Origin of the sequence: Winogradskyella epiphytica (assembly GCF_003217215.1) — a bacterium.
Taxonomy (GTDB): Bacteria; Bacteroidota; Bacteroidia; order Flavobacteriales; family Flavobacteriaceae; genus Winogradskyella; species Winogradskyella epiphytica.
The window spans coordinates 749,728-865,070 of sequence record NZ_QJTD01000001.1 but is presented as its reverse complement, the minus strand read 5'-3'; the positions used below and the strand labels follow the sequence as shown (position 1 = coordinate 865,070).

The 115,343-nt window shown below is 33.0% G+C and carries 104 protein-coding genes and 1 tRNA gene (1 of these 105 running past the window's edge); 74 read left to right on the top strand and 31 right to left on the bottom strand.

Annotation, left to right across the window (positions count from 1 at the left end; all coding sequences use genetic code 11):
• Positions 1–938: 938 nt before the first annotated feature.
• Entirely contained in the window at positions 939–1,931 is a 993-nt protein-coding gene (gene dusB, locus DFQ11_RS03820; protein ID WP_110474427.1) for a tRNA dihydrouridine synthase DusB, read from the bottom strand.
• A 115-nt stretch (positions 1,932–2,046) separates the two neighbouring features.
• Between dusB and DFQ11_RS03815 the strand changes: the two genes are divergently transcribed.
• The 4 genes from DFQ11_RS03815 to DFQ11_RS03800 are packed head-to-tail and all read left to right on the top strand — an operon-like array spanning position 2,047 to position 4,900.
• Positions 2,047–2,580, top strand: coding sequence for a hypothetical protein (locus DFQ11_RS03815; protein ID WP_110474425.1), 534 nt, complete (start codon positions 2,047–2,049; stop codon positions 2,578–2,580).
• A gap of 1 nt (position 2,581) precedes the next feature.
• Positions 2,582–3,325 carry a prolipoprotein diacylglyceryl transferase gene (locus DFQ11_RS03810; RefSeq protein WP_110474423.1) on the top strand — a complete coding sequence of 248 codons (744 nt, stop codon included), beginning with the start codon at positions 2,582–2,584 and terminating at the stop codon, positions 3,323–3,325.
• Positions 3,315–4,709: a radical SAM protein gene (locus DFQ11_RS03805; protein WP_110474421.1), complete on the top strand. Its 1,395-nt coding sequence runs from the start codon at positions 3,315–3,317 to the stop codon at positions 4,707–4,709. Before DFQ11_RS03810 ends, DFQ11_RS03805 begins: the two co-directional genes overlap by 11 nt.
• Positions 4,706–4,900, top strand: a complete 195-nt coding sequence (locus DFQ11_RS03800; RefSeq protein ID WP_110474419.1) for a hypothetical protein — start codon at positions 4,706–4,708, stop codon at positions 4,898–4,900. Before DFQ11_RS03805 ends, DFQ11_RS03800 begins: the two co-directional genes overlap by 4 nt.
• Positions 4,901–4,971: 71 nt before the next feature.
• Here DFQ11_RS03800 and DFQ11_RS03795 read toward each other — a convergent pair whose 3' ends face one another.
• Both DFQ11_RS03795 and DFQ11_RS03790 read right to left on the bottom strand, forming a co-directional pair.
• Entirely contained in the window at positions 4,972–5,562 is a 591-nt protein-coding gene (locus DFQ11_RS03795; protein ID WP_110474417.1) for a hypothetical protein, read from the bottom strand.
• 96 nt (positions 5,563–5,658) lie between these two features.
• Complete coding sequence (locus DFQ11_RS03790) at positions 5,659–6,903, bottom strand: M28 family peptidase (RefSeq protein ID WP_110474415.1); 1,245 nt, start codon at positions 6,901–6,903, stop codon at positions 5,659–5,661.
• A gap of 148 nt (positions 6,904–7,051) precedes the next feature.
• Here DFQ11_RS03790 and DFQ11_RS03785 point away from each other — a divergent pair, with 148 nt between their 5' ends.
• Positions 7,052–8,167, top strand: a complete 1,116-nt coding sequence (locus DFQ11_RS03785) for a TolB family protein (protein ID WP_110474413.1) — start codon at positions 7,052–7,054, stop codon at positions 8,165–8,167.
• An 82-nt stretch (positions 8,168–8,249) separates the two neighbouring features.
• Here DFQ11_RS03785 and DFQ11_RS03780 read toward each other — a convergent pair whose 3' ends face one another.
• The gene (locus tag DFQ11_RS03780; RefSeq protein WP_110474411.1) at positions 8,250–10,667 is read right to left on the bottom strand and encodes a TonB-dependent receptor domain-containing protein; all 2,418 of its coding nucleotides are present in this window, start codon (positions 10,665–10,667) and stop codon (positions 8,250–8,252) included.
• Positions 10,668–10,992: 325 nt separating this feature from the next.
• On the opposite strand from DFQ11_RS03780, the gene lepA reads away from it, so the two are divergent.
• The gene (lepA, locus tag DFQ11_RS03775) at positions 10,993–12,789 is read left to right on the top strand and encodes a translation elongation factor 4 (RefSeq protein ID WP_110474408.1); all 1,797 of its coding nucleotides are present in this window, start codon (positions 10,993–10,995) and stop codon (positions 12,787–12,789) included.
• 81 nt (positions 12,790–12,870) lie between these two features.
• On the opposite strand, the gene DFQ11_RS03770 is transcribed toward lepA, so the two are convergent.
• Together DFQ11_RS03770 and DFQ11_RS03765 are read right to left on the bottom strand one after the other, a co-directional pair.
• Positions 12,871–14,730, bottom strand: coding sequence for a cation:proton antiporter (locus tag DFQ11_RS03770; protein ID WP_110474406.1), 1,860 nt, complete (start codon positions 14,728–14,730; stop codon positions 12,871–12,873).
• Positions 14,731–14,924: 194 nt separating this feature from the next.
• On the bottom strand, positions 14,925–15,245 hold the full coding sequence (locus DFQ11_RS03765; protein ID WP_110474817.1) for a DUF202 domain-containing protein: 321 nt from the start codon (positions 15,243–15,245) through the stop codon (positions 14,925–14,927).
• A 249-nt stretch (positions 15,246–15,494) separates the two neighbouring features.
• On the opposite strand from DFQ11_RS03765, the gene DFQ11_RS03760 reads away from it, so the two are divergent.
• The 6 genes from DFQ11_RS03760 (at position 15,495) to DFQ11_RS03735 (ending at position 23,118) form a co-directional block, all read left to right on the top strand.
• Positions 15,495–16,355 (top strand): MBL fold metallo-hydrolase, encoded by an 861-nt coding sequence (locus DFQ11_RS03760; protein ID WP_110474404.1) that lies wholly within the window; start codon positions 15,495–15,497, stop codon positions 16,353–16,355.
• A 19-nt stretch (positions 16,356–16,374) separates the two neighbouring features.
• Complete coding sequence (locus DFQ11_RS03755) at positions 16,375–17,979, top strand: S8 family serine peptidase (protein ID WP_110474402.1); 1,605 nt, start codon at positions 16,375–16,377, stop codon at positions 17,977–17,979.
• Positions 17,980–18,121: 142 nt separating this feature from the next.
• Positions 18,122–19,924 carry a M1 family metallopeptidase gene (locus DFQ11_RS03750; RefSeq protein WP_110474400.1) on the top strand — a complete coding sequence of 601 codons (1,803 nt, stop codon included), beginning with the start codon at positions 18,122–18,124 and terminating at the stop codon, positions 19,922–19,924.
• A 39-nt stretch (positions 19,925–19,963) separates the two neighbouring features.
• Positions 19,964–20,413, top strand: a complete 450-nt coding sequence (gene rnpA, locus DFQ11_RS03745; RefSeq protein ID WP_373287841.1) for a ribonuclease P protein component — start codon at positions 19,964–19,966, stop codon at positions 20,411–20,413.
• 73 nt (positions 20,414–20,486) lie between these two features.
• A complete protein-coding gene (locus tag DFQ11_RS03740; RefSeq protein ID WP_110474396.1) occupies positions 20,487–22,121 on the top strand; it encodes a S41 family peptidase in 1,635 nt (544 codons plus the stop codon).
• A 160-nt stretch (positions 22,122–22,281) separates the two neighbouring features.
• Entirely contained in the window at positions 22,282–23,118 is an 837-nt protein-coding gene (locus tag DFQ11_RS03735) for an OmpA family protein (protein ID WP_110474394.1), read from the top strand.
• Here DFQ11_RS03735 and DFQ11_RS03730 read toward each other — a convergent pair.
• Both DFQ11_RS03730 and rpiB read right to left on the bottom strand, forming a co-directional pair.
• The gene (locus DFQ11_RS03730; RefSeq protein WP_110474393.1) at positions 23,111–23,578 is read right to left on the bottom strand and encodes a GNAT family N-acetyltransferase; all 468 of its coding nucleotides are present in this window, start codon (positions 23,576–23,578) and stop codon (positions 23,111–23,113) included. The two genes, DFQ11_RS03735 and DFQ11_RS03730, sit on opposite strands and share 8 nt — an antisense overlap.
• Positions 23,572–24,006: a ribose 5-phosphate isomerase B gene (gene rpiB / locus DFQ11_RS03725; RefSeq protein ID WP_110474390.1), complete on the bottom strand. Its 435-nt coding sequence runs from the start codon at positions 24,004–24,006 to the stop codon at positions 23,572–23,574. The genes DFQ11_RS03730 and rpiB overlap by 7 nt, the downstream gene beginning before the upstream one ends.
• Positions 24,007–24,848: 842 nt before the next feature.
• Here rpiB and DFQ11_RS03720 point away from each other — a divergent pair.
• The 5 genes from DFQ11_RS03720 to DFQ11_RS03700 all read left to right on the top strand — a co-directional run bounded on the left by DFQ11_RS03720 (position 24,849) and on the right by DFQ11_RS03700 (position 29,184).
• Positions 24,849–27,089, top strand: coding sequence for a ribonuclease R family protein (locus tag DFQ11_RS03720; protein WP_110474389.1), 2,241 nt, complete (start codon positions 24,849–24,851; stop codon positions 27,087–27,089).
• 81 nt (positions 27,090–27,170) lie between these two features.
• Positions 27,171–27,467: a heavy metal-binding domain-containing protein gene (locus tag DFQ11_RS03715; RefSeq protein ID WP_110474387.1), complete on the top strand. Its 297-nt coding sequence runs from the start codon at positions 27,171–27,173 to the stop codon at positions 27,465–27,467.
• Positions 27,468–27,541: 74 nt separating this feature from the next.
• Entirely contained in the window at positions 27,542–27,778 is a 237-nt protein-coding gene (locus tag DFQ11_RS03710) for a hypothetical protein (protein ID WP_110474385.1), read from the top strand.
• 10 nt (positions 27,779–27,788) lie between these two features.
• On the top strand, positions 27,789–28,460 hold the full coding sequence (locus tag DFQ11_RS03705) for a head GIN domain-containing protein (protein WP_110474382.1): 672 nt from the start codon (positions 27,789–27,791) through the stop codon (positions 28,458–28,460).
• Between the two features lie 43 nt (positions 28,461–28,503).
• A complete protein-coding gene (locus tag DFQ11_RS03700; protein WP_110474380.1) occupies positions 28,504–29,184 on the top strand; it encodes a LysE family translocator in 681 nt (226 codons plus the stop codon).
• A gap of 858 nt (positions 29,185–30,042) precedes the next feature.
• Here DFQ11_RS03700 and DFQ11_RS03695 read toward each other — a convergent pair.
• From DFQ11_RS03695 to DFQ11_RS03685, 3 genes are all read right to left on the bottom strand, one after another.
• Positions 30,043–30,113: transfer RNA gene (locus DFQ11_RS03695), tRNA-Cys, on the bottom strand.
• Between the two features lie 142 nt (positions 30,114–30,255).
• Complete coding sequence (gene folB, locus DFQ11_RS03690) at positions 30,256–30,615, bottom strand: dihydroneopterin aldolase (protein ID WP_110474378.1); 360 nt, start codon at positions 30,613–30,615, stop codon at positions 30,256–30,258.
• 65 nt (positions 30,616–30,680) lie between these two features.
• Entirely contained in the window at positions 30,681–30,881 is a 201-nt protein-coding gene (locus tag DFQ11_RS03685; protein WP_110474376.1) for a zinc ribbon domain-containing protein, read from the bottom strand.
• Between the two features lie 154 nt (positions 30,882–31,035).
• Between DFQ11_RS03685 and DFQ11_RS03680 the strand changes: the two genes are divergently transcribed.
• Positions 31,036–33,045 (top strand): glutamine--tRNA ligase/YqeY domain fusion protein, encoded by a 2,010-nt coding sequence (locus tag DFQ11_RS03680; protein ID WP_110474374.1) that lies wholly within the window; start codon positions 31,036–31,038, stop codon positions 33,043–33,045.
• A 90-nt stretch (positions 33,046–33,135) separates the two neighbouring features.
• Here DFQ11_RS03680 and DFQ11_RS03675 read toward each other — a convergent pair whose 3' ends face one another.
• The 3 genes from DFQ11_RS03675 to gltX all read right to left on the bottom strand — a co-directional run bounded on the left by DFQ11_RS03675 (position 33,136) and on the right by gltX (position 36,281).
• A complete protein-coding gene (locus DFQ11_RS03675) occupies positions 33,136–33,657 on the bottom strand; it encodes a hypothetical protein (protein ID WP_110474372.1) in 522 nt (173 codons plus the stop codon).
• Positions 33,650–34,579, bottom strand: a complete 930-nt coding sequence (locus DFQ11_RS03670; protein ID WP_110474370.1) for an SPFH domain-containing protein — start codon at positions 34,577–34,579, stop codon at positions 33,650–33,652. The genes DFQ11_RS03675 and DFQ11_RS03670 overlap by 8 nt, the downstream gene beginning before the upstream one ends.
• 187 nt (positions 34,580–34,766) lie before the next feature.
• Complete coding sequence (gltX, locus tag DFQ11_RS03665; protein WP_110474368.1) at positions 34,767–36,281, bottom strand: glutamate--tRNA ligase; 1,515 nt, start codon at positions 36,279–36,281, stop codon at positions 34,767–34,769.
• Positions 36,282–36,619: 338 nt separating this feature from the next.
• Here gltX and DFQ11_RS03660 point away from each other — a divergent pair, with 338 nt between their 5' ends.
• The 5 genes from DFQ11_RS03660 to DFQ11_RS03640 all read left to right on the top strand — a co-directional run bounded on the left by DFQ11_RS03660 (position 36,620) and on the right by DFQ11_RS03640 (position 44,479).
• Positions 36,620–40,168, top strand: coding sequence for a DUF4175 family protein (locus DFQ11_RS03660; RefSeq protein WP_110474366.1), 3,549 nt, complete (start codon positions 36,620–36,622; stop codon positions 40,166–40,168).
• Positions 40,161–40,568 carry an rRNA maturation RNase YbeY gene (gene ybeY, locus DFQ11_RS03655; protein ID WP_110474364.1) on the top strand — a complete coding sequence of 136 codons (408 nt, stop codon included), beginning with the start codon at positions 40,161–40,163 and terminating at the stop codon, positions 40,566–40,568. The genes DFQ11_RS03660 and ybeY overlap by 8 nt, the downstream gene beginning before the upstream one ends.
• A gap of 142 nt (positions 40,569–40,710) precedes the next feature.
• Positions 40,711–42,582: a tRNA uridine-5-carboxymethylaminomethyl(34) synthesis enzyme MnmG gene (mnmG, locus tag DFQ11_RS03650; RefSeq protein WP_110474362.1), complete on the top strand. Its 1,872-nt coding sequence runs from the start codon at positions 40,711–40,713 to the stop codon at positions 42,580–42,582.
• A gap of 251 nt (positions 42,583–42,833) precedes the next feature.
• Positions 42,834–43,694 (top strand): class I SAM-dependent methyltransferase, encoded by an 861-nt coding sequence (locus DFQ11_RS03645; protein WP_110474359.1) that lies wholly within the window; start codon positions 42,834–42,836, stop codon positions 43,692–43,694.
• Between the two features lie 260 nt (positions 43,695–43,954).
• Positions 43,955–44,479: an OmpH family outer membrane protein gene (locus tag DFQ11_RS03640; RefSeq protein WP_110474357.1), complete on the top strand. Its 525-nt coding sequence runs from the start codon at positions 43,955–43,957 to the stop codon at positions 44,477–44,479.
• 32 nt (positions 44,480–44,511) lie between these two features.
• Here DFQ11_RS03640 and DFQ11_RS03635 read toward each other — a convergent pair whose 3' ends face one another.
• A complete protein-coding gene (locus DFQ11_RS03635) occupies positions 44,512–45,672 on the bottom strand; it encodes a DNA polymerase III subunit (RefSeq protein ID WP_110474355.1) in 1,161 nt (386 codons plus the stop codon).
• Between the two features lie 245 nt (positions 45,673–45,917).
• On the opposite strand from DFQ11_RS03635, the gene DFQ11_RS03630 reads away from it, so the two are divergent.
• From DFQ11_RS03630 to DFQ11_RS03620, 3 genes are all read left to right on the top strand, one after another.
• On the top strand, positions 45,918–47,105 hold the full coding sequence (locus DFQ11_RS03630) for a phosphoglycerate kinase (RefSeq protein ID WP_110474353.1): 1,188 nt from the start codon (positions 45,918–45,920) through the stop codon (positions 47,103–47,105).
• A 77-nt stretch (positions 47,106–47,182) separates the two neighbouring features.
• Complete coding sequence (locus DFQ11_RS03625; protein ID WP_110474351.1) at positions 47,183–48,736, top strand: LysM peptidoglycan-binding domain-containing protein; 1,554 nt, start codon at positions 47,183–47,185, stop codon at positions 48,734–48,736.
• 23 nt (positions 48,737–48,759) lie between these two features.
• The gene (locus DFQ11_RS03620; protein ID WP_110474349.1) at positions 48,760–49,740 is read left to right on the top strand and encodes a DUF4837 family protein; all 981 of its coding nucleotides are present in this window, start codon (positions 48,760–48,762) and stop codon (positions 49,738–49,740) included.
• Between the two features lie 115 nt (positions 49,741–49,855).
• Here the strand turns inward: DFQ11_RS03620 and DFQ11_RS03615 are convergent, their stop codons facing one another.
• Positions 49,856–50,038, bottom strand: a complete 183-nt coding sequence (locus DFQ11_RS03615; protein ID WP_189342977.1) for a Sec-independent protein translocase subunit TatA/TatB — start codon at positions 50,036–50,038, stop codon at positions 49,856–49,858.
• Positions 50,039–50,151: 113 nt separating this feature from the next.
• Between DFQ11_RS03615 and DFQ11_RS03610 the strand changes: the two genes are divergently transcribed.
• From DFQ11_RS03610 to DFQ11_RS03565, 10 genes are all read left to right on the top strand, one after another.
• The gene (locus tag DFQ11_RS03610) at positions 50,152–51,021 is read left to right on the top strand and encodes a M23 family metallopeptidase (protein WP_110474347.1); all 870 of its coding nucleotides are present in this window, start codon (positions 50,152–50,154) and stop codon (positions 51,019–51,021) included.
• Positions 51,021–52,523 carry a GH3 auxin-responsive promoter family protein gene (locus DFQ11_RS03605; protein ID WP_189342976.1) on the top strand — a complete coding sequence of 501 codons (1,503 nt, stop codon included), beginning with the start codon at positions 51,021–51,023 and terminating at the stop codon, positions 52,521–52,523. Before DFQ11_RS03610 ends, DFQ11_RS03605 begins: the two co-directional genes overlap by 1 nt.
• Before the next feature lie 27 nt (positions 52,524–52,550).
• The gene (locus DFQ11_RS03600) at positions 52,551–54,242 is read left to right on the top strand and encodes a DUF6909 family protein (protein WP_110474345.1); all 1,692 of its coding nucleotides are present in this window, start codon (positions 52,551–52,553) and stop codon (positions 54,240–54,242) included.
• A gap of 3 nt (positions 54,243–54,245) precedes the next feature.
• Positions 54,246–55,298, top strand: coding sequence for a hypothetical protein (locus DFQ11_RS03595; RefSeq protein WP_110474343.1), 1,053 nt, complete (start codon positions 54,246–54,248; stop codon positions 55,296–55,298).
• On the top strand, positions 55,291–56,304 hold the full coding sequence (gene rfbB, locus DFQ11_RS03590; protein ID WP_110474341.1) for a dTDP-glucose 4,6-dehydratase: 1,014 nt from the start codon (positions 55,291–55,293) through the stop codon (positions 56,302–56,304). Before DFQ11_RS03595 ends, rfbB begins: the two co-directional genes overlap by 8 nt.
• Before the next feature lie 22 nt (positions 56,305–56,326).
• A complete protein-coding gene (rfbA, locus tag DFQ11_RS03585; RefSeq protein ID WP_110474339.1) occupies positions 56,327–57,190 on the top strand; it encodes a glucose-1-phosphate thymidylyltransferase RfbA in 864 nt (287 codons plus the stop codon).
• Position 57,191: 1 nt separating this feature from the next.
• On the top strand, positions 57,192–57,737 hold the full coding sequence (gene rfbC / locus DFQ11_RS03580) for a dTDP-4-dehydrorhamnose 3,5-epimerase (RefSeq protein WP_110474338.1): 546 nt from the start codon (positions 57,192–57,194) through the stop codon (positions 57,735–57,737).
• Positions 57,734–58,579 carry a dTDP-4-dehydrorhamnose reductase gene (gene rfbD, locus DFQ11_RS03575; RefSeq protein ID WP_110474336.1) on the top strand — a complete coding sequence of 282 codons (846 nt, stop codon included), beginning with the start codon at positions 57,734–57,736 and terminating at the stop codon, positions 58,577–58,579. Before rfbC ends, rfbD begins: the two co-directional genes overlap by 4 nt.
• A 266-nt stretch (positions 58,580–58,845) precedes the next feature.
• Positions 58,846–60,138 (top strand): lipopolysaccharide biosynthesis protein, encoded by a 1,293-nt coding sequence (locus DFQ11_RS03570; protein WP_110474334.1) that lies wholly within the window; start codon positions 58,846–58,848, stop codon positions 60,136–60,138.
• Between the two features lie 92 nt (positions 60,139–60,230).
• A complete protein-coding gene (locus tag DFQ11_RS03565) occupies positions 60,231–61,643 on the top strand; it encodes an O-antigen ligase family protein (RefSeq protein WP_110474333.1) in 1,413 nt (470 codons plus the stop codon).
• Here DFQ11_RS03565 and DFQ11_RS03560 read toward each other — a convergent pair.
• Positions 61,640–62,740, bottom strand: coding sequence for a polysaccharide pyruvyl transferase family protein (locus tag DFQ11_RS03560; RefSeq protein WP_110474331.1), 1,101 nt, complete (start codon positions 62,738–62,740; stop codon positions 61,640–61,642). The two genes, DFQ11_RS03565 and DFQ11_RS03560, sit on opposite strands and share 4 nt — an antisense overlap.
• Positions 62,741–62,899: 159 nt before the next feature.
• Here DFQ11_RS03560 and DFQ11_RS03555 point away from each other — a divergent pair, with 159 nt between their 5' ends.
• The 4 genes from DFQ11_RS03555 (at position 62,900) to DFQ11_RS03540 (ending at position 67,867) form a co-directional block, all read left to right on the top strand.
• Entirely contained in the window at positions 62,900–63,694 is a 795-nt protein-coding gene (locus tag DFQ11_RS03555; RefSeq protein ID WP_110474329.1) for a glycosyltransferase family 2 protein, read from the top strand.
• 60 nt (positions 63,695–63,754) lie between these two features.
• Complete coding sequence (locus tag DFQ11_RS03550; RefSeq protein WP_110474327.1) at positions 63,755–64,969, top strand: O-antigen ligase family protein; 1,215 nt, start codon at positions 63,755–63,757, stop codon at positions 64,967–64,969.
• A 73-nt stretch (positions 64,970–65,042) separates the two neighbouring features.
• A complete protein-coding gene (locus DFQ11_RS03545; protein ID WP_110474325.1) occupies positions 65,043–66,182 on the top strand; it encodes a glycosyltransferase in 1,140 nt (379 codons plus the stop codon).
• Positions 66,183–66,511: 329 nt separating this feature from the next.
• Complete coding sequence (locus DFQ11_RS03540; RefSeq protein WP_110474323.1) at positions 66,512–67,867, top strand: undecaprenyl-phosphate glucose phosphotransferase; 1,356 nt, start codon at positions 66,512–66,514, stop codon at positions 67,865–67,867.
• On the opposite strand, the gene DFQ11_RS03535 is transcribed toward DFQ11_RS03540, so the two are convergent.
• Both DFQ11_RS03535 and DFQ11_RS03530 read right to left on the bottom strand, forming a co-directional pair.
• Positions 67,864–69,024, bottom strand: a complete 1,161-nt coding sequence (locus DFQ11_RS03535) for a glycosyltransferase family 4 protein (RefSeq protein WP_110474321.1) — start codon at positions 69,022–69,024, stop codon at positions 67,864–67,866. The genes DFQ11_RS03540 and DFQ11_RS03535 overlap by 4 nt on opposite strands.
• A 7-nt stretch (positions 69,025–69,031) precedes the next feature.
• Positions 69,032–70,342 (bottom strand): phenylacetate--CoA ligase family protein, encoded by a 1,311-nt coding sequence (locus DFQ11_RS03530; protein WP_110474319.1) that lies wholly within the window; start codon positions 70,340–70,342, stop codon positions 69,032–69,034.
• A gap of 82 nt (positions 70,343–70,424) precedes the next feature.
• Here DFQ11_RS03530 and purD point away from each other — a divergent pair, with 82 nt between their 5' ends.
• On the top strand, positions 70,425–71,696 hold the full coding sequence (gene purD, locus DFQ11_RS03525; RefSeq protein WP_110474814.1) for a phosphoribosylamine--glycine ligase: 1,272 nt from the start codon (positions 70,425–70,427) through the stop codon (positions 71,694–71,696).
• Positions 71,697–71,709: 13 nt separating this feature from the next.
• On the opposite strand, the gene DFQ11_RS03520 is transcribed toward purD, so the two are convergent.
• Positions 71,710–71,937, bottom strand: coding sequence for a DUF6341 family protein (locus DFQ11_RS03520; RefSeq protein WP_110474317.1), 228 nt, complete (start codon positions 71,935–71,937; stop codon positions 71,710–71,712).
• A 73-nt stretch (positions 71,938–72,010) separates the two neighbouring features.
• On the opposite strand from DFQ11_RS03520, the gene DFQ11_RS03515 reads away from it, so the two are divergent.
• The gene (locus DFQ11_RS03515) at positions 72,011–72,928 is read left to right on the top strand and encodes a DUF6427 family protein (protein WP_229791233.1); all 918 of its coding nucleotides are present in this window, start codon (positions 72,011–72,013) and stop codon (positions 72,926–72,928) included.
• On the opposite strand, the gene upp is transcribed toward DFQ11_RS03515, so the two are convergent.
• On the bottom strand, positions 72,917–73,576 hold the full coding sequence (gene upp / locus DFQ11_RS03510; protein WP_110474312.1) for a uracil phosphoribosyltransferase: 660 nt from the start codon (positions 73,574–73,576) through the stop codon (positions 72,917–72,919). The two genes, DFQ11_RS03515 and upp, sit on opposite strands and share 12 nt — an antisense overlap.
• Before the next feature lie 72 nt (positions 73,577–73,648).
• Between upp and DFQ11_RS03505 the strand changes: the two genes are divergently transcribed.
• Together DFQ11_RS03505 and DFQ11_RS03500 are read left to right on the top strand one after the other, a co-directional pair.
• On the top strand, positions 73,649–74,257 hold the full coding sequence (locus DFQ11_RS03505; RefSeq protein ID WP_110474310.1) for a DUF4254 domain-containing protein: 609 nt from the start codon (positions 73,649–73,651) through the stop codon (positions 74,255–74,257).
• Positions 74,258–74,441: 184 nt separating this feature from the next.
• Positions 74,442–75,461, top strand: a complete 1,020-nt coding sequence (locus DFQ11_RS03500) for a glycosyltransferase family 9 protein (protein ID WP_229791232.1) — start codon at positions 74,442–74,444, stop codon at positions 75,459–75,461.
• A gap of 96 nt (positions 75,462–75,557) precedes the next feature.
• Here the strand turns inward: DFQ11_RS03500 and DFQ11_RS03495 are convergent, their stop codons facing one another.
• Positions 75,558–76,613, bottom strand: coding sequence for a 2Fe-2S iron-sulfur cluster-binding protein (locus DFQ11_RS03495; RefSeq protein WP_110474308.1), 1,056 nt, complete (start codon positions 76,611–76,613; stop codon positions 75,558–75,560).
• Between the two features lie 124 nt (positions 76,614–76,737).
• On the opposite strand from DFQ11_RS03495, the gene DFQ11_RS03490 reads away from it, so the two are divergent.
• The 23 genes from DFQ11_RS03490 (at position 76,738) to DFQ11_RS03380 (ending at position 98,596) form a co-directional block, all read left to right on the top strand.
• Positions 76,738–77,070, top strand: a complete 333-nt coding sequence (locus DFQ11_RS03490) for a PadR family transcriptional regulator (protein WP_110474306.1) — start codon at positions 76,738–76,740, stop codon at positions 77,068–77,070.
• Between the two features lie 74 nt (positions 77,071–77,144).
• Positions 77,145–77,792, top strand: coding sequence for a hypothetical protein (locus DFQ11_RS03485; protein ID WP_110474304.1), 648 nt, complete (start codon positions 77,145–77,147; stop codon positions 77,790–77,792).
• Between the two features lie 55 nt (positions 77,793–77,847).
• Positions 77,848–78,570, top strand: coding sequence for a hypothetical protein (locus tag DFQ11_RS03480; protein ID WP_110474302.1), 723 nt, complete (start codon positions 77,848–77,850; stop codon positions 78,568–78,570).
• An 8-nt stretch (positions 78,571–78,578) separates the two neighbouring features.
• The gene (locus DFQ11_RS03475; RefSeq protein WP_110474300.1) at positions 78,579–79,268 is read left to right on the top strand and encodes a hypothetical protein; all 690 of its coding nucleotides are present in this window, start codon (positions 78,579–78,581) and stop codon (positions 79,266–79,268) included.
• A gap of 48 nt (positions 79,269–79,316) precedes the next feature.
• The gene (locus tag DFQ11_RS03470) at positions 79,317–80,795 is read left to right on the top strand and encodes a DUF5687 family protein (RefSeq protein ID WP_110474298.1); all 1,479 of its coding nucleotides are present in this window, start codon (positions 79,317–79,319) and stop codon (positions 80,793–80,795) included.
• A gap of 13 nt (positions 80,796–80,808) precedes the next feature.
• A complete protein-coding gene (locus DFQ11_RS03465; RefSeq protein WP_110474297.1) occupies positions 80,809–81,531 on the top strand; it encodes an ABC transporter ATP-binding protein in 723 nt (240 codons plus the stop codon).
• A gap of 232 nt (positions 81,532–81,763) precedes the next feature.
• Entirely contained in the window at positions 81,764–84,358 is a 2,595-nt protein-coding gene (gene porW / locus DFQ11_RS03460) for a type IX secretion system periplasmic lipoprotein PorW/SprE (protein WP_444545817.1), read from the top strand.
• A gap of 16 nt (positions 84,359–84,374) precedes the next feature.
• A complete protein-coding gene (locus DFQ11_RS03455; RefSeq protein WP_110474293.1) occupies positions 84,375–84,815 on the top strand; it encodes a bactofilin family protein in 441 nt (146 codons plus the stop codon).
• The gene (locus DFQ11_RS03450; protein ID WP_110474291.1) at positions 84,760–85,017 is read left to right on the top strand and encodes an AtpZ/AtpI family protein; all 258 of its coding nucleotides are present in this window, start codon (positions 84,760–84,762) and stop codon (positions 85,015–85,017) included. Before DFQ11_RS03455 ends, DFQ11_RS03450 begins: the two co-directional genes overlap by 56 nt.
• Positions 85,010–85,402, top strand: coding sequence for a DUF6168 family protein (locus DFQ11_RS15445; RefSeq protein ID WP_110474289.1), 393 nt, complete (start codon positions 85,010–85,012; stop codon positions 85,400–85,402). Before DFQ11_RS03450 ends, DFQ11_RS15445 begins: the two co-directional genes overlap by 8 nt.
• A gap of 89 nt (positions 85,403–85,491) precedes the next feature.
• Entirely contained in the window at positions 85,492–86,670 is a 1,179-nt protein-coding gene (atpB, locus tag DFQ11_RS03440) for a F0F1 ATP synthase subunit A (RefSeq protein WP_110474287.1), read from the top strand.
• A gap of 37 nt (positions 86,671–86,707) precedes the next feature.
• Positions 86,708–86,896 carry an ATP synthase F0 subunit C gene (atpE, locus tag DFQ11_RS03435; RefSeq protein WP_110474285.1) on the top strand — a complete coding sequence of 63 codons (189 nt, stop codon included), beginning with the start codon at positions 86,708–86,710 and terminating at the stop codon, positions 86,894–86,896.
• Positions 86,897–86,989: 93 nt separating this feature from the next.
• Positions 86,990–87,490 (top strand): F0F1 ATP synthase subunit B, encoded by a 501-nt coding sequence (locus DFQ11_RS03430; RefSeq protein WP_110474283.1) that lies wholly within the window; start codon positions 86,990–86,992, stop codon positions 87,488–87,490.
• Positions 87,491–87,497: 7 nt separating this feature from the next.
• Positions 87,498–88,034, top strand: a complete 537-nt coding sequence (gene atpH, locus DFQ11_RS03425) for an ATP synthase F1 subunit delta (RefSeq protein WP_110474281.1) — start codon at positions 87,498–87,500, stop codon at positions 88,032–88,034.
• Positions 88,035–88,094: 60 nt separating this feature from the next.
• Entirely contained in the window at positions 88,095–89,675 is a 1,581-nt protein-coding gene (atpA, locus tag DFQ11_RS03420) for a F0F1 ATP synthase subunit alpha (RefSeq protein WP_110474279.1), read from the top strand.
• Between the two features lie 141 nt (positions 89,676–89,816).
• The gene (gene atpG / locus DFQ11_RS03415) at positions 89,817–90,677 is read left to right on the top strand and encodes an ATP synthase F1 subunit gamma (protein ID WP_110474277.1); all 861 of its coding nucleotides are present in this window, start codon (positions 89,817–89,819) and stop codon (positions 90,675–90,677) included.
• Between the two features lie 467 nt (positions 90,678–91,144).
• Positions 91,145–91,669 carry a hypothetical protein gene (locus DFQ11_RS03410; protein ID WP_146221498.1) on the top strand — a complete coding sequence of 175 codons (525 nt, stop codon included), beginning with the start codon at positions 91,145–91,147 and terminating at the stop codon, positions 91,667–91,669.
• Between the two features lie 208 nt (positions 91,670–91,877).
• Positions 91,878–93,338, top strand: a complete 1,461-nt coding sequence (locus tag DFQ11_RS03405; protein ID WP_110474273.1) for an oligosaccharide flippase family protein — start codon at positions 91,878–91,880, stop codon at positions 93,336–93,338.
• Positions 93,339–93,419: 81 nt separating this feature from the next.
• Entirely contained in the window at positions 93,420–93,854 is a 435-nt protein-coding gene (gene dut, locus DFQ11_RS03400; RefSeq protein WP_110474271.1) for a dUTP diphosphatase, read from the top strand.
• Between the two features lie 226 nt (positions 93,855–94,080).
• Positions 94,081–95,100, top strand: coding sequence for a sugar phosphate nucleotidyltransferase (locus DFQ11_RS03395; protein ID WP_110474269.1), 1,020 nt, complete (start codon positions 94,081–94,083; stop codon positions 95,098–95,100).
• 119 nt (positions 95,101–95,219) lie between these two features.
• Complete coding sequence (locus DFQ11_RS03390; protein WP_110474812.1) at positions 95,220–96,581, top strand: tetratricopeptide repeat protein; 1,362 nt, start codon at positions 95,220–95,222, stop codon at positions 96,579–96,581.
• Complete coding sequence (locus DFQ11_RS03385) at positions 96,582–97,373, top strand: DUF4292 domain-containing protein (RefSeq protein WP_110474267.1); 792 nt, start codon at positions 96,582–96,584, stop codon at positions 97,371–97,373.
• Positions 97,373–98,596, top strand: coding sequence for a murein hydrolase activator EnvC family protein (locus DFQ11_RS03380; protein ID WP_110474265.1), 1,224 nt, complete (start codon positions 97,373–97,375; stop codon positions 98,594–98,596). The genes DFQ11_RS03385 and DFQ11_RS03380 overlap by 1 nt, the downstream gene beginning before the upstream one ends.
• Before the next feature lie 80 nt (positions 98,597–98,676).
• On the opposite strand, the gene DFQ11_RS03375 is transcribed toward DFQ11_RS03380, so the two are convergent.
• Both DFQ11_RS03375 and DFQ11_RS03370 read right to left on the bottom strand, forming a co-directional pair.
• Positions 98,677–99,186, bottom strand: a complete 510-nt coding sequence (locus tag DFQ11_RS03375; protein ID WP_110474263.1) for an acyl-CoA thioesterase — start codon at positions 99,184–99,186, stop codon at positions 98,677–98,679.
• Between the two features lie 224 nt (positions 99,187–99,410).
• Positions 99,411–100,349 (bottom strand): HU domain-containing protein, encoded by a 939-nt coding sequence (locus DFQ11_RS03370; RefSeq protein WP_110474261.1) that lies wholly within the window; start codon positions 100,347–100,349, stop codon positions 99,411–99,413.
• Positions 100,350–100,635: 286 nt separating this feature from the next.
• Here DFQ11_RS03370 and dprA point away from each other — a divergent pair, with 286 nt between their 5' ends.
• Positions 100,636–101,739 (top strand): DNA-processing protein DprA, encoded by a 1,104-nt coding sequence (dprA, locus tag DFQ11_RS03365; RefSeq protein ID WP_110474259.1) that lies wholly within the window; start codon positions 100,636–100,638, stop codon positions 101,737–101,739.
• Here dprA and DFQ11_RS03360 read toward each other — a convergent pair.
• Together DFQ11_RS03360 and trpS are read right to left on the bottom strand one after the other, a co-directional pair.
• Positions 101,736–102,188: a hypothetical protein gene (locus tag DFQ11_RS03360; RefSeq protein WP_110474257.1), complete on the bottom strand. Its 453-nt coding sequence runs from the start codon at positions 102,186–102,188 to the stop codon at positions 101,736–101,738. The two genes, dprA and DFQ11_RS03360, sit on opposite strands and share 4 nt — an antisense overlap.
• A 58-nt stretch (positions 102,189–102,246) precedes the next feature.
• On the bottom strand, positions 102,247–103,215 hold the full coding sequence (trpS, locus tag DFQ11_RS03355) for a tryptophan--tRNA ligase (RefSeq protein ID WP_110474255.1): 969 nt from the start codon (positions 103,213–103,215) through the stop codon (positions 102,247–102,249).
• Between the two features lie 122 nt (positions 103,216–103,337).
• On the opposite strand from trpS, the gene DFQ11_RS03350 reads away from it, so the two are divergent.
• Positions 103,338–104,081 carry a lysophospholipid acyltransferase family protein gene (locus DFQ11_RS03350; RefSeq protein ID WP_110474253.1) on the top strand — a complete coding sequence of 248 codons (744 nt, stop codon included), beginning with the start codon at positions 103,338–103,340 and terminating at the stop codon, positions 104,079–104,081.
• A 94-nt stretch (positions 104,082–104,175) separates the two neighbouring features.
• Here the strand turns inward: DFQ11_RS03350 and DFQ11_RS03345 are convergent, their stop codons facing one another.
• The 4 genes from DFQ11_RS03345 to recA form a co-directional block, all read right to left on the bottom strand.
• Positions 104,176–105,741 (bottom strand): hypothetical protein, encoded by a 1,566-nt coding sequence (locus DFQ11_RS03345; RefSeq protein ID WP_110474251.1) that lies wholly within the window; start codon positions 105,739–105,741, stop codon positions 104,176–104,178.
• A 5-nt stretch (positions 105,742–105,746) separates the two neighbouring features.
• The gene (locus DFQ11_RS03340) at positions 105,747–106,286 is read right to left on the bottom strand and encodes an RNA polymerase sigma factor (protein ID WP_110474249.1); all 540 of its coding nucleotides are present in this window, start codon (positions 106,284–106,286) and stop codon (positions 105,747–105,749) included.
• Positions 106,287–106,325: 39 nt separating this feature from the next.
• Positions 106,326–106,754 (bottom strand): hypothetical protein, encoded by a 429-nt coding sequence (locus tag DFQ11_RS03335; protein WP_110474247.1) that lies wholly within the window; start codon positions 106,752–106,754, stop codon positions 106,326–106,328.
• Positions 106,755–106,852: 98 nt separating this feature from the next.
• The gene (gene recA, locus DFQ11_RS03330; protein WP_110474245.1) at positions 106,853–107,857 is read right to left on the bottom strand and encodes a recombinase RecA; all 1,005 of its coding nucleotides are present in this window, start codon (positions 107,855–107,857) and stop codon (positions 106,853–106,855) included.
• 429 nt (positions 107,858–108,286) lie between these two features.
• Here recA and trhO point away from each other — a divergent pair, with 429 nt between their 5' ends.
• Entirely contained in the window at positions 108,287–109,351 is a 1,065-nt protein-coding gene (gene trhO / locus DFQ11_RS03325; protein ID WP_110474243.1) for an oxygen-dependent tRNA uridine(34) hydroxylase TrhO, read from the top strand.
• 73 nt (positions 109,352–109,424) lie between these two features.
• On the opposite strand, the gene DFQ11_RS03320 is transcribed toward trhO, so the two are convergent.
• Positions 109,425–110,831, bottom strand: coding sequence for a peptidoglycan DD-metalloendopeptidase family protein (locus DFQ11_RS03320; protein ID WP_110474241.1), 1,407 nt, complete (start codon positions 110,829–110,831; stop codon positions 109,425–109,427).
• Between the two features lie 240 nt (positions 110,832–111,071).
• Here DFQ11_RS03320 and DFQ11_RS03315 point away from each other — a divergent pair, with 240 nt between their 5' ends.
• From DFQ11_RS03315 to DFQ11_RS03300, 4 genes are all read left to right on the top strand, one after another.
• Positions 111,072–112,295, top strand: a complete 1,224-nt coding sequence (locus DFQ11_RS03315) for a PSP1 domain-containing protein (RefSeq protein WP_110474239.1) — start codon at positions 111,072–111,074, stop codon at positions 112,293–112,295.
• Positions 112,273–112,785 (top strand): gliding motility lipoprotein GldH, encoded by a 513-nt coding sequence (locus DFQ11_RS03310; protein ID WP_110474237.1) that lies wholly within the window; start codon positions 112,273–112,275, stop codon positions 112,783–112,785. Before DFQ11_RS03315 ends, DFQ11_RS03310 begins: the two co-directional genes overlap by 23 nt.
• A 2-nt stretch (positions 112,786–112,787) precedes the next feature.
• The gene (locus DFQ11_RS03305) at positions 112,788–115,145 is read left to right on the top strand and encodes a penicillin-binding protein 1A (protein ID WP_110474235.1); all 2,358 of its coding nucleotides are present in this window, start codon (positions 112,788–112,790) and stop codon (positions 115,143–115,145) included.
• A 92-nt stretch (positions 115,146–115,237) separates the two neighbouring features.
• Positions 115,238–115,343, top strand: partial view of a CoA transferase subunit A gene (locus DFQ11_RS03300; RefSeq protein WP_110474233.1) — the 5' end (the start) only. The gene runs 596 nt beyond the window's last position; 106 of the gene's 702 nt are visible here — the first part of the coding sequence; the start codon lies at positions 115,238–115,240; its stop codon lies beyond the right edge, outside the window.

The window sequence follows — 115,343 nt, the reverse complement described above, 5'->3', positions numbered from 1 at the left end:
AATAATCAATGAAACTGCACTACCGGCTAACAACTAAAATCTAACAACTAAAAAAGACACTAATTGCACTAATTTCCACTAATCAACCAACAACAGAAAACTCACAACTGATAACGGGGAAAACCCACAACAGACAACTATTATCCAGAGTTGCGCGGAGGTGACCCAGAGAGTCGAGGAGAAAATATTTGATTTTAATTTCACAAATAATCAATGAATCTGAACTACCGGCTAACAACTAAAATCTAATAACTCAAAAAGACACTAATTGCACTCATTTCCACTAATCAACGGACAACTGAAAACCCACAACAAACAACTGTTACCCAGAGTCGCGGAGAAAATATCAGATTCTAATTTCACGAATCAACAATGAATCTGAACTACCGGCTAACAACTAAAATCTAATAACTAAAAAAGACACTAATTGCACTAATTTCCACTAATCAACCAACAACTGAAAACCCACAACAGACAACTGTTACCCAGAGTTGCGCGGAGGAGACACAAAGAGTCACGGAGAAAATATCAGATTCTAATTTCACGAATCAACAATGAAACCACACTACTGACTAACCACTAAAATCTAATAACTCAAATAGACACTAATTTCCACTAATCAGCGGACAACTGAAAACCCACGTCAGACAACTGTTACCCAGAGATGCGCGGAGGTTACCCAGAGAGTCGAGGAGAAAATATTTGATTTTAATTTCACAAACAATCAATGAAACTGCACTACCGGCTAACAACTAAAATCTAACAACTCAAAAAGACACTAATTTCCACTAATCAGCGGACAACTGAAAACCCACAACTGATAACGGGGGAAAACCCACAACAGACAACTATTACCCAGAGTTGCGCAGAGGTCATGCAGAGAGCAATAGAGAAAATATTAGATTCTAATTTCATGAATCAGCTCTTTCTCTTTCGATTTATACAAATTGGTAATCAGAAAACTTATCTAAGACCTCATCAAATGCAGCAAAAACATCTTTTGAATCGTCACTAGTTACCATTTTCATTCTGTATTCTTTAAAATGTGGAATACCTCTAAAATAGTTCGTATAATGTCTTCGTGTTTCAAAAACACCTAGAGTTTCACCTTTCCAATCAATTGCCATTTGAAGGTGACGTCTTGCCGCTTCTACACGTTCAGCTAATGAAATTGGAGCTAAATGCTCACCTGTTTCAAAATAGTGCTTGACTTGCTTAAAGAACCATGGGTTTCCAATAGTTGCTCTTCCAATCATTGCACCATCCAATCCATAAGAATCACGCATTTCCATAGCTTTTTCAGGCGAATCTACATCTCCATTTCCAAACACAGGAATATGCATTCGTGGATTGTTTTTTACATCAGCAATAAGATTCCAGTCGGCATTGCCTTTGTACATTTGAGCTCTTGTTCTACCGTGAATCGCAATAGCCTTACATCCTACATCTTGTAAACGTTCTGCAACCTCAACAATTTTTATAGAATCGTGATCCCAACCTAAACGCGTTTTTACAGTCACAGGTAAATTGGTGCGCTTTACCATTTCAGCAGTCAATTTTTCCATTAAGCAGACATCTTTTAAAATACCCGCTCCTGCTCCTTTTGAAACTACCTTTTTTACTGGACATCCAAAATTGATATCAATAATATCTGGATTGGATTTTTCGACGATATCGATAGTTTGCAACATACTTTCCAAATTGGCTCCGAAGATTTGAATGCCAACCGGTCGCTCCTTTTCGTAAATGTCTAATTTCATAACACTTTTTGCCGCGTTACGAATTAATCCTTCACTACTCACAAACTCAGTATATACCACATCTGCACCTTGCTCTTTACAAAGCGCTCTAAACGGTGGATCACTTACATCTTCCATAGGAGCTAAAAGCAATGGAAAGTCTGGTAATTCTATGTCGCCTATTTTAACCAATTGAATAAATTTTGGTGCAAAATTACGTCTTTTATTATTCTTTATTTATTGCTTTCAAAAAATACCTTCTAAAGTGTTTTTTTCAAATCACCTATATTTGTACTAAATCTATCCTATGAAAAACAACCTACTTTTACTTTGTCTATCTTTTGTAATGCTTTCAAACTGTGATGTTATAGACGAATTAACCCATTTCGACATCGACCTGCAGACCAATTATTCTGTACCTGCAACAACACTAATTGATACACCATTTAACTTTAATACACCTGAAGTTACTACGGAGTCGGAATCTACCTTTGAAAACAATGACACCAACAGCAATTTAATTGAAAGTATTAAACTAAAGCGTATAAAACTTACCATTGATAGCCCAACCGAAGGTAATTTTAATTTTCTTAGAGAAATGCATGTCTATATCAAAGCAGATAATGTTGAAGAGGTTGAAATTGCAAATATCTATGATCTTCAAAATACCAATTCAAATAATTTGGAATTGGATGTTTTGGGTGAAGAATTAGAAGCATATATCAAAAAAGATAGTTATCAACTTCGTATTAAAACGATCACTGATGAAACGCTTAATCAAACTCACGACATAACTATAGACACGAAGTTTAGAGTCGATGCTAAAATTTTAGGCGTATAATTTGCAAATACCTTTTGAACCGACCGTATTTGGTTACCAACTTAATAGTCACCTTATCCTAGAATATCTAGCGTTCTTTATAGGCTTTAGATATTACGTGTATCTCAAACGAAAACAGACCGATGCTATTTCATCCAATAATCGATTATCTATTATTCTCGGAGCGGCATTAGGTGCATTAATTGGTTCGCGATTGGTGGGAGTTTTAGAAAATCCCATGATCGAATTTACAACACAAAACTTATTACAACTAGTCAATACTAAAACCATAATGGGTGGACTTTTTGGTGGTTTGCTTGGTGTGGAGTTGATAAAAAAAATTATAGGAGAGAAACAGTCATCTGGTGACTTATTTGTGTTTCCTATTATCGTCGGCATTTTTATAGGTAGAATTGGATGTTTCTTATCTGGTATCAATGAATTCACCTACGGAAAGGTTACAAATTCAGTGTTTGGAATGGATTTAGGTGATGGTTTATTAAGACATCCAACATCTTTATATGAATTGGTGTTTCTTGTTATTTTATACTTCGGTATGAAATGGGTTCAAAAGAATTCAAACTTAAAGAATGGCGATCTTTTTAAGCTATTTATGTTGAGTTACTTTGGATTTCGATTTGGTATCGAGTTTTTAAAACCAAATGTGTTTTATGTCTTCGGACTAAGTTCCATTCAAATATTATGTGTAATTTGTTGGCTATATTATTATAAATTCAACCACCAAAACCTTAAGAATGCCAGTTAGAAATTACACTTACTACGATTTTACATTAAGCCTATGTCCCGAATGTTTGAGACGCGTCGATGCTAAAATTGTTTTTGAAAACGGCAATGTTTATATGCTAAAACGTTGTAATGAACATGGCAATTCAAAAGTGTTGATTGCGGATGATATTGAGTATTATAAAAACATTAGAAATTACAATAAACCTAGCGAAACGCCTTACACATTTAATACCAAAACACATTACGGTTGTCCTTATGACTGTGGTTTATGTCCAGATCATGAGCAACACAGTTGCTTAACGGTTGTAGAGGTTACGGATCGTTGCAATTTAACCTGCCCAACATGTTATGCTGGTTCATCACCAACATACGGAAGGCATCGCTCTTTAGAAGAGGTTAAAGCGATGTTAGACGCTATTGTAAAAAATGAAAAAGAACCTGATGTGGTTCAAATCTCTGGTGGAGAACCTACAATTCACCCTCAGTTTTGGGAAATCATGGATTATGCTAAATCTCTACCCATTAGGCATTTAATGCTGAATACCAATGGGATAAAAATTGCTAAAGATTTTGAATTTGCTAAACGCTTAAAATCCTACGCACCAGATTTTGAAATTTACTTACAGTTTGATTCGTTTAAGGATAGTGTATTGCGTGAATTACGTGGCGCAGATTTGAGTTCAATAAGAAAACAAGCGCTAATGCACTTAAATCAACTGAATTTATCAACAACTTTGGTCGTTACGCTTCAAAAAGGATTAAATGACGACGAGATAGGGAAAATTATAGACTATGGCTTAAAACAGAAATGCGTGCGAGGAGTGACGCTTCAACCTACACAAATTGCTGGTCGATTAGAGAATTTTAATCCTGAAACTGATCGAATGACCTTAACCGAGGTGCGGCGAAAAATAATGGAGCAAACAGATATTTTTAATCCAGATGATTTGTTACCTGTACCTTGTAATCCGGATGCTTTAGTAATGGGTTACGCACTAAAACTAGATGGAGAGGTCTTTCCATTAACACGTTATATTAACCCAAATGATTTATTAGATAATAGCAAAAACACTATTATTTATGAACAAGATGCACAGCTTCAAGATAAAATGATAGAACTATTTAGTACAGGAAATTCAGTAGAAGTTGCTGAAGAAAATCTAAAATCCATCATGTGTTGTTTACCGCATATTGATGCTCCAAACTTGGGTTATGATAATTTGTTTAGAGTTATTATCATGCAATTTATAGATGCTTATAATTTCGATGTACGCGCGATTAAAAAATCTTGTGTGCATATTGTGAATAAAGACAATAAAATTATTCCTTTTGAAACCATGAATCTATTTTATCGCGATGATAAAAAAGCACGATTAGAAGAACTTAGACAAGAAATAGTATGATACCTATAGAAGTAAATTTAGATGGTTTGGTGACTCTAATATTCGCCATAATGTTTGGACCTGCAATTCTGCTTACAATCATTGGGTTTGCCGTTATAAGAAAGAATAAAAAAGCAGCAAAAATATGCTTTATCTTAGCTGCTGTTTATATTATAATAAGTTTTGGTATTTGTGGGAGTATGATGATGTAATCTTAATCTCCAAAGTTTACAACATCTAAAAACAAATTGTTTAAAACTCTAATTTAATTACACTACATAACTTACTGTCTTATCCAAACAGATGTTGAAGTCGTAGTATTATCTGTAACATTTCCAGTTGCAGGGTCTGTCTGAGATGTGGTTTCATCTTGAGAGAACGTAAGTGTTTGTCCGTCATTCGAAATTGAGAATGTCACGGTCTGTTCTCCTTGTAATGCCGACTGATCCATACCTTCAAATTCGAAGTCAAAAAATGATCCATCTACAGTCATTACATGGTTGACCGTAGAATATGTTCCGTTTCCATTCACACTTTCCATCGAATAAGCATCTGTAGAAACCGTATCTCCGTTTACCGCAACTTGAGTATCATAGGTGTAATTACCGGATGTTGTGAAAGTGTTTTGAGTAAAATTCAAAGTATAATCTTCTTCCGTACTAATAATGGCAATATCTGAAGTAAAAGACTGATCACCAAAGGTTGATGAGCTAACGAGAGTTACATCAAAATCAACTAACTCCCAAGTGCCAATTAATTCAGAATTATTGTTATTATTTTCACCTAAATCAAATCCAACATCTAAAGGTTCATTTTCACAAGTAAAAGCTGTTAATAAGGTAAATAGGCAGAATAGTGGTAAAAGTTTTTTCATTATTGAGTTGGTTTAGTTGAATAACAAATTTACATTAATTTATAAGGTAGAATTCTAAAGCTTTTAATTTTTATGTTAAATCCATTGATAAAATACTTAAAATTTCACCTTTTTCTCAAGAGTTTCTTCGCCACGTTTCACAATAATTTCAGCTTCATCCCCATTATCAAATACAGAAAGTGCACGCATATAACTCATCATATCTGTAATAGTACTATCACCTAGTTTTAAAACCACATCTCCTTTTTGTAGGCCGGCAGCAGTTGCGGGAGTGTCTTCTCGTGTGCCATCAATACGCATACCTTTTCCATCATATAAATAGTCTGGAACAACACCTAAACCGACTTTAAATCTTGGTGTTTCATCACTTTCATTTTTAGTTTTTCTAAAAGCTAATTTGCCATCATCATCCAAATCTTTAATTATATTATAAATATAATCTGAAATCAGATTCATGCCTTCATAATTTAACTTCTCAGGATCATCTCCTGGCTTATGGTAATCTTCATGCTGACCTGTAAAGAAATGCAATACGGGAATATCAATTAAATAAAATGAGGTATGATCGCTTGGTCCTACTCCACTTTCGTTTTCAATAATTTTAAATTTATTATTATTAGCTTTAATAGTTTGTTTAAACCTTGGTGAGGTTCCTGTTCCGTAAACGGCCAAAGTGCTATCGGCTTTCATACGGCCAACCATATCCATATTAATCATATAATTAATAGATTGTGCTTCAATCGTTGGGTTTTTAGAAAAATAATTGGATCCTAACAAGCCCATTTCTTCTCCTGAAAACGCCATGAATAAATAGTTGTTTTTGTCTTTTACTTTGGCATCATCATTTTTTATTTTTAATCGGCTAGCCAAGTTTAACATCACGGCAACTCCACTCGCATTATCGTCTGCACCATTGTGAACGGCTTTATTTTCTTCCCGATATAATGACCCTTCTCCTCCATATCCTAAATGGTCATAATGAGCACCAATAACCACAGTAGTTTCTGCATTATTATCAATAAAACCAAGGACATTATGACCTGTAATTGTACTATCTGCATTAGTTGTAAATTCAACCTCACTATGAGGGTCTGTTTTAGGCTTAAAAGAGAACGATTGCAAATACCCTCCTGTTCCTTTAGGTTGAAGTCCAATCGCCTTAAAACGACTTATAATATATTCTGAAGCTAAGACCTCACCTTCGGTTCCCGTTTGCCTTCCTTCTAATTTATCATCGGCTAAATATGCAACGTCTTCTTGAATTTTATTTTCAGCCACTTTTGGCTCAGTTTTACAAGATAAAAATCCTGCCAAAGCCAATAAATATATTATTCTCTTCATCTTAAAATATCTTTAATAAATTCCTCTAATTTATACTTTACCATTAATAATCAGAACTATTAAGTATTTTATTTTCAGGAATCTTTGACTTAAAATCTTACATTTACGTAAAATCGGGTATCAAAAACTCTCATTATAATTTCTTCTTATGAACAAATTCTTCACTATTCTTCTTCTCTTATTGATATGTGCATCTTGCAAGAACGAAAACCATAAAACCTCTAAAACCGCTGCTGAGACAACATCAGGTGCTACAAAAACACAAGAATCTTTAATTTATCCTGAAGAAATTCATTTTAAATCCATCAGGCAAGTCACTTATGGAGGCGATAATGCTGAAGCATATTGGAGTTTTGATGATAAACAGCTGGTATTTCAATCTAATAATACAAAATGGAACGTTGGCTGCGACCAAATGTTTCTAATGGATGCTACACAGACATTTACGGATAGTATAGCTCCACCTATGATCAGTACTGGTTTAGGACGAACTACTTGTGCTTATTTTTTACCAGATAACAAACATATTATTTACGCTTCAACACATCTTGGTGGTGAAGAATGTCCAGAAACTCCACTCCGCAAAAACGGAAAATATATTTGGCCAATTTATGATACTTATGACATTTTTGTAGCCGATTTAGAAGGTAATATTGTAAAGCAATTGACAAATGAAGTAGGTTATGATGCAGAACCAACAGTTTCTCCTAAAGGTGATAAAATTGTTTTTACGTCAACAAGAAGTGGTGATTTAGAGCTTTATACCATGAATATTGATGGCTCAGATGTCAAACAAATTACAAATGAGTTAGGTTATGATGGAGGCGCCTTCTTTTCTCCAGATGGTAGTAAGTTAATTTTCCGATCATCACGACCAAAAACTGAAGAAGAAATTAAAAATTATAAAGATTTATTGGCTGAAGGTCTCGTAGAACCTACTGAGATGGAGCTTTATATTTGTAATGCAGATGGTTCTGATTTACGTCAATTAACAGATTTAGGTAATGCGAATTGGAGTCCGTTTTTTCATCCTTCTGGTGAGAAAGTCTTATTCTCCTCTAATTTTGAAGCCGAACGTGGCTTTCCTTTCAACTTATATTTAATTGATATTGATGGGAAGAATTTAAAACGTGTAACACATGGTGAAACATTCGATGCGTTTCCTGTGTTTTCTAACGATGGTAAATACCTAGCCTTTTCTTCTAACAGAAACAATGGAGGAGGACGAGATACGAATTTGTTTATTGCAGAATGGCAAGATTAAAAGCAAAAATACTCCTATACATACATTAGATAAGTCAATCAAAAACCTACCTCAATCAGCGAAATCTGTAGGAAATTAAGCACTACTGCAAGTCCTTAATCCTATCACGTTCTTCAGCACTAGTTGCGCGTTGATTTGTACGAAGTTTAGTATTTCCAAAGTTGTATCTGAAGCCTAATTTAATAGTTCTACTATCTGAATCTAGAAGACTTGTTGTTGATTGATTAGAGTATCTCACTTTAGTATTATAATATTGTTGATTAAATAAATCTTCAGCTGAAAGTGATATTACAGCTCTTTTATTCATAATCGATTTTGAAATACTTAATTCCGAGAACAACATACCTTCTACTGTTTGAAGACGCTGGAGGTTTTTGCTCACGTAGTGCAAAGATAAATTGAAGTTTAAACTGTTATCTTCTAAAAGTGATAAATAAGTAGATAAAATACTAAGATTAGTCCACTGACTCTGTTCCACAAAACCATCTTCAAAATCAATTTCTTCAGTCATATTATAAAACGACGTTACTGCATAAACTCCCCATTTAGCTGACGGGTAATAATTAAAAATAAAGTCGAAACCGTAATCGACAGACTTATTTAAATTAGTAGGTGTATAGGCAATAATATGAGATTGGTTATCTTGTCTTTGCAACTCTTCAATAGGGCCATCATAATTCATATAATAGGCTTCAACCGTAAAATAATCTAAGAAATTAACACCTACTTTATAATAATCTCTGTAAGTAGGAGTCAAATTAGGGTTACCAACGACCACTGTACTTTCGTTCAGAAAAAATGAAAATGGATTTAGGCTCGTATAACTTGGCCTTGTAATGCTTCGATTATAATTAAGATCGATAGCTAAGTTATCTAAAATATCATAGGATATACTAGCATTAGGAAACCAATCGGTATAATCTTGAGTATTGATTTCGTTTAAACTCAAGGATTCACCTTCAATATTAGAATTTTCAACTCTCAAGCCAAGATTTAAATTCCATTTATCCCAAGATTTACTAAAAGCAGCATAAGCTGAAAGTACATTTTCATTATAATTAAATGCATCTGTATTATTAGCGTTAATAACTTCGGAATTGTTGATAATGTCAAACCTAGTTATGTCGCTTTCAGTACTTACGCTAGAGTATTTAAGTCCTGTTTCAAAACTACCAGAGTCCTCTATAGGTAAAGAATAATCTAGTTTTCCTATTACAATATTTGTCTTCTGATTTGCTAATGATTTAAATTCTGAATTATTTATAAAATCGTTATTCACATCATAAAAGTTACTCAGAACGTTTTGATCACGATCGTAATCATAAGTTGTATAATGTGCATTAAAAGTTAAATCCGCACTATTTTCAAAATCATGTTTAAAGATAAGGTCGCTACCAATATTGTACTTATTATCTCTTGATAAATTATTTGCAGTAAAGCGTGATGAGAAATCTAAATTCTCATCAAAAATTGAAGTGTTATTTGTTACTTTATATTTAAAATAAGGTGTATAAAGTCCTGTACTAGTAAGGCTCAAAGTATTCTGATCATCAATATAATAATCAAAATTTAAATTTAAATTATGAGTTTGAGACCATGTATTTCTATTAGTTTCTGACCTCCAAATTTGATCGATATTATTAGAATTATCGAAAAAATCAATATTCTCTTCTTGATCTCTATTTATCTTATTTTGTGTGTAATTATAATTAACGTTTAAGTTAATCTTATCATTTTTAAAATAATGACTTGTTCCGGCAATATATCGAGGGAAAACACCTTGTGTATAATTTGAAAACACACTACCTCTATAGCCGGCTATAAGATTTTTACTCATTATAATATTTATAACAGAACCACTATCGGCATCATAACTTGCCGGAGGGTTCGTAATCACTTCAACAGACTTAATGCTATTTGCCGGCGAACTTTCTAAAAGCTGCATCAACTCGTCTGAACTAAGCTGAACTCGGCGCCCATTAATATAGACATCTGCTTCAGCACTTTTTATGTTAATAGATCCATCGGAAATAATTACTCCAGGTGTGCTCTTTAAAACACTTAAGGTTGAACCTTCTGTCAAAGCCGTATTTTCTATATTGAAAATTAGACGATCAGGCTGACGTGTTAAAGTTGGTTTCTTACCAATAATCATGACTTCATCTAAACTTTCTGAAGCATCATTAAGTTGAATATTTTTTAGATCTAAATTTCCGGTTAAAACAATTTTTTGATTGAATTCTTCAAAACCAATAAAGCTAATTTTAATATTAAATGTACCTTCATCTAAATTGGTTAAATTGAAAACACCGTCTTCATTCGTAGAGGTTCCTTTAAGCGTAGAACCCTCTTTTTCTAACGAAATTATAACGTTAGCAAATTCAATTGGAGCATTATTATTATCTACCACACGTCCTGATATAGAATAGTCTTGTGCAAATAGTGTAAGTGATAATAGTGAAATAACCACACTAAAAAATTGACGCAGGTATAAAAACATAACATAGATTTGAATCGCAATATATAAATAGTTTTTAACATTTTATTGAGGTTTTACCGTAAAATCCTACTATTTTAATTATGCTTTTTGATACGACAAAGCCATAGAAATCAACTATATTTGCAAACAATTTTTTTGCTGTCTAAAAGGTATATATTGAAAGAAAATGTCAGAGAGAAAGGGGTTTATTTACTTAGATAACATAAATTATTAAGGTTTAGATGGACATCTTTAGTTATCTTAGATTAGAAAAAATTTAACTAATCTAACACTTAACTATCTCTAACACCACTTTTAGATCATTAACAACTGTTAATAACAACACATGAAAAACATTCGTAACTTTTGCATTATTGCACATATTGACCACGGAAAAAGTACTCTTGCCGATCGTTTATTAGATCATACAGGTTCTGTGACCGCTCGAGAAAAACAAGATCAATTATTAGATAATATGGACTTGGAGCGTGAACGCGGAATTACTATTAAATCGCACGCCATTCAAATGGATTATATCTATGAAGGCGAACATTACGTATTGAATCTTATAGACACTCCTGGTCACGTGGATTTCTCATACGAAGTATCTCGATCTATTGCCGCTTGTGAAGGCGCTTTATTGATTGTAGATGCTGCTCAAAGTATTCAGGCACAAACTATTTCAAATTTATATTTAGCCTTAGAAAATGACTTAGAAATCATTCCAGTTCTAAATAAAGTCGATTTACCAAGTGCTAATCCTGAAGAAGTTACAGACGATATTGTTGACCTTCTAAGTTGTGATCCTTCTGAAGTAATCCATGCTAGTGGTAAGACTGGTTTTGGTGTAGATAATATCTTAAAAGCGATTATTGAACGTATTCCTGCTCCAAAAGGTAATGTCGATGAACCTTTACAAGCCTTAATTTTCGATTCTGTTTACAATACTTTTAGAGGAATTGAAACCTATTTCCGAGTATTTAATGGTGAAATTAAAAAAGGTCAAAAAATTAAATTCGTTGCTACGGATAAGGAGTATTATGCCGATGAGGTAGGTACCTTAAAATTAACGCAACACCCAAAACAAAGTGTAAAAGCTGGTGATGTAGGTTATTTAATTACTGGTATTAAAACTGCAAAAGAGGTAAAAGTTGGTGATACTATTACAGATTTCGCTAATCCAACTACAAATATTATTGAAGGTTTCGAGGATGTAAAACCAATGGTATTTGCAGGGATTTATCCTGTAGATACTGAAGATTACGAAGAGCTTCGAAATTCTATGGAAAAATTACAGCTAAATGATGCGTCTTTAGTATTTCAACCTGAAAGCTCAGCAGCTTTAGGCTTTGGATTCCGTTGTGGTTTCTTAGGTATGTTACATATGGAAATCATTCAAGAACGATTAGAACGTGAGTTTGATATGACTGTAATTACCACAGTCCCTAACGTATCGTATCACGCTTACACAAACAAGAATCCAGATGTTCCTTTTATCGTGAACAATCCAAGTGATTTACCGGAACCAACTACCGTAAATCGTGTAGAAGAACCATTTATAAAAGCGACCATTATTACGAAAGCTGACTTTGTTGGTAACGTAATGAGTTTATGTATTGAAAAACGTGGAATGATCATTAATCAAACCTATTTAACTCCAGAACGAGTTGAATTGACCTTTGAAATGCCACTTGCAGAAATTGTCTTTGATTTTTACGATCGTTTAAAAACAGTGTCTAAAGGTTATGCCTCTTTCGATTATTCGCCAATAGGTATGAAAGTATCTAAATTAGTGCGTTTAGACGTTTTATTAAATGCGCAACCTGTTGATGCCCTTTCTGCTTTAATTCACGCAGATAATGCGCAACATATTGGTAAAAAGATGTGTGAAAAGTTGAAAGAATTAATCCCGAGACAACAATTTGATATTCCAATCCAAGCAGCGGTTGGTGCAAAAATTATTTCTCGTGAAACTGTAAAAGCCCTTCGTAAAGATGTAACGGCAAAATGTTATGGTGGTGATATTTCTCGTAAACGTAAACTTTTAGAAAAACAAAAGAAAGGTAAAAAACGTATGCGTCAAATAGGTAATGTTGAAATCCCACAGCAAGCGTTTATGGCTGTTTTGAAATTGAATGACTAAATTCAGTTCTTATTAACAATAAAAAAAAGAGATTCCTATATGAAGGAATCTCTTTTTTATTATAGCTATTTCAACGGAAGACTACATATCATCTTCATCATCATTAGCCAACTTTTCAACATCAAAAGGTTTACCCAAGTATACTAATTTAAAGTTTTGACCAACCTTATCGGCTTCGTTATTATGAAGTGAAATAATATGAAGTTCGCCTTCATCATCCTTCAAAAATAAAGGAATCATATTATTGTCCTTACTTGCCATTGCTATAAGACTCTTATAATGCTCTACATCCTCTATATCTATCTCTTGAATCGCCGGATATTTACGAGTCACTTCTATCAGATTAATATAATCATCTGTAGGTGAAAATAATCCTTCTTTTGGGCTCACATCTGGATTATTCATTTCATCTGAAGTCACTAATCTGTACGCCCCGTTTTCTCCAAATTCTTTACCAAACTTTTCAATCACATAAGCATTAATATCCGAGTTTCCGGTCATAGCCATGATATATCCTACATCATTCAATTCGATATTATCAGATAATGAATCTGAATAAATATTAGTGTTTATAGCCTCTAATCCTAACTCATGAGCTTTATCAATGTTATTTTGGTTGTTATCTATTAACACCACGTGTCTATCGTTATTAACCAAATAATGACCTAATAATCGTGATAATTTAGAAGCACCGACAATTAATATTCCATCTGATTTCGTTAAAAATACACCAATTAATCTCGCAAATAAACGCGCTGTAGTAGCGTTAAGAAGAACGGTTCCTAAAACTATCATAAAAACTAAGGGTGTAATATATTCAGCCCCTTCAACACCCTGACGCATTAGTTTACTTCCAAAAAGTGAAGCGATACCGGCAGCAACAATACCACGAGGACCCACCCAACTAATAAAGATTTTTTCGTTTAGATTCAGCTTAGAACCATGAGTGCTTACAAATACTGAAATAGGCCTTATAACAAATACAACTATTGCAAAAAGAATCGCCGTTTTCCAATTATAAAGCAGTAACATATCATCAATATCGATATTTGCTGCTAATAGAATAAATAAAATGGAAATTAGTAATACGCTAAGTGATTCTTTAAAGTATAATAATTCTTTGAGGTTCTCTATTTTACTATTTCCTAAAACCATTCCCATTACCACAACAGCTAATAAACCAGATTCGTGTGCAAATAATTCCGATTCAACAAATACCAGTAAAACCGTTGAAAGTGACACCACATTTAATAAATAATGCGGTATAAATTTTTTATTAATAGCATAAGCTAAAGCATGTGCGAACGTAAATCCAAAGGTCGTTCCAAACAATACAATTTTACCAAATTCTAAAAGAGCTGTTTTTGTGAATCCACTATCACCTCCAACACTAATAAATTCAAACACCAAAACCGCCACTAAAGCACCAATAGGATCTATAAGAATACCCTCCCACTTTAAAACGGTTGATACGTCTTTTTTAAGCGGAATATTTCTAAGTATTGGGGTAATAACCGTAGGTCCGGTTACAATTATAAGACCTGCAAATAGAAATGAGATATCCCAACTTAGATTAAAAACATAATGCGCTGTAATTCCAGCTCCGAAAAAAGTGATTGCAGACCCAACTGTAATTAGCTTAGTAATTACTGGTCCTACATTTTTAATTTCAGATCGTTTTAAGGTTAAACCACCTTCAAATAATATGATACTTATGGCCAACGAGACGAAGTAATACAAACTCTCACCGGGAAATAATCCTTTTTTACCATTCCAAATGGGTTCAATCCATTTTGTTCCATCTGCACTTAAAAATTCTGCAGCTATAGGTCCAACCAGTAATCCAATTAATATTAGAGGTAAAATCGCTGGAATATTGAATTTCCATGCCACCCATTGCGCTAATATTCCAAGAATTATAATTCCGGCTAATTCAATCATATAATTTGTTTTTGGTGAAAATACTAAATTCTGTTTTTATAAAAGTCCTGAAAAAGACATATAAATGCTCAAAAAAGGGAATAAATGCTCTGTTTTTTATTGAATTTATCTGTTTTTCAATAAAATATAGAATGGAGCTAATCAAATATTAAATGCTTATTAAATCTAAAACGATTTATAAAATTAGTATGAAATTACTCACTTTTTTCTGCTTCTTTTTCTTCAGATTTGTAATAAACTCGTTTTAAACTCTTTTTTAAAAGAGTGAAACGATATATGCCTATTATAAAAAAGATAATGCTGAAAACTAAGGCGGTTAATGCTAAATAGTCAAAATTTGTAAATTCTCTAACCTGGTAAAATCCAATCGCACCTAAGAGTAAGTAGAGAGACGAACGTATATAAGATAAAAGAGTACGTTCGTTAGCCAAGCGCGTTCGTTCTATGGCAAGATAGTCTCTTAAAATTACTTCTTGATCTGGCTCAAAATCCCGTCCAAATCGCAATAATTTCATTTTCGTTATTTTCAACGGTGATTTCGATATACGTTTCATCTTCATTTTATTTTGTTCCAAATTCAAACTTAATTAAATAGCAAAATTATCAAACCTGCCATCCGAATAGTTACCTAAATGTAATTATTTTTAAAGTGAGTTTAAAATGCAATCCTCTCAATTGTTAAATATCCACTAATTATTTAGACTTTACTCGATTTAATTTAGGCACTTTTAGTATTTTGCGACTACTATCTTAAAACTACAAGAATGCAGTTATATCCTATAGAAACCGGTAATTTTAAGCTCGATGGTGGCGCTATGTTTGGTGTTGTACCAAAATCTTTATGGCAACGTACTAATCCTGCTGATTCTAACAATATGATAGATATTGCCGCTCGCTGTTTATTAATTGAAGATGGCGACCGTCTTATTTTGATTGATACCGGAATGGGAGATAAGCAAAGTGAGAAGTTTTTTGGCTATTATTACCTTTGGGGAGACGATACCATAGACAAATCACTCGCAGCTCACGGTTTTCACCGAGACGATATTACAGATGTGTTTATGACGCATCTGCATTTTGATCATTGCGGTGGCTCTGTTCAATGGAATAAAGACCGAACAGGATACGAAACAGCTTTTAAAAATGCACACTTTTGGTCTAATGCCGACCACTGGAAATGGGCAACAGAACCAAATAGGAGAGAGGTAGCGTCGTTTTTAAAAGAAAATATCTTACCAATGGAAGAAAGTGGACAGCTAAAGTTTACTGATGTTCCTGATAACCGTATTTTAAAAAATTCAGGATTAGGTTTTGATATATTCTTTGCTAATGGTCATACTGACAAACAAATGATTCCTATGATTCAATACAAAGGGAAAACCATTTGTTTTATGGCAGATTTATTACCGACCGTTGGCCATTTACCATTACCATTTGTGATGGGCTACGATACAAGACCATTATTAACTCTAGATGAAAAAGAGTCGTTTTTAAATATGGCTGCTGATCAAAATTTCTATCTATTTCTAGAACACGATGCACATAACCAAATTATTACGGTAAAGCACACTGAAAAAGGGGTGCGACTAGACGAAACATTTACTACTCAACAATTATTTAACTAAGACATAAAAACAAAAACTCATGAAATTTAATTACAGATTTATTGCCTATTTAGGTTTTGCCGGATCACTATTTTTTGGTTGTGGTAGTACTGGTGAAATCCTTTCAACTCCAATTGAAAATATAGATACACTACCTTTAAAAGTTACTGACTTAACAGAGGCTGAAAAAAATAAATGGGGCCATCTCGATCTTGTAAAAGATACGATTCCTGGAATGAGCGTTGAAAAAGCTTATACTGAAATCATACAAAACAAAAAAGGTAAAAAAGTGATCGTTGCGGTGATTGATTCGGGTATTGATATCGATCATGAAGATTTAAATGGTGTACTATGGACTAACAAAGGTGAAATTCCAAACAATGGAATTGACGATGATAAAAACGGATATGTTGATGATGTTCACGGTTGGAATTTCTTAGGTGAAGCCTACGATGAGCAATTAGAACATACAAGGATTGTAGCTGCTGGTGATACATCGCATCCTGATTATGATGCTGCAAAAGCACAACTCGATGAAGACTACCAATTATGGACAGGTCGTAAATCACAATACGATCAAATTTCACAAGCAGTTATTGGTGCAGATAAAGCTTTAGCTAAGCATTTAGGTAAAGAAGACTATACGCTTGAAGAAGTTAATAAAATTGAAACAGAAGATGAAGCATTGTCACAAGCTATTCAAGTGGCAAACGGAATGAATGCAAACGGATTAACTTTACAAGAAGCTACTGAAGAAATTAACGACGCTTTAGTGAGTATTAACGAGCGTTTAAACTTTCACTTAAATGTTAACTTCTCTGGACGAACTACAGGTGATGATATCAATGATTTTTCTGAAATTGGGTACGGAGATAATAACGTAAAACCAGTTAAGAAAGACGAATCTCATGGAACTCACGTTGCAGGTATTATTGCTGCAATGCGTAATAACGGAATTGGAATGAATGGTGTTGCAAACAATGTTGAAATCATGTCAATTAGAGCAGTACCAAATGGAGATGAGTACGATAAAGATGTTGCTTTAGCTATTCGTTATGCTGTAGATAATGGAGCGAAAGTTATTAATGGAAGCTTTGGAAAATCTTTTTCTCCACATGCCGATAAAGTAAGAGAAGCTATTAAATATGCATCAGATAATGATGTAGTGTTTGTTCATGCTGCTGGAAATTCAAGTGAAAATATTGATGTGGAACCTAACTTCCCAGATGATAATGTAAATTTTGTAGAAGTATCAGATACTTATATCAGAGTTGGTTCATTAACTTCTAAATATGGATCTAAAATGGTTTCTAATTTCTCTAACTACGGTAAAAAGAATGTAGATGTTTTTGCTCCTGGTTCTGCTATTTATTCAACTTTTCCAGAAAATGAATATAAAGCAATAAGTGGAACTTCTATGGCTGCTCCTGCAGTTGCAGGTGTTGTTGCTTTAGTACGTTCATACTATCCTAATTTAACAGCGGCTCAAGTAAAGCAAGTTATTTTAGAATCTGGCCTTCCATTAACAACTAAAGTCGTTGTTGGAGGTGATACTTCTAATGTAAAACCGTTCTCAGATCTATCAAAATCTGGAAGAATAGTAAATGCTTACAATGCTTTAATAATGGCTTCAAAAATAAAATAAGCCTTTATAATTAATAATTTTATTGCGAGATGCGTTACCTACTTAGAGTAATTCATCTCGCAATAATGTTTATAAAAAACCCTCTTAACTAACGTTCAGAGGACTTGTATTTCAAACTGTAAATTGATTAAAATTAAATATTATGAAACATTTTATTCTTAGCCTTTTTTCACTTGCTTTAATAACGTCTTGTGGTGCTTCAGAATCACCAATTTTAGACGCTAAGCCAGCAAGTAAAGCAATTAACGGCTATTGGCAACAACATGTAGATTATTCTATGGAAATAGACATGGATGTCAATAATTACCAATATCAAGGAAAGCAAAAATTGGTTTATACCAATAACTCGCCTGATGTTCTAAATCGTGTGTATTACCATTTGTATTTTAATGCTTTCCAACCTGGAAGTGAAATGGATGTACGTTCTCGAACAATTAAAGATCCAGACCGTAGAGTAGGCGACCGTATTAGTAAATTGAAGCCAAATGAAATTGGTTATATCCATGTAAATTCATTAAAACAAAACGGAACAGCACTGAATTATGAAACTGTGGGTACCGTTTTAGAAGTACAATTAGATAGACCTATTCAACCAGGTGAGAAAGTTACTTTTGATATGGATTTTGATGCTCAGGTTCCTGTTCAAATTCGTCGTTCTGGAAGAAATAGTTCTGAAGGTGTGGCTTTATCAATGGCACAATGGTATCCTAAATTAGCTGAATACGATGATGAAGGATGGCATGCAGATCCTTATATAGGAAGAGAATTCTACGGAGTTTGGGGAGATTTTGATGTAAAACTAACTATCGATAAAAATTATATCGTAGGTGGAACTGGCTATCTTCAAGGAGAACCTAAAGTAACAGGATCAAAGAAAATACATCATTTTAGAGCACCTAAAGTTCACGATTTTACTTGGGCAGCCGATCCTGATTATATACACGATACTTACCAAATGCCAAACGGACCTTTACTTCATTTTTACTATAAAAAAGATTTAGAACAGAAGTATCTTGACAATTGGAAAAAATTACAAGAAGATACTGCTAAACTTATGGACTATTTTACCGAGCATATTGGAGATTATCCTTATGATCAATATTCAATTATTCAAGGTGGAGATGGCGGAATGGAGTATGCTATGTGTACACTTATCACTGGAGAGAGAAGTTACGGAAGTTTATTAGGAGTTACCGCTCATGAATTGGCGCATAAATGGTTCCAATTTATGTTAGCAACTAACGAGTCTAAACACGAATGGATGGACGAAGGGTTCACAAGTTATTATTCATCTTTAGCAATGAATCACGTTCAAGGTGGCAAGGAAGAAAATCCTTTAGCAGGTTCGTATAGAAACTATATTGCCTTAGCTAATTCTGGCGTTGAGCAACCATTAACAACTCATGCAGACAGATATGAATTTAACCAAGCTTATGGCGCATCTGCTTACAGTAAAGGATCTGTATTTTTAGGACAATTGGGTTATGTGATTGGTGAAGAAAATCGTGATGCTACAATCAAGAAATACTTCGAAGATTTTAAATTCAAACATCCAAAACCATTTGATGTAATTCGTACAGCAGAACGTATTACAGATTTCGAATTAGATTGGTATTTTATAGATTTCACTCAAACAACAAACACTGTTGATTACGGTGTGAAAGACGTAGAAGGAACGTCGATTACATTAGAAAGAATTGGATTAATGCCAATGCCAATAGATTTAACGGTTACATATACCGATGGAACTACAGAAGCCTATCATATTCCCTTACGTATGATGCGTGGTGTAAAGCCTACTACAGCTAAAGTAATTGAAGATTGGGCTTGGGCATACCCAACGTATACCTTTGATGCTAATAAAGCTGTAAAATCTGTTGAAATTGATCCATCTCAAATGATGGCAGATGTTAATCGTGATAACAATATTTTTACTATAAAATAAACAACTTAAAGATAAGTATAATAAAACCGCATCAAGTTGATGCGGTTTTCTATTTTTGTGACTATAGATATTCGTGTAATGAACTTCAAATATTCAAAAAAAGATAAATTAAAAAGCAAAAAGCTCATTGAGCAGCTTTTTACTGAAGGAAAGGCTGTAACCGCTTATCCACTTCGTTTGGTGTATCTTAAAACTGATTTTGATGATGGTTCTCAACTAAAAACTGGAGTCTCTGTTAGTAAACGTTTGCATAAGACTGCGGTGTCTAGAAATAGAATTAAACGTTTAATGCGTGAAGCTTACCGACTCAATAGGCCCTTATATTTTAACAATAGTTCTTCATCTTATGCGTTTATGATTTTGTACCTTAGTAAGGATGGAACAAGTTTTGATAAACTGAACCATAGCATGAAACATTTATTTAAAAAATTCTTTACCCAAATTAAGAAGTTTGAAAAAGAATTAGAGAGTAAAAATGTTGACCAATGAAATCCAATATTTAAAATCAACGTTTAAATATTTTAGATTCCATGTGACCTAAACACAGATTAAAAATTGACACATGAAAACACTTCTTCGTAAAAAAATAATACTTCCTGTTTTAGCCTTGCTTATTTTCTTTGGAACCACGGCCTTTAAGAATGATTTTTTTGAAATCGCTAAACAGATAGAAATATTTACAACCTTATATAAGGAAATTAACATGAATTATGTCGATGAGACCAATCCTGGAGAACTTATGGACACCGCCATTAAGAGCATGTTAAACGATTTAGACCCTTATACCCAATTTTATAACGAACAAGACGTAGAAGCATCGAGAATAAATAATTCAGGCGATTATACAGGCATAGGAGCAAAGATATTAACCTTAAAAGATAAATTAGTTGTCGTAGAGCCTTATAAAGATTATGCGGCGGATAAAGCTGGTTTAAAAGCCGGAGATGAAATTATTAAAGTAGATAATGTTACCGTAGCCGATTTTAAAGATGATGCGGCCAACCTTTTACAAGGAGCTGCTGGAACCGAAGTGTCAATTACTTATAAACGTCAAGGGAAAACGAATACGATTAAGATTATTCGTGAATCTTTAGAAATTAAAGCTGTTCCTCACTACTCTATGGTAGATGAAAAAACAGGTTATATAGTTTTAAGAAAATTTAATGATAAGGCGTCTGCAGAAACAATTAGTGCTATTCGTGCATTAAAAAATCAAGGAGCCACTCAATTAATCTTAGATCTTAGAGGAAATCCAGGTGGTTTATTGAATGAAGCTGTGAATGTTACTAACATTTTTGTGCCTAAAAACCAATTAGTTGTTACCACTAAATCCAAAGTAAAGAAATACAATAAAACCTATTATACACAACGTGATCCAATAGATACTGAGATGCCTTTAGTGGTTTTAATTGATGGTAGAAGTGCCTCGGCAAGTGAAATCGTTTCAGGTGCATTACAAGATATGGATCGTGCCGTGGTTGTTGGTACAAGAAGTTTTGGAAAAGGTTTAGTTCAGCGTCCAAAAGCCTTGACTTATGGCACACAAATGAAAATTACCATTTCTAGATACTATACGCCTTCAGGACGTTGCATTCAATCTTTAGATTATTCTGATAGAGATGAAAGTGGAAAAGCTAAGAGAACTCAACAAGAAAATTATAATGTATTTAAAACTAGAAATGGACGTGATGTTTTTGATGGAGGAGGAGTTCAACCAGATATTGAGGTAGAAAATTCTAAACATACACCGATAACAAAAGCGATTTATAATGAAAATTTAATCTTCGATTTTGCTACAAATTATTACTATAACAATAAGGTTGACGATTTAAAAAACTTCAAATTATCTGATTCAGAATTCAAAAAATTTAAAAACTATATAAACACAAGCGGTTTCGATTTTGAAACTAAGACCGAAGAAGCCCTTCAAAATGCTATAAAAATTGCTGAAGAAGAGGCTCTTGATGATCTTATTAACACTGAATTCAAAGAATTAACAAAAGCCTTAAAATCTTATAAAACTAATGCTATAGATAAAAATAAAGCTCAGTTGGTAGACTTATTAACAGACGAAATTATTAAAAGATATTTTTACAGTGAAGGATTATACACTTACTATTCGGCTAATAATACAGAAATTAATCGTGCCTTAAGTATTCTTAATAATCCAATTCAATATGCAAGTATTTTGAGATAGCAGTTAATTTTTTCTATATTTAACATCGCAAATTTTTTCAAATGCTAAGAAAATGCCTTAGTTTATGACGATATTGTAACTAACAAAATCTTATTTTTAAGCAAAAGATTTGATAAATTATGACTATTGGCTTGATCCTTTGAAATTATAAAAACAACACATGAAGTCCCTAATTGTTTTTTTAAGTCTGTGTTTTCAGCTTTCATTTGCTCAGCAAGAATTGAAACACGCAGTCTATTTTGAGACCGACCAATATCATATTCCCGAAACAGAGCACAGCAGACTTCTCTTATTTTTATCTCAAATAGAAAATATGGATATCGAAAAGATATCTATTTACGGATTTACTGATGATAGAGGAAGTGATAATTATAACCTTGTTTTATCCCAACAACGTGCTGATGCAATTAAAGAAGTCTTTTCGAACAACGAATTTGACGAATCTAAAATGACTAATGTTGATGGAAAAGGTAAAATTTTACTCAACATCATTCGTGAAGATGATCTTAAAAAAATTAGAGGATTAAACCGAAAAGTTGAAATTATTGTCACTCCAGTTTTCCCACCTAAACCAAAGGAAGTAAAGCCCGAAAAACTAAATGCTGAAGACCTTTTAAAAGGAGATTTAAAAGAAGGTGATAAGATTTTATTAGATAATTTACTATTTAGAACAGGTTATAGCTATCTCACTAATGAATCAAAGGTTGTATTAGATAGAATTGCCGATATTCTCGCAGAACGCACAAATATTTATTTTACAATAGAAGGACATGTTTGTTGTACTCAAGGTGAAAGAGATGCTATAGATCGTAAAACGAAAAAGCGCAATCTTTCAGTCGCCCGTGCTAAATATATCTATGATTATCTAGCAAAAAAAGGCGTTAGACCATACCGCATGAAGTTTGTTGGTATGCGTAGAAAAATGCCGCTTGGTGGCGAACCTCGATTAGATAGACGTGTAGAGATTTTAGTCACTCGTATCTACGAAACTAAATAGATCGTAGCATAGCAATATGCGGAATTCCATCTTCTAAATATTCCTCGCCAACTTCGTAAAATTCTAAATTATTATAAAAGGATTTCAAATAAGTTTGAGCTGAAATTTTAATTTTTGTTTCGTTATAACGTGATTTAATAGCTTCAATAGAAGCTTTCATGATATCGTAACCATAATGGTGTTTTCTTTCACTTATTAACACTACAACTCTTCCTATACTTGCTTCTTCAAAATAAAATCCTGGCTTAAAAACTCTTGTATAGGCCACTAATTTATCATCTTTAAAACCTAATATGTGCAAGGCTTTTTGATCTTTTCCATCAATATCCTGATACACACAGTTTTGCTCAACAACAAAAACTTCACTTCGCAATTGAAGCACAGCGTACAATTCCTGAGTACTTAATTCTTCAAAAGATCTAACTTGAATTTTAAGTAAACTATTAGCTTTATCTAGCATCCAGCAGGAATCTTATCAACACGGTTTTGATGGCGACCACCTTCAAATTCAGTTTCTAGGAAAGTATCTACCATTTTAAGTGCTTGTGGAATAGAAGTAAAACGTGCTGGAATACAAATAATATTAGCATTATTATGTAATCTTGTTAATTCAGTGATTTCATTTGTCCAACAAACCCCAGCTCTAACATGTTGATATTTATTAGCGGTCATAGCTACACCATTAGCACTTCCACAAATTAAAATACCAAAATCAACTTTTTTAGCTTCTACATCTTTAGCTACAGGGTGAACAAAATCAGGATAATCAACACTATCTAAAGAATCTGTACCATAATTAGTTATAGTATGTCCTTTAGCTTCTAAATGTTTTAAAATAGCAAATTTATACTCTGGCCCTGCGTGATCGTTACCTATTGAAATAGTCATTTTCTAATATTTTTTATTGTCTTTTAAAGTAGTTAATAAGCTTGTTAATATCCTTAGTATATTAATTTTTTACGTTTCATACTGATAGACAATTATTTAATTAACTTTAAGAACACAAAGTTACAAATAATTAAAGTTGGTTAATAGAAATGCTCATTACTTGTTAATAACTGTTCACAAGTCTTGAAAAGAAAAATTAGGAATATTCATAAAATTTTTCAAACCAAAACTCGGTTGTAATAACCTAATTAGTTAGCTACTTTTTTAAAATAAGTTATCAAACTAAAATTGGACAGTATGAACAGTATTTTACAAAAAACATATCAATGAATTCTATTAACAACACTTATTAACAGCTGTTAATAGCTTTTAAGATTTCCTTAGAAATGAAGTCTTTACAGATGAATAAATTGTTAACTAAAGGCTAACAGAATGTAAATTGGATCATATCAAAATAAAACATCAAAAAGTTATAGCCATTATTAACAACCTATAATAAACATCATTTTATTTTTTAAAATTTAAAAGAAAACTGATTATATGTATATATATGTTGATAACTGAAAAAATATCTCTGGAATGAAATTTCTTTTAAAAACGATAAGAAGAAAAATTCTCAATTAAACTTTAAGATCTGTCTATATTGAATCTCTTTTTATTAATTTAACATTAGCTAAACACGATTAAGAAATTAAAACGTAACTTTGTACGAAACTTAATAACCTCTCTTCGCTAAAGTTAAGTTTTAAAGAACATAGTTATTCCTAACTTGAGTAACAATCTCATCGATTTTCAAGTTAACCTAGAATAGCAATTACATATAATTAGATTACATTTATTAAATGACAAAAAAGAAAAAAAGGAAACCTTCAAATAATAAGATTTCCAACCTTACAAATACAATTCTTAGTATTTTAAAAAAAGATAGTAATCAATCTTTTAATTACAAGCAAATTGCAGCTAAACTCGGCGTTAATGATGCCAGTAGTCGCAATCAGATTATAAAAAAATTAGCGCAATTAAAGGCTAAAGAAGAAATAGTAGAAGTAGAACGTGGCAAATTTTCCGCAGTTGCTAATTCAGACTACCATAAAGGTGTCTTAGATTTAGGTTCTAAAGGAAACGGTTATATTATTTCGGACGATTTCGAAGAAGATATATTCATCGCATCGAATAATATTAATAAAGCCTTAGATGGCGATGAAGTTGAATTTCATGCTTACAAAAGAAAACATCGCGGTAAGCAAGAAGGTGAAATCACTAAAATTATTAAGCGCGCAAAAACAGAATACGTTGGTGTTATTCAAATTCACGAAAAAAAGAATTTCGCTTTTGTCGTTGTTGATGGCAATAAAATGTACACCGATATTTTTGTACCGATTAATAAAATAAACAAAGCTGAAGATGGCGACAAGGTGTTAGTATCTCTTGAAGAATGGCCAGATAAAGCAGATTCGCCTAACGGAAAAGTTATTAAAGTTTTAGGAAAACCTGGCGAACATAGTACTGAAATTCATTCGATTTTAGCAGAATATGGTTTACCTATGGAATTTCCTCAGGAAGTAGAGGAATTTGCTAATAAAATTGATACGTCGATTACTGCTGAAGAAATCGCAAAACGTCGAGATATGCGTAAAGATTTAACCTTTACCATTGATCCAAAAGATGCTAAAGATTTTGATGATGCCTTATCCTTTGAAGTTTTAGATAATGGTTTGTACGAAATAGGAATTCATATCGCCGACGTTTCTCATTATTTACAACCTGGAACTATATTAGACGATGAAGCCTATGAACGTGCTACCTCTGTGTATTTAGTAGATAGAGTAGTGCCAATGTTACCAGAAATTTTATCGAATGGCGCTTGTTCGTTAAGACCACATGAAGAGAAATATACCTTTTCTGCGGTTTTTCAAATGAACGATAAATGCGAAATTAAGAATGAATGGTTTGGAAGAACGGTCACCTATTCAGACGCGCGTTTTGCTTATGAAGAAGCTCAAGCCATTATAGAAAATAATGAAAATTTAAGCGCTGATGAGGTGCTTAAGAACAAGGAAAAAATTGATACGACCATTCCGGCAGAAGTTTCATTAACTGGAAAAGAATATCAAACCTCTGTTGAAGTCGCTCAGGCAACGATTAAAATGAACCAACTCGCCCGAAAAATGCGTTCAGAACGAATGCGAGAAGGCGCAATTTCTTTTGATAAAGTTGAAGTAAAATTCGATTTAGATGAAGAGGCAAATCCAGTTGGAGTTTTCTTCAAAACTAGTAAAGACGCTAATAAAATGATTGAAGAATTCATGTTATTAGCTAACCGAAAAGTTTCGGAATTTGTTGGAAAACAGAAACCTGAAAAAACTTTTGTTTACCGTGTTCACGATGAACCAGATGAATCTAAATTAGCCCAACTTCAAACGGTAGTAGCAAGATTTGGACATCAACTAAATTTTAAAACTAAAGGTAGTATTGCTTCATCTTTAAATAATTTATTACAAGATGTTGTTGGTAAAAAAGAACAAAATTTAGTAGATACATTGACGATAAGAACCATGTCTAAAGCTGAATATACGACTGAAAATATTGGTCATTACGGTTTAGCTTTCGATTATTACAGTCATTTTACCTCACCAATTCGACGTTATCCAGATGTCATGGCGCATCGTTTATTACAGCGATATTTAGATGGCGAACCTTCGGCTAACCAAGAAGTTTATGAAGAAAAATGTAAGCATTCTAGTGATATGGAATACTTAGCCACTAGAGCAGAGCGTGATTCTATCAAGTATATGCAGATTCGTTTTATGCAAGATCATGAAGATGAAGAATTCTTAGGTGTAATTTCTGGGGTTACTGACTGGGGAATTTATATTGAAATTATTTCGAATAAATGTGAAGGAATGGTGAGTGTTAGAGATATGAAAGACGATCATTATCAATTCGACCAAGATCAATATGCTATGATTGGTAAAAAAACTGGAACTATGTATCAGCTTGGTGATGAAGTTATTGTGAAGGTTAAAAATGCAGATTTAGTTAAAAAGCATTTAGACTTTTATATGATTGGAAAACCTGAATAATTCCAAAACTTCTATTAACAAATTATGTAGAGACGAATTTCATTAGTATTGGTGAAATTTGTTTAAATAAAACTTAGTACAATGATTCTTACTACAACCAACTCAATTGAAGGTCACAAAATTATTAATTACCTAGGTATAGTTACTGGAGTATCTATTAATAAAGAAGTGATTTCTATGGGATTTAGTATGGCTAAATACTATACAAAAATGCAGGAAAGTGTAGATATAGTTAAAGAACAGGCATTTCAGAGTTTACAAGAAAATGCTGAAAAACTGAATGCAAATGCCGTAGTTGGTATTAAAGTTGAAATAGAACTTACTACTTCTAATTATGCCATGGTTTCTGTTACGGGTACTGCAGTTAAAGTGGTCTAAGTAATTAATCAGTCCGTTCATTATTAATAATTCGTAAGTAATTGCGAATTGCATATGAATTTTATAAAAAATATATGAAAACAAGTACAAAAGCTGGTCTATACGTTTTTTTAATATTCACCGTTATTTATATAACAGTTAGATTTAGTATACAAGCGTTTTTTGTAGATATTAATCAAATGGTTTTAGCTGTAATATCAGCAATGATAACCGTGATATTTACACCACAAAGACGTATAATAAAAAAGAAAAATGGTGATGAAATTAAACTCAAGTGGTTTTTCAGTAAGAAAGTAATTACCATAACATAAGAATTCAAGTATGAAATATTTTATATTTTTTGTAGCATTAACTTTAGGTATATCGTTAAATGCTCAAGAATCTATTGAAAAAAATATTGGAGAATTTTCAACAGTAAAAGTCTATGATTTAATCCATCTTAAAATGATTAAATCGAAGGAAAATAAAGTAGTTGTTTCAGGAAGAAATAGAAACGATGTTGAAGTTGTAATTAAAAATGGACAACTTAAAATTCGCATGAATTTTCAAAAAATATTTGATGGAAATGATACGGTAGTGATTTTATATTACAATGCTGTAGATGTGATTGATGCTAATGAAGGCTCAAAAGTAACGGTAAGGGATGTTTTAGATCAGTATGAAGTGGATTTAAGAGTTCAAGAAGGCGCTGAAATTACTGCGGCCTTAAAAACTACGTATTCAAATTTTAAAGCCGTTACAGGAGGTATTATCAATGTTACAGGAAGTTCTGATCAACAGAATATTACTATTTATACTGGAGGATTCTTTAATGGTAAAGACTTTATTACCAAGACATCAGAGATCAATATAAATGCCGGTGGTGAAGCTTATATTCATACTACAGAATCGGCAAACGTTAAGGTTAAAGCTGGTGGATCGGTTTATATTTATGGAAAACCTAAGCAAATAGAAGAAAACACTGTACTTGGTGGTTCAATAAAACGTATGTAAACTCGTCTGAGTTTCTTACATTTGTGTAAACCGCGAGATTTACATGTTAGACGATATATTTGCAGCGATTCCTTTCGGAATAATTTTAGCATTTACTATTGGTCCTGTGTTTTTTGTTTTATTGGAAACCAGTGCAACCAAAGGATTTACTAGTGCCCTTATTTTTGATTTAGGTGTAATTTTGGCCGATATCATATTTATCGCTGTCGCCTTTTTTAGTACTAACCGTCTTATTGACAAGATAAAAGACGATCCGAATATTTTAATTTTTGGTGGCGTTCTCTTAATCGTCTATGGTCTTATTTCCTTTATAAAAACTTCTAAATCATTTCGGTCAATCGTCCGAGAACACCATAGAATTCATCTCCCAAAGAAGGATTATGGTAAACTGTTTATAAAAGGGTTTTTACTTAACTTTATTAACATTGGTGTATTATTAGGTTGGTTAGGTTTTATAGTTATTGGGACTTCAATAACTAAGTCAGAAAATGGAGTTATGGTTTTTATAACAACCATGTTAATCACTTATTTTATAACTGATCTGTTTAAGATAGCAGCCGCAAAACGTTTAAAAAGTAAACTCACTCCTCGACGTGTTTTTAAAACCAAGAAAATTGTAGCCTTAGTGATATTGGGCTTTGGAATTTTACTATTAACACAAGGACTATTCCCAGAAATTTACGAGAAAAGTAAGGAACAAATTGAACGGGTTAATCCTATTTAAATATAGATTATTATTAAAATCTAAAGTTTCCTTTTCAATATAACAATCTATAAAGACAATTAATGCTAGTAGGCTATTTTGACTATTTAATTATTGGAATTTTAGTATATATAAATATTAGGATTTGGAATAATTATTAGGCCAAAATTGTAGGTTGTATTGGTATTGCACTCCTATTTGGATTATTTCTACCCTTAATTTCAATGATAATTGAACTGTCAATTATAGCTGAATGGACAGACAGTTTTGAAATGGTTTATACATATTTAAAGTTTCCGATTTATTGGCTAATCGGAATCCTTCAATTGATAATTGTAATAATAAATTTGAGTGTAAATAATACTAATAAGCAAAAAGTAAAAGACAGTATTTAAGAATTTTAATAGCGTTGGACTTAATCTACTATTTTTAAAATTAAGTATTAAGAACAGTTCATATTTTGTTGAAGGCTAATCTGAAATATCGCGCGGATTCGAATCGTGTAACTCTTAATCAAAATTTTCTAAAAATTTAAAATTAAAAACCTTCAACAAAAGATGATGGCATATTTTAAGTGAGTTGTCGAGTGGATTCGAAGCGCGTAACTCTTAATAAAATTTTCTAAAAATTTAAAATAAAAAAAATCTTCAACAAAAGATGAAGGTATATTTTAACTGAGTTGTCGAGTGGATTCGAAGCGCGTCACTCTTAATAAAAATTTTCTAAAAATTTAAAATAAAAAACACCTTCAACAAAAGCAGAAGGTTCATTTTAACTGAGGTGTCGAGTGGATTCGAAGCGCGCCACTCTTAATAAAAATTTTCTAAAAATTTAAAATAAAAAAAACCTTCAACAAAAGTTGAAGGTTCATTTTAACTGAGGTGTCGAGCGGATTCGAACCGCTGTAGATGGTGTTGCAGACCACTGCCTAGCCACTCGGCCACGACACCCTAATTCCCTAATAAATCAGGATTCTTGTTAAGGCTAACAAGAGCGCAAATATAAAAATTATATATGGTATAGCAAGTGAAATTTTAAATCTAGTATTAAAAAAATCTAGGTTTAATTGCTATTTCACCTCAAAGTCTCTCACTATTTTCGTTTTTGAGACATTTTTATAGTCACCATCTCGACATCACCACCAATCGGAGGATTAATTTTACTCACTGCAACGGTGGCTTTGGTGATTAATCGATTGCCTTTAAAAACACGATTTAAGATACGTTGTGCAACCGTTTCGAGCAATTTGGAAGGAATAGCCATTTCCTCTCTAACCACTTTATTTAAAAATACGTAATCTACTGTATCGCTTAATTCATCTGTCTTTGAAGACTTTTTTAAATTTGCTTTTATCTCCAAATCAACTCTATAATCACTACCAATAGCGGTTTCCTCTTTTAAGCAACCATGATTGGCAAAAACTCTGATATTTTCAACTTTAATTATTCCCATAAGTCAAAAGTAATATTACTAATGGCACTTCGTGTTAAATTTTTCAAGAAATTATATCTAAAAATTTAATGAGTAAACAAATCAAAGATATTACTTAATGCTCCAGTTTTAGCTTTATAAAACTCGGTATAACTGCACCTTTTACAAGTTACTGAGCTAAATTTCTTATTCTGAATATCAAATATTTTTGTTAATAATCCACCTGTAGTTCTTATTTCACCAAGCTCATAGGTACGATTATCGCATTTCGGACATTTATAATTCATTTTTAATAGTTTAAGTTCATTGATACTATCAGTGTAAAAAAGTGAATAAATGTTACATTTTGCTTAATTTTGCCAACCGGATTAATGAGGTTAGAAATTGTAATTTTATTAGATTTTTATCATCGAATTATTCCTAACAGCTAATACCTAAAAGATGTCAGAAGAAACAAAAGCACTCAATTTTATTGAGCATATCATAGAGGAAGATCTCGCTAATGGTTTACCAAAAGAAAAACTTCGTTTTCGTTTTCCTCCAGAACCAAATGGTTATTTACATATTGGTCATACTAAAGCTATTGGAATTAGTTTCGGCTTGGGTGAAAAATATAATGCGCCTGTAAATCTTAGATTTGATGATACCAATCCATCAAAAGAGGAGCAGGAATATGTAGATGCTATAAAACGTGATATTGCTTGGTTAGGGTACAAATGGGAAAATGAATTGTATTCTTCTGATTATTTCCAAACCTTGTATGATTGGGCAGTTCAGATGATTAAAGATGGAAAAGCTTATGTAGATAGTCAGTCTTCTGAAGCTATGGCCGAACAGAAAGGAACACCAACTCAGGTAGGAACTAATAGTCCGTATAGAGATCGTAGTGTTGAAGAAAACTTGGATTTATTCCAACGTATGAAAGCAGGAGAATTTCCAGCAGGAACACATGTACTTCGTGCTAAAATTGATATGGAAGATCCTAATATGCTTATGCGTGATCCAATTATGTATCGTATTATGTATGCACATCACCATAGAACTAAAGATGATTGGTGTATTTACCCTATGTACGATTGGACACATGGTGAAAGTGATTATTTAGAACAAATTTCACACTCCTTATGTTCTTTAGAGTTTAAACCACATAGAAAGCTTTACGATTGGTTTAGAGACCACGTTTATGAATACAGTAAGGATGAATTGCCTCTAGCACCAAAGCAGCGAGAATTTGCTCGTTTAAATCTAAGTTATACCATCATGAGTAAGCGTAAACTATTACGTTTGGTTGAAGAAGGTATTGTATCGGGTTGGGACGATCCACGTATGCCAACCATTTCAGGTTTACGTCGTCGTGGTTATACCCCAAATTCTATCCGTCAGTTTATTAAAAAAGTGGGTGTAGCTAAACGTGAAAACGTCATAGATGTTTCGCTTCTAGAATTTTGTGTACGTGAAGATTTAAATAAGTCAGCTAATCGTGTGATGGCTGTTTTAGATCCTTTAAAAGTCGTAATTACTAATTATCCTGAAGATAAAGAGGAATGGTTAGAAGCTGAAAATAATCAGGAAGATGAAGCGGCTGGTTTCAGAAAAGTGCCATTTTCAAGAGAAATATATATTGAGAAGGATGATTTTAAAGAAGAAGCTGGAAGTAAATTCTTTAGATTGAAGTTAGGTGGTGAAGTCCGTTTGAAAAATGCCTACATCATTAAAGCTAATTCTGTGGTAAAGGATGATCATGGAAATATTTTAGAAGTTCACTGTACTTATGATGAAGATACCTCTAAAAAGGTAAAAGGAACATTGCATTGGGTTTCTGTAAAACATGCTATTACAGCTGAAGTTAGAGAATACGATCGTTTATTTATGCACGAATCGCCAGATGGTGATAAGGATAAAGATTTTATGGACTATTTAAATCCGAATTCTTTAACCATTAAAACAGGTTATTTAGAACCAAGTTTAGCAGAAGCTAAAGTAGGAGAGCAGTTTCAATTTCAACGTATAGGTTATTTTAATGTTGATAACGATTCAACTCCTGAAAAATTAGTCTTCAATAAAACGGTAGGTTTACGAGATAGTTGGGAAAAGCAAAAGCCGAAGCCGCAGACGAATCAAAATCAAAATAAACCTAAGCAACAGCAACAAAAACGTTCTGCGATTAGTGTGATTCAACAATTAGGTAAGAAATACACCAATTTACCGGAAGAAAAGCAATTAAAATCTAAGGCAGAAATACAAGAGCTTGCTAAAGAGGTCTCTTATGACGATTTAGAGCCTTTATTTGGCACTGCTGTTAAAAAAGCAGGTACACGCATTGCAACTTTAATTGCGTTGAAAGAATTGCTTAAAAATGGCTTAGAACGAAATGACGCTATAAATGAATTTATAGAGAAAGCTAAAGAGGATAAAAATGAAATTTTAGTCGCTGAAGCTACTGATCTATAAGCTTGAAATAATGAATACCAATAAAAAAACCTCGAAATTAATGTTTCGAGGTTTTTTTGTGTTGATACTAAAGTGTTAGAATATTATAATCTAATCTTGGATTGGCTCTACTTTTACATCATCTTCTGGAATACTAAGTTTCGTTTCAAAATTTGGCAGAATTTGATTTTTTAAAGCGTCATTTTTCAATTGACTGGCTTCAATAAACCACCAATGTTTATCCGCTTCATTATAAATTCCAAGTAAATAACTTTTTGAAGATATACGTTGGTTAGACATCACCATTTGATTGAAATTTTCAACCACACATCTGTATTGACCTTGTTCTTTTACAATTTCAGATACACCAATAACTTCGGCTTTTTCAAATACAAATCCTTGAGATAACATGCCTTCATAAGTGGCTTGTATGACTTTTAAAGCCGCATCTTTTCCTCCCATCATGTCCAGTGCAGATGGAAGTGTATATTTTAAAACAGTGTCAAAATCCATTTTTATAGTAGCGCTTGACGTTGCTTTGGCATCTTTTAAAGCCTCTGTTTTAGTTTGAGCAAATACACTTGTACCAAACATTAATGCTACTACAAGAGTTATTGATTTTAGTTTATTCATCCTTTTTCTTGTTTTTTGCGTTTTTCATAGCTTCTCCAATTTGGTTACTCGCTGTAAAACTAGCGACCATATCATTTAGCATTTGGCTTCCTGCTTGTGGAGAATTTGGTAATAAGATTAAATTAGAATTAGTTTCACTTCCAATAGCTTGTAAAGTATCGTAATGTTGTGTTACAACGATTAGTGCAGAAGCTTCTTGACTATTAATACCTACACGATTTAAAACATCTACAGATTCTTCTAAACCTCTTGCAATTTCACGACGTTGATCGGCGATACCCTGTCCTTGTAATCGCTTGCTTTCTGCTTCGGCTTTTGCTTTTTCAACAATTAGAATACGTTGTGCATCTCCTTCATATTGTGCTGCTGTTTTTTCTCTATCGGCAGCATTAATACGGTTCATCGCTATTTTTACTTGAGGATCTGGATCAATATCTGTTACTAAAGTTCTAATAATATCAAAACCATAATCCATCATAGCGTCGTTTAATTCACTTTTTACAGCTACAGCAATATCATCCTTCTTCACAAAAACATCATCTAATTTCATTTTTGGAACTTCGGCACGTACCACATCAAAAACATAAGAGGTGATTTGCTCATGCGGATAATCTAATTTATAAAAAGCATCGTAAACTTTTTCTGTAACTACCTTATACTGTACAGAAACTTTTAGTTTCACAAATACATCATCTAAGGTTTTGGTTTCAACAATAACATCTAATTGTTGAATTTTTAAACTCAACCGACCAGCAACACGGTCTACTAATGGAATTTTCATACGTAATCCCGAATGACGAATACTTTGAAATCTACCGAAACGTTCAATAATTGCAGCAGTTTGCTGTTTCACCATAAAAAATGATGATGCTAAAATGATTAATCCAAAAAATATAATTGGAATTAGAATAATTTGACCCATAACAAGATTTTTAAGTTTAATTAATACAAGAGATTAAAAGTAAGTCAATTTGCATTTTTTGAAATTGATATTATCTGCTTTTAAAGATAGTATGAAAATCATACACTTTGTAGTATAAGTATACAAAGTCTATAATTTGTTACAATACTTGATTATTAAACCTAAAAATTAAGAGAACTAAAAATCTTTAAACGTGCTCTAAAAGATGTTCTATTCGTTTCACCGTTTCGGCTTTACCAATCATAAACATGATGTCAAAAACATCTGGTCCTTGTAAAGCGCCAACTAAAGCTAAGCGTAAAGGCATCATTACTTTTCCAAAACCAATTTCGTTATCTGTAATCCAACCTTTTATTTTTGCTTGTAAATTCTGAACCGTAAATTCTTTAGTTAAGGTCACTAAATTTATGACTTCTTGAAGTAAATCTTGAGTTTCCTCTTTTACGGCTTTTTTAAATGCTTTTTCATCATATTCTGATGGCGAAGTGAAAAAGAAGTGACTTAAATCCCAAAAATCGTGAATAAACGTCGCACGTTCTTTTACTAAACCAACCACTAAAGCCACAAAGTTTACATCAATATCAGTTAACTCAGGACGCAGGGCTTTAAATTGCTCCGCTAAATCTAAATCCAATTGTTCTTGCATATAATGGTGATTAAACCATTTCGTTTTATCAGGATCGAAACGAGCACCAGCTTTATTAACTCTAGCTAAATCAAAATCTTTTACTAATTCATCTAAACTAAATAATTCTTGTTCTGTTCCAGGATTCCATCCCAAGAATGCTAAGAAATTCACAACAGCTTCTGGAAAGTATCCATCTTCTCTATAACCTTTAGAAACTGTTCCGTCTGGAGCTGTATACTCTAATGGGAATACAGGGAAACCTAATTTATCACCATCACGTTTACTTAATTTTCCTTTGCCTGTTGGTTTTAGAATTAATGGTAAATGTGCAAATTCAGGGGCTTCCCATCCAAAAGCATCATATAATAATTTATGTAATGCTAAAGAAGGCAACCACTCTTCACCTCGAATAACATGTGTAATTTCCATTAAATGGTCGTCTACAATATTCGCTAAGTGATAGGTTGGCATACCATCACTTTTAAATAAAACTTTATCGTCTAATATATTGGTATCAATGGTAATATTTCCACGGATAATATCTGTAAGATGTAAGGTTTCATCTTGTGGTGATTTAAATCGAACAACGTAATCTTCACCAGCTTCAATTTTTGCTTTAGTTTCCTCTTCAGTTAATACTAAAGAATTTACCAAGCGTCCTTTTTCACGATTATGCCAGTTGTAGATAAACGTTTTGCCTTCAGCTTCATGACCTTTTCGTTCAGCGTCTAATTGTTCGGCTGTATCAAAAGCATAATACGCTTTACCATTAGCAATTAATTGATCTGCGTATTGTTTGTATATGTGTTTACGCTCACTTTGTCTGTATGGACCAAACTTTTCGTTCTTATTTGGACCTTCATCATAGGCAATTCCACACCAATTTAAAGCTTCAGTAATATAGTCTTCTGCGCCTTCAACATAGCGGTTTTGATCTGTATCTTCAATTCTGAGGATAAAATCTCCACCGTGTTTTTTAGCGAATAAATAGTTGAATAAGGCAGTTCTTACACCACCAATATGCAAAGGTCCTGTTGGACTTGGTGCAAAACGCACACGTACTTTTTTAGACATAATAAAGGTTGAATTTATACTGAACGTCACACAGAAGGCAGTCGAAGTATTTTCGATAGGCTATGGTGCAGTTCTAATACAGCAAAGATAGTTTGATAAGATTATAGAACAAAGAAAATAGGAGAGAGAATAAGGTGATTTCGATTCTCGAACGTAGATAAAACTTGAGTAAGAAAATAATAAGGACCTTTATCTAAGGTCGAAATCGGCGCTAAACTCCTTTTTTAACAGCAAAAGGCCTTAAATTAACAGAATCTTATCAATTTTACCGAAATTGCAATTGAAATAAATTTGTAGATTACATAGTTATAAATAAAAGTGAGGCTTATCAGCTAAAAATGAGCAATTTCAAAACCATACAAAACAAATTAGAAGAGTTCATTAAAAGGTATTATACCAATGAACTTTTAAAAGGCGCCATTCTATTTTTCGCTATTGGCTTGTTATATCTTATTGTGACCTTATTTGTAGAGTATGTACTATGGTTAAATCCAAGGGCTAGAACTATTTTATTTTGGACGTTTATCGCGGTAGAATTCGCCCTATTTGTCAAATTTATTGCTATTCCATTAGCTCACTTATTTAAACTTAGAAAGGGAATTGATTTTGAAACGGCTTCCAAATTAATTGGAAATCATTTTCCAGAAGTAAACGATAAACTACTGAATGTGCTTCAACTTAATCAAAGTTCACATCAGTCAGATTTATTAATGGCGAGTATAGAGCAGAAGTCAAGAGTATTGCAACCGATTCCTTTTAAATCTGCCATAAATTTTAAATCGAATACTAAATATTTAAAATATGCAGCCATTCCTATTGCTATTTTATTGTTGTCGTTGGTCACTGGTAAAATAAATTGGTTCAGTGATAGTTATGAGCGTGTTGTAAATTATAAAACCGCTTATGAACCGCCAGCACCATTTCAGTTTTTTGTATTGAATGAATCGCTTCAAGCTATAGAAAACAAGGATTTTAAATTGAATATTTCAACTGTTGGAGATGTGATTCCAGAGAATGCACAGATCAAATTTAAGGGTCAATCTTACTTTTTACAACAAGTAGCACCAGGTGAATTTCAATATACCTTCAGTCTTCCTAAAGAGACAGTAGAATTTACCTTATCGGCCAATGGCGTCACCTCAAAGCCTTATAAATTAAACGTGGTGAACACACCAAATCTCCTCAATTTTGAAATGGTATTAGATTATCCATCTCATACTAAAAAGCAAGATGAAGTATTAAAAAGCACAGGTTCTGCGGTTATTCCTGAAGGCACAAATGTGACGTGGAGAGCTAAAACTAAATCCACCACGGGAGTCCATATTTATGCTGAAGATACCTTAAGATTTAAAGCTAGTGACAACGGAAATTTTGAAGCTTCAAAACGTCTTTATAACAATTATAATTACAGCATAACTACGAGTAATGACGAGCTTAAGGATTACGAAAATTTAGCCTATAATATAAATGTAATTAAGGACAGTTATCCTGAATTAAATATTAAAGTTCAAGTAGACACCTTGGATCAGCAAAGCCTTTATTTCTATGGACAGGCGAGTGACGACTATGGTTTAAGCAAGTTGCAATTGGTGTATTATCCTTCGGAAGATGAAAGTAAAAAAGTGATTGAACCGATTCATATATCACAATCAAATTTTTCGGAGTTTGTTAGTGCTTTTCCAAATCAATTTAATTTAGAAGAAGGCGTAAGTTATCAATTGTATTTTGAAGTATACGATAATGATGCACTTCACAATTATAAGCGTACAAAAAGTTCTATTTATAGCTATAGAAAGTTAACTAAAGACGAAGAAGAGCAGAAGCAGCTTAATGAGCAGAATGAAACCATAAAAGATATTAGTAGAACCTTTGATAAACTTCAAGAGCAAGATAAAAAACTTGAAGAGTTAACAAAGACTCAAAAGGAAAAAGAAAGTCTGAATTTTAACGATAAGAAAAAGTTTGAAGAATTTTTAAAGCGTCAGAAGCAACAAGAACAGTTGATGAAAAACTTCAACAAAAAACTTCAAGATAATTTAGAGGAATTTCAAAAGGATGAAAAGAAAGACGATCAATTTAAAGAAGATTTAAAGGAACGTCTCAAGGAAAATGAAGAGAAACTAAAACAAGACGAAAAACTTCTAGAAGAACTTGAAAAATTAAAAGACAAGATTAATAAGGAAGAGTTTACTCAAAAACTGGAAGAATTAGCCAAGCAGAATAAGAATAAGCAACGTAGTATGCAACAGTTGTTGGAATTAACTAAGCGTTTTTATGTGATGAAAAAGGCTGAGAAAATTTCTAAACAATTAGACGAATTATCTGAAGCGCAAGAAAAATTAGCTAAAAAGGAAAACGAAAATACTAAAGAGGCTCAAGAAGAACTCAATAAGAAATTTGACGAGATTCAAAAGGATCTTGAAGAATTGAAACGCGATGATAGGCGTTTACAAAAGCCGTTAGATATACCAAGAGACGAATTTCTTGAAGATGGCGTTAAGTTCGATCAAAAGGAGGCTAAGGAAGCCTTAGAGAAGAAAGAACAGAGTGAATCTGACCAAAAACCACAGGAAGCCGAAGAAGATCAGAAGAAAGCTGAAGAACGCCAAAAAAAGGCAGCTAAGAAAATGAAGGAGATGAGTAAAATGATGCAGGCCATGGCAGGAGGAGGTGGTGGTGGCGACCAAATGGCTGAAGACATTGATATGCTTCGTAAAATTCTAAAGAATTTACTGCTGTATTCATTTGATCAAGAAGATTTGATGGAAACCTTTAGATCCATTGATATAAATAATAATAAATATGGAAAATATATTATTCAACAAAACAACCTAAGGGAACATTTTGAGCATATAGATGATAGTTTATTCGCATTATCTTTAAGACAACCTAAGTTATCTGAAAAGGTAAATACGCATATTACAGACGTCTATTTTAACGTGGATAAGGCTTTATCTGAACTTACAGAAAACAGAATTTATCAAGGTGTAGGAGCACAGCAATACGCTATAACAGCTACTAATGAATTGGCGAGTTTTTTAAGTGATGTTTTAGATAATATGGAATCTGAAATGATGCCTTCCTCAGGTTCTGGATCGGGTGAAGAACAGTTACAAGACATTATTATGAGTCAAGAAGAGCTCAATAAACAAATGGAAGAAGGACTTAAGAAAAGTGAAGAAGGTAAAGAAGGAGAAGAAGGAGAAAAAGGTGAAGGTGAGGCCCCTGGTGAAGAGGGTAAGGAAGGAGAAGGTAAAAAACCAGGTGACCAAGGTCAGGACGGTAAAGAAGGTGAAAGTGGTAAAAGTGGTCAAGATGGAAAATCTGGCGAAGGGAATCAAAGCGGTCAGAATGGAAAGAATGGCAAAGGGGGAAAAAATGGAAAGGATGGAAAAAATAATGGAGAAGCTAAGGAAGGTGAAGGTGATGGCGAAGGTAAAAAGAATGATGGTTATGGAGAGGGTGGAAGTGAAGAACAGAATGGTGAGTTATTTAAAATTTATCAGCAACAACAATTATTACGTCAAGCCTTAGAAAACAAATTAGCTAAAGAAGGAAAAATTGAATCTGCTGGAGCACTTATAAAGCAGATGGAAGAGATTGAATTAGATTTATTAAATACAGGATTTACCAATCAAACGCTTCAGAAAATGATGGATTTACAACACCAATTGTTAAAATTGGAAAATGCCTCCTTTATGCAGGGCCAAGATTCTAAACGTAAATCAGAGACCAATAAAGAAGAATTTAATCAGACCAACCCTAGCCAAATTCCAACAGCTAAACAATATTTTAATACTACTGAAATTTTAAATAGACAAGCCTTACCTTTGCAAAATCATTTTATGAAGAAAATTCAAGAGTATTTTAAAAAGACCAATGATTAGTTTTAACTACGAAACCGAGTTTTTAATTCAAGACGAAAAGAAAGTTACTGACTGGATTATAAACACCATATTAGAAGAAGGCTGTAAAGAAGGCGAGATTCATTACATTTTTGTGGATGATGATTATCTACATAAATTAAATGTCGATTTTCTCAATCACGATACCTTAACAGACATTATTAGTTTTGATTATTCAGTAGGAAAAGAACTACATGGTGAAATCTATATTTCCATAGATCGTGTTAAAGAAAATGCCGAAGAATTTAAGGTCACTTTTGATGATGAACTTGCTCGAGTAATGATTCACGGAATTTTACATTATTGTGGATATAAAGACAAGTCGGATGATGAGGAGAAATTAATGCGATCGAAAGAGGATTATTATCTGTCGAAAAGATAAAAAGACGAAGTATATAATTGTTCCACGTGGAACAATTTAAAATTATTCGGTTGGAATCTATTTTTATATGGTGTTCGTATATCGAATTTGACACTCTATAAAAGGATAAAATATATATTTAAGATTATTAAAAGAAGTTAATATGTTTAACGAAGAATATGATGTTATTGTTGTAGGTGCAGGTCATGCAGGAAGTGAGGCTGCGGCAGCTGCTGCAAATATGGGAAGCAAAACATTATTGATTACAATGAATCTTCAGAATATCGCACAGATGTCTTGTAATCCAGCGATGGGTGGAATAGCAAAGGGACAAATTGTGAGAGAGATTGATGCGCTTGGTGGTTATAGTGGAATTGTGTCTGATACCTCTGCGATTCAATTTAAAATGTTGAATAAATCTAAAGGACCTGCAATGTGGAGTCCAAGAGTTCAAAGTGATAGAATGCGTTTTGCAGAAGATTGGAGATTACGATTGGAAGCAACACCGAATCTTGATTTTTATCAGGAAATGGTTTCTGGACTTTTAGTAAAAAATCACAAAGTGGTTGGCGTTAAAACTTCTCTCGGAATTGAAATAAAAGCGAAGACCGTTGTCTTAACCAATGGAACTTTTTTAAATGGATTGATTCATATTGGAGATAAAAATTTCGGTGGAGGTAGAGCAGGTGAAAAAGCCGCGACAGGAATTACAGAGCAACTCGTAGAATTAGGATTTGAATCAGGAAGAATGAAAACAGGTACTCCTCCTAGAGTGGATGGTCGTTCCTTAGATTTTTCTAAAATGATTGAACAACCTGGTGATGAACATCCAGAAAAATTTTCTTACTTAGATATTACGAAACCATTAAAGGAACAACGCTCTTGTCATATGACGCATACAAGTGAATTAGTTCACGATTTGTTGCGTGAAGGTTTTGATCGTTCACCAATGTTTAATGGAAGAATTAAAAGTGTTGGTCCAAGATATTGTCCATCTATTGAAGATAAAATTAATCGTTTTGCTGATAAAGATAAACATCAATTATTTGTAGAGCCTGAAGGGTGGAATACTTGTGAAGTTTATGTCAATGGATTCTCTACGTCTCTACCGGAAGATGTTCAATTTAAAGCATTACGATCTGTAGTGGGATTTGAAAATGTGAAATTCTTTAGACCAGGATATGCTATAGAATATGATTATTTTCCACCTACACAATTGAAACATACTTTAGAAACTAAGTTGGTTGATGGACTGTATTTCGCAGGTCAGATTAATGGAACAACGGGATATGAAGAAGCGGCTTCTCAAGGATTGATGGCTGGAATTAACGCTAGTTTAAAAGTACAAGAAAAAGATGCTTTTACATTGCAACGTGATGAAGCTTATATAGGTGTTTTAATTGACGATCTAATTACAAAAGGTACTGAGGAGCCTTATAGAATGTTTACTTCTCGTGCAGAATATAGAACGCTGTTAAGACAAGATAATGCTGATTTTAGATTGACGCCTAAGTCTTATGAATTAGGATTGGCTTCTAGAGAACGTTTAGAAAGAATGGAGGAGAAGCAGGCAAAATCTGCTGCATTTGTACAGTTTTTTAGAGATACTAGTGTGACTCCTGAAGAAGCAAATCCTGTATTAGAATCAAAAAAATCGTCTCCAGTAAAACAGCAAGATAAAATGTTTAAGTTATTTGCGAGACCGAATATTATCATTGAAGATATGAAGCAATTTGAATCAGTGGAGAAGTATTTAAAAGAACATGATTTAGATTCTGAGGTTATCGAGCAAACCGAAATTCAGGTGAAATATTCTGGATATATAGAGAAGGAAAAGAATAATGCAGATAAGTTAAATCGTCTGGAAAATTTAAAAATCCCTTCTAATTTTGACTATTCAAAATTAAAATCTATGAGTATGGAGGCGCGTCAAAAATTAGAAAAAATCAGACCGGTTACAATTTCTCAGGCGTCCAGAATAAGTGGTGTTTCTCCAAATGATATTTCCGTTTTGTTGGTTTATTTGGGTAGATAATAAAATTGTTCCACGTGAAACAATTTGATTTTTGAGACTTTCTTTGAATTAAAAATGAATACCTGGAAGTTATCGATTATCATAAATTTTAACGAAGAATAGACCTCAATTATCAAAGATTACAATTCAGAATAGTTGAGAGAAATAGATATAATTTCTTAGTCATTTATAATAATTCAATTCGTTATAATAATTAATAAGGTGTTGTCAAACTTCTAAAATTATAACTTCTAAAAAATTTTCATCATATAGTGTCCGATAAAAAATCATCATATTTAAGGGTAAAGGATTATTCTATTTCTGGAGAAGAGTTTCAATTATTATATAATAATGAACTTGATCTGTTGGAGACTTTTCCGCAACCGGAAGAAAATAAACTTTCGGAGTATTACAAGAGTGATGATTATATTTCTCATACAGATACAAAACGTAATCTCTTAGAATATGTTTATCATACCGTACGGGAAATTTCACTAAAACGTAAACTGAAACTCATTAACTCTTTTAAAGCAGAATCTAAAACACTTTTAGATATTGGATGTGGTACAGGTGATTTTCTAGAAACAGCTTTAAAAAATAATTGGGAAATTACCGGAATTGAACCAAATGAAAGTGCAAGGAAAATTGCAAATTCAAAAACAAATAATTCCGTTTTTGATACAAGCGAATTAGAAAAATTACAAGCAAACAGTTTTGATGTAATTACGCTTTGGCATGTTTTGGAACATTTGCCTCATTTAGAAAACCAAGTGGCTCTATTAAAACGCTTGTTAAAACCAAATGGCACTTTGGTTATTGCAGTTCCCAATTATAAAAGTTACGATGCTCAATATTACAAAAACTTTTGGGCGGCATATGATGTACCAAGACATCTTTGGCATTTTTCTAAAACAGCGATTGATAAATTATTTCAAGTAGAGAAGATGTCTATAGTAAAAACGTTGCCAATGAAATTTGACGCCTATTATGTATGTCTACTTTCAGAAAAATATAAAAATGGATTTATGAATCCGATTAAGGCATTTTGGGTTGGTTGGCGTTCAAATATGAAAGCAAAACGTTCCAAAGAGTATTCGTCCCATATTTATGTCCTAAAAAGAGCTGATTTTTAATTTTAAGACGTTTAATGCGTTATTTAACAATAAAACATCCGATTCTAGTAAGAAATTTCAAAACGCGCTTAAAACGCTTTATTTGACTTCATTTTTAATTGGTTTTAGGAATAGTTATTTGTAATAACTATAGATATTTTCAATATTAAAAGTTTTTCCGAAATCAGTACTTAACTTTTATACATTTGCAGAAATTTAAATAGAATACTAAATTGGAAATTTTAAAAAATTTCAACATTACTTAATTAATAAAATAAACTATGAAAAAAATAATTTTAAGTCTAATGGTCTTAGTTGCTGCTGCATCTTGTCAAGAACAGCAAAAAATCGCATTCGTTGACAACACAAAAGTGGTTAACGAGTTTAATAAGAAAAAAGACTTTGAAGCTAAGTTTAAAACTAAGATTGAAAAATTTAATAAGAAAGCAGATAGCCTTCAGCAAATGATTCAAGTGGAAGCGCAAGCTTTTCAAACGAGAGCAGCAAAAATTGGTCAGGCAAAAGCAGAAGAAGAGTACAATGCATTAGTTCAGAAAAAGCAAATGCAAGATTACCAACTAGGTTCTGAAGAGAAAGCTTTACAAACTGAAGGTCAAGCTCAAATTGATTCTTTGGTTAAGGAAGTAAAAGAATTTATTAAAGATTACGGTAAAACTAATGGTTACACTTATATTTTAGGAGCCAATGAAGCTGGATCTGTGTTATACGGTACAGATGCTAACGATATTACTGAAGAAGTTCTTGAATCACTGAATAAAAAATCAGAAACTAAGACTGAAGAATAATTCTCAAGGTTAAATTGAATTAAAAAGCCAAGCTATGAAGCTTGGCTTTTTTTATGCAATAAACGTGTTAGTTTAATTGATAAATCGGTAAGTACTATCTTCGAATTACCGTTTCGTTCTATATGATAAATCGCATCTTGAAGTTCTTCAGAAATCTCCATAATATTTGAATCATGCACAAAAGGAGCAAACTTTTCAAGTTTAAAATCGTCTGATTTCGGCTCTAAATAAACCAATTCATCAGCTTTATAATTGAGTAATAGAGCCTGTCTGAAATAATTTAAGCAAAAATTTAGAAAATTCTTTTGTGTTTCACGACCTGTTTTAGCAATTTCTTCAGACCAAGAAATTAAATCATGTATCGCTGCTTTGTTTCCTTTAGCCTTAAAAGCAGAACGAATCCAAAACACAAACCATTTTTCAAATTGAATATCTTCACTATCATGATAAATCAAGTCGGCAGCCTTATTGTAATTCCCATTAGATTGGTGGGCAATTTTAGTTGCAACGGCTTCTTCAATATGAAAGTTTTTAACTAAAGCTCTAGTGATAGCTTCCTCTGCTAATGGAGGAAAATGTAAGACTTGACAACGTGATCGAATGGTATTTATAATTTGTTCTTCGTCTTCGGCAATTAAAATAAAAATAGTGTTTTTAGGAGGTTCCTCGATTAGCTTTAAAAGCTTGTTGGCACAGGCAGAATTCATCTTTTCTGCCATCCAAATAATCATAACTTTGTAGCCGCCTTCATAAGATTTTAGTGTAAGAGATTTCATAATTTCTGCAGCCTCCTCTACACTAATTAAACCTTGTTTATTATCTACACCTAGGAGTTTATAAAAATCGAATAAATTACCATAAGGTTGTTGCTCCAATAATTGTCGCCACTCTTCCATATAGTATTTTGAAACAGGCTTACTTTTTACTTTATCACTTGTGGTAACAGGAAAAGCAAAATGCATATCTGGATGCGAATTATTCTTGCACTTTAGATTACACGATTCATTACCTCCTGTATTTTCACCATTAGAATTACCGCATAAAATATATTGGGCATAAGCCAGTGCCATTGGCAAAGTGCCCGATCCTTCAGGACCAACAAAAAGTTGAGCATGAGCAATTCTACCGGCATCAACACTTGTTGTAAGATGGTTTTTAATATGTTCTTGGCCTAATACTTCAGAAAATAACATGTTATTGATTCAATGGTTAATTTACCGCGTTTCTTTAACTTAATCAGTAAACTTGGTATGAAAGCAAAACTATATAAAAAATTCTGTTTCTAATCTTTATATTTGCGATTCAGAATTCTAATTAAGAATTAAGTTAAAAGGTTTTCTACCATGAATTTAGATTTTTGTGGATTAAGATTCTTTAACCAAATTCCTGATTGTGATATCATTTTACTCACTATCAACTAAATAAAAACTTCAAACAGATGAAAACACTAAACGATTTCAACTTTAAAGATAAAAAAGCATTAATACGTGTTGATTTTAATGTGCCATTAGACGAAAATTTTAATGTCACTGATGCGACACGAATTGATTCGGCAAAACCAACAATTATTAAAGTATTAGAAGATGGTGGTAGTTGTGTACTTATGTCGCACTTAGGCCGTCCAAATGGTGTACAAGAGGAATTTTCACTAAAACATATTATTCCGAAAATTGAAGATATATGTGGAGTAGAGGTGAAGTTTGCCTCAGACTGTGTTGGAGCTGAAGCAGAAGAAAAAGCAAATGCCTTACAGCCAGGTGAAATCTTATTACTTGAAAATTTACGTTTTCATGAAGAAGAAAAACAAGGTGATAGAGATTTTGCAGAGCAATTATCAAAATTAGGTGATATCTATGTAAATGATGCCTTTGGTACTGCGCATAGAGCGCATGCTTCTACAACAATTGTAGCGGAATTTTTCCCAGAAAAAAAATGCTTTGGTCATCTTTTAGCTCAAGAAATTGAAAGCATCAAAAAGGTAATGGAAGATGGAGAGAAACCTGTTTTAGCTGTGCTAGGTGGTGCTAAAGTATCTTCAAAAATTACAGTGATTGAAAATATTTTAGATAAAGTGGATCATATGATTATTGGTGGTGGAATGACATTCACTTTTATTAAAGCTCAAGGCGGTCAAATTGGCGATTCTATTTGCGAAGACGATAAAATGGAATTGGCTTTAGATATTTTAAAACAAGCTGAAGCGAAAGGTGTAAAAATTCATCTTCCTGTAGATGTGGTAGCCGCAGATGCTTTTAGTAATGATGCAAACACCCAAATTTGTGCGGTCAATGAAATTCCTGATGGTTGGCAAGGTTTGGATGCTGGACCTAAATCGATAGAACTTTTTGATGGTATTGTTAACGAATGTAAAACTATACTATGGAATGGTCCTTTAGGTGTATTTGAATTGGAAAATTTCGCTAAGGGCACTATAGAGTTAGGAAATTCTATCGCAAATTCAACTAAAAATGGAGCCTTTTCTTTAGTAGGAGGTGGAGATTCTGTTGCGGCTGTGAAACAATTTGGTTTTGAAGACAAGGTGAGCTACGTAAGTACAGGTGGTGGCGCAATGCTTGAAAGCTTAGAAGGTAAGACTTTACCTGGAATAGCTGCTATTTTAAACTAACAACTAAAAATATACTATTTTTAGAGATTGCGACGTTTTAATGAGACGTTGAATTTTTACGAAACATTTTGTAAACCATGACATTAAAAACATATGTATTGTTTTGTCTACTTGGTTTGGGATATCTTGGATTTTCCCAACCTAAAACAGATAGCACCTCAAACAAATCATCTAAAGCAGAAAACAGTAAATCTTTAGACAGTAAACAACTTTCTACTGATGAAAAGATCGAAGCTATAGTGGATTCGTTGGGAATAAAAGATCTTCAGGATTTACCTGAAGCTCAGGAATTGGATGCAAAATGGTTAAAAGAGCTGTATAGCAATTCTCTTTTCGATACTATTTATAAATCGGTTACCGAACTTAAATATGACCCAGTTGACTATCCAGAACTTTCTACAGATACCTTAAAAGCACGGTTAGAACGACTAAATGCAAGGACACCTTTTAATGTTGAGTACAATACATCTTTAGAAAGTGTTATTAAAAGTTACTTGAAGCACAGACGTACATCTATTGAGCGTTTAATGGGCTTAAGTCATTTTTATTTCCCAATGTTTGAACAAGAATTCGACAATCACAATATTCCACTTGAAATGAAGTATTTAGCGATTGTTGAATCGGCTTTAAAACCAAGAGCTCGATCTCGTGTGGGAGCAACTGGGATTTGGCAATTTATGTACGGAACGGGGAAGGAGCATAATTTAGATGTGAGCAGTTATGTAGACGATCGTAGTGATCCTATAAAATCAACTACGGCAGCGGCTGAATATTTAGGAAGAATGTATCGTATTTTCAATGATTGGGATTTAGCCTTGGCAGCGTATAATTCTGGGCCAGGCAATGTAAATAAAGCGATTAGACGATCAGGAGGTTCTAAAAATTATTGGAATATCCGTCATAACCTTCCGAGAGAAACAGCAGGATACGTACCCGCTTTTTTAGCGACTATGTATATTTTTGAATATGCCGAAGAGCATGGTTTTAAACCAGAACGACCAGCATTTCAATTGATACAGACAGATACAGTTCACGTAAAACAAATGATTTCTTTAAAACATGTGTCTGAAGCAACAGGTATAAATCTTGAAGAATTACAGTTTTTAAATCCCTCGTACAAATTAGATATAATTCCTAAGGTTGAAGGAAAAATTTATGCTTTAAGATTGCCCAGAAAAGCTGTGGGAACCTTTGTTACTAACGAAGATAAAATTTACGCATTTGCCAATGCTGAATTTAATAAGCGCGAAAAGCCCTTACCTCAAGTGGTTAATGATGATACTAAAATAAGATACCGTGTAAGAAATGGTGATTATTTAGGAAAAATTGCTAGAAAATATGGGGTTAGGGTGAGTCAATTAAAGCAATGGAATAATTTAAGGAGTAATAACTTGAAAATTGGGCAACGTCTAACAATATACCCAAAGAATCATGGCGTTTCAAATACGACGAGCCCGGCTAAAAAAGTGGTTAATACCGAGGGGAAAAAAACGTATAAAGTGAAATCAGGAGATTCACTTTGGTCCATAGCACAGAAGTTTTCTGGTGTTTCTGTTCAAGATATTAAAGATTGGAACGATATTAGTGGTAATAAACTCAAAATAGGAATGACGCTAATTGTGTCGAAATAATAAACCATCAAAAACTTAAACTTATGAGAGCTTTTTACACTGTATTATTTTGTGTGCTATTAATGGCATGTGGAGATAAAAAGGAAGGAGACAAGCAAAACTTTTTACCTGCTTCAAACGGTAATTTAAACACTATTTCTGTTGTTTCAGATAATATCGTTTGGGAGGGCGCCGTAGGTGAATCAATTCGAAATATTTTTGCAGCACCTTTAACCGGTCTACCTACCGACGAACCTTTATTCAGCATGAAGCAAATTCCAACTCAGGTTTTTGACGGCTTTGCTGCTCGAAATAGAATTGTAATAAAAATTGATAAAGCTAATGTTGAAGCATCTACAGAAATTAAAAATGATGTTTATGCTAAGCCACAAACTGTAGCTCTAATTACAGGTAAAACAGATCAGGAAATTATAGCACAATTAGAAGAACATAAAGAAAAAATAATTGATGCGCTAACCAAAGAAGAAGTAAAAGAGAAACAAAGACGTATTAAACTATCCTTATTAGACGTGAAGAAAATGGAAAGCCAATTAGGGTTTACCATAAATATTCCTTCAGTTTATAGAATTAGTAAAGCAGAAGACAAGTTTTTCTGGGTTAGAAAAAATTTATCTAATGCAAAGACGATGGAATTAATGTTTTATGAAGTTCCTTTTGAAACCATATCTAATGGAGATAGTACTATTGTAGATATTGTAAAAATGAGGGATGAGATAACTAAAACTAAAATTCCTGGCGAAGATGGAATATATATGGCTGTTGAAGACGCTTATGCGCCGTCAATGTTTAAAACAATCATAGATAATAAACCAGCTTATGAAGTTCGAGGATTGTGGGATATGCAAGGCTATACTATGGCAGGTCCGTTTATAACTTACGCTATTGAAGATAAAATTAATAACCGTTATTTAGTGGCTGATGGTTATGTTTATGCACCGTCTTTAGAAAAACGAGATTACATTTTTGAATTAGAATCTATTATTAAGTCAATTAAAATCAAATAATATATAGACTCTAATAGGTTTAAATCTGTTGGAGATACAATACTTTAAATGCAAAAAGAGGTCATCTAAAACATAATGTTTAGAAGACCTCTTTTTAATTTTATTAAAAAAGGGTTTATTCTTTCTCTTTGATATCGGTAGACTCTTCTTTACTTGCGTCCTTAAATTCTTTAATTCCGCTACCTAATCCTTTCATTAACTCAGGAATCTTTTTACCGCCAAACAATAGAAGAATTGCTAAACCAATGATCACCCATTGCCATGGACCAATCATTAAAGGTATAATGTTTAAAGTCATAATATTTAATTTAGACTGCAAAGTTAGTAATTATAGTTTAATAATAACGTTGTTAAGGCAACTTTAGGATTTAATAACAATGCTATTTCAGTATTTTAACTAATTTTGTTTTGATGGCAAAAAAGAAAAAGAAAGAAAAGAAATTCGCTAAGAAGCTACTTCATAAGTATCGTTTAGTCATTTTGAATGAAGATACTTTTGAGGAGCGCTTTGCTATAAAACTTACAAGACTTAATGTATTTATCTTAACGTCATTATCAGCAATAACACTGGTATTTTTTACAGTGTTATTAATTGCATTTACGCCACTCAGAGAGTTTATTCCAGGGTATTCCTCAGCAAAATTGAAAAAAAAGGCAACCATGCTCAATTATAAAACAGACTCATTAGTTCGAGAACTGGAATTGAATCAACGGTATTATGCTTCAATTAAAAAAGTTCTTAAAGGAGAGGTTACTGAATTGAAATTCAATAAAGATTCTATTATAGAAGCCGCCAAAAAGGATATAGGAGAATTAAATGTAGCCATTAGTCGAGAAGATTCTCTATTAAGAGAAAAGGTAGCTAAGGAAGATAAATATAACTTGTTTGAGATGTCTGGCGATCAGTCGAACTATGTTTTATTTCCACCTGTTAATGGATCTATTTCAGAAGGTTATAATTTAGAAGAAAAACATTTTGCGGTAGATGTCGTTGTACCTGTTAATACACCTGTTAAAGCCACCGCAGATGGTACTGTGATTTTTGCAGAATGGACGGTTGAAACGGGTTATGTGGTCATAATAGAACACAATAGAGAATTGATTTCGGTTTACAAGCACAATTCGGCAATTACTAAGTCTCAAGGAGACATTGTCAAGGCAGGTGAAGTTATTGCTATGTCTGGAAATGCAGGAGAATTAACCACAGGACCACATTTGCATTTTGAACTTTGGAGCAAGGGCTATTCTATAAACCCAACTAATTTTATCGACTTTCAGTAATGATATCAATCAAAGCAGCACTTTCTAAACCTTTCGCAAAATTTGTGGCTAAGCGTATCAAAAAATGGTCATCAAGACCTGTTGAAACGCAGCAAAAGGTATTTAAACATTTAATATCTCAGGCTAAACATACAGCCTTCGGAAAAGATCATAATTTTGATGCTATCACCTCTTATGAGGACTTCCAAGCAAACGTTCCAATTAGAGATTATGAGGACTTAAAGCCTTATGTTGAACGTGTTGTTGCAGGTGAAAAAGATATTCTTTGGAAAGGTAAACCTATTTATTTTGCTAAAACCTCTGGAACCACCTCTGGAGCTAAATATATTCCTATCACTAAAGAAAGCATGCCAACCCATGTGGAAGCTGCGAGGAATGCGATTTTAATGTACATTAACGAAACAGGAAACTCAAGCTTTGTTGATGGAAAAATGATCTTTCTTCAAGGTAGTCCTATTCTTGAAGAAAAGAATGGTATTAAACTCGGTAGACTTTCAGGTATTGTAGCTCATTATGTTCCTAAATATCTTCAAAAAAATAGAATGCCAAGTTTAGAAACCAATTGCATAGATGATTGGGAAACGAAAGTAGAGGCAATTGTAGAGGAGACGATTAACGAGGATATGACCATCATTTCTGGTATTCCATCTTGGGTTCAGATGTATTTTGAAAAGTTAATTGAAAAGTCTGGTAAGAACGTTGGAGAACTCTTTAAAAACTTCAACCTTTTTATCTTTGGAGGTGTTAATTATGAACCATATCGCGCCAAATTTGAAAACCTTATAGGAAGAAAAGTGGATAGCATAGAGTTGTATCCTGCTAGTGAAGGGTTCTTTGCTTTTCAAGATAAACAGAATGAGAAAGGCATGTTGCTTCAACTCAATTCAGGTATATTTTATGAGTTTATTGAAGCAGATAAGTTCTTTGATGAGAATCCTAAGCGCCTCACTATTGCAGAGGTAAAATTAGGTGTTAATTACGTGATGATTATCTCTACAACTGCAGGGCTATGGGCATATAATATTGGAGATACGGTAGAATTTACGTCTTTAGAGCCTTATAGAATTATTGTAAGTGGAAGAATAAAACATTTTATTTCAGCATTTGGTGAACATGTCATAGGGAAGGAAGTAGAGCAAGCCTTGAAGGAAGCTTCGGCAAATACGTCTATATATGTTAATGAATTCACGGTAGCACCTCAAATTAATCCTTCAGAGGGCTTACCGTATCACGAATGGTTAATTGAGTTTGAAAATGAACCTGAAAGTGAAGAAGAATTAATAGCAGCCTTGGAGAAATCACTTCAACGACAAAACAGTTATTATTTGGATTTGATCAAAGGAAAAGTTTTAAGACCTTTAAAAATTACGAGGATTAAAAAAGATGGATTCCAAACCTATATGAAATCTATAGGAAAATTAGGCGGACAAAATAAGATTCCGAGACTATCTAACGATAGAAAAATTGCCGATAGCTTGCATAAACTTAATTTAACGAAATAAACCTATATTTGTAGGTCAAATTAACGTATGAGTACAACTAAGAAGAAACAAGGAAGAACGAGAGCTCAAGAGAGTTCCAGTGCTATAGAACGCATGTATATTACCATGCGACATTTATTTAATCGTGGCTTTTATAAGCCTATGGGAGTTTCTGGAGAAACACTACGTGAAGCTCTGCTGCTTCTTCGTCCAGAAATCTATGGTTCTATTGGAGAAGAAAAAGCAGAATTAGAAGGTTTACTTTACGTTATAGATCGTTTGCCACAAGGGATAGAGGAATGTACCTTTATCAATCTTACAAGTGACGAGGGTTATGCTAACTCGCACTTCAAAACTATCGTTCCACCAAAAAGACGTCGTAATTGTTATCGCATAGACGACGAGCAAATGAATATTGAAATCACCAGAGGGCGTTCTGAAATTTATGATATTTTAACGCATCTTACCTTTCTTTTTGTGGAGTCGCATAAAATTAGCAAACGTGTTATTATAGATGAAGATGGCTCTACGGTAAGAGATTGGCAGAAGCTTGAAAATGCCGTATTAAATAAGCAAAAGCTTTCCCAAAAGGAACGTGAAATAGCTATTACTCACACCGCAAATATCTTAGGAAGAACATTTAATGAGCTAACAGTGGCTTATCCAAAATTTGCAACGGAAAGTCAACCAGAGCGTTTGTTACATATTGTGTATTGGTTAGGGAAATTAGCTATTGAAGAAACTATAAATAATACTAAACGTACCATAACATTCAGTCCTGTTTTAAGAGAACGGTTAGGGCATCATATTCATGGAGAGGTTTGGGCAGATACTATTAAGTCCACATTGCATAAAAATGGACTTTTAGAGCGTCCAATTCATATTATAAGTGCCAATATGCATAGTGTTATGAATTCTTTATTTGCTAAAGGGGTTTTAAAAGCTAATGAAGCCAAGAAAGATATTTTCCAAACCTATGAAGCTTTAAGTGATTCTAACAACGGAGCTCTACGAAGTAAAGTAGAAAAGTCTGCTTTACAAAATGGCATGATCTATATACCAGATACTTCAGGAACTAATATAGATGTTCAGATTTTCGATACAGATAAAATAGATTTTTCAAAAACAGATTTTAAGTATCTCGAAGAAGCCAAGGAAAACAAGGCTGTGATTTTTGTCATGGATTATGCCTTTGGAGAACAAGCTTATGAAACATTAGATGAACTTTTAAAGCCTGTTACGGTCAATGATGAAGATATTCACTTGAACGTGAAGTCAATTTCTATTATGGGTAAAGCGGGTATTTTAGAAGGTGGAAAAGGAGATGTAATGATTCCAACAGCACATATTTTTGAGGGTACAGCAGATAATTATCCGTTTAAAAATGAGTTAAGTAAAAACGACTTACTAGATTGCGGAGTGTCAGTTTATGAAGGTACAATGGTGACTGTTTTAGGAACATCCCTTCAAAATAAGGAAATTTTAAAATTCTTTAAAAACTCTACTTGGAATGTTATTGGATTAGAAATGGAAGGCGCACACTACCAAAAAGCCATTCAAGCAGCATCTAAAGTAAGAAAAAACATTAATGAAGATGTGAAGGTAAGATATGCTTATTATGCGAGTGATAATCCATTAGAAACAGGAAGTACATTGGCTTCAGGTGGGCTTGGAACTTCAGGTGTAAAACCGACATATGTAATTACAAGAAAGATTCTAGAACAAATATTTAATTCTTAATAAATGAGCGATAAATTACCACAACAACCACAAAACGAAGAGGTTGATTTAGGGCAATTATTTAATGCAATAGGCAGATTATTTGAAAAATTATTCAAATTTATAGGCCGTATTTTTAAAGCTATTTTTTCAGCTATTATTTATACGATCAAACCGCTTGTTGTTTATTTTAAAATTGTAGCAGTAGCGCTTATTATTGCGGCTGTGGTTGGTTATGTATATGAAGAGACTAAGGCACCATTATATTATTCTAATATGGTGGTTAAGCCTCATTTTGATTCTAAATATCAGCTTTTTAGTAACATCGATTATTTTAACTCCTTAATTAAATCAAATAATTTTTCAGAGCTATCTTCTATTTTTGAAATTGATTCTTCAGAAGCTAAAGTGTTAAAAGGATTTGAATTAAAAGCTGGTCCAGAAACACAAAACGATTTATTTATAGAATATGACGAATATGTGAAGTCTATTGATACGTCTTTAGTAGATGAATTAAGTTATGTAGATTATGTGCAAAACAGAGATCTTTTGTCAGGGAGAATTTTTTCAATAAAGGCAACGGCTCATAAAAGTGATATATTTACACATCTGCAAAAGGGATTTAAAAAAACTTTTATAAATGAGTTTTCTATTCATCAAAAGAAAGTTAGAGATACGACAGCATATATCAATCGCTTAACTTTAACTACACAATTAGACCGATTAGATAGTATTCAAAAAACATATCTAGAAGTTATTAGAAATGAATCTAAAAAGTCAAAGCAGACCTTAAGTTTAAGTAATTCATTACCATTACAAGAAGAGAAAACTGCTACCAAAGAATACGATTTATTTTTAAAGGAACAAGATATTAGAGCTCGTATAAATAAATTAGATCAGGAAGTAGCGGAGCAAAACACATATTTCGATATATTGTCTGGATTTAATCGAATTGGTATAGAGGAACGTAGTATACAATATCGTTATTCAATACTCTTTCCAATATTAACGGTAATAGCTTTCTTATTGTTATTTCTGGTTCTAAAGGCATTCAATTATATTAAAAATTATGAATAAAAAAGTTTTAATTACAGGAGGAGCTGGATTTATCGGTTCAAACTTTATTTACTATTTTTTAGAAAAGTATAAAAACACTTCAGTTGTTAATTTAGATAAGCTCACTTATGCAGGTGAGCTTTCTAATTTAAAGGATGTTGAAGATGATAATAATTACACTTTTATAAAAGGAGATATATGCGATTCGGCTCTTGTTGAGGAATTGTTTAAGAAGTATCAATTCACAGATGTTATTCATTTTGCAGCAGAATCTCATGTCGATAATTCTATAGAAAATCCGGATGCATTCATAAATACCAATGTTTATGGGACTTTCAACTTGTTAAATACGGCAAAAAATAATTGGATGGAAGCTCCGTTTCAATTTAAAGAGGGTTGTGAATCGAATAGGTTCCATCATATTTCAACAGATGAAGTTTATGGTACTCTAGGAGAAACAGGATTGTTTACGGAGGATACGCCATATGCCCCAAATAGTCCTTATAGTGCTTCTAAAGCTTCTTCAGATTTTATAGTTAGAAGTTATTTCCACACCTATGGAATGAATGTGGTAACTACCAATTGTAGTAATAATTACGGTCCTAAGCAACATGATGAAAAACTTATTCCAACCATTATAAGAAAGGCTTTAAATAATGAACCTATACCAATTTATGGTGATGGTAAAAATGTTAGAGATTGGTTGTATGTAGAAGATCATTGTAAAGGAATTGATTTAGCCTTTCAAAAAGGAAAAGCAGGGGAAACCTATAATATAGGCGGAAAAAACGAAAGAAATAATTTATACATAGCTCACAAAATCTGTGATATTTTAGATGAATTAAATCCAAGAGATAATTCTTATTGTAAACTAATTACCTTTGTTAAGGATAGGGCAGGACACGATTTTAGATATGCTATTGACGCGTCCAAAATTGAAAAAGATTTAGGATGGAAGGCCGATGAAAATTTTGAATCTGGTATCCTTAAAACCGTTGAATGGTATTTAAATAAATACAAAAAATAATAATTCTGAAAATAGGTAAGTCATGAAAGGAATAGTTTTAGCAGGGGGCTCTGGTACGCGATTACATCCATTAACATTGGCGGTAAGCAAACAACTGATGCCTATTTATGATAAGCCCATGATTTATTACCCTATTTCAACATTAATGTGGGCAGGTATTAGAGAAATACTAATTATTTCTACACCTCAAGATTTACCTCTATTTCAAAAGCTCTTAGGTGATGGTAAGTCCTATGGTTGCAATTTTGAGTATGCGGTTCAGGAGTCTCCAAACGGACTCGCTGAAGCCTTTATTATAGGTGAAGAATTTATTGGTGACGATAAGGTAGCACTGATTCTTGGAGACAATATTTTTTATGGCACAGGTTTGGCAGAACTGCTGCAGCAAAATAATGATCCTGATGGTGGAATTATATACGCTTACCACGTTCATGACCCTGAACGCTACGGGGTTGTAGAATTTGATACTAATGAAGTGGCTGTTTCTATTGAAGAAAAGCCAATAAAACCAAAATCTAATTATGCAGTCCCAGGTATTTATTTTTATGATAATTCGGTAATAGAAATTGCTAAAAGTATAAAACCTAGTAAACGTGGTGAATTAGAAATAACTGATGTTAATAAAACCTTTTTAAGTCAAGGTAAATTAAAAGTAGGTGTATTAGATAAAGGTACAGCTTGGTTAGACACAGGAACGTTTAAATCGTTAATGCAAGCTTCACAATTTGTTCAAGTTATTGAAGAACGACAAGGTTTAAAAATCGGATCTATCGAAGAAGCTGCCTATAGGATGGGATATATAGATAAAGAACAATTTAAAAAAGTCGTAGAACCATTGACTAAAAGTGGTTATGGTAAGCATTTATTAAGTTTAGTGTTGGACTAATATGAACGTGAAAGAAACAAAATTAAAAGGCTGTTTTATTATTGAGCCGACGATTTTCAAGGATAAACGTGGTTACTTTGTTGAAAGTTTTAATCAGAAGCGATTTAACGAGGCCTTAGATATAGATATTAACTTCGTTCAAGATAACGAATCTCAATCGTCTAAAGGTGTTTTAAGGGGGCTACACTATCAATTAGGCAAACATGCCCAAGCTAAACTTGTGAGGGTAATTAAAGGGAGTGTATTGGATGTTGTAGTTGATTTAAGGCCTAAGTCATTGACTTATGGTAAACATTTTTCAATAGAACTTTCAGAACAAAATAAAACGCAACTCTTTATTCCTCGTGGTTTTGCACATGCCTTTTTAGTCTTAGAAGATCATACTATTTTTAGTTATAAATGTGATAATTTCTATAATAAAGAATCGGAAGCGGGTATTATTTATAATGATCCAGAATTGGGAATAGATTGGAATTGTAATACTGAGGAATTAATCATTTCAGACAAAGATTTAGTATTACCTACTCTTAAGAATGCTCAATTATGATAACTATTCTCGTTACAGGTAAGGATAGTCAATTGGCACAATGTATTCAAAGTGTTGCCGCTAACTTTCCAAATTTCAATTTTATTTATAAATCGTCACGTGAGTTAGATATAACCAATGTGGTTCAGGTAACAGAGGTCTTTAAGAGTCTTGGTCAAATAGATTTCTGTATAAATTGTGCTGCATATACAGCAGTTGATAGGGCTGAAAGTGAAGTTGAAAAAGCTTATAAAATAAATGTTGAAGGCGTTAAAAATATTGCTCAGGCATGTTTTGAAAACCAAGTGACATTAATACATATTTCAACCGATTTTCTGTTTGATGGCACTTCTTTAAATCCATATACCGAAGAGAGTGAAACAAATCCGCTAAATGTTTATGGAGAAACTAAACTAAAGGGAGAGCTAGTTATACAAGAATTATTGTCAAACTATTTCATTATTAGAACATCTTGGTTGTATTCGGAATTTGGTAATAATTTTTTAAAAACGATGTTGAGGTTAGCCAAGGAAAACGATGAAATCAGTGTAGTTAATGACCAATTAGGATCACCTACTTACGCAAAAGACTTAGCTGAGGTTATCTTAAAACTAATAGGAGCTAAAAACGTATCGTATGGGATTTATAATTACAGTAATTCGGGTGTGGCTAGTTGGTATGATTTTGCAAGTGAAATTTTTCGTTTGAGTAATTCAAAAATAAAACTAAAGCGTATCAATACTAATCAATATCCAACGCCTGCTATTCGACCGAAGTATAGTGTTTTAGATACTACTAAGATCGAAGAATCTTTACGAATTGAAATTCCATATTGGAAGGAAAGCTTAAGAAAAGTCATATGAAATAATTAATTCCTTTGGTGAACAAGCTAATTATTACATTATAAAAATATTAGGAAGCGAAAAGATTTAAAATTTCGAATAGTGTGGGTTACACAAAAAAGTATTTATTTTTTTAAGCTATTCATCATTAATTGATGCTTTTCACTTAATTAGGATAAGTTTTGCGTAGTCTAAAACACCTATATTTGCCACTTATAAAAAAGAATATTAAAAGATATTTAAGAATCAATAAGTGAGTCCGAAGGATATCGCTCAGGTATTAAAAAATGAATAAGACAAAAATAATTTCATTATATAAGCAACTTCTTAGTGAAAAGCTTTTGATATTCTTAGATCAATCACTTTATGCTTTTTTTAATTTTGGATCTATTTTTCTGTTGTCAAAATTAGCTTCAATTAATAGTTTCAGTTCTTATATTATATTTTTAAGTTATATAAACTTTGTTTTTATTTTCTCTACCTTCTTTCTTTCTTCACCTATTATGGTGATTTTTTCTAAAAAATGGAAGGAAAACCAGGGAATCTACATTGTAAGTATTTTGATTAGTAACTTTCTGTTAAGTGGAGCTCTATCAAGTATATGTTATTTTTTTATTCATATTTCAGGAGAAAATATAAATCCATGGTTTGTTTTCTTGGCTCCTTTACTGATGACAACATTCGATATTTTTAAAAAATTCTTATTCAGTAGCTACAGTATTCATCTTGCTCACACAGTAATAGCATCTTTACTTTTAAATGTGTCTTTTTTTGCAGGTATACTTATGCTTAGAAATTCGCTTGGGTTTGATATTATCTTAAATGTTTTAGTTCTAGCCTTTTTAATAGCAAATGTCTATTTATTATTAGTTTTGATTTTTCATAAAGTCTTTACAAGTAAAATAGTCCAACTTAATATAACAAAGAAAGAAGCATATAAAAACATTGTACTGCAACATTATGATTATTCTAAATGGATTATTATTGGAGGTGTTGCATTTTGGGGTTATAGTCAAGGTTTATTTATTTTATCAAAAGCGATTGGTGTAAATGATTTTGGTATTAGTAAAGTGAGGACTGTGCAAAACATATTAGGTGTAGTTAATATATTTATACTTTCTGTAGAAAACTATTACATTCCTTATTTTTCAAAATTTATAAAAAAGAATTCTATTCAAAATTTAGATAGCCTTGTGAGGGATCTTTATAGTAAGAATTATAAAAAAACATTGATGTTAATATTGGCTGTTTTTGTTTTTGCTATTGTTTTCTATAGTATACTTTACGAATCAAAATATGGATCAGGGCTTTTTCTAATAGTAATATTTTTACTTGTACAATTATTATTGTTTTTTATTAGACCTATTTCAATTGCATTAAAAGCAATTGAGTTAACATATCCTTTCTTTATAGCACATATTGTAGCGTTATTAACAATGATTGTCATTGGATATTTTTTGATTAGCATTTTTGATTTTTACGGTATGGCTTTAAGTTTTTTGATGTCGAATTTATCTTATTCACTAATTCTAATCTATTTTTATTATAGAAAAATGCGCACGTCGGTTGTAAATAGTTAACAACATTTTTAAATGTATTTTTATATGTTCTTTTCCAGACTATAATTATTGTTACTATTTACATTATAGTAAAACTTACAAAAAACTTCTGTATGAAATTTATAAAAAAAGGATATCACATATTTTTTATTTTAGGAATATTTTTCCTTCCTTTTAATTCAGATATGCCGAGTTGGCTTCAGTTTTTAGGGGAGTATAGTAGTGATTCTTCACCTCTATTCTTTTTAATTTCTTTCAGTTTCTTTCTAATTTATACTGTATTTAAAGGGAGAGTATTTATTCCTTTAAAATCTACGGAATATAGTCTTTTCTTATTATTTGTATTTGTGTTGAGCTTATCTACACTCTTAAAAATGCCAACTATAGTAGACAACTACTTTAAACACACATCTGGAGTAGAGCGCTTTATTCGACAATTAATTTCTCTTGCAATATCTGGTTTTTTATTTTTTATTGTTTTTGTTAATGTAGGTAGAGATTTAGGTGTATTAGTCTTTTTTAAAAAAATAAGAAGAACGTTTTTAATAAGCTTTATCATTGTTTTTAGTTGTGGAATTTTGGAGTATTTGATAATAACTTATAATGCGAACTTTTTAGTTCCATTAATTAAGGTTTATGATTATTTACCTTTTGTTGAAATTAAGTTGGATTATCGACTATTAAGAGTATCATCACTTACATATGAACCTCCAGCCTTGGGAACTTATATCATAACTATTTCAGGTTTTATGTTTAGTTATATTTTAACTTCGTCTAAAAAATACACGAGATTCTTACCTTTTATTTTTGTTGTGCTATTAGCTTTAATTTCAAAATCCAGAACTGCACTTGTTGTTATATTAATTCAGTGTTTAGTGGGGGTGTTTTTTGCGTTTAAAACGTATCCTAAATTTAGAATTTTATTTATTAAGGCAGTAGTGTTGAGTTTCGTTTTGGTCTTGGTTACAATGTTTTTATTTTGGAAACCAATATCCAATGTGGTTTCAAAAAAAATTGATAGTTTGAATATAACTAAGGTAGAATATAGTTCAAAAGATAATTCTGTATCCAATAAATCTAGATTAGGAATTCAAGTTGCCATGTTTGAGGCATTTAAGCAACATCCGATTGTTGGTACTGGTTGGGGACAACAGTCTTATGTATCGAGACATTATTATCCAAAATGGGCACTAAAAAACAATTATGAATTTAAGGCCAGTTTTCAAAATGAAAATGTTAAGTCATTTCCTCCAGGTTTTAATCTTTACTTGCGAATAATGACAGAAACGGGAATCATAGGAATTATTGTCTTTATAAGCTTTCTGATTTCAGTAATAAAAGGAACTAATCTAACTTACAAAATGAGTGATCAAAATAAAAATATATCTGTAACCTTATTTATTGGTTTTGTGGGTTTTTTATTTAATTGGTTACAAATCGACTCTTTTAGGATTTATGGTTTTTGGTTATGTTTAGCAATATTGGTACTTTTTAAAAGCCATTTAAAGGAGCGTGCTACGTTTTAACTTATTTTATGAGAAGTGAAATTCTTTTCAGAAAGTGCTATAGTTTTTTTGATAAATTTAGGTTTAACGTATGAGCCATTTAAAATTTCACAGACTTTCTGCACTACGCTATTTGGACTTACTTGTGCGTCATAAACTCTATAGCTTTCGTCTTGCCCCACATCTGTAAGGAAATCAGAACATTTTTCATGGTATTCTATTAAAAAAAATGGTATTTGAGCATAACAAGCAAAAATACTAGCGTGTAAACGCGTAGATATCATTAGACTACATGTGTTGATTTCATTCCAGGTTTCTTGTACATCATTTAAATAAGGGACTATAGTAACTCTACTGTTATCAATATCTTTAATTAATCGATAAGTGGCATCATGGTCACCAAATTTCTCATTACCATTTATAATAAACACTTTAAAATGAGCATTAGTTTGTTTAGTAATTAAATCTATAACTTCCTTAAAAAAAGTGTTTCTGTTTTTTTCTTTTAAAATATCACCTCCCTTATAACTTTCGTAATTACAAATACTAATTCCTATTGTTGGATGTTGGTTAATACAAACGGTCTGTTTAAAGTCGTGCTTATACACAGAAGGAAGTAATGCTGCTAAATCAAATGCATTTATGGGGTTATATGGTAAATTTAACGATTGGACATAACGATATGAACGATTGTCTCTAACGGATAAAAAATCTAATGATTGTAAGTAATCTACGACATCATGTTCTGCTCTTGAGTTTATAAAAGGACCAATCGAAACTCCAATAGCACCAAGTTTAAGTCGTTTATTAATTTTTTTAAAGTGTCTAGCGAGTGATTTATTACTATGTATTGGTATCTCACTAAATGTTGAGCCGCCTGAAGAAATGAGGTAATCAGAATTAGTTAAATGAGATACCAAATTTACTCGATCAAAGCCTTTAATTTTTGAAAAAATTTGTTTGTTGTTAATTTCATGAATTGTTTTTGGAAGTGAAGCCCCTAAAAATGTACTGTTTTTACAATTCCAATATCTTTTTGCACCCCAAGACGAAACTTCAACGAATGCATCATCTCCTGCGTTTTTAAAACCATAGAATCCTTCGAAAACTATTTTCATTATTTTTTTAATATGAATTAATCGTAAAAGTAATTATTAAATCAATTTATTTGTAACGTATTACTTAATAAAAGTGTAATAACTCGTTTTTGAAACAGTTAAAAAATTCATATTTCTTATTTTAGCAGGCTTAATAATAAAATAAATTCAAAACTTTTAATGAATGCATTAATAAGTGTAATAATACCTGTTTATAACTCAGAGAACACCATAGAAAAAGTGCTAAAATCTGTAGTAAATCAAACATATCAAAATTTTGAAATTATTGTCGTAAATGATGGATCTACTGATGGTTCAGAAAAAATAATTAAAGAGTTTTTTAAATTAAATTCTGAGATAAACATTAGATATTATTATCAGAAGAATAAAGGGGTTTCCGCTGCAAGAAATTTCGGGTTGCGAAATGCAGAGGGAGCGTATATTATGTTTTTAGATAGTGATGATTTGTGGGTGAAAGATAAAATACAGCGTCAGCTAGAAATTATGAAAAATAATTCTAATATCGACTTTTTAGGGGCAAATAGGGACGGCTTAAAACTCAAATCATTTTTTGGTGTAAAATTTAGAAGAATCAATCAAATTTCTGGTAGACAGTTATTATATAAGAATTATTTTATGACATCTTCCGTGGTCTTTCAAAGAGAAATCATTCCTGTTATTGGTTATATGAATGAAACAATGAGTTATAGTGAAGACTTAGAGTTTTTTTTAAGGATAGCGAGTAAGTTTAATTGTTACTTATATAATGAAAGTTTGGTTTATGCCGTAACAGATAAACCTGCTTATGGACATTCAGGATTAAGTGCTAATTTATGGAAAATGGAAAGAGGAGAACTTAAAGCTATAAAGTTAGGTTATAAGCTTGGATTTGTGAATTTTTTAGAATATTGTTTTATCAGCTGTTTCTCTTATTTTAAATATATAAGAAGGTTTATAATCACTAAATTAAGGTGATTTTACAAGGCTATTGGATAGTGTTACTTTTTAGAAATTCTTGTTTAAAGCAAGATAATTATGGAGAATATTTTAGTTTATTTGAATAAAAACCGGGAAACAATAGTAGATTACTGTGCAGCTTTAATTGCGCTATTTTTACCCATTTCTACAGCAATTCCTAATTTATTATTAATACCATTAGCTGTAATTGTAGCATTTACATTTAGAAGCTACGTTGTAGTTTATTCTAAATACATACTTGCTTTTTTAGCTAGTATATTATTTATATTAATAGTTGGAGTGCTAAATTCGAGCTTCATTAATGATCTAGCAATATATTCTCGCTACATTTTAATAGTATTAGTGATTTTACTATTCTCACAAGTAAAAAATAAAAGAGTGTTAGAACATTTTTTTATTGTAGGTGTACTTATTGCTGTAATTGGATCGACTTATGCTATTGTAAATAGAATTATTCATAACCCTAGTTTTTTGTTAGATACGGGTCGAGAGGTTAATATGTTACTTTGGGTAGATAGGCCATACTTGGGATTTATGATATCTATTTCTGTCTTTTGCTGTTTGAAAATCGCAGAAAATAATCATAAACGGATTTGGTATTATATGTTAGTTCTGGTATTTGTAGGATTTAATATTTATATCTCCGCCAGATTAAGTATTATTTTGAATATTATTTTAATCTTGATTTTTTTGTATAAGAGTACTTCATTTAGTGTGAAAGTTAAAAGAGTTACTACTTTTGTGTTTTTGGGGGTATTTGTTTTAGCCATAAGCCTAAGTGAAAATATTTCTTCTAGGATGCATAGAACGGATGATTTAAAACTTTCTTGGCACTTGATAAAAGATTATGAACCAAGATTTGTTATTTGGCCTTGTGCTACACATATAATTGATACTGAGAATATTATATTCAAAGGAATAGGAAGTTATAAGACCCTCGAAAATAAACTTGTTAATTGTTATGGAGCCACGATTACAAATAATGATGATAAAAAAAAATACTATTTAAACGCTAAATTTAACGCCCATAATCAATTTTTAGACTTCTTGTTAGTTGGAGGAATTGTGCCTTTTATTTTATTAGTATATACTTTTGTTAGTATATGTTTTTCTAAGAATAGTGCATTTGAATTAAAGTTTATTTTAGCATTGTTTTTAGCTTTCTTTTTTGTTGAAAACGTTTTGCACAGGCAGTTAGGGGTTTACCTTTTTAGTATCTTTTTTGCTATATATAGTGGCGTAACCGAAAAAAAATCGTTTTCTGATTTATAAATGCATTTAGTTAAGATTTAACTTTATAGTAAAAGTCTTGAAAATTAAGGTGAAGACAATCTAAAATTTAATAATGAATAAAATAAAAGTAGCTCACGTATTACATTCTGTTGGAGGTGTAGATGTTTATTTAAGATTAGTAACAGAAAACATTAATCCGAATGAAATTGAAAATATTATTATTCACCAACAAGAAGAAAATGACAAGTTAAATTACTTTGCTAAGGATAAAACTCAAGTTAGAGAATATAAACTACCTATTCAAAGAGAAATTAGCTTAATACAAGATTTCAAATCTATAATATCTACTATTAAAATATTAAGAAAAGAAAAACCAGATCTTATTCATGCACACAGTGCAAAGGGGGGTATTATAGCCAGAACAGCTTCTTTATTTTATAGAGTAAATGTATTACATACACCTCATGCATATTCTTTTTTAAGTGCTGAATCTAATTTTAAGAAAAGTGTTTTTCTAACTATTGAAAGAATCTTTAAACATGTTAATTCTTATTTATTAGCAACATCAAAGTCTGAATTACAACAAGGCATAGTAAAAGTGGGCTATAAAAAAGAAAGAGCTTTACTGTTTAATAACTCTATTTTACCTATCAAAACTTTCAAGGAATTAAGCATCGATAAAAGTTGGCCAGACAATTATATTTGTTCGGTCGGCCGACCTTCTTATCAGAAAAACATTGAATTTATGATTGATGTTATTTATGAGCTAAAAAAATCAAATTATAATATTCATTTAGTATTAATGGGAGTTGGTTTTCACGCACCAAACTTAAACGTAGTTAAAGAGAAAATTAAAGAATTAGATTTAGTAAAAAATGTAACCCTTTTAGATTGGACATCTAGAGATGATATTTTTAATATTATAAAAGACAGTCAATTATATATTTCAACCTCAAGATATGAGGGGCTTCCATACTCTGTTATAGAAAGCTTGGCTTTAAGAAAACCGATAGTAGCAACAAATTGTGATGGTAACAAAGATTTGGTAAAACACGAATATAATGGGTACTTGGTTCAAAATGAAAGTGTTGTTGAGATGTCGGGCTATATTGAAAATATTTTAAACAGTGAGGAATTGAAATTAAAGTTCTCTGAAAACTCTTTTCAATATTTTTTAGATAATTTCGATTTAACAAAAAATATTGAAAAATTGGAGCAACAATATAAAAACCTTGTAAAAACAAAGAAATAAAACAACTACGATTTGGACAGGATATGTCGTAAGAACATGCTTATTTGTATTTCTTTGTACAAACGTAATGTGAAAACAAGGTTTACAAATGGCAAAATAGTATTGAGATAGTATTTATCGTTTTTAGTTAGATTGCTTTATTGAAATATGATATTTTATAAGTAAAAGACAATTAAACCTTAATTTGCAGGTAAATATCGAATAAGCACCTCAATTAAGAGTAGATTTTAAAAATACCACTCTAAATTATTTAAATAAATTAAGCGTTTTTCGACGTAAATTCATATAATAGAGAGAAATACATTCATATAAACACAGAATTAAAAAAATTGAACACATTTAAACAAGGACGGTATTCAGGATATTTAAGGCCTATTTCTTATATTATTGATTTAGTTATAATTAATGGCGTAGCAATACTGTCTATTTTTAAGGAGAAAGATTCGTTTATATTTTGTTTAATAATCTCCGTATCCTGGATATTAATGTCTCTTTATTCTCAATTTTATGAAGTTTATAGGTACACTCGCCCTGTAAACATTCTTTCCCTTATAGTTAAACAATCCATCTTATTTTTACTTATTGTTTTTGCTTTTTCCGGATTGTATCATGAATTACATATTTATCCAAGACCAATTGTAAAGTATGTACTTCTCTGTTTCTTCCTACTTACAATCATTAAGTTTACTATTTATTACTTACTACAAAAATATAGAACTTCTTTTGGTGGTAATTATAGGACGACAGTGATATTAGGTTTTAATAAAAAGACCTTAGCCTTAGAGAATTTTTTCAACAAGAACCCGGAGTATGGTTATTCACATAAAAAGACATTTAGCTTAAAAACCAAAGAGCATTCGTTAACCGAGTGTTTTGAATATGTTTTAAAAGAAGGGATTGACGAGCTTTACTGTTCAATTTCAGAAATGACTAATTCACAAATTGCTGATATCGTCGACTTCGCCGATAACAACTTAAAAATCCTAAAGTTTATCCCAGATAGTAAGGAGATATACTCTAAAAAATTACGATATGAGTATTACGACTATATACCTATTCTAACGCTAAGAACCATTCCTTTAGAAGAACCGGTTAATACCTTTTTAAAGAGGGCATTTGATATAGTATTTTCAAGTCTGGTAATTATCTTTGTTTTGTCATGGTTAACACCTTTAATCGCTATTCTTATTAAATTAGAATCTAAAGGACCTGTGTTTTTTAAACAGTCTAGAAATGGATTTAACTATAAAGAATTCGATTGCTATAAATTTAGGTCTATGATGCCTAATAAAGACGCGCATTTGTATCAAGCTACCAGAGGAGACCAACGAGTCACTAAAGTGGGTAGGTTTATTAGAAAAACTAGTATTGACGAATTACCACAATTTTTTAATGTTTTATTTGGCGATATGTCTGTGGTTGGTCCGAGACCCCATATGGTGAGTCATACACATATGTATGCTAAGAAAATTGATAAATTCATGGTAAGGCACTTCGTAAAACCTGGCATCACAGGTTTGGCACAAACTAGTGGATTTAGGGGGGAAGTAGAAACTGATAAGGATATTATTGGACGAGTGAAATTAGATATCTTTTATATTGAAAACTGGTCGCTTCTACTAGACCTTAAAATCATTCTTCAAACTTTTATCAATGCGGTTAAAGGTGATGATAAAGCCTACTAAAGGGTCTGTTTCAGTTTTTCTAGTTGTTTTTCAAAATTAAACTGCACTTTCGCTATATCTTGAATTGAGGATTTTAAGCCATGGTTTAAGTCTTTAAGGTGAATACCGCTTAAAACCTCGTTTAAGTGCTTGTAATCGCCTTCTTTTGCTATCCAGCCAAGTTGATGTGTCTTGATCACGTCCTCACCTTCACCTCCTCCAAAATACAACATAGGTAAACCTAATTTTGCGTATTCAAATATTTTTGAAGGAACAGAACCATAAATTCTATTGAGTAGCGGAATTATGGTCAGATCATATTTTAAAAGTGCGAGATGTAAGTCGTCTCTTTTCACACGTCCATGAAAATAAATTGGTAAATTTTTATTGGAATTTATAAAAGTTTTAATAGCCTCTTCTTCAGCGCCAGAACCATAGATATGAAATTCAATAGTACGGTAATCTAATTCTTGACAAAGTTTTAATATCCCTTGTGCTATTCCTAAAAGACCTGCATAAACCATTTTTATTTTGCCGTTTTGAGAGCTGGTTTCTCGTAATTTTGGAAATTCAATTTGAGGAAAGTTCCTGTATAAAAACAACTCAGGTTTTGTCGTAATAGATTTTATATGACTGAGAATCTCATTGCTTTGTCCTAAAATAAGATCTGCATTATTATAGTTATAAGCTTCTAGTTTCTTTAAGATTTTATATGAAAACCCTTCTTTCAAAGCACCCAATTCCAATCCTGCACTAGGCCACAAATCACTAACGTTTAATATGAGTTTTCGTTTTTTAGATCTTAAAAAGAACATACAGGTAAACGAAACCAATAGAGGAGGTGACTGCACGATAACTTTATCCGGAATATTATTCCACATAAAAAACCAAATCAAACTAAAGCTATAAGAAAGCATAGCGAATAGACGAAGAAACTTATTCTTAGAAACGGAGGCATAAATCCATAATCGGTTAATTTTGATGCCGTTTTCCTCAGTTGTAGAACGGAACTTCCCTTTATAATCTTTAAAAATTTTTCCTGTTGGATAATTAGGCAAAGGAGTAACAATACTGATATCATAATCATTTTTTAAACCTTCTGCCATGTGAAAGATGCGATTAGAAGCCGCACCAATTTCTGGCGGAAAATAACTCGTAATAATCATTAATTCCTTCACTGATAACTTAATTTATGTGAGATGTGAATTGTTTCAACTTACCAGATTTTGCACGTTGAAGTTTATCCAAGCGTTTAAAGTTAATGGTTATATTGGGCTCGAGATAGAGGATGACTTCATTTTTAATCTTTGCTTTTTGAGTTTCAGAAAGTTCAAATTTACTGACATAACTAATAATGAAACTGTCTAATTTCAACTGTTCAACTATAAATTCAGAAACATTACCATCGTCTTCTATAACGCTTTTGGTAATATAATAAAATGTAAGTCCTGCCGCCTTTTTTCCACTGGGTAAAACAATAATATCATTAGATCGACCAATCAATTTTTTAAGAATTGGTTTTTTAATACTGCTTTCTTCCGATAAAATACCAATATCTCCAATATCATAGCGGATAAAGGGATGTGCTTTATTGTATAGTGAGGTAATTACGATTCGGCCTTCTTTACCATAAGGCAGAACATTGTTGTGTTCATCAAGAATTTCTACATAAAGGGTATCACTATTAACTTGCCATTCATCATTTATATTTTGAAAGGCAATGAGATCTAATTCTGAAGCACCATACTCGTTAATAACAGGTACTCCAAATTGATTCTCCATCAAAAGCTTATCGTCATCAAACAACATTTCTGAAGTTACAATGCAAGCTTTTAAACTTGGACAGATAGATTTTAGCTTAAGGTTGTGACTCTTCAAATATTTTGCGAACTGAACGATAGAGCTTGTATACCCATTGATATAGTCAAATTTTGAAGTCTTAAATTTAGCTAAGGCTTTTTCTAAAGACTCATCGCTTAGATCAAATACTGAAAATCGAAAACGGTTACTAAAGTAATCTTTCAAACGTTCTTTATAATACCCTTTCTTATCCAATGGAATTCCATAGAATCGAGCTTGTTTTGAACTATTAAAATCAATACCATACCAAGAAAATCGATCCATAATTTGTGCCCAAGTCATGGCGTGACACCATTTGTCTTTTGCGAAAATGAAAGGATCGCCAGAACTACCAGAGGTTTTGTTTACATAGACATTTTTTGAAGTGTATCCCGCACTCAGCCTCTGTTCTAACGGCTGTTGTAAATGATTTTTAGTCATTATGGGAACCGAATTCCAATCGTTGAGGTTTATGGATGTTCCTAGGCTTTTATAAAACGGATTATGCTTTAAATGATAAGTAATTATTGCATTTTTTTGTTGGCCAACATAAGATTCAAACTCAGAATCGTTTTTAGATTGAATGGCAGATAAAGCCGATTTCGCTCTGTTAATATCAAAGCCGTTTAATTTCAGTGAAAGATTAAATAGTTGCAAGTAGTTTTACCTTTAAGGTTTCTGTAAAATAATTGTTTTTTCAACTTAAAACCAATTATTTTTGGGCAAACAAATTTTAACCATGAATATTTTAGTACTAGGCTCAGGAGGGAGAGAACATACATTTGCTTGGAAAATAGCTCAAAGCGACCGTTGTGAGGCACTTTATGTGGCTCCAGGAAACTCAGGAACTGAAGCTATTGCAACCAATTTAAATATAGCTGTAACTGATTTTGACGCTATCAAATCGGCAGTTTTGGCTCACAATATCGATATTGTAGTTGTTGGTCCTGAAGATCCATTAGTACAAGGAATTCATGATTTCTTTTTACAAGACGATGCTTTGAAGAATGTTTCCGTCATTGGCCCTCAAAAAGCAGCGGCAGAACTTGAAGGATCTAAGGAGTTTGCTAAAGAATTTATGATGCGTCATCACATTCCAACAGCAGCTTACGAGAGCTTTACTAAAGATAATGTAGAAGATGGCTATAAGTTCCTCGAATCTCTTAATCCGCCTTATGTTTTAAAAGCCGATGGCCTAGCCGCTGGAAAAGGTGTTTTAATTCTTAATGATCTACAAGAGGCTAAAACCGAATTGAAAAGTATGCTAGTTGATGCTAAATTCGGAGAGGCAAGTACTAAAGTGGTTATTGAAGAATTCTTAGACGGTATTGAGCTAAGTTGTTTTGTTCTTACGGATGGTAAAAACTATAAAGTTTTACCAACAGCAAAAGACTACAAACGAATTGGTGAAGGTGATACTGGTTTAAATACAGGTGGAATGGGAGCTGTGTCTCCTGTACCATTTGCAACAAAGGAATTTTTAGAAAAAATAGAGAATCGAGTTGTAAAGCCTACTGTTGAAGGTTTAAAGAAGGATAATTTACCTTATGTAGGATTTATATTTATTGGCTTAATAAAAGTTGGTGACGATCCAAAAGTGATTGAATACAACGTGAGAATGGGTGATCCTGAAACAGAAGTTGTTTTACCTAGACTAAAAACCGATTTGGTTTCTATTTTCGAAGCGATGGGTAATCAAACTTTAAACGAAATTTCTATTGAAATTGATGAGCGTGCTGCGACAACAGTCATGTTGGTATCTGGTGGATATCCTGAAGCTTACGAAAAAGGAAAAGAAATAACAGGAATCGAAAAAATTTCAGATTCTATAGTATTTCATGCAGGAGCGAAGCTGCAAGATGGTAAAGTTGTGACCTCTGGAGGTCGAGTTATGGCGATTACCAGCTATGGAAACACCTATAATGAGGCCATAAAAAAATCTTACCAAAGTATAGAAAAACTAAACTTTGATAAGATGTATTATCGTAAGGATATTGGTTTCGATTTATAAACCAATAAATTTTTTATAGATAAGAATGTGAAGAGATGCTTTTATCTTCTTCGTTATTATCGTTGAATTTTTTCAATTGAAGCATCCAGTATACAAACGCTACAGCGCCAATTATCATTAAAACCCAATTGAAAATATTAGCGGCAAACCAGCTCTCTAATTCTAAAGCTCTAAGCGAATCAAGTGGGTTTAACATTAACGCTCTAAATAAATCTTCTATTCCGTAAAAGAAATCTTTCATAACTTTATAAATTTACACCAATTCTAATTTGAAGTAGAATTGAAATCGAGTAGCAAAAATACAAAAAGAGTTAATGATAACAAGCATTTTTAGTAAATCTAAACCTATAAACTTCGTGATAGTCGTCGTTTATGTCTCTTTGCTTTTTATTCTAGCCAATTATTCTTTTCTTTTTTCAGACGTTAACACCTCGTTATCAACGCTATTTAGGTGGTTTGTTGCTCTTTTCTTGGTCTTTCTATTAGACTTTATAGTTTCAAAAAACAATATCACACAGGGAAACAGTTACGCGATCATGACCTTCGGTTTACTTTTTGGAATGTTTCCAGAAGTAATGAAGTATTCGGATTTATTGCTATCCAATTTATTTATTGTTTTCGCTTTAAGACGGTTAGTAAGCCTTCATTCTAAATTAAACATTAAGAAAAAACTATTTGATGCTGCCTTTTGGATAGCCTTAGCTACTTTATTCTTTTTCTGGTCTATCTTGTTTTTTGCATTGGTACTTGTAGCCTTAATTTATTATTCTCAAAACGATTTTAAAAATGTTCTAATTCCTTTCGTTGGCGTTGCTACTGTGGCTATTCTATTGCTAACATATAACGTTTTAGTCTACGATACATATCTAAGACCTACAGATTTTCAACGATTCGCGAGTTTAGATTATACGGCTTATAATAATAAGGAAAGTATTTTAAAGTTTACCGTCTTGTTTAGCGCATTTATATGGACGCTTATCTATTATTTTAAAAGTATTCCTGAAAAAAATAAAAGATTAAAACCCTCTTATTTTCTAATGGCATGGGCTTCAATCATAGCCATCCTAATCGCGATTATTGCACCAGTAAAGAACGGAAGTGAGTATCTATTTGTGTTCGCTCCATTTTCAATAATTATGGCAAATTATATCGAGATAAGTTCAGAACGATGGTTCAAAGAAGGCTTTGTTGCCCTTTTAATTATAACGCCAATTATCGGTTTATTGCTGTAATTTATTACCAAATGCAAGGTCTCCAGCATCGCCTAATCCAGGAATTATATAGCCTTTCTCATTCAAGTTTTTATCTATAGCTGCAATCCAAAGTTTGGTGTCCTCATCAAATGCGTTCGAGATAAAATCGACACCTTGTTGAGCTCCAATAACACTAACAATATGAATGTCTTTTGGCTTTCCAAACGGTTTTAAAGCGTCAAAAGTGGCCACCATAGATTGTCCTGTGGCCAACATAGGGTCAGCTAAAATTAGAGTCTTGCCCTCTAAACTTGGACAGGCTAAATACTCCACTATAATTTCAAAACTTTCTGGATTTTTCTGATGTTGTCTGTAGGCAGAAATAAAGGCGTTTTCAGCACCATCGAAATAATTTAATAAGCCATTATGAAGTGGAACTCCAGCTCTTAAAATCGAACATAATACGATGTCACTTTTATGTAGAACAGTGTCCGAAGAACCTAAAGGTGTTTCAATCGTGTGAGGTTCGAAATGAAGGGATTTACTGAGTTCATATCCAATAATTTCACCGATACGCTCAATGTTTCTTCGAAAGCGCATACTGTCTTTTTGAATGTCCTTATCTCTAAGTTCAGACATATAGGTATTTAAAATTGAAGGCGTCTCAGATAGGTTATTGATTTGCATATAATGGAAATTGGTTCAGTCGCTAAAGTTAATAATTCCAACTATATTTGCATATTATAAATCACATTCATTATGTTTTCAGAAAAAGCAAACGCAATATTTCAAGACGTTATTAAGACCTATAAAGTTTTAAATACAGTAGATCAACCATTCTCAAATAAGTACAATAAAGACCAAGATCTTATCGCACATTTATTGTACAGAAAATGTTGGATTGATACTGTTCAGTGGGCTTATGAGGATATCATTAGAGATCCAAATATCGATCCTGTAGCGGCTTTAAAATTGAAACGTAAGATTGATGCTTCAAACCAAGACAGAACGGATACGGTAGAATTTATAGACAGTTATTTCTTAGATAAATACAAAGACGTAACGGTAAAACCAAATGCAAAAATCAATTCTGAAAGTCCAGCTTGGGCCATTGATAGACTTTCAATTTTAGCATTAAAAATATATCATATGCATCTTGAAACTGTAAGAGAAGATGCAAGTGAGGCTCATAAGGCTGCTTGCCAAAAGAAATTAGACGTTTTATTAGAGCAACGTGTAGATTTAAGTACAGCCATTGACGATTTGCTAAACGATATCGCAAATGGCGATAAGTACATGAAAGTGTACAAGCAGATGAAAATGTACAATGACAACGAATTAAACCCTGTTCTTAGAGGACAGAAATAATAAATTCGCAGGCAGGAAGCTCATTTAAGTTATTGAGGTTCTTTAAATATAAAATCAAAAACGTTGTTGGTGGAAACATCAACAACGTTTATTTTTGAATCACATTTCGAATTTAAATCCAATGTCATTCTGAGCAAAGCGATGAATTTCAGGTGAGATTAATTCAAATTGACAATTTAAATTAATGGCCAACAAACCAAAACACATAATAGTTTTTAGGTTTTCTGCAATGGGAGACGTCGCTATGACTGTTCCTGTATTGCGAGCTCTGACCTCTCAATATCCTGAATTAAAAATTACGGTTGTTACAAGAGCCTTTTTTAAACCATTCTTTCAGGATTTAAAAAATGTATCTGTTTATGAAGCCGATTTAAAAGGAAAACACAAAGGGGGTTTAGGGCTTTTTAAATTATCTAAAGAACTTAGAGGATTACAGTTTGATGCCGTTGCAGATGTGCACAACGTACTCCGAACTAAGATTTTAAAGTTCTTTTTAATAGGAAAAGAAGTAGCACAATTAGATAAAGGCAGAGCTGAAAAAAAAGCACTTATCACCGGACAATCATTCCAACAACTAAAAACCACACATCAACGTTATGCTGAGGTTTTTAAGGATTTAGGATATCCCGTAAACTTATCAGAACCTAGGTTTCCAAACCCGAAGCCATTATCAGAAAAACTAAAATCATACATATCCAATAAGGAACTCAAAACCATTGGAATTGCACCTTTTGCGGCGCACGAAAGCAAAATGTATCCATTAACCCAAATGAAAGAGGTTGTTTCTAAGCTTTCCCAGACGTTTAACGTGGTTTTATTTGGAGGTGGTGCCAAGGAAGTAGAAGTTTTAAATAAGATGGAAGCGACCTACAGCAATGTTCAGTCGGTTGCTGGAAAATTGAATTTAGAAGAAGAATTAGTACTTATTTCCAATTTAGATGTCATGCTTTCCATGGATTCTGGAAATGCACATTTGGCAGCTATGTTTGGCAAAAAAGTAATAACGATTTGGGGCGTAACACATCCTTTTGCTGGGTTTGCACCTTTTAATCAACCAAAGGATTATGCACTTGTCGCAGATAGAGAAAAGTTTCCTTTAATACCCACTTCAATTTACGGGAACAAATTTCCTGAGGGTTATGAGAATGCTTCAGGAAGTGTTTCAGTTGAGGATATTGTTTTTAAAATTAAGTCTGTTATTTAGCTCAATGCGAAGATTTCAATAAAAAAGACCTTTCGAGTATGAAAATCTCAAAAGGTCTTTTTGTTTATCGTCTAAAATAAAAGAGATTTAGATCTTTTATACGTCATCATAATCTACAACAACATTCGCAGAAGTAGGATGCGCTTGGCAAGTCAATATCAACCCTTCAGCAACTTCGCTATCCGTTAAAATATTGTTTTGACGCATTTTAGCTTCACCTTCAGTAAGCCTTGCAATACAGCTACTGCATATGCCACCTTGACAAGAATAAGGCGCATCAATATCTTGTTTTAAAGCCGCTTCAAGAATACTTTGTTCTTGAGACATGTTGAATTCAAATTCTTCGTCGTCAACTAAAACTTTAATTTTTGTCTGACCTGTCGGTAATTCGCCTGCAGGCACGTCATCCGTTTCAGGAGCCGTGAACAATTCGAATGAAATTGCTTTCTCCTTTACACCATTTTCAACTAATACGTCTTTAACGGTGTGAATCATTTCTGCAGGTCCACAGAGGTAGAAGTTTTCTATAGTAACGTCCTTGTATCTGTTTTTAACGATGAGGTTTACCGTGCTTTTCTCAATTCGACCAAAAAGCGCATCGGTCTCATGAGATTGACTGTAAATGAAATGTGCATGGAAACGATTATCATATTGTTCTTTAAGTTGAAGGATGTCTTTCATAAACATAGCATCTTCCAAAGTTTTATTTCCGTACACTAAAATGAAATTACTGAAGGGCTCATCCTCTAAAAGTGTTTTAGCAATACTCAGAATTGGCGTAATTCCACTTCCGGCAGTAAAAGCAGCAATAGTTCTGGTTTTAGCTTCATTAGCTTCAAATGTAAATCGACCATTTGGCTCGGCTACTTCTAAAGTGTCGCCAGCTTTTAAGCCGTTATTCGCGTAAAGTGAAAAGGTTCCACCTTCAACAGATTTTACAGCTACCGTGACATTGCCACTGCTTTTTGAAGCACAGATAGAATAATCTCTACGGATTTCTTCGCCATTAATAGTCGTTTTTAAGGTAACATATTGTCCGGCTTTAAAGCTGAAATTTTCTTGAAGATTTTCAGGAATATCAAAGGTTATTGCAACTGATTTATCTGTTACTTTATCAATTGATTTTATAGAGAGTGTATGAAATTGTGACATAGAATAGTATTTTGTGCAAAAATAGCAAATGTATTAGATACAAAGCAGTTTTTTAAAATAGTCGTTCTTTTTTGATACCTAAGATTCTTATACATAAGGAAATTATGTATATATTTGTAATACAATGAGCAATTCAAAATTATATAAAGGGAGTTTAACCACTATCATTTTAAAGTTATTAAATGAGAACGATAAAATGTATGGTTACGAAATTACTCAAAGGGTAAAGGAATTAACTAAAGGTGAACTTAAAATCACGGAAGGCGCATTATATCCTGCGTTACACAAATTGGAGGCTGAAGGTTTGTTAGATGTTGAGGTCGCAAAAGTAGATAACCGATTGCGTAAATATTATAAGCTCACCGAAAGCGGCACTAAAGAAACCGTTAATAAGCTTGAAGAATTAGCCGAGTATATTAAAACGATGCAGGCTTTAGTGAATCCGAAATTGGCATAAATCTTTATCCTACAATGGTATTTGGTGGCTGAGCGAGGTCGAAGTTAAAAACCTTGTAGGTATTAAAAATTAAAATGAAACTAACCAAAGAAGACATACAGTTTATAGATAACTACTTAGATAATTCTGATGTCATTTACGCAGACATCCGAATGGAAATGGTAGATCATGTGGCTTCGGATATTGAATCTAGAATGAAATCCGGAGATACGCGCGGATTTTATTATGTATTTAAGGATTATATGGTTGAAAATAAAGCGCAACTTTTAAAAGAAAATAGACAATTTTTAAAATCTGCAGATAAAAAAATAGGACAAACATTTTTAAAGGAACTTAAAAAGCCAATAACACCTTTATTGTTTTTAGCGTCGTGCATTGGCTATTATGTTTTATATCAAAACTCGAATTTAGAGACGTTTAGGGCCTGTTTGTCAATTGTTCCATTGATTGGTTTAACAGGATTTATATTAACCTATGTGTTTTATCAAGGAGTAAAAGACAATAAAAGGTTCTCTGTGGTTGAGCGATTAGCCTTTCCTTTTTTAGCCTTTTACCAATTACCTAATATTTTTTTAATTAGAACAAGAGAGTTAAATGAAACAAGCGATTTATTTTGGACAATTGGCGGAGCGAGTTTAGCGCTTACCTTAATGTTGGTGCTGGTAATTATAAGTGTAAAATTATTTATGAGTTACGAAACCCGATTTAAAAATATTGCCTAAATGGAAGGAGACCTAGCAGATTTTTAAACCTTGCAGGTCTAAAAGTAAATTAACAATGAAACTAACCAAAGAAGAAATACAATTCATAGATAACTACCTCATTAAAAACGAGGTGAAGTATTGGGATGTGCGTTTAGAATTGTTAGATCATATTGTTTCTGCGGTTGAAGATAAAATGAGCAATATAGGTATTTCTTTTAATGAGGCGCTGCTCCAAGTACATAAAGGTTTTGGTAATCAGTTTATAGAATTTGGAGTCCCTAATAGCAAAATATTTGAAAGCGGACTATTTCAAAGTAATATTGGATTTAAGAAGTTCACGAGAAATAAACAGAAAGAATTGGGTAGGAAATACCGAAAAATGACATGGAACCATCTTAAAGCTAAGTTTTCCACCTTTAAGTTCTGGTTAGAGTATTTTGCTGTTATTTTGTCATTTATTTCCATTTATCAATTTAAGCCTAAAGCATGTTTTCTCATCGGTTTATTAGTGTTAATTCTACCTACAATATATTCTGCGTATTATTCTATAAAAGATAAGTCTACTCGAAAATCATTAAATTTTGCAATGGCTACAAGTTCTGCGATGGCAGTATGGTCGTTATATAATCTCTCGTTTTATATCTTAAAGGATAGTTATGGGAATGTTGCAAATATGCCTCATGGTTTCTTTGTTATTGTAACGTGCTTATTTTATCCTGTGATTAGAGTCAATATTGACGTGTATCAGAACGTATATAAAGAGAGTAAGGAAACTTTTAACCTTAAGTTTTTATAAATAAACACATGAAACTAACCGAATCCCAAATTCAAGAACTCTACGCCTTTACCAGGCAACATTTTGTAGAGCACTACGATCTACAAACTGAACTCGTAGACCACTTAGCTAATGATATTGAAGCGATGTGGGAAGTTCAACCGAAGTTGAGTTTTGAAGACGCTAAAAACAAAGCCTTCAAAAAATTCGGAATTTTTGGTTTTATGGATGCCATTGACCAAAAAGCGAAAGCCATGAATAAACGATATATGCGCTATTTTTGGACTGAATTAAAAAAGTGGTTTGAGCTACCGCAACTACTTACAACAATAGCCTTATTCTTAGTGTTTTATTTCACATTTTCGACCAGTTACCCGGCCGTTTTTGCATTACTATTTTATGGAATGATTATGGTGTGGTGCGTTTATAAGAGTATTCAATTGAATAGGCAATTTAGAAGACGAAAAGAAATCTCGAATAAAAAATGGATGCTCGAAGAAATGATATTTAAACAAGTAGGAGGTACTATGTTTATTTTTTTATCCCAAGTGTTTAATGTTTATAGGATTACAGACGAGTTATTAAGTAATACTTACCTACTTATTGGATTTTCTTTACTTTTTACAGCTTTAGTGTTGGTAAATTATATAAGCTTTGAAGTTATTCCTAATAAAGCGGAAGAATTGCTCAACGACACTTATCCGGAATTTAGTATGTAACAAATTTCTGTTTTATCATACTTATAAGCAACATCCAACCTACAAACTATGATAAAACACTTTCTTAACCTCCAGTGGAAACAGTATTTCCGTTCGTCTTATTGGCAAAAAAATATGGCCATTAATATCTTAATGGTATTCTTTGCGCTGTATTTTATGGTCTCATTTGCAGCATTAGGGTTCGGATTACTGTTTCTTCTAAAAGAAGGTTTTCCAGACCAAGATCCTTTTGTTCTAGCTAATAAGTACATCTTTTATTGGGTTATTGGCGACTTATTAATGCGTTTCTTTTTACAGAAACTGCCAGTAATGAGTGTAAAACCATTATTAACACTTCCTATAAAACGTTCAACCGTTGTTAATTATGTTTTAGGAAAGTCCGCATTGTCGTTTTTTAATTTCCTGCCATTATTTGCCATTATCCCATTTAGTATCATGCTTATTCGTGATGGTTATGCATCACCTATGATATTAACTTGGATGTTTACAATGATTATTTTAGTTCTTATTATAAATTTCCTAAATTTTATTATCGAATCATTTTCAGCAGAATCCGAGTTTTCCTTTCTACCGATTTTGGTAATTGTAAGTGTGTTAATTGGCCTTAATTATTTTGAAATATTACCATTAACCACCTTACTTGGAAACGGATTAATAGCTGTAGCAAACAATTCAATTTTCATTTTAATTCCTGTTCTCATTTTAATAATATGTTATGCCTTCAACTTTAAACTTTTAAGAGGAAAACTGTTTTTAGATAGTTCGCTTCAATCTAAGGTGAGTGAAGTAAATGCTTCAGACTTATCATGGACCAGACGTTTTGGGGATATTTCGCCATTTATGCAATTAGATCTTAAACTTATTTGGAGAAACAAGCGCACCAAATCTATGGCGATGATGATGTTGTTTGGAATTTTCTATGGCTTGTTCTTTTATACACAAAAGCAGTTCCTAGAAATGGAATTCATGTTTGCATTTGTCGGTATATTTTCAACAGGAATATTTCTGATCAATTTCGGACAATTTATTCCCGCTTGGGATAGTGGATATTATAAGTTATTGATGAGTCAAAATATTAAATACGAACAATATTTACGTTCAAAAATTATTTTAATGACCATCAGTGTGATTGTCATATTTATTCTAGGAATTCCCTATGTGTATTTCGGTTATAAAATATTAATTGCACATTTCGCAGCAGCGGTTTATAATATTGGTGTTAATACGCATGTGATTCTTTTAGGTGGAGCTTATAACCGAAAAAAAATCGATTTAGATAAAAAGGCTGCCTTCAATTATCAAGGGACCGGTGCAGTCCAATGGCTTATAGGAATACCGCTTATGCTATTGCCAATGGCTATGTTTGGTCTTACCAATTGGCTTGTGGGTTTCGAAGCTGCGGTAGCTTTATTAATCATTCTTGGTGTTTTAGGGATAGTATTTCACAAAAAACTAATGAAATGGATTGTTAAGAAGTTTCTCAATTCAAAATATAAAATGATTGACGCTTTCAGTCAAGACAACTAATTCAACTACAACCATGATATATACTAAAAATCTTACTAAATCTTTTAAAGGAACAACTGTTCTAAATATTGACGAATTAGCCATTCCAAAAGGCCAAAGTTTTGGCTTGGTCGGAAACAATGGTGCTGGAAAAACGACCTATTTCAGTTTGCTATTAGATCTTATAAAACCAACTACAGGAAACATAACTAACCATGACGTTGTTGTTGATGAAAGTGAGGATTGGAAGCCATTCACATCTTCATTTATAGACGAGAGCTTTTTAATTGGCTATCTAACACCAGAAGAATATTTTTATTTCATTGGAGAACTGCGTGGGCAAAATAAAGCAGACGTAGATGCCTTACTATCTAATTTTGAAGACTTTTTCAATGGTGAAATTATAGGAAGAAGGAAATACCTTAGAGATTTAAGTAAAGGAAATCAGAAGAAAGCCGGAATTGTAGCTGCTTTAATTGGAAATCCAGAAGTTATTATTTTAGATGAGCCTTTCGCTAACTTGGACCCTACAACTCAGATTAGATTGAAGCAAATTATTAAAGATTTAGCTAAACAGAAGGGGATTACAGTGCTTGTGTCAAGTCACGATTTAATGCATGTCACAGAGGTGTGTGAGCGCATAGTGGTTTTAGAAAAAGGTAATGTGGTTAAAGATTTAGAAACCAATCCGGCAACGTTAAAAGAACTTGAAGCTCATTTTGGTAGTAGTGTTTTGCTTGCTCAAGAAGAAGAGTAAATGTCCATTTTAAGCTGTGGTTTTCATAATACTACAGTCTAATGTGTCGCATACCGTTAGCATAAAACACGAGTTTTTAAGAATCTAAATTCTGTTGAAATCAACGTCCTATTTGAAAAAGATGCTTATTTTTACCACCTAACACACTAAAAACTGTGGATTTTAGTTATCTATAAATCAAATAGAATCAACGTTGAAGACCTATTACAAACTTATATTATCTCTTTTTTGTGTGCTGATACTTGTCCAAAGTTGCTCACGTAAAAAAGATAAATTCATTAATAGAAATTTCCATGCTATGGGCACAAAATACAATGTGCTTTATAATGGAAATATTGCCTTAGAACGTGGAAAAGAAGGTGTTAATAATGAATACACTGAAAATTTTTGGGAACTCTTGCCAGTAGAACGCATGAAGGTTACTGAAGATGCATTTCTACCAGGGCAAACCAAAAATGCTGATTTTGAACGTGCTGAAGAAAAAGCTATTAAAGCTATTCAACGCCACGGAATGAATATCAACGGCAAGGAAAAAAATCCGCAAATAGACGAGGCCTATCTTCTGTTGGGTCAAGCGCGTTATTTTGATAAGCGATTTGTACCAGCAATGGCAGCTTTCAACAATATCTTAAATAAATATCCAACGAGTGATAAAATCAATCAGGTTAAAATTTGGCGTGAAAAAACGAGCATGCGTTTAGATAACGATCAAGGCGCTATTGATAAATTAAAGCGCTTACTCGAAGAAGAAGAACTCGAGGATCAAGATTTGGCAGATGCTCAAGCAACTTTAGCTCAGGCGTATATAAATATTAAGGCGAAAGATAGTGCTTTGGTCCATTTAGAGGTTGCTGCACAAAACACCAAAATTAATAGAGAAAAAGCACGATACCGTTATATAAAAGGTCAATTATATAATGAATTTGGTCATAAAGACAGTGCTAATATAGAGTTTGATAAGATTATAGATATGCATCGTAAAATACCACGATCATTTTATATCAATGCGCATCTAGAAAAATCAAATAACTTCGATACTTCAAACGGAGATCTTGTTGCTTTTGAAGAATACCTTAGCGATTTAGAGGAGAATAGAGAAAACAGGCCATTCTTAGATAAGATTTATTACCGAATTGCAGAATACCACCGTGGCAAAGGTTCAGATAGTCTTTCGGAGGTGTACTATAATAAGTCATTAAGAAAAACTACGAAAGACAAGTATTTAAGGTCTTTGAGTTATGAGACTTTAGGAAATATGTATTTCGATAGAAACATATATAAAACGGCTGGTGCCTATTATGATAGTACAATGACAGCAATGGTTTTAAATAGTAAACCATATAGAATCATTAAAAAGAAGCGCGAAAACCTAGATGATGTTATTCTTTACGAAGGTATTGCTCAAGTAAATGACAGTATTTTAAGAATGGTAAGTTTGCCTAAAGAAGAGCAATTAGCCATTTATACTAAATATGCAGAAGACCAAAGGTTGAAAGCCGAAGAGGAACGAAAAAGACAAGAAGAAGCCTCTAAGAAGCAAAGTAGCCAAGTGACCATGTCGCCTGGTGTAGATAGAAAAGCTGAAATGATGAGGTCGAAAAGTAGTGCGATGATACTACCGGGTTCTTCAAGAAACCTTCAAACTCCGGGTCAATCGCCAAAAGGCGGAAGCAGTAGCTTTTATTTTTATAATCCAACCACAGTAGCTTATGGTAAAAATGAGTTTTTAAAACTTTGGGGCGAGCGTAAACTACAGGATAATTGGAGGCTTAACAATCAAAGAGGAAGTTCAGAAAACATTGCGATTGGTGGTGAATTAATCGCTGAGAGTGAATTAGATGAGCGTTTTAATCCAGATCTATACTTAGCGTCATTACCTACTGAGCAAACGGAAATAGATAGTATTGCGAAAGAGCGAAACTTTGCTTACTATCAATTGGGAATCATCTATAAGGAAAAATTCAAGGAATTAGAATTGGCTCAAACGAGGTTTGAAAAACTGTTACAGAACAATCCTGAAGACCGATTAATTTTACCTTCAAAATATAACTTATACCATATTTATAAGGAATTAGGTTTAAACAATAAAGCTGAAGAGATGAAAACAGTAATCATTAATGATTACCCAGACTCTCGTTATGCAGAAATCTTACTTAACCCTCAATCTGAATTAGCTAAGGATGAAAATAGTCCGGAAGCTATTTATACCAAACTTTATAAGCAATTTACAAACGAAGAATACGCAAAGGTTATTGCTGAAGCAGATGTACAAATAAACCGATTGGAAGGTGATATTTATGTACCTAAGTTTGAAATTTTGAAAGCTTCGGCTAAAGGAAGACTATATGGTTTCAATGCTTATAAAGAGAGTATTAGCTATATTGCTCTAAATTATGGTAACTCTGAAGAAGGTAAGAAAGCTCAGGAAATTATGGATACGGCACTTCCTGTATTGGCTAAAAAGGACTTTGTTTCAGATGAGGATGCATCAAACTTTAATGTTATTTTTCAATTTGATAACAATTCAGAAGAAGATATAGATGCATTTATCAAAATTCTAGATGAAGAGGTGGCTAAGGTGAAATATTTCGACCTTTCCACGTCAAAAGATGTTTATGATGAAAACACTACCTTTGTGGTGGTTCATGGGCTTAAGAGTATTCAAGGAGCAAATGGATTCGTTGAATTGCTAAAGTCCGAAGAGAAAGATAAAAGAGGGCGTCCCGTGAAACCAAAAATCACAAAGGATTACTTTGCAATTTCATCTCCAAACTATGCTATCGTTCAACGACATAAGAATTTAAATACGTATCTAGAATTACAGTAATAAAAAATCAAGAATCATGTTTTCTCCAGATAAGAAAAAATCAAAACTACATTCAACTATGGAATCAAGCACTCAGCAGAATATAATAGCTCAAGGCACTAAAATCGTAGGAGACATTGCAAGTCAAGGCCCTTTTAGAATCGACGGAACTGTAGAAGGCAATGTGAAAACTTCCGGAAAAGTAGTCGTGGGAAAATCGGGATATATTAAAGGAACACTTCAAGGTGAAAATGCCGATTTTGAAGGTAAATTTGCAGGAAAGCTTATTCTATCTGGGACCTTAACATTAAAATCATCGGCTCATATAGAAGGCGAAGTACATATTAGTAAATTGGCTGTAGAGCCTGGTGCTACTTTCAATGCTACCTGTAGTATGAAAGGCACTGTAAAAGCATTAGCACATGAGCCAAGTCAATCCCAACAAACCGGAGCAACCCAAAAAATCGAAAACAAATAGAAACCCTAGCAAATATTTAAGATTTGCTGCTGTAGGTTTTCAAATGGGCGGAACTATTTTTCTAGGTAACTATCTTGGAAAATGGTTAGATGCCAAATATGGAACGGACTATTTAGAAAGTATAGTAACGCTTCTTTCTGTTTTTATTTCAATGTATTTAGTAATTTCGCAAGTTGTAAAAGTGTCTAAAGAAGATGATTAAATCTATTATAGTTTATATAATATCATTTACGATATTGTTCTTTCTAATTCATTTCACTCAAGATTATTTTCTGCAACAGGCAGATCGTTCGGTTAGGTTTAGTACCTGGGATGTTAATTTGTTTTTTGCATTTGTTTCTGTATTTATATGTGTTCATTTTGAGCTTTTTTCGCTTATTAAAAGCTTAGATACACAATTGGGCTTCATTTATTTACCTACACTTTTTATAAAAGGAGGCTTATTTTTTTTAGCATTTCAATCATCAGTTTTCAAACTCGAAACCCTTAATACAGCTGAGCGTTTAAGCATTGTTATACCTATGCTCTTATTTCTTGGCCTAGAAGCATTTTTTGTAATTAAAATAATAAGCAAAAAGACAGGCTGAATTTTATGTGAATTTAAGCATTGTTATTTTAATTAATTCCGTACTTTTGCACGGAATTTGAGAAGAGGTTTTTTTTTGATTTTATAACAATGAAGATAGTTCAACAAAGTTTTAAATGTTTAGCACTTGCAATTTTAATGTTTTTACCGACATCAATCTTTGCAAATAACGCTACACAAGATGGTGGTCAAATCAATACCAAAGAAAAGGTAGATGCTTATATTCAGCACCATATAAAAGATTCTCACGACTTTACTTTTTTCTCATATACTAATGATGCAGGAGAGCGTAAACATGTTGGTTTTGCGTTACCAGTAATCATTTGGTCATCAGAAGGATTAGTGACATTTATGTCTTCAGAGTTTCACCATAATGATGATGGAACCGTTGTTGTAGAGAAAGATGGACTTAAATTCGTTAAAAGTCATTCAAAAATTTACGAATTAGAAGCAGGTGCCAAAACGGTTGCTTTCGATGAAGAGCACCATGTGACCAATGGTAAAAGATTATTAGATTTTTCAATCACTAAAAGTGTTTTCGGAATTTTACTAATCAGTGCTTTATTGTTTTTCTGGTTCTTTCGTTTAGCAAAACAATATAAAAAGAGACAAATTCCAACTGGGTTTGGTCGTATATTAGAACCTCTTGTGATTTATGTAAGAGATGAAATTGCGAAGCCAAATATTGGAGATAAGCATTATAGAAGATTTACGGGTTATTTATTAACGGTGTTCTTCTTTATATGGTTTCTTAACCTTGCGGGCTTAACACCATTAGGATTTAACGTTACAGGTCAATTAGCAGTAACAGCATGTTTAGCATTGTTTACCTTAGTGATTTATGCTGTTAGTGGAAACAAAGATTTTTGGCAACATATTTTATGGATGCCAGGTGTACCATATTTAATCAGACCAGTGCTTGCTGTAATTGAATTAGTAGGGACATTCGTTATTAAGCCATTTTCATTATTAATTCGTTTGTTTGCTAATATTAGTGCAGGACACGTTATTGTAATGAGCTTAATCGCGATTATGTTCGTGCTTAAGGATTCATTAGGTGTAGCTGGTGCGACAGGATTGTCGTTTATGTTAGCGGTACTTATCATGTTTATTGAGATATTAGTGGCCTTTTTACAAGCCTATATTTTTACTATGCTTTCAGCTTTATTTATTGGTATGGCTGTTGCAGAACACGATCACGAGCATGAGCACACGGCAAGTGGTTTAGAAATTCCTGATGAAGAAGACATCAGAGGGGATTTTGTTTAATTTGAGTTTTTTAATTTAACTATATAATTTATTTACTATGTACAATTTAATTGGAGCAGGATTAATCGTAATCGGAGCAGGTTTTGGACTTGGTCAAATTGGTGGAAAAGCAATGGAAGGTATTGCACGTCAACCAGAAGCAGCAGGTAAAATCCAAACAGCAATGATTATTATTGCAGCACTTTTAGAAGGTTTAGCCTTTGGAGCTTTAATCTTAGGAAGATAAGATTCAAAAGTGAAAGCAAAGAACACATTCCTATAACGGTTGGTTATAGGATGTGTTTTTAAACAAAAATTAGACAAATAACACCACTATAGAATGGAAACTTTATTAAACGATTTTTCACCAGGATTATTTGCCGTACAAACGGTACTATTGTTATTGTTCATTTTCTTAATGGTAAAGTTTGCATGGAAACCTATTCTTGGTTCTTTGAACGAAAGAGAAGAAGGTATTCAAGGAGCTTTAGATGCGGCGGAAAAAGCAAAGCGTGAAATGGCTAATCTTCAGGCAGATAACGAAAGGTTATTGCAAGAAGCAAGATTAGAGAGAGAAGCTATGCTTAAAGAAGCTCGTGAATTAAAAAGTAAGATGATTGCAGATGCAGAAGCAGAAGCACAATCGCAAGCCAATAAAATGATTGCACAAGCACAAGAGGCTATTACAAATGAAAAGAAAGCAGCTATGGCAGAATTAAAAAGTCATGTTGCAGGATTATCATTAGATATCGCTGAAAAAGTAGTGCGTAATGAATTATCTAACAAAGACAAGCAACTTCAGTTGGTTGAAGATATGTTAGCTGAAGCAACTTTAAACTAATTTTAAGATGTCAGGATCAAGAGCGGCAATACGATATGCTAAAGCGGTTTTAAGCTTAGCAGTAGATCAAAAATCAGCTGAGGCGGTGAATAGTGATATGACATTAATCACTAATACTATTTCTCAAAGTGAAGATTTAAATAAGATGCTTCAAAGTCCTGTTGTAAGATCATCTGAGAAAAAAGCTGTATTATCAGCCGTGTTTTCAAAAGCAACAGCTAATACAAATAACCTTATAGATACTTTAATTACTAATAAAAGGTTAGCATTATTAAATGACGTAGCTTCAAGTTATAATCATTTATATGATCAAATGAGAGGAAGTCAAGTGGCGATTGTAACTACGGCAGTTCCTTTAACAGATGATTTAAAATCTAAGGTGTTAGCGAAAGTTAAAGAGCTTACAGGAAAAGAAGCAGAAGTAAAAAATATTATAGATGAAAGCATTTTAGGTGGTTTCATACTACGAGTTGGAGATACACAGTATAATGCAAGTATTTCAAATAAACTCGAGAAATTAAAAAGAGAATTTACATTAAATTAATATAGTTTTCAGTTGGCTTTTTTTTAAGGCTAACAGCTAAAAGCTAAAGACTAAATAAAGATGGCAGAAGTAAATCCAGCTGAAATATCAGCAATCTTAAAACAACAACTTTCAGGTTTTGAAGCAGGTGCTTCATTAGACGAAGTAGGAACAGTATTAACTGTAGGTGATGGTATCGTACGTGCTTACGGTTTAGCTAATGCGCAATATGGCGAATTAGTTGAATTCGAAGGTGGTGCAGAAGGAATCGTTCTTAACCTTGAAGAAGATAACGTAGGTATTGTACTTTTAGGTACTTCAATAGGAGTAAAAGAAGGTTCTACGGTAAAACGTACTGAACGTATCGCATCTGTGAAAGTAGGTGAAGGTATCGTTGGTCGTGTTGTAGATACTTTAGGTAACCCTATCGATGGTAAAGGTCCAATTGCTGGTGAAACTTATGAAATGCCTTTAGAGCGTAAAGCACCAGGTGTTATCTATAGAGAGCCTGTAACAGAGCCATTACAAACTGGTATCAAGGCTATTGATGCTATGATTCCTGTTGGTAGAGGTCAACGTGAGTTGGTTATTGGTGACCGTCAAACAGGTAAAACAGCTGTTTGTATTGATGCGATCTTAAATCAAAAAGAATTTTACGATGCAGGTGAGCCTGTATATTGTATATATGTAGCTGTAGGTCAAAAGGCTTCAACAGTTGCTTTAATTGCTAAAACTTTAGAAGAAAAAGGAGCTTTAGCTTATACAACAATAGTAGCTGCAAACGCGTCTGATCCTGCGGCAATGCAAGTTTATGCACCGTTTACAGGAGCTTCTATTGGAGAATATTTTAGAGATACTGGTAGACCAGCTTTAATTGTATTTGATGATTTATCAAAACAAGCGGTGGCTTACCGTGAGGTATCTTTATTATTACGTCGTCCACCAGGACGTGAGGCGTATCCAGGTGACGTTTTCTACTTACACTCAAGATTATTAGAGCGTTCTGCAAAAATCATCAATAATGATGCTATTGCAAAAGAAATGAATGACCTTCCAGACGTTTTAAAACCTATGGTGAAAGGTGGTGGTTCATTAACAGCTTTACCAATTATTGAAACTCAAGCTGGTGACGTTTCTGCATATATCCCAACTAACGTAATTTCGATTACAGATGGTCAGATTTTCTTAGATGGTGATTTATTTAACTCTGGTGTTCGTCCGGCAATTAACGTAGGTATTTCTGTATCTCGTGTTGGTGGTAACGCTCAGATTAAATCGATGAAGAAAGTATCTGGTACATTAAAATTAGATCAAGCTCAGTACCGTGAATTAGAAGCGTTTGCTAAGTTTGGTTCTGACTTAGATGCTGTAACCTTAAACGTAATTGAAAAAGGTAAGCGTAACGTTGAAATCTTAAAGCAAGCACAAAACGATCCTTTCAAAGTAGAAGATCAAGTTGCGATTATCTATGCAGGTTCTAAGAACTTATTGAGAGATGTACCTGTAGAGAAAGTAAGAGAATTTGAAAGAGATTATATCGAATTCTTGAACGCTAAGCATAGAGATACACTAGACTTGCTTAAGGCAGGTAAATTAACTGATGAGGTTATTGATACATTAACAAGTGTAGCAAAAGACCTTTCAGGTAAGTATAGAGCATAATAAATACAGAGTTTAAAGTTATGAGTTCAGCAATGTTTATTCATAACTTTAAATTCAAATACATAAATAGATTTAAAAACGGAATGTCACTCAGAGCGTAAGCAAAGAGTCTTTTGTATAACATTCGAATACATTTTAAGAATGGCTAATCTTAAAGAAATACGTAACAGAATAACATCGGTATCTTCAACGATGCAGATTACTAGTGCCATGAAAATGGTATCTGCTGCAAAGTTAAAGAAAGCTCAAGATGCAATTACTGCAATGCGTCCTTACTCTAATAAGTTAACAGAGTTACTTCAGACCTTAAGTGCAACCTTAGATGAAAATGTAGGAAGTAAGTATGCAGAACAACGTGAAGTAGAAAATGTACTTCTTGTTGCGGTGACATCAAACAGAGGTTTATGTGGTGCGTTTAATTCAAATATAATTAAACAAACGTCACACTTAATAAACAATGTTTACGCGGATAAAAACGTGTCTGTTTTAGCTATTGGTAAAAAAGCGAATGATGCATTTGCTAAGCAAAATCGAGTTATAGGAAACTATAGTGAGATATTTGATGATTTAACCTTTAATAATGTTTCTGATATAGCTGAAATGCTAATGGAGAAATTTGTGGTTGGTGAATTTGATAAAATTGAATTAGTGTATAATCACTTTAAAAATGCAGCCACACAAATAGTAATGACAGAGCAGTTCTTACCGATTGTTCCAATGGAAGGGGAAGAGGAGCTTAATGTCGATTACGTTTTTGAACCTTCTAAGTTAGAAATTGTAGAAGAGTTAATTCCAAAGTCGTTAAAAACACAATTATTCAAAGGTATTAGAGATTCTTTTGCTTCGGAACACGGTGCACGTATGACGGCAATGCACAAAGCAACTGATAATGCTACTGAATTAAGAGATCAGTTGAAATTGACATATAACAAAGCACGTCAAGCAGCAATTACAAATGAGATTTTAGAGATCGTTGGTGGTGCGGAAGCACTTAATAACTAGACCTAAGTCTTATAAATTTGTCACTATAAGCTTAAAATACATATATAGTCATTCGGATTCTGAATGAAGATTGGCTAAATAAACTAAAACCTAACTTGAAAGAGTTAGGTTTTTTTGTGGTTTTAACTGATTTAAACAATATTATTCTGATTAGTTAGTGTCATAAATCTTTAATTTTTAAGGTTCTACAAAGTGTTTTAGGTAGATTATAAAAAATCATATTTGTAGGAAAAATTATAAGGAATTTTTAGCGGAAATATTTAATGAACAATTAGAAAACTATTGTAAGACTATACATTCAGCTATAATCCGACAAGAATAAATAGTTTTCTTTTAAAACTAATAAAAGTTAAAAAAATAGATAAATTCCTACAGAAAACGACATTACGTCGGAAAAAAATGTGTTTAATAGGGTTTGTATTAAAATATTAATTATATTGCAGCTCCTAATCTTAACCTACATGAATATGAAATTATTAAGAAAGGCGAGTTTAATTATTGTTTTGACCATTGGTTTTTCCTCAACTTATCAATGTTCAAGCTCTAAAGCCGTTACCCAATCGTTTGAGGAACCTAATTCGTTTGAAGTAAAACCTGTTGTCTTTCAAGAATGGTATGCAGGTATCAAAGTCGGTGGAACAGGTATGAATGTTTTCGTACCCGTTGTGGACAAACCTGAGAATGTCACTCTAGAAAGGATTTACTTTAGAAATCTTGAAGGGAAATTAGTAGAACAAGGAAATAAGTATTTTGCGTTGCTTAAAAATCCGTCTCCTTATTACACTTTTGAGAAACCTGAAAAACCAGCTGATTATCCTTTTGATTTAAATGATGAAGAGTGTGTTATTAGCTATAAGGAAAATGGAGTTTTAAAGCATATGAAAATTGCACAAGTGCATGAAGTAGCTGGCACATATTATGAAAATGGACCACCAACTATCTATACTCCTAATAAAGAAGTTTTAGCATCTATAGACGAAGAAGAGGAATAAATAATTTAAAATATATAACCAAAGCCTTACTAATGATTTAGTAGGGCTTTTTTTATGGGATTACAGTATTTCTTACTTTCTCCGTCTTAGTATATTAATTGTTTTACTTTTAGGTTATAAAAGTGAAAGCGCATTATTTGAGATAGATAATATTCATCTTTGTTTCGAAACATTATATCTTTACTTTTATCCACTTAAAACTATAGCATTGAGCGGATTCAAATCACTTTTTAAACAGACATTTATTTATGGCTTAGCAACGGTGTTACCCAGAATGTTGAGCTTTTTATTAGTGCCACTTTATACTAGTCCAGACGTACTTTCAAGTCCTGCTGAATATGGTAAAGTCTCCGTCATCTTCTCATACTTTGTATTGTTTAATGTGATTTTAGCATATGGAATGGAAACTGCATTCTTTCGTTTTTTCAACAAAGATGAAGATAAGGATGCAGTAGTAGGGACTTCAACAATATCATTAATAGCTTCCTCATTAGGTTTCTTCGCGGTAGCCTTAATATTTCAAAATCAAATAGCTTCCTATATTGATATAGATGTAAAATACATCAACTTGGTGATTTGGATATTGCTCCTAGATGCTTTAGTCATCATTCCATTTGCATGGTTACGGGCGAATCAAAAGGCGATGCGTTATGCCATTGTAAAAATTCTAAATGTTGTCATCAATTTAGGCTTAAATCTATTCTTCTTATTGGCTTTAAAAGACCTTGCGGAAAATGGAGGAGTTTTCGAAATACTATACCTGCCCAACTATGAGGTCAGTTATATATTCATAGCCAATTTAGTAGCGAGTGCCTTCACCCTAATTTTAATGCTTTCCTTTTATACTAGACTTAAGTATAAATTCAATACAATCTTATGGAAGAAAATGATGCGCTATGCAATACCTGTGCTAATTGCTGGTGTTGCTTTTTCAATCAATGAAACTTTCGATAGAATATTACTGAAAGAATTATTGCCTGCAGATGTTGCAGAAACCGATATAGGAATGTATTCTGCTTGTTATAAATTAGCCTTGTTTATGACGCTTTTTGCAACGGCCTATCGATTGGGAATTGAACCTTATTTTTTTAGTCATGCTAAAACAAAGAATCCACAGAAAAATTATGCACGTATCTTAGAGTTTTTTGTAGCTTTTGGTTCTGTTATCTTACTTTTTGTTGTGGTGTTTGCCGATTTGTTAAAACCATACATTATTCGAAGTGAAGATTATTGGGAGGCCATGTCTATTGTACCTATTGTACTTTTAGCTAACTTCTGTCTTGGAATATATCACAACCTCTCCGTTTGGTACAAGATTACAGATCGGACTAAATTTGGAGCCTATATTTCTGTTGTAGGCGCTTTAGTTACTTTGGCTATTAATTTCCTGTTTATTGAAACCTATAGTTATAAAGCATCGGCCGTAGCAACATTAGCGGCCTATAGTGTTATGATGTTGCTTTCGTATTACTTCGGAAGAAAATATTATCCAATTCCTTATAATTTGAAGAAAATCGGACTTTATATGGCCACCTCTATAAGTTTTGCTGTTCTTTCATTTTATCAGTATCGAGGTGAATATTTTATTGGAATTGCTATGATAATTGTATTTTTGGGAATGGTTGTGTTCTTAGAAAAGAATCAACTGAAACAGGCGCTAAATAAATAATTGATGCGTTAGTAGATATACGATTGTTTTTATATCATGTATGAGTCTATATAAAGGCTACAGTTTAAAAGAAAAACACCTATGAAAATAAAAATTATAAATAAATCCAATCATCAATTACCACATTATGAGACTATCGCTTCTGCGGGAATGGATTTGCGTGCCAATTTATCAGAACCAAGAACTTTAAAGCCTTTAGAACGAAGTATTGTTGGAACAGGTTTGTTTATAGAATTGCCAATTGGTTACGAAGCTCAGGTAAGACCTAGAAGTGGACTAGCAGCTAAAAAAGGAATCACCGTACTCAATGCACCAGGAACAATTGATGCCGATTATAGAGGAGAAATTGGAGTGATTTTAGTCAATCTATCTAACGAAGAATTTACTATAGAAAGTGGAGAACGTATAGCTCAATTAGTAATTGCTAAACACGAACGAGCAGATTGGGTTCAAGTAGAAGAGCTTTCTGAAACCGATCGTGGTGAAGGTGGTTTTGGGAGTACGGGAGTTAAGTGACCAATTCCTGAGAACGTAAGAATCTCAACACAATTAAGAATGAAACATTGGTATGTCTATTAAAATGACAAATAAGCTAATGGCGGAATTTACAAAGGTGAGAATGATAATATAGAAGTAATGAATCCTAGTTGGGCTGATTTAAGTACCAATTGGAATCTGAATTATAATAAAATTAAAAATTAAGTTTAACAATTAAAAGATACCTGATTTCACAGGCATAAATATGAAAATAATAGTACCAATGGCTGGTCGAGGATCTCGATTAAGACCACATAGTTTAACCGTGCCAAAACCATTAATCCCAGTTGCAGGGCAACCTATTGTACACCGTTTAGTAAAAGATATTGCTAAGGTATTAAAACAACCGATAGAAGAGATAGCTTTTGTTTTAGGTGATCCAGCATTTTTTGGTGATGATGTTGTCAATAGTTTAACCGAATTAGCTGAAGATTTGGGAGCTAAGGCGTCCATTTATAGACAAGACCAACCCTTGGGTACAGGTCACGCTATAATGAGCGCAAAACCGTCTCTAACAGGTCCTGCAGTGATTGCTTATGCAGATACTTTAATTAGAGCGGAGTTCGATTTAGACCCTACTGCAGATGCTGTAATTTGGACCAAATCGGTAGAGAATCCAGAAGCTTATGGTGTAGTTAAGTTGAACGATGAACAAAACATTGTAGAGCTTGTTGAAAAACCTGAGACTTTTGTTAGTGATCAAGCGGTTATCGGAATCTATTACTTTAAAGATGTAGCGGTTTTAAAAGAAAAACTACAGGAAGTTTTAGATGAAAACATCATGAACGGTGGAGAATACCAAATAAACGATGGGATTAAACGAATGATGGCTGATGGTAGAGTCTTCAAGACGGGAACGGTAGACGAATGGATGGATTGTGGAAATAAAGCTGTTACTTTAGATACCAATGCTAAAATGTTGGGCTTTTTAACAGCAGACAAAGAAGAACAATTAATAGATGATTCTGTGGTTCTTGAAAACTCAAAAGTCATTGAACCATGCTATATTGGAAAAGGAACCGTATTGAAGAACACAACGGTCGGCCCTTATGTTTCAATAGGTAAAGATTGTGTCATTGAAAATTCAACCGTTAAAAATAGCTTAATACAAAACCAAAGCACTATTAAAAACGCTAATTTAGATGAAGCGATGATAGGAAATCACGTTAAATATAATGGTGAGTTTACTAAGATTAGTATTGGGGATTATACCGTTATAGAGTAACGTGCCTTAATCGTCTTAATTTTATGAATTGTAGTTTGGAATAACTTTTGAACCCGAACTATCAAATAGTTAATGCGAAAAAGCTCAGAAAAACAGATTCCTTTTTTTTAGGAATAACTATGAAAAGAAACTTCTACATACTAGTAATGCTCATCGGAATATTATTTATTCCGCAGTCGTCTTATGCTCAAGTTGATTTTAATAAAAGGCCTGATGACGATTTAGGAAATGTTGAAGATGAATTTCAAGAACATTTTTTTGAAGCTTTAAAGCAAAAAGGCATCGAGAATTATGATAGAGCAGTGGTGGCTCTTCAAAAGTGTTTAAATCTCAATAGCAAATTACCTGTGATTTATTTCGAACTAGGTAAAAACTATAATAAACTGAAAAACTTCGGAGCAGCAGAAGATGCTTTAAAAAAAGCTATCGATATGCAACCGGATAATGTGTGGTTTTTAGATGAACTTTACGACGTTTACTATCAGCAAGATGATATAAAAAATGCCTTAAAAACAATTAAGCAATTAGTAAAGTATCATCCAGATTATAAAGAAGATTTAGCGGCCTTATATGTAAGAGAAGAAAAGTATAAACAAGCTTTAAGTATACTAGATGAGCTAGACGCGGAGTATGGTCTTAGCGAATCGAGAGACGCTATGCGAAATGATATTTATAGCATTACAGGAAATGCAGACGATCGTATTGATAACTTAAAGCAACGAATCGCCAATAGTCCAAATAATGAGGATAATCATTTAAAACTTATCTATAGATATAGCCAAACACGAGATTTTAAAAATGCTTATAAGGCAGCAACAAATTTATTAAAGATAAAGCCCGATTCTAAATTTGTGCACTTAGCTTTATATAAGTTTTATCTTCAGGATGATAAGGTTAAAGAGGCTATAAATTCTGTAAAAATCGTTTTAACCAGTCCGGAAATTAATGCAAACGCCAAAGCTAAGGTGCTTAAAGATTTTGTAGCTTTTGTAGCTAAAAACCCGGAGTATGAAACCGATTTAATAGACATCACGTCGTTAGTGGATGAAAATAAAGACGCCCAAACACATCACGATTTAGGACAGTATTATCTCAAGGCAGGAGATAAGGTTAAGGCCCTGTCTAATTTTAAAGAAGCCCTAAAGCAGAACCCTAACGATTACAAATTAATTAAAGATGTCTTATTACTTCAAATAGATATAAAAGACTATAATTCGGCATTAACGGAAAGTGAGCGTGCTCTAACTCTGTATCCTGCACAACCTCTTTTATATTTAGTAAATGGGGTAGCTCATAATAATTTAGGACATCCACAAAAAGCTATCGATAATCTTGAAATGGGATTAGACTTTTTAGTTGATAGCCCAAATATGGAAGCCGATTTCTATTCAGAATTAAGCTTAGCCTACAAAGCTTTGAATAATATTAGTAAATCAGAAACGTTTGCTAAGAAGGCAAAAGCTCTAAAAGCACAACTATAAATGAAATTATTCCAATTTTATAAATTCCCCAAACTTACACTCTGTGCGCTTCTAATGGTATTCGCATTTAATTGTAGTTCTACCAAAAGTGTCATTGAATCTGGAGAGGCCAGTGATAAGCTTTCAGCTAAGCAGGTGATAAAACAACATTATAAAAACGATGCGGATTTTAAAACCATGCAAGCCAGAGTGAAAATAGAACTCATAGAGGGCGATAAAGAGCAAGGTCATACATTTAGCCTTAGAATGGAAAAGGACAAGGTAATATGGTTAAGTGCGCCAATTGGAATGGCACGTATGATGATTACTCCAAATAGGGTAAGGTTTTATAATAAATTAGACAACGAATTTTTTGATGGTGACTATAAACTATTAAGCGATTTTGTAGGCGTTGATTTGGATTTTAACAAAGTTCAAAACATTTTATTAGGTCAAGCTATATATGATTTGAAAGATGAGCCTCACGAAGTTTCTGTGAGTAATAATTCTTATGCGCTTCACCCTAAAGATCAAAATGTCTTGTTAGAATTGTTTTATTTAATTAATCCGTCGCATTTTAAAATGAATAGTTTACAATTGTACCAGCAATCGAAAAATAGGATGCTTCAAGCAGATTATGCCTCTTACCAAGAGGTTAAGAATCAAATAATTCCAGAGTATATAAGAATAATAGCGGTTGAAGATACTGATGAAGTGATTATTACTATGGAATTTAAATCGGTCTCATTGAATGAAGCTGTACGTTTTCCGTTTAATATTCCTTCAGGCTATAAAGAAATTGAGATAAAATAATGACGAAAAACCGCTTTTATACAACACTCATAATAGGACTATTATTGTCGTGTTCCTCAATCTTCGCACAAAGTGCAAAACAAAAAGAATTGGAGCAACAAAGACAACAGGTCTTAAAAGAAATGAAGCAGATTAATGCTTTATTATTTTCTAAAAAGAAAGAGGAAAAGTCTGCTGTAACCTTAATTGAGGACTTAAATTACAAAGTTAGTGTTAGAAAAAATCTCATCAGGATTACCAATGAACAAGCTAATTTATTGACAAGAGAAATCAATGCTAACCAAAAGGAGATAACGAGTTTAAGAACACAACTACAGGAATTGAAAGATGATTATGCAGCGATGGTTGTAAAATCTTATAAGAGCAAATCTGAGCAAAGCAAAGTGATGTTTTTATTGTCTTCAGATAACTTTAAACAAGCCTACAAACGCCTTCAATACATAAAGCAGTATACCAATTATCAAAAGGAACAAGGCGAAGCCATTAAGACTAAAACTAAAGAGTTGCAGGATTTAAATATTCAGCTTTCTAAACAAAAAAAAGACAAGGATAAGCTCATAGAAGAAAACCGAATTGCCAAGAGGGAGTTAGAAGAAGAATTAAAACAACGTGAAGTTTTAGTAGCATCGCTAAAGAAGGAAATGAGCAAATACGCCAATCAGGTGAAACAGAAGCAACGAGAAGCTGCTCGTTTAGACAAAGAGATTGATCGTATTATTAAAGAAACCATTGCGGCTTCTAATAAGAAAACAGGAAAAACCTCATCTTCAGGAAAATTTGTATTAACACCTGAAGCTAAGAAATTATCTTCAAATTTTGAATCGAATAAAGGACGATTAGGTTGGCCGGTTTCTAGAGGTGTTGTTAAAATAAAATATGGAAAACAACGCTCATTAATTGATAATACAGTAACCCAAAACTATCAAAGTATATACATAGCCACTGAAGCACAAGCAGATGTTAAATCCGTTTTTAGTGGTGAAGTTTCAAGAGTTTTGATTATTAAGAATGGAAATCCTGCGGTATTTGTTAGACACGGAATTTATTTTAGTGTTTATATGAATCTATCACAGGTGAATGTGAAGAAAGGAGATAAGGTTGAAGCAGGACAGGTGATTGGTAAAGTGTTTACTAATAAAATAAAAGGCGAATCGCTATTAGGTTTTAGAATTTATAAAAACGATCAGGTGATTAATCCAGAACCTTGGTTGGCTAGGTTTTAAGAGACATTAAATTCCAAAAAAGTAACGCCTAAAATGACAACATTTTAGGCGTTTATACTTACATACTATATGACATAAAATTACTCAAAAAGAGCTTTTAATTCAGTAGCTTCAGATGGTTTCATTTTACCTGCTAAGACTAAACTCAATTGTTTACGTCGCAAAGCAGCATCATAGCGTTCTTTTTCTAATTCGGTTTCAGGGATGAGTTCTGGCACTCTCACAGGGCGGCCTGTTTCATCTACGGCCACAAATGTATAAATAGCTTCATTGGCTTTTATGCGGTCTCCAGACTCACGATCTTCAATCCAAACATCCATATACACTTCCATGGACGACTTAAATGAACGAGATACTTTGGCTTCAATCATTACCACACTTCCTAAAGGAACGGCTCTATTAAAAGCAACGTGGTTAACTGATGCGGTGACTACGATACGTCTTGAATGTCTTCTGGCAGCAATACTTGCAGCTCTATCCATACGGGCTAATAACTCACCACCAAATAAATTATTGATAGGATTGGTTTCACTAGGTAATACTAAATCTGTAGCAACAGTTTTAGACTGAAATGCGGTTTTAGGTTGCATAAAAATTGAAATTTATGCAAAGATAGAGCGATTTTAGAATGTAAATGTATGTTTATGTTAAAAAGACGCTATGCTATCAATAAATGAGAACAGAATTTATCGTTGATTCAGGGTCTATCTAGTGGACAAATAACGATATCGTCACGCAAAACGAGTTCAATATGGACAGACGTCAATTAGTCAATCAATCGTTTAATTATTAATAAGATTGAGTAGCTGTAAATTTATTTTAATTTCTTAATCAAAATCCAAGCATCGCGATTGTGATTACGGCGGATATTATTAAGCTCACGCTGTGCCTCGGCTCTTGTTTCAAAGCTTCCATAAACCACCTCATGTAATCCATATCGATTTTCACCAATGGTACGTGCCTTAAAACCTAGTTCTCTAAGTTGGCTCACTTTCTTTTTTGAATTTTCGGCCACTCTGAACGCTCCAGCAACAATATGGAAATTACCACTTTGCTTTTCTAAAGATAATGTAGCTGCAGGTAACGGATTGCTGATTACAAAAGTGGCTTCTTGAACCTTAGTGTCAAGTTGGTCATTAGCTTGTTCTTGAGCTAATTGATTATGGTTTTCAATGGTATTAGAATAGTACGTTGCTGCTCCAATTCCACCTAAGCCTAATACAACCACAGCGGCTGCGGCATAATTTAACCAATTTCTGTTAGATCGCTTTTCTGGTGTTAGAGAAATAGGTGCTGTTTCTTCTACCGCTTCAACCGTTTCTTTAAATACTTCACGTGAAATATTCGGTGAATTGAAGTCAGATAAACCAAAAGCATCAGTAAGAAAATTAATTTGGTTAGAAGGATGAAACTGAATTTTGCCGTCTGTATTTAAAACAAGCTCACCAATATTCTTAAATTGAATAGTTTCCCCTTCAACTAAATAGGACTTTATAGACTTCACATGTTTAGAAATCTTATTTACAGCAGTTGAATAAGGGATGTTTTCAACCTCAGCCATATAATTAGCCAATAAGCCATCATTTTGTTGTAATTGCTCATTAAAAGCTAATGCCTTTTTTGGAGGATAAAATGTTTGTGACGATTCATGAATCTTCGCCGAAACACGATGGGTTAAAAAAGCTCCAAATCCAGGAACTGTAACACAATCGTAACGGTATAATAGGTCGCTAATGTAAGTCTCTAACTGCATAATAAAGCAAAGTTATAAATTTTTAATTCTGATTGTCGTTAAGTCCAATTTAGTTATTAACATCATAAAAAATCCTGTTCTATCTGTTTGATTTTCTTTAGTTTCAAAAATTAAATTTTGTTGATATTTTTTTGTATTTCGAAATAATGCGTGCTTCCTGATTATACTAACTTCAAAAAATGAACGCTAAAACAATTTACGCTGAATTAGGATGATTTACAAATCAAAAATTAAATAATTATATTCGTAGAGATATGGTGTAATTTACTTAAGTATTTCATTTTCAATGACTGATCAGCAACTTATTTATGCTTTAGCCTTACAGCACGTACCACGAATAGGATCTACAACAGCTAAGAAACTCATTAGTCATTGTGGTACGGTGGAAGCTATTTTTAAAGAAAAGAAATCTAAGCTTCTAAAAATTGCTGGTATTGGGGCAATAACTATCGATGGATTATATGATAAGATCCATTTAGAAGAAGCTGAACAAGAATTAAAATTTATAAAGGAAAACAATATAAAAGCTCATTATTTTACCGAAGATAGCTACCCAGAACGCTTGAAACATTGTATCGATGGACCTATTGTTTTATTTCAGTCAGGGCATATCAATATCAAGCAACAACCCATAATTAGTATCGTTGGAACTCGAAAAATAACAACTAGCGGAATTGCCTTTTGTGAAAAATTGGTGGAAGAACTAGCACAATTCAATCCTATTATAGTTTCTGGTTTTGCTTATGGAACTGATATTACAGCTCAAAAGGCAGCAGTAAAACACAATTTACAAACCATCGGTTGCTTGGCACATGGTTTAAACCAGGTGTATCCTAAAGTTCATAAAAAGTATGTCGCAGATATAGAAAAACATGGCGGGTTTTATACTGATTTTTGGAGTACAGATCCTTTTGATAGAAACAATTTTCTAAAACGAAACCGAATCATTGCAGGATTAAGTGAAGCAACCATCGTCATAGAATCAGCTGAGAAAGGTGGGAGTTTAGTCACTGCAGATATTGCGAATTCCTATAATAGAGAGGTCTTTGCTGTGCCAGGTCGAATTACAGATAGTCAAAGTGTGGGGTGTAATAATTTGATTAAATTTCAAAAAGCGCACCTGCTTTCAACACCAATGGATGTGCCGTATATGCTCAATTGGAAATTAGAATCTGATAAAAAACCAGCCATACAACAACAATTATTTGTCGAGCTGGAACCTGATGAAAAAATTATTTATAAGTTCCTCAAGGAAAATAATAAAGAGCAATTAGATGTAATTGCTTTGAAATGCGAAATGCCAACGTATAAACTCGCTGGCATTTTACTAAATATGGAACTGAAAGGTGTAGTAAGACCTTTGCCCGGTAAATTGTTTGAGGTTATTTAATTCTCTACCTCTTGCATTGGAACTTCAATAATTAAGAACTGCTCATCTTCATTTTCTCCATATCCTGTTAAGAATTTGAATCTATAAGTAGAATAATTCATATTGTTAAACGAGATATTCTGAATAGTGCTCATTCCACTTAATTCTCCTTCTTGAGTACATTCAACTATATTTGCATCATAAGAAGTTATAGCTGCCACTTCGATAACATATGTAGATTCACTTTCTGGATCTTCGAATTCATTAAAGTTGAATGAAACAAAATTATGACAGGCATTAACTAATTCATAATGTACGTCTATATTATAGATTTCCCCTGAATCAAAAGACTCGGGTAATTCCGCACCGGTAATTTCAGCAATTGAATAATTCAATCTAGTTCCTAAATCATCATTGTTGCAGCTATAAAAACCTATAGCTAAGAACATTAATAGAGCAATTTTTTTCATTTTAAAATATTTTATTATTATCTAATAGATAGATGACTTTAAAAGGAAAAGGTTGCGCTTAATATCCAACTTTTTTCCTAACACGTTGTAAAACACTATCGGCTACAACCTTGGCCTTAGCGGCTCCTTTTGCTAAAGCAGCATCAACCTCATCTAGATGATCCATATAATAATGGTATCGCTCCCTTTGTTCAGAAAAACGCTCAATAATTAATTCGTATAAGGCCTGTTTAGCATGACCGTATCCATAATTTCCGCCTTCGTAATTAGCTTTCATTTCTGCTATTTGTTCGTCGTTAGCTAGTAAACTATAAATTGCAAAACAATTGCAGGTAGACCAATCTTTTGGATCTTCAAGAGGAGTGCTATCAGTTTCAATAGACATTACCTTTTTTCGCAGTTGTTTATCTGGTAAAAAGATATTGATAAAATTACCTCTACTCTTACTCATCTTTTCTCCGTCTGTACCAGGAATGAGCATATTGCTCTCTTGAATTTTTCCTTTTGGTAAAACAAACGTCTCTCCCATTTTAGCATGAAAACGAGAAGCGACATCTCGTGTCATTTCAATATGTTGTAATTGATCTTTTCCTACCGGAATAATTTCAGCATCGTATAAAAGAATATCTGCAGCCATTAACATGGGATAGGTAAATAAACCAGCGTTTACGTCTTCCAAACGATCTGCTTTGTCTTTAAAACCATGAGCTAAGGTTAATCGTTGATATGGAAAGAAACAGCTTAAATACCAAGATAATTCAGCTGCTTGAGGAACATCACTTTGTCTGTAAAATACGGTTTTTTCAATATCCAAACCAAAAGCTAACCAAGTCGCCGCCACTGAATACGTGTGATTTCTCAAGGCTTCAGCATCTTTTATTTGTGTTAACGTATGTAGATTAGCAATAAATAGAAATGAATCGTTTTTAGAATCATTTGCCATTTCAATTGCTGGTAATATTGCACCCAAAATATTTCCTAAATGTGGTGTGCCTGTACTTTGTATTCCTGTTAAAATTCTTGCCATAACATTACCTGCGAAAACAGGTATTTCATTAAATTAAACTTCAAAATTGAACTAAAAGCAAAGATAAATTTTTTAGTCCAACTATAAGAAGCCATTTAATTTAATTAATTAGTTTTGACGCTATGGCAATAATAAAATACCCGCTGTGGCTTTTGTATCGTATTTGGTTTCATCTTTTGGTGGCCATTCCTATTATTGTAATGTTTCCCTTACTTATTATTTCAATATCTAGAGAGAAGTGGTATCCGTATTTTTTTAAGCTAGCTAGAATATGGGCGAAGTTTATTCTAATAGGAATGGGATTTAGATACATTATTAAGCGCGATGAAACCCCTGACCCTAAAAAGAGCTATATGTTTGTAGCTAACCATACCTCTATGGCCGATATTATGATGATGTTAGTTACTGTAGACAATCCATTTGTATTTGTTGGTAAGCAAGAACTGGCTAAGATTCCGTTATTCGGTTTCTTTTATAAGCGGACCTGTATTTTGGTAGATCGAAGTAGTGCAAAAAGTAGACAAGCGGTATTCCTTAGAGCGCAACGACGTTTGAAGCAGGGGGTAAGTATTTGTATATTTCCGGAAGGTGGAGTTCCTGAAGAGCATATAGTGTTAGACGACTTCAAGGATGGTGCTTTTCGTTTGGCTATCAATCATCAGATACCTGTGGTTCCAATTACCTTCTATGATAATAAAAAACGTTTTTCATATACTTTTTTTAGTGGAAGTCCTGGGAAAATGCGAGCAAGAATTCACTCTTTTTTGCCGACAAAGGGTTTGACTTCAGCAGACACGAAATCTTTAAATCAAAAAACTAGAAATTTAATTCTAAACGAACTGGGTGGTGTGTCTCTAAAAGAATAGATAGTTCAAACTAACATAAAAAAAAGCCACCCTAACCAAGAGTGGCTTTTCTCATTATTGCTTCACCATAGCTTATTTGTTTCAGCAACTTTACTTAAAACTTAAATTGTAATCCAGTATAAACTCCGATAAAAAAGGGATTGAATTTTCCTGAAGTATTATTAAAGGTGTTTATTTGATACTTGAATGTTGGCTCAAGATTGATGTTCCATTGTTTTGAAAGACTATAATCCATTCCTAAACCAAAATTGGCGCTAAAACTTGTGTTGTTTAAGTTGTTGGCTTCTCCAATTAGGATACTAGCTCCGTTCACATCAGCATAAATTTCATTTTCATTTAAAATGAAGGTGCTAAAACCACCAATCACATTAATCCCAATTTTTTTATCTATTAAGCGATATTCTAGTTCTAACGGCACTTCTATAAATCCAAATTTCTGTTCAATATGACCAGGTGAATTGCTGTTTAATAGCTGTGGAGTAGAGGAAGTGTTCATCATTTTTGAACTTATAAGAGACACATTTGGTGCGTTTTCTGTAAACTCAATATTTTTAAACTGGGCATTTTCACCTCTAGATACAGTTTGTGCTCCTGTATAAGCATATACACCTGAAGTGGTCTGATTTAGGTTGACACGATTAACTCCAGTACGAACTTTTAGCTTTTTAGAAATAGTGTAGCTTCCTGTTATTCCATAGCTCATGCTAACGTCACTATTTTTGGAATTCTTATTAAATTGTTGATCCAAGGGCGACCCTTGACCTAAGGAATTGAAATAAACAGGAGCAACATTTGGCGCGATACTCCATCGGTTGTGGTTAATCTCTTTTTCTTCTTCTTTAGTATAACTCCTGTTTTCTGCAATAGCCTCTTCAATAGATTGTTTTTCTGAATCTTTAAGTAGAGCTTTTTCTGTTTCCGTAAGATCCGTCTTGTTTAAATCAGATGCTGCCGACTCATCATCTACTTGTTTAGTTGAGGTATTATCCACAATGGCAGTTTCTCTTTTGCTAATGGTTTTATTTACCGTTGATTTTATTTCTTCCTTAGAATTTAAATTCCTTTTATCAACTTTTGAATTAGAGTCAGTTTTAATTTGATTGGCAACTTTATTGCCTGCATTCTTATTAGGAACTGTTATTAAGTTATGCTGTTTATTCGTCGATCGATTGTTATTCTCTTTGGAAGAATTAGCGATAGCATCAAGCTGTTGTTTCGATGTCTTTAATTGATGCGGTGAAATTGGTTTTTGAGTAGATGGGTTTTCTGAATCTTTTATATCCGATTGATCATCAGAATCTGGAGTAGATTCTACGATCTTCATGCTGTCATCCTCCGTAGCCTGCAACACTCTTTGAGTTTCATTGGTTGTTGAATCATTATTTTCTAGTTTAGAATCAGTTTCGCCTTCGGTATTTACTATAGGAAAATCATGGGTGCTATTGTCATCTGAGTTAAATACAGAAATTCCAACCGTTAGTAATAGCGCAATAAGGGCTGCAACACCTCCAAATTGCCACCATAGAGCAATAACTCTTCGTTTTTTCTTTTTCTTAGGAAGACTTTCGTTTATACGATCCCAAACAGCATCACTAGGAGCAGCTTCAAAGTCTTTAAACTTTTCCTGAAAAAGGCGGTCTATGTTTTTTTTACTATCCATTATAATTATAACGAATTTGACTTCGCTTTAAATGCTTCAATTTTGTCTCTTAAAATTATACGTGCACGCGCTAAATTAGATTTTGACGTTCCTATTGAAATATTTATTAATTCACTTATTTCAACATGAGAATATCCATCTAACACGTACAAATTAAATACCAAACGATATCTATCCGGTAATTCTTGAATAATTTTTAGTAGATAATCTATACTTATGCCATCATCATCAATATCTACGGTGACATCTTCAATATTACCTTCGTTAACTATATCGTACACACCAACGTCTTGTCTGTAGCGTTGTAATGCGGTGTTAATTGTAATACGCTTTAACCAACCTTCAAAAGAACCTTTATTATTATACTGCTCTATTTTATTAAAGATCGTTATAAATGCATCATGCAGGTTATCTTCTGCTTCTGCATAGTTTTTTGAATACTTAAGACAAAGCGAAAATAATTTACTTGCATAACGCTTGTATAATTGGCTTTGAGCTTGAGCATCGTTATTAATACAATTTTTTATGAGCTTGTCTAAACTCACATCAGTTAAGGGATTAAATAATAATTAATATTCTACTGTTTATTTGGAGACTGGCCTGCTATTAATAACAGGTACTTCAACTAAATAATAAAGATCTTCTCCTGATTCATCTACTCCTTGATAAAACTTGAAAAGATATGTTTCTGTTCCTGTTGCTTTAAAGTTAAGACTTACAGTTGCAGATACGGATTCTTCAACACATACGCTATCAACATAAACTGTATCTATTACGGCAATGACACGTTCATTTCCAGTGATTTGATAGAAGAAATCATAAAATAGATAGCAGTTTGAAGGTCTGTTATATGTTATGAGAATTTCATAACTCTCTCCCTGCACAAAATGGTCTGGCATGTCAACACTTTCAATTGCCATGGTCTCCGTTCTAACACTTACGGTATCCTCATCTAAGCTACAAGATGTAAATGCTGAAATAAAAACCAATACCAAAAGGGCGAATCTTTTCATAGTTAATTACAATTAATTACATTTTATAGATGCAAAAGATGTAAAATGGTTGCGTCTTAAACCAAAAAAATCCTGAATAATCAGGATTTTTTTAGCTTTTATTTAGCGTCGTTTATAATGGCTCTTACTTTTTCTTCAAGTTCATCCATCAATTCAGGGTTGTCTTTAATTAACATTTTTACGGCATCACGACCTTGTCCAAGCTTTGTGTCGCCATAGCTAAACCATGAACCAGACTTTTTCACAATGTCATGATCTACAGCTAAGTCTAAAACTTCTCCTACTTTAGAGATGCCTTCGCCATACATAATGTCAAATTCAGCTAATCTAAAAGGTGGAGCTACCTTATTTTTAACCACTTTCACACGGGTTTTATTACCCATAATATTACTGTCGCTATCCTTAATTTGTGTTGAACGTCTAATATCTAAACGTACAGAAGCGTAGAATTTTAAGGCATTACCACCAGTTGTTGTTTCTGGGTTTCCAAACATTACACCAATTTTTTCACGTAATTGGTTAATGAAAATCACCGTACAATTAGTTTTGCTGATAGAAGCGGTTAGCTTTCTTAGAGCTTGAGACATTAAACGAGCATGTAATCCCATTTTAGAATCTCCCATTTCGCCTTCAATTTCACTCTTAGGGGTTAGCGCAGCAACCGAATCCACAACGACAATATCAATAGCACCCGATCTAATAAGGTTATCTGCAATTTCTAGAGCTTGCTCCCCGTTATCTGGTTGAGATATAATTAAGTTATCAATATCCACACCTAATTTTTCAGCATAAAATCTGTCAAAAGCGTGTTCTGCATCTATAAACGCAGCAATTCCACCTGCTTTTTGTGCCTCTGCAATGGCGTGTAACGTTAAAGTTGTCTTACCAGAAGATTCTGGACCATAAATCTCAATGACACGGCCTCTTGGATAACCACCAACGCCTAATGCTATATCTAAACCTAATGAGCCTGAAGGAATGGCTTCAACATCCACCACCGCTTGATCGCTCATTTTCATTACTGTTCCTTTTCCATAAGCCTTATCTAACTTGTCTAAAGTTAATTTTAAAGCTTTTAATTTTGCGTCTTTTTCACTACTCATTGTTCTATATTCTTTATTAAACTGTCTTCAAAAATACCACTTATTTTAATTATTTCAATTTAATGACGCAACCATTTTATACTTTTTACATCTACTAAATGAAAAGGGAAAAAATTGCTATGATTACCGTTAAAAAGATTAAGAGATTCTTTATGTAAAGAGCTCTTCTTTTTAAGAAAAAATGGTGAAAGCATGAGGTGTTTCAGTTATTGTTTTAAGTTTCATTAATTGTTAAGCCGATGTAGATTAACCATTAAATTAGTTTTAAGTTAGTAGTTAATCGAAAAAGCGCTTTGAACGTCTCAAAGTGCTTTTTTTGTAAACTACTTTTTTGCTTTAATCTAAAACTAATACCTTTGCAATTCGCACATCAAAATTTTATGAATAGATGTGAATTATTTATTCTTTAACCTTAAAAATTAGTATAGCATGCAACTGTACAATAACTTAAGTGCTAAAGAGAGAGCAGAACTTATTGAACAAGCGGGAAAAGAACGCTTAACTATCTCTTTCTACAAGTACGCCAAAATTGGAAATACCGAAATCTTTAGAAACCACATGTTTCTGGCTTGGGACGAATTAGAAGTCTTAGGTAGAATTTATGTTGCTCACGAAGGAATTAACGCCCAACTTTCTGTTCCTGCAGAAAATTTCGAAGCTTTTAAAAAACACTTAGATACCATTTCATTTTTAGAAAATGTAAGATTGAACATCGCTATTGAGCATGATAATTTTGCCTTTTTAAAGCTGAAAGTGAAAGTGCGTAAAAAAATTGTAGCCGATGGTTTAAATGATGCCACTTTCGATGTTACAAACAAAGGAGTGCATGTAAATGCGGCAAAATTTAATGAGCTTATTGAAGACCCAAACACAGTTTTGGTTGATATGAGAAATCATTATGAAAGTGAAATCGGACATTTTAAAAATGCGATTACGCCTGATGTAGATACATTTAGAGAGTCTTTAGATTTAATTGAAGAAGACCTGCGAGAACACAAAGAAGATAAAAAACTGGTCATGTATTGTACGGGGGGAATTCGTTGTGAAAAGGCAAGTGCTTACTACAAGCATAAAGGTTTTAAAAATGTGTATCAGCTTGAAGGAGGGATTATTAATTACGTGAGACAAATTGAGGCTGAAGGATTAGAAAATAAATTTATTGGTAAGAACTTCGTGTTTGACCAAAGACGATCTGAGCGTATTTCCGATGATGTCATAGCTAATTGCCACCAATGTGGTAAACCTGCAGACTTACATACCAATTGTGCTAATGAAGCCTGCCATTTATTATTCATTCAATGTGATGAATGTAAAGAGAAAATGGAGAACTGCTGTTCAACAAATTGTATGGAAATAAATAGATTACCATACGAAGAGCAGAAGGAATTAAGAAAAGGGCAAGGAAATAGTAATGATATTTTCAAAAAAGGACGTGCAGATCACTTACCATATAAGAAGGATTTGCGGAATATCTTTGAAACTTTAAAGTCTTAAATGTCGGACTGGGCGCCGTTGAAAGCCTTTTGTAAATAAAATATTTCAACGGCGCTCAACACGACATTTAGTGTTATTTCTTAATTATCTTCACTGTTTTTTTTTGGTTATCATCGCCTTTAAGTATTACAAAATACATTCCATTAGAGAGCTCCGCTAAGTTCAAATGGCTGATTCCTTCTGCGGAATTAGCTTTGAATTCTAAAATCGATTTTCCTAAAACATTAACAATACTTGCTGAAGTAATCTTTGTTTTTGATTCAATTTTTATTGTTGTATTAAATGGATTAGGGTAAATAGAAGTGTTTTCTAAAATCAGGTCATCAATTCCTAATTGATCAGTAACATTAAAGGTATGAGACTCCGTCTGGCCTTGGTAGGTAACTTGCCATGTCCATGTGCCAACCGCATCAACAGGAAAATACCAATAATAATACGCAGAGGAATAATTGCCGGTTGGCGTATATGACCATTCGTACAAATAACTTCCATCAGGTCGTATGACTTTCAATAGGAGTGGAATATTATTCACTTGATCTCTTAGGTAAAGTGACATATAAATATCTTCTGAAATATCAAAATCGTTTCTTTCATAAGTGGTTTCTGTAGTAGGGCATTCCGGGAAAGCATCAGGTACTTGGCTGTGTGTCATTAGTGCATTGATATTACTATCTATATAAGGTCTTTGGTCTGCCCACCATGATGTTGAATTCATGTTATTACAATCGCCCGCAAAAGGATCTACTAATTGTGTGAAAGAGGCATCTGTATAAACCTCAAAATGCAAATGCGGACCTGTGGAGTTTCCAGAACTTCCAACAATGCCTAAATACTCACCTTGAGCTACACTATCACCAACATTCTTTGGAGATAATGATCCGTTTTTCATATGGCCATACCAGGCTACACTACCATCGTCATGTTGAACGTATATAGCATTCCAAATGTTATTGTTGAAACTACAGCTCCTATCAAATTCACCATCATGTTTCGCTAATATTTGCCCTGGCGCCGCGGCAATAATTTCCACTGCATCGTCATCCATTAATTTCCAAGAAAATGGCCAGTTATAGATATCAACACCTTGATGATTATAACCATCTGCAGTATCATAAGTTTTTGTACCACAATTATAATCTGTAAGTTGGTTAGGGTAACTAGAATTATGGTCCACGTAGCCAGATATAGCCCAAACATCATTAAAAATTACATTGTTGGCTTTTTGAACAGGCCAAATAAATAGAGGATGGTTTTCACTATTAGTAGAGGATCGGAATGCTAATTTGTTCTGAAGTTTTAGGGCACTAACATTAGTTTTGAGGTCTTGTTTAATAATAGTTCTCTGTGCCGTTGTTAAACATGAGTTTTTAGTAGGGTTAAACACAAATTCTCCACCGCCAATAGCTGTGCTCGGAGCTTGTGCGGTACTAAAAGTTAAAAAAAACAGTAAGAATACGACGAAGGTAATTTTAGTTCTCATAATAATATGTTGTATTGGTTCAAACTATCATCGTAACATTTTCAAAATGTGAGCATTTATAACTCAATTACATTTCCTTGCTCGTCAATAACAAATCATACTTACGATAACTAAAGAAATAATATTATCTTTACTCATTATTTTTTACGAATCCTATATCTAGTATTTTAGAAATAAAAATTTTTCGCTTTTAGGAAAGTTTAACGAAGATTAAAATCTAGATTAAATATATAAAATTTTATGGCTTGTAACAGTTGCTCAACTGGTAAAGATGGCCAACCAAAAGGATGCAAAAACAACGGAACTTGTGGTACAGATAGCTGCAATAAACTTACTGTTTTTGATTGGTTAGCTAATATGTCGCTTCCTAACGGACAAGACCCCTTTATTGGAGTTGAAGTTCGTTTTAAAAATGGCAGAAAACAATATTATAAAAATACTGAAAACCTCACTTTAAGCATCGGAGATATTGTGGCGACACAGGCAAAATCCGGTCATGATATTGGAATGGTTACTCTTACTGGTGAATTAGTCAGAGTACAAATGAAGCGTAAGAAAGTCCGTATGGACGACGCAGAGAATGTTCTAAAAATTTACCGCAAAGCGTCTCAAAAAGATATTGACATTTGGTCTGAAGCTAGAGATAGAGAAGAACCAATGAAAGTGAAGGCACGTCAATTTGCTATAGACTTAAATCTGAAAATGAAAATTTCGGATATAGAATTTCAAGGAGACGGTAGCAAAGCAACCTTTTATTATACCGCAGAAGAACGTGTAGATTTTAGAGAGTTGATTAAAGTTTTTGCACGCGAGTTTAGAACGCGAATTGAAATGAAGCAAGTAGGCTTCAGACAAGAAGCAGCTAGACTTGGTGGTATTGGCTCTTGTGGAAGAGAACTATGTTGTTCTACATGGTTAACCGATTTTAGATCGGTTAGTACTTCTGCTGCACGTTACCAGCAATTATCTTTAAACCCATTAAAATTAGCGGGACAATGTGGTAAATTAAAATGTTGTCTTAACTATGAGTTAGATGCCTATTTAGACGCCTTAAAAGCGTTTCCAAAATCTGATATAAAATTATATACCGAAAAAGGAAATGCAGTATGTCAAAAGACCGATATTTTTAAAGGCTTAATGTGGTATGCTTATGAAGGGGAATGGATGAATTGGCATGTCATCAATACAGATCAAGCCAATGAAATTATAGCTAAAAACAAGAAGAAAGAAAAAGTATCTAGTTTAGAAGAATATGCTGCTGAGCACATCCAAGACACTAAAAACGAATTTGAGAACGTTGTAGGGCAAGATAGTTTAACGCGTTTTGATAGTCCAAAGTCCAATAAAAAACGTAGAAACAATAAGGGTAAGAAAAATACCAAGAGCAGAAACAACAAAAATACACCTCGAAATCGCAGTAAAAATCCAAATGCCAAGACAAATGCCAAAACTAAGAAGAGCTAAAGGGTTATTTCTTATAGTAATCAGTGGTTTTTTATGCTTTAGTTGCGACTCAAATGCTGTTTTCGATTCCTATAAATCAGTGCCTAATCAATGGCATAAAGATTCTATAGCAAGCTTTAAATTTGAAGCTCCAGACACTATAAATAACTATAATTTATATGTGAACTTAAGGAATACAGACGATTATAAGTTTAATAATTTATTTTTAATTGTAGAACTTAACTATCCAAATGGTAAAGCTGTAACAGATACTTTAGAGTATAAAATGGCAGCACCAAGTGGTGAGTTATTAGGAACAGGCTTCACAGATCATAAGGAAAATAAATTGTGGTTTAGAGGGTATAAAGAGCCCTTTGTATTTAACGAAGAAGGCGATTATACCATAAACATTCAACATGCGATGCGTAAAAATGGCGACGTTAATGGTTTAGAGTATTTAGAAGGTATAACTGATATTGGTTTTAGGGTAGAACAGGTTCAAAACAAGTAAATATGGCAAAAAAGAAAACTTCAAAATCTAAATCTGAAACTTTAGATTTTTCAAAATATGTACGTTGGTTTTGGATAGTATTCTTAGGAGGAATCCTATCTGTAGTGTTATTGTTTCTATTCGCATCTTGGGGGTTTTTAGGTGAAATGCCAGATCACACTAGGTTGGAGAACCCGGAAACGAATCAAGCGACGGAAATAATTTCTTCAGATGGTGAGACATTAGGAAAATTCTATTTTAATGATAATAGAACACCTATTGGCTATGCTGATTTACCCCAAAATATAGTGGATGCTTTGATTGCAACAGAAGATATTCGGTATTATAAACATTCAGGTATTGATGGCAGAGGTACACTAAGAGCTATTTATAAATTAGGAAAAGGAGGTGGAGCCAGTACTGTTTCTCAACAATTAGCTAAGAATTTATTTACTAAGCAAGTTTCTGCAAATATCATAGAACGTCTTTCTCAAAAAGTAAGAGAGTGGGTCATTGCCATTCGTTTAGAACGTCAATATACCAAAGAAGAAATTATAGCAATGTATTTTAATATCGTTGATTTTAATAATAATGCAGACGGTATACGAAGTGCCGCTAGGATTTATTTTGGTAAAGAGCCTAAAAATTTAGATATCAAGGAATCGGCTATGATTGTCGGGATGTTAAAAAATCCATCATTATATAACCCAAGGCCACATAAAAATCCTGTAGGGACAAGAAATAGACGGAATGTGGTGCTTGCGCAAATGGCCAAATATGACTTCATTTCTGAAGCACTAAAAGACTCACTTCAAAAAACGGATTTAGATTTAAATTATTCACCTGAATCTCACCGTGAAGGAATTGCCACGTATTTTAGAGAATATTTAAGAGGTTTTATGAGAGATTGGGCAAATGACGAAAACAATAGAAAACCAGATGGAAGTAAATATGACTTATATACTGATGGTCTTAAAATTTTTACAACTATAGATTCACGCATGCAGAAGTATGCTGAAGACGCGATTGAACAACATATGCCAAGGTTGCAGGCAGAATTTGATCATCAAAATACACCAGAGCGAAATAAAACAGCGCCATTTGTAGGGCTAACACAATCAGAAGTAAATACGCTGATGAATAATGGAATGAGGCGAGGTGAACGATGGAGAATATTAAAAAATCAAGGAAAATCTGATAAAGAGATTATTGCATCATTTGACGTACCAACGGAAATGACAGTTTTTAAATGGATAGATGGTAAAGCAAGTGAAGTGGATACCATTATGAAGCCAATCGATTCTATGCGCTATTATAAATCGTTTTTGCGTCCAGGGATGATGTCTATGGATCCATTGACGGGACATGTAAAGGCTTGGGTTGGCGGAATGAACTATAGACATTTCCAATTTGACATGGTTAAGCAAGGTAAACGTCAGGTGGGATCTACTTTTAAACCTTTTGTTTATGCTACAGCAATTGATCAGTTGCAATTTTCACCATGTGATTCATTTCCAAGAACACCTATAACCATTGAAGCGAATAAATTTGGAAACCCAGAACCTTGGACGACAAAAAATTCAGATGGTAACTATTCAGGAAAGCAGACGTTAAAAGACGCTCTAGCTAGTTCAACTAACACAATTACAGCGCGTCTAATAAACGAAATTGGACCACAGCCTGTTGTGGAAATGGCGAAAAAATTAGGCGTGGAAGAAGAAATATTACCTGTGCCAGCCATTGCTTTGGGAACAGCAGATATTAGTGTTTATGAAATGGTGGCGGCCTATTCGACTTTTGCCAATAAAGGGGTGTATAATAAACCTGTAATGATTACGCGAATTGAAGATAAAAATGGGACCATGTTGTATCAATTTGTTCCTGAAAGTAAAGATGTTCTAAGTGAGGAAGTTGCTTATGTAACTGTAAACCTTATGGAAGGTGTTACTCAAGGAGGCTCGGGTACCAGACTTAGGCATAATAGCTCATGGCTAAAAAGCACACCGTTGTACAAAGAAATTATGACGGGATATCCATACGAACTAGATAATCCTATAGCGGGTAAAACTGGTACTACACAAAACCAAAGTGACGGTTGGTTTATGGGTATGGTGCCAAATCTCGTAACCGGAGTTTGGGTTGGAGCAGAGGATAGAGCCGCACATTTTAAATCTATTAGGTATGGTCAAGGAGCCTCTATGGCACTACCAATATTTGGTTTGTTCATGAAAGCCTGTTATGCAGATGAAACTTTAGAAGTTTCTAAAGGGAATTTTGAAAAACCAGCAAACCTGTCTATTAACGTTGACTGTGATTCTACAGGTGAAGGTAGTACTGATTCTGAGGGAGGTTCCGAAGGAGATATTCAGATAGATTTTTAAAAAATCATCAATAGTCACACCTATAATTAAGGTTGGAAAATTATAATTTTAACGTATAGTTTCGTATTTTTCAAAAGCAAAATTTTTTAAATATGATCAATAAAAAAGTAGCGAATATTACTGAAGCACTTGAAGGTGTGAAAGACAATATGACCTGTATGTTTGGTGGATTTGGCTTGTCTGGTATTCCAGAAAATG

Coding starts and splice junctions, on each gene's coding strand:
- DFQ11_RS03815 (WP_110474425.1), top strand. CDS start 2,047: ATGAAAAACAACCTACTTTTACTTTGTCTATCTTTTGTAATGCTTTCA.
- DFQ11_RS03805 (WP_110474421.1), top strand. CDS start 3,315: ATGCCAGTTAGAAATTACACTTACTACGATTTTACATTAAGCCTATGT.
- DFQ11_RS03800 (WP_110474419.1), top strand. CDS start 4,706: ATGATACCTATAGAAGTAAATTTAGATGGTTTGGTGACTCTAATATTC.
- DFQ11_RS03795 (WP_110474417.1), bottom strand. CDS start 5,562: ATGAAAAAACTTTTACCACTATTCTGCCTATTTACCTTATTAACAGCT.
- DFQ11_RS03790 (WP_110474415.1), bottom strand. CDS start 6,903: ATGAAGAGAATAATATATTTATTGGCTTTGGCAGGATTTTTATCTTGT.
- DFQ11_RS03785 (WP_110474413.1), top strand. CDS start 7,052: ATGAACAAATTCTTCACTATTCTTCTTCTCTTATTGATATGTGCATCT.
- DFQ11_RS03780 (WP_110474411.1), bottom strand. CDS start 10,667: ATGTTTTTATACCTGCGTCAATTTTTTAGTGTGGTTATTTCACTATTA.
- lepA (WP_110474408.1), top strand. CDS start 10,993: ATGAAAAACATTCGTAACTTTTGCATTATTGCACATATTGACCACGGA.
- DFQ11_RS03770 (WP_110474406.1), bottom strand. CDS start 14,730: ATGATTGAATTAGCCGGAATTATAATTCTTGGAATATTAGCGCAATGG.
- DFQ11_RS03765 (WP_110474817.1), bottom strand. CDS start 15,245: ATGAAATTATTGCGATTTGGACGGGATTTTGAGCCAGATCAAGAAGTA.
- DFQ11_RS03760 (WP_110474404.1), top strand. CDS start 15,495: ATGCAGTTATATCCTATAGAAACCGGTAATTTTAAGCTCGATGGTGGC.
- DFQ11_RS03755 (WP_110474402.1), top strand. CDS start 16,375: ATGAAATTTAATTACAGATTTATTGCCTATTTAGGTTTTGCCGGATCA.
- DFQ11_RS03750 (WP_110474400.1), top strand. CDS start 18,122: ATGAAACATTTTATTCTTAGCCTTTTTTCACTTGCTTTAATAACGTCT.
- rnpA (WP_373287841.1), top strand. CDS start 19,964: ATGCGGTTTTCTATTTTTGTGACTATAGATATTCGTGTAATGAACTTC.
- DFQ11_RS03740 (WP_110474396.1), top strand. CDS start 20,487: ATGAAAACACTTCTTCGTAAAAAAATAATACTTCCTGTTTTAGCCTTG.
- DFQ11_RS03735 (WP_110474394.1), top strand. CDS start 22,282: ATGAAGTCCCTAATTGTTTTTTTAAGTCTGTGTTTTCAGCTTTCATTT.
- DFQ11_RS03730 (WP_110474393.1), bottom strand. CDS start 23,578: ATGCTAGATAAAGCTAATAGTTTACTTAAAATTCAAGTTAGATCTTTT.
- rpiB (WP_110474390.1), bottom strand. CDS start 24,006: ATGACTATTTCAATAGGTAACGATCACGCAGGGCCAGAGTATAAATTT.
- DFQ11_RS03720 (WP_110474389.1), top strand. CDS start 24,849: ATGACAAAAAAGAAAAAAAGGAAACCTTCAAATAATAAGATTTCCAAC.
- DFQ11_RS03715 (WP_110474387.1), top strand. CDS start 27,171: ATGATTCTTACTACAACCAACTCAATTGAAGGTCACAAAATTATTAAT.
- DFQ11_RS03710 (WP_110474385.1), top strand. CDS start 27,542: ATGAAAACAAGTACAAAAGCTGGTCTATACGTTTTTTTAATATTCACC.
- DFQ11_RS03705 (WP_110474382.1), top strand. CDS start 27,789: ATGAAATATTTTATATTTTTTGTAGCATTAACTTTAGGTATATCGTTA.
- DFQ11_RS03700 (WP_110474380.1), top strand. CDS start 28,504: ATGTTAGACGATATATTTGCAGCGATTCCTTTCGGAATAATTTTAGCA.
- folB (WP_110474378.1), bottom strand. CDS start 30,615: ATGGGAATAATTAAAGTTGAAAATATCAGAGTTTTTGCCAATCATGGT.
- DFQ11_RS03685 (WP_110474376.1), bottom strand. CDS start 30,881: ATGAATTATAAATGTCCGAAATGCGATAATCGTACCTATGAGCTTGGT.
- DFQ11_RS03680 (WP_110474374.1), top strand. CDS start 31,036: ATGTCAGAAGAAACAAAAGCACTCAATTTTATTGAGCATATCATAGAG.
- DFQ11_RS03675 (WP_110474372.1), bottom strand. CDS start 33,657: ATGAATAAACTAAAATCAATAACTCTTGTAGTAGCATTAATGTTTGGT.
- DFQ11_RS03670 (WP_110474370.1), bottom strand. CDS start 34,579: ATGGGTCAAATTATTCTAATTCCAATTATATTTTTTGGATTAATCATT.
- gltX (WP_110474368.1), bottom strand. CDS start 36,281: ATGTCTAAAAAAGTACGTGTGCGTTTTGCACCAAGTCCAACAGGACCT.
- DFQ11_RS03660 (WP_110474366.1), top strand. CDS start 36,620: ATGAGCAATTTCAAAACCATACAAAACAAATTAGAAGAGTTCATTAAA.
- ybeY (WP_110474364.1), top strand. CDS start 40,161: ATGATTAGTTTTAACTACGAAACCGAGTTTTTAATTCAAGACGAAAAG.
- mnmG (WP_110474362.1), top strand. CDS start 40,711: ATGTTTAACGAAGAATATGATGTTATTGTTGTAGGTGCAGGTCATGCA.
- DFQ11_RS03640 (WP_110474357.1), top strand. CDS start 43,955: ATGAAAAAAATAATTTTAAGTCTAATGGTCTTAGTTGCTGCTGCATCT.
- DFQ11_RS03635 (WP_110474355.1), bottom strand. CDS start 45,672: ATGTTATTTTCTGAAGTATTAGGCCAAGAACATATTAAAAACCATCTT.
- DFQ11_RS03630 (WP_110474353.1), top strand. CDS start 45,918: ATGAAAACACTAAACGATTTCAACTTTAAAGATAAAAAAGCATTAATA.
- DFQ11_RS03625 (WP_110474351.1), top strand. CDS start 47,183: ATGACATTAAAAACATATGTATTGTTTTGTCTACTTGGTTTGGGATAT.
- DFQ11_RS03620 (WP_110474349.1), top strand. CDS start 48,760: ATGAGAGCTTTTTACACTGTATTATTTTGTGTGCTATTAATGGCATGT.
- DFQ11_RS03615 (WP_189342977.1), bottom strand. CDS start 50,038: ATGACTTTAAACATTATACCTTTAATGATTGGTCCATGGCAATGGGTG.
- DFQ11_RS03610 (WP_110474347.1), top strand. CDS start 50,152: ATGGCAAAAAAGAAAAAGAAAGAAAAGAAATTCGCTAAGAAGCTACTT.
- DFQ11_RS03605 (WP_189342976.1), top strand. CDS start 51,021: ATGATATCAATCAAAGCAGCACTTTCTAAACCTTTCGCAAAATTTGTG.
- DFQ11_RS03600 (WP_110474345.1), top strand. CDS start 52,551: ATGAGTACAACTAAGAAGAAACAAGGAAGAACGAGAGCTCAAGAGAGT.
- DFQ11_RS03595 (WP_110474343.1), top strand. CDS start 54,246: ATGAGCGATAAATTACCACAACAACCACAAAACGAAGAGGTTGATTTA.
- rfbB (WP_110474341.1), top strand. CDS start 55,291: ATGAATAAAAAAGTTTTAATTACAGGAGGAGCTGGATTTATCGGTTCA.
- rfbA (WP_110474339.1), top strand. CDS start 56,327: ATGAAAGGAATAGTTTTAGCAGGGGGCTCTGGTACGCGATTACATCCA.
- rfbC (WP_110474338.1), top strand. CDS start 57,192: ATGAACGTGAAAGAAACAAAATTAAAAGGCTGTTTTATTATTGAGCCG.
- rfbD (WP_110474336.1), top strand. CDS start 57,734: ATGATAACTATTCTCGTTACAGGTAAGGATAGTCAATTGGCACAATGT.
- DFQ11_RS03570 (WP_110474334.1), top strand. CDS start 58,846: ATGAATAAGACAAAAATAATTTCATTATATAAGCAACTTCTTAGTGAA.
- DFQ11_RS03565 (WP_110474333.1), top strand. CDS start 60,231: ATGAAATTTATAAAAAAAGGATATCACATATTTTTTATTTTAGGAATA.
- DFQ11_RS03560 (WP_110474331.1), bottom strand. CDS start 62,740: ATGAAAATAGTTTTCGAAGGATTCTATGGTTTTAAAAACGCAGGAGAT.
- DFQ11_RS03555 (WP_110474329.1), top strand. CDS start 62,900: ATGAATGCATTAATAAGTGTAATAATACCTGTTTATAACTCAGAGAAC.
- DFQ11_RS03550 (WP_110474327.1), top strand. CDS start 63,755: ATGGAGAATATTTTAGTTTATTTGAATAAAAACCGGGAAACAATAGTA.
- DFQ11_RS03545 (WP_110474325.1), top strand. CDS start 65,043: ATGAATAAAATAAAAGTAGCTCACGTATTACATTCTGTTGGAGGTGTA.
- purD (WP_110474814.1), top strand. CDS start 70,425: ATGAATATTTTAGTACTAGGCTCAGGAGGGAGAGAACATACATTTGCT.
- DFQ11_RS03520 (WP_110474317.1), bottom strand. CDS start 71,937: ATGAAAGATTTCTTTTACGGAATAGAAGATTTATTTAGAGCGTTAATG.
- DFQ11_RS03515 (WP_229791233.1), top strand. CDS start 72,011: ATGATAACAAGCATTTTTAGTAAATCTAAACCTATAAACTTCGTGATA.
- upp (WP_110474312.1), bottom strand. CDS start 73,576: ATGCAAATCAATAACCTATCTGAGACGCCTTCAATTTTAAATACCTAT.
- DFQ11_RS03505 (WP_110474310.1), top strand. CDS start 73,649: ATGTTTTCAGAAAAAGCAAACGCAATATTTCAAGACGTTATTAAGACC.
- DFQ11_RS03500 (WP_229791232.1), top strand. CDS start 74,442: ATGGCCAACAAACCAAAACACATAATAGTTTTTAGGTTTTCTGCAATG.
- DFQ11_RS03495 (WP_110474308.1), bottom strand. CDS start 76,613: ATGTCACAATTTCATACACTCTCTATAAAATCAATTGATAAAGTAACA.
- DFQ11_RS03490 (WP_110474306.1), top strand. CDS start 76,738: ATGAGCAATTCAAAATTATATAAAGGGAGTTTAACCACTATCATTTTA.
- DFQ11_RS03485 (WP_110474304.1), top strand. CDS start 77,145: ATGAAACTAACCAAAGAAGACATACAGTTTATAGATAACTACTTAGAT.
- DFQ11_RS03480 (WP_110474302.1), top strand. CDS start 77,848: ATGAAACTAACCAAAGAAGAAATACAATTCATAGATAACTACCTCATT.
- DFQ11_RS03475 (WP_110474300.1), top strand. CDS start 78,579: ATGAAACTAACCGAATCCCAAATTCAAGAACTCTACGCCTTTACCAGG.
- DFQ11_RS03470 (WP_110474298.1), top strand. CDS start 79,317: ATGATAAAACACTTTCTTAACCTCCAGTGGAAACAGTATTTCCGTTCG.
- DFQ11_RS03465 (WP_110474297.1), top strand. CDS start 80,809: ATGATATATACTAAAAATCTTACTAAATCTTTTAAAGGAACAACTGTT.
- DFQ11_RS03455 (WP_110474293.1), top strand. CDS start 84,375: ATGTTTTCTCCAGATAAGAAAAAATCAAAACTACATTCAACTATGGAA.
- DFQ11_RS03450 (WP_110474291.1), top strand. CDS start 84,760: ATGAGCCAAGTCAATCCCAACAAACCGGAGCAACCCAAAAAATCGAAA.
- DFQ11_RS15445 (WP_110474289.1), top strand. CDS start 85,010: ATGATTAAATCTATTATAGTTTATATAATATCATTTACGATATTGTTC.
- atpB (WP_110474287.1), top strand. CDS start 85,492: ATGAAGATAGTTCAACAAAGTTTTAAATGTTTAGCACTTGCAATTTTA.
- atpE (WP_110474285.1), top strand. CDS start 86,708: ATGTACAATTTAATTGGAGCAGGATTAATCGTAATCGGAGCAGGTTTT.
- DFQ11_RS03430 (WP_110474283.1), top strand. CDS start 86,990: ATGGAAACTTTATTAAACGATTTTTCACCAGGATTATTTGCCGTACAA.
- atpH (WP_110474281.1), top strand. CDS start 87,498: ATGTCAGGATCAAGAGCGGCAATACGATATGCTAAAGCGGTTTTAAGC.
- atpA (WP_110474279.1), top strand. CDS start 88,095: ATGGCAGAAGTAAATCCAGCTGAAATATCAGCAATCTTAAAACAACAA.
- atpG (WP_110474277.1), top strand. CDS start 89,817: ATGGCTAATCTTAAAGAAATACGTAACAGAATAACATCGGTATCTTCA.
- DFQ11_RS03410 (WP_146221498.1), top strand. CDS start 91,145: ATGAAATTATTAAGAAAGGCGAGTTTAATTATTGTTTTGACCATTGGT.
- dut (WP_110474271.1), top strand. CDS start 93,420: ATGAAAATAAAAATTATAAATAAATCCAATCATCAATTACCACATTAT.
- DFQ11_RS03395 (WP_110474269.1), top strand. CDS start 94,081: ATGAAAATAATAGTACCAATGGCTGGTCGAGGATCTCGATTAAGACCA.
- DFQ11_RS03390 (WP_110474812.1), top strand. CDS start 95,220: ATGAAAAGAAACTTCTACATACTAGTAATGCTCATCGGAATATTATTT.
- DFQ11_RS03385 (WP_110474267.1), top strand. CDS start 96,582: ATGAAATTATTCCAATTTTATAAATTCCCCAAACTTACACTCTGTGCG.
- DFQ11_RS03380 (WP_110474265.1), top strand. CDS start 97,373: ATGACGAAAAACCGCTTTTATACAACACTCATAATAGGACTATTATTG.
- DFQ11_RS03375 (WP_110474263.1), bottom strand. CDS start 99,186: ATGCAACCTAAAACCGCATTTCAGTCTAAAACTGTTGCTACAGATTTA.
- DFQ11_RS03370 (WP_110474261.1), bottom strand. CDS start 100,349: ATGCAGTTAGAGACTTACATTAGCGACCTATTATACCGTTACGATTGT.
- dprA (WP_110474259.1), top strand. CDS start 100,636: ATGACTGATCAGCAACTTATTTATGCTTTAGCCTTACAGCACGTACCA.
- DFQ11_RS03360 (WP_110474257.1), bottom strand. CDS start 102,188: ATGAAAAAAATTGCTCTATTAATGTTCTTAGCTATAGGTTTTTATAGC.
- trpS (WP_110474255.1), bottom strand. CDS start 103,215: ATGGCAAGAATTTTAACAGGAATACAAAGTACAGGCACACCACATTTA.
- DFQ11_RS03350 (WP_110474253.1), top strand. CDS start 103,338: ATGGCAATAATAAAATACCCGCTGTGGCTTTTGTATCGTATTTGGTTT.
- DFQ11_RS03345 (WP_110474251.1), bottom strand. CDS start 105,741: ATGGATAGTAAAAAAAACATAGACCGCCTTTTTCAGGAAAAGTTTAAA.
- DFQ11_RS03335 (WP_110474247.1), bottom strand. CDS start 106,754: ATGAAAAGATTCGCCCTTTTGGTATTGGTTTTTATTTCAGCATTTACA.
- recA (WP_110474245.1), bottom strand. CDS start 107,857: ATGAGTAGTGAAAAAGACGCAAAATTAAAAGCTTTAAAATTAACTTTA.
- trhO (WP_110474243.1), top strand. CDS start 108,287: ATGCAACTGTACAATAACTTAAGTGCTAAAGAGAGAGCAGAACTTATT.
- DFQ11_RS03320 (WP_110474241.1), bottom strand. CDS start 110,831: ATGAGAACTAAAATTACCTTCGTCGTATTCTTACTGTTTTTTTTAACT.
- DFQ11_RS03315 (WP_110474239.1), top strand. CDS start 111,072: ATGGCTTGTAACAGTTGCTCAACTGGTAAAGATGGCCAACCAAAAGGA.
- DFQ11_RS03310 (WP_110474237.1), top strand. CDS start 112,273: ATGCCAAAACTAAGAAGAGCTAAAGGGTTATTTCTTATAGTAATCAGT.
- DFQ11_RS03305 (WP_110474235.1), top strand. CDS start 112,788: ATGGCAAAAAAGAAAACTTCAAAATCTAAATCTGAAACTTTAGATTTT.